This is a genomic window from Adhaeribacter soli, from assembly GCF_008727925.1.
Lineage (GTDB): Bacteria > Bacteroidota > Bacteroidia > Cytophagales > Hymenobacteraceae > Adhaeribacter_A > Adhaeribacter_A soli.
In genome coordinates this window covers 57,672-173,014 of the sequence record NZ_VTWT01000008.1, presented here as the reverse complement: position 1 = coordinate 173,014, position 115,343 = coordinate 57,672, and the positions used below count along the sequence as shown (strand labels likewise).

Annotated in this window: 99 protein-coding genes and 1 tRNA gene (2 of these 100 cut by a window edge); 47 read left to right on the top strand and 53 right to left on the bottom strand. The window is 45.2% G+C overall.

The window, feature by feature from the left end:
* From F0P94_RS15210 to F0P94_RS15200, 3 genes are all read right to left on the bottom strand, one after another.
* A protein-coding gene (locus tag F0P94_RS15210) for a hypothetical protein (protein ID WP_150904755.1) crosses the window boundary here: on the bottom strand, nt 1–232 show its 5' portion. 47 nt of this gene lie to the left of the window's left edge; 232 of the gene's 279 nt are visible here — the first part of the coding sequence; its start codon is at nt 230–232; its stop codon lies beyond the left edge, outside the window.
* A gap of 161 nt (nt 233–393) precedes the next feature.
* Entirely contained in the window at nt 394–1,989 is a 1,596-nt protein-coding gene (locus tag F0P94_RS15205; protein WP_150904754.1) for a MutS-related protein, read from the bottom strand.
* A gap of 313 nt (nt 1,990–2,302) precedes the next feature.
* A complete protein-coding gene (locus tag F0P94_RS15200) occupies nt 2,303–2,947 on the bottom strand; it encodes a T9SS type A sorting domain-containing protein (protein WP_150904753.1) in 645 nt (214 codons plus the stop codon).
* 481 nt (nt 2,948–3,428) lie between these two features.
* On the opposite strand from F0P94_RS15200, the gene F0P94_RS15195 reads away from it, so the two are divergent.
* Nucleotides 3,429–4,892 (top strand): alanine/glycine:cation symporter family protein, encoded by a 1,464-nt coding sequence (locus F0P94_RS15195; protein WP_150904752.1) that lies wholly within the window; start codon nt 3,429–3,431, stop codon nt 4,890–4,892.
* 464 nt (nt 4,893–5,356) lie between these two features.
* Here the strand turns inward: F0P94_RS15195 and F0P94_RS15190 are convergent, their stop codons facing one another.
* The 6 genes from F0P94_RS15190 to F0P94_RS15165 form a co-directional block, all read right to left on the bottom strand.
* Nucleotides 5,357–6,586 carry a DUF2254 domain-containing protein gene (locus tag F0P94_RS15190; protein ID WP_191907062.1) on the bottom strand — a complete coding sequence of 410 codons (1,230 nt, stop codon included), beginning with the start codon at nt 6,584–6,586 and terminating at the stop codon, nt 5,357–5,359.
* Nucleotides 6,587–6,624: 38 nt separating this feature from the next.
* Nucleotides 6,625–7,149 (bottom strand): DUF421 domain-containing protein, encoded by a 525-nt coding sequence (locus F0P94_RS15185; protein ID WP_191907061.1) that lies wholly within the window; start codon nt 7,147–7,149, stop codon nt 6,625–6,627.
* A gap of 131 nt (nt 7,150–7,280) precedes the next feature.
* On the bottom strand, nt 7,281–7,676 hold the full coding sequence (locus F0P94_RS15180; protein WP_150904750.1) for a hypothetical protein: 396 nt from the start codon (nt 7,674–7,676) through the stop codon (nt 7,281–7,283).
* Between the two features lie 81 nt (nt 7,677–7,757).
* Complete coding sequence (locus F0P94_RS15175) at nt 7,758–8,120, bottom strand: hypothetical protein (RefSeq protein WP_150904749.1); 363 nt, start codon at nt 8,118–8,120, stop codon at nt 7,758–7,760.
* 76 nt (nt 8,121–8,196) lie between these two features.
* The gene (locus F0P94_RS15170; RefSeq protein WP_191907060.1) at nt 8,197–8,670 is read right to left on the bottom strand and encodes a hypothetical protein; all 474 of its coding nucleotides are present in this window, start codon (nt 8,668–8,670) and stop codon (nt 8,197–8,199) included.
* A gap of 170 nt (nt 8,671–8,840) precedes the next feature.
* On the bottom strand, nt 8,841–9,296 hold the full coding sequence (locus tag F0P94_RS15165; protein ID WP_150904747.1) for a cold-shock protein: 456 nt from the start codon (nt 9,294–9,296) through the stop codon (nt 8,841–8,843).
* Between the two features lie 252 nt (nt 9,297–9,548).
* Here F0P94_RS15165 and F0P94_RS15160 point away from each other — a divergent pair, with 252 nt between their 5' ends.
* From F0P94_RS15160 to F0P94_RS15125, 8 genes are all read left to right on the top strand, one after another.
* Nucleotides 9,549–10,334, top strand: a complete 786-nt coding sequence (locus F0P94_RS15160) for a Rossmann-like and DUF2520 domain-containing protein (protein WP_150904746.1) — start codon at nt 9,549–9,551, stop codon at nt 10,332–10,334.
* An 824-nt stretch (nt 10,335–11,158) separates the two neighbouring features.
* Nucleotides 11,159–11,488 carry a 2Fe-2S iron-sulfur cluster-binding protein gene (locus tag F0P94_RS15155; RefSeq protein ID WP_150904745.1) on the top strand — a complete coding sequence of 110 codons (330 nt, stop codon included), beginning with the start codon at nt 11,159–11,161 and terminating at the stop codon, nt 11,486–11,488.
* 97 nt (nt 11,489–11,585) lie between these two features.
* Nucleotides 11,586–11,825 (top strand): Fe-S cluster assembly protein IscX, encoded by a 240-nt coding sequence (iscX, locus tag F0P94_RS15150; protein WP_150904744.1) that lies wholly within the window; start codon nt 11,586–11,588, stop codon nt 11,823–11,825.
* A 37-nt stretch (nt 11,826–11,862) separates the two neighbouring features.
* The gene (locus F0P94_RS15145) at nt 11,863–12,360 is read left to right on the top strand and encodes a KdsC family phosphatase (RefSeq protein WP_150904743.1); all 498 of its coding nucleotides are present in this window, start codon (nt 11,863–11,865) and stop codon (nt 12,358–12,360) included.
* Nucleotides 12,361–12,523: 163 nt separating this feature from the next.
* Nucleotides 12,524–12,715, top strand: a complete 192-nt coding sequence (locus tag F0P94_RS15140) for a cold-shock protein (RefSeq protein ID WP_150904742.1) — start codon at nt 12,524–12,526, stop codon at nt 12,713–12,715.
* An 88-nt stretch (nt 12,716–12,803) separates the two neighbouring features.
* Nucleotides 12,804–13,712: a geranylgeranylglycerol-phosphate geranylgeranyltransferase gene (locus F0P94_RS15135; protein ID WP_225307242.1), complete on the top strand. Its 909-nt coding sequence runs from the start codon at nt 12,804–12,806 to the stop codon at nt 13,710–13,712.
* Between the two features lie 38 nt (nt 13,713–13,750).
* The gene (locus F0P94_RS15130) at nt 13,751–14,893 is read left to right on the top strand and encodes a BamA/TamA family outer membrane protein (RefSeq protein ID WP_150904741.1); all 1,143 of its coding nucleotides are present in this window, start codon (nt 13,751–13,753) and stop codon (nt 14,891–14,893) included.
* Between the two features lie 368 nt (nt 14,894–15,261).
* Nucleotides 15,262–16,062, top strand: a complete 801-nt coding sequence (locus tag F0P94_RS15125; RefSeq protein WP_150904740.1) for a hypothetical protein — start codon at nt 15,262–15,264, stop codon at nt 16,060–16,062.
* 508 nt (nt 16,063–16,570) lie between these two features.
* Here the strand turns inward: F0P94_RS15125 and F0P94_RS15120 are convergent.
* Nucleotides 16,571–17,083, bottom strand: a complete 513-nt coding sequence (locus F0P94_RS15120; protein WP_150904739.1) for a GNAT family N-acetyltransferase — start codon at nt 17,081–17,083, stop codon at nt 16,571–16,573.
* Between the two features lie 106 nt (nt 17,084–17,189).
* Between F0P94_RS15120 and purN the strand changes: the two genes are divergently transcribed.
* Entirely contained in the window at nt 17,190–17,768 is a 579-nt protein-coding gene (purN, locus tag F0P94_RS15115) for a phosphoribosylglycinamide formyltransferase (protein ID WP_150904738.1), read from the top strand.
* Between the two features lie 276 nt (nt 17,769–18,044).
* A complete protein-coding gene (gene purH, locus F0P94_RS15110) occupies nt 18,045–19,577 on the top strand; it encodes a bifunctional phosphoribosylaminoimidazolecarboxamide formyltransferase/IMP cyclohydrolase (protein WP_150904737.1) in 1,533 nt (510 codons plus the stop codon).
* A 159-nt stretch (nt 19,578–19,736) separates the two neighbouring features.
* Here the strand turns inward: purH and F0P94_RS15105 are convergent, their stop codons facing one another.
* Complete coding sequence (locus F0P94_RS15105; protein WP_150904736.1) at nt 19,737–20,153, bottom strand: hypothetical protein; 417 nt, start codon at nt 20,151–20,153, stop codon at nt 19,737–19,739.
* 296 nt (nt 20,154–20,449) lie between these two features.
* Between F0P94_RS15105 and F0P94_RS15100 the strand changes: the two genes are divergently transcribed.
* From F0P94_RS15100 to F0P94_RS15075, 6 genes are read left to right on the top strand one after another with little or no spacing between them, the layout of a single operon-like run.
* The gene (locus F0P94_RS15100; protein ID WP_150904735.1) at nt 20,450–21,475 is read left to right on the top strand and encodes a rod shape-determining protein; all 1,026 of its coding nucleotides are present in this window, start codon (nt 20,450–20,452) and stop codon (nt 21,473–21,475) included.
* A gap of 10 nt (nt 21,476–21,485) precedes the next feature.
* Nucleotides 21,486–22,352 (top strand): rod shape-determining protein MreC, encoded by an 867-nt coding sequence (mreC, locus tag F0P94_RS15095; protein ID WP_150904734.1) that lies wholly within the window; start codon nt 21,486–21,488, stop codon nt 22,350–22,352.
* Nucleotides 22,345–22,866, top strand: a complete 522-nt coding sequence (locus F0P94_RS15090) for a hypothetical protein (RefSeq protein ID WP_150904733.1) — start codon at nt 22,345–22,347, stop codon at nt 22,864–22,866. Before mreC ends, F0P94_RS15090 begins: the two co-directional genes overlap by 8 nt.
* Nucleotides 22,863–24,701, top strand: a complete 1,839-nt coding sequence (mrdA, locus tag F0P94_RS15085) for a penicillin-binding protein 2 (protein WP_150904732.1) — start codon at nt 22,863–22,865, stop codon at nt 24,699–24,701. The genes F0P94_RS15090 and mrdA overlap by 4 nt, the downstream gene beginning before the upstream one ends.
* A 5-nt stretch (nt 24,702–24,706) precedes the next feature.
* Complete coding sequence (gene rodA, locus F0P94_RS15080; RefSeq protein ID WP_150904731.1) at nt 24,707–25,978, top strand: rod shape-determining protein RodA; 1,272 nt, start codon at nt 24,707–24,709, stop codon at nt 25,976–25,978.
* Between the two features lie 4 nt (nt 25,979–25,982).
* Nucleotides 25,983–26,183 (top strand): hypothetical protein, encoded by a 201-nt coding sequence (locus tag F0P94_RS15075; protein WP_150904730.1) that lies wholly within the window; start codon nt 25,983–25,985, stop codon nt 26,181–26,183.
* 53 nt (nt 26,184–26,236) lie between these two features.
* On the opposite strand, the gene F0P94_RS19710 is transcribed toward F0P94_RS15075, so the two are convergent.
* Complete coding sequence (locus F0P94_RS19710; protein WP_191907059.1) at nt 26,237–26,635, bottom strand: hypothetical protein; 399 nt, start codon at nt 26,633–26,635, stop codon at nt 26,237–26,239.
* Between the two features lie 918 nt (nt 26,636–27,553).
* Nucleotides 27,554–28,816, bottom strand: a complete 1,263-nt coding sequence (locus F0P94_RS15065) for a hypothetical protein (RefSeq protein WP_150904729.1) — start codon at nt 28,814–28,816, stop codon at nt 27,554–27,556.
* A gap of 33 nt (nt 28,817–28,849) precedes the next feature.
* On the opposite strand from F0P94_RS15065, the gene F0P94_RS15060 reads away from it, so the two are divergent.
* From F0P94_RS15060 to recO, 4 genes are all read left to right on the top strand, one after another.
* Entirely contained in the window at nt 28,850–29,170 is a 321-nt protein-coding gene (locus tag F0P94_RS15060; protein ID WP_150904728.1) for a 2Fe-2S iron-sulfur cluster-binding protein, read from the top strand.
* A gap of 179 nt (nt 29,171–29,349) precedes the next feature.
* The gene (locus F0P94_RS15055) at nt 29,350–29,943 is read left to right on the top strand and encodes a thymidine kinase (protein ID WP_150904727.1); all 594 of its coding nucleotides are present in this window, start codon (nt 29,350–29,352) and stop codon (nt 29,941–29,943) included.
* 206 nt (nt 29,944–30,149) lie between these two features.
* Complete coding sequence (gene porZ, locus F0P94_RS15050) at nt 30,150–32,477, top strand: type IX secretion system anionic LPS delivery protein PorZ (protein WP_150904726.1); 2,328 nt, start codon at nt 30,150–30,152, stop codon at nt 32,475–32,477.
* Nucleotides 32,477–33,187 carry a DNA repair protein RecO gene (recO, locus tag F0P94_RS15045; RefSeq protein WP_150904725.1) on the top strand — a complete coding sequence of 237 codons (711 nt, stop codon included), beginning with the start codon at nt 32,477–32,479 and terminating at the stop codon, nt 33,185–33,187. The genes porZ and recO overlap by 1 nt, the downstream gene beginning before the upstream one ends.
* A 776-nt stretch (nt 33,188–33,963) precedes the next feature.
* Here recO and F0P94_RS15040 read toward each other — a convergent pair.
* The 4 genes from F0P94_RS15040 to F0P94_RS15025 all read right to left on the bottom strand — a co-directional run bounded on the left by F0P94_RS15040 (nt 33,964) and on the right by F0P94_RS15025 (nt 37,093).
* On the bottom strand, nt 33,964–34,413 hold the full coding sequence (locus F0P94_RS15040; RefSeq protein WP_150904724.1) for an FKBP-type peptidyl-prolyl cis-trans isomerase: 450 nt from the start codon (nt 34,411–34,413) through the stop codon (nt 33,964–33,966).
* A 10-nt stretch (nt 34,414–34,423) separates the two neighbouring features.
* Nucleotides 34,424–34,933 (bottom strand): FKBP-type peptidyl-prolyl cis-trans isomerase, encoded by a 510-nt coding sequence (locus F0P94_RS15035; RefSeq protein ID WP_150904723.1) that lies wholly within the window; start codon nt 34,931–34,933, stop codon nt 34,424–34,426.
* A gap of 152 nt (nt 34,934–35,085) precedes the next feature.
* Entirely contained in the window at nt 35,086–36,036 is a 951-nt protein-coding gene (locus F0P94_RS15030; RefSeq protein ID WP_150904722.1) for an FKBP-type peptidyl-prolyl cis-trans isomerase, read from the bottom strand.
* Nucleotides 36,037–36,067: 31 nt separating this feature from the next.
* Nucleotides 36,068–37,093: a DHH family phosphoesterase gene (locus F0P94_RS15025; RefSeq protein WP_150904721.1), complete on the bottom strand. Its 1,026-nt coding sequence runs from the start codon at nt 37,091–37,093 to the stop codon at nt 36,068–36,070.
* Nucleotides 37,094–37,339: 246 nt separating this feature from the next.
* Between F0P94_RS15025 and F0P94_RS15020 the strand changes: the two genes are divergently transcribed.
* From F0P94_RS15020 to F0P94_RS14995, 6 genes are all read left to right on the top strand, one after another.
* Nucleotides 37,340–37,759 (top strand): nucleoside-diphosphate kinase, encoded by a 420-nt coding sequence (locus F0P94_RS15020; protein WP_150904720.1) that lies wholly within the window; start codon nt 37,340–37,342, stop codon nt 37,757–37,759.
* Between the two features lie 377 nt (nt 37,760–38,136).
* A complete protein-coding gene (locus F0P94_RS15015; RefSeq protein WP_150904719.1) occupies nt 38,137–39,600 on the top strand; it encodes an APC family permease in 1,464 nt (487 codons plus the stop codon).
* Nucleotides 39,601–39,636: 36 nt separating this feature from the next.
* Nucleotides 39,637–40,563, top strand: a complete 927-nt coding sequence (locus F0P94_RS15010) for a ComEA family DNA-binding protein (RefSeq protein ID WP_150904718.1) — start codon at nt 39,637–39,639, stop codon at nt 40,561–40,563.
* A gap of 27 nt (nt 40,564–40,590) precedes the next feature.
* On the top strand, nt 40,591–44,529 hold the full coding sequence (locus F0P94_RS15005; RefSeq protein ID WP_150904717.1) for an AAA domain-containing protein: 3,939 nt from the start codon (nt 40,591–40,593) through the stop codon (nt 44,527–44,529).
* The gene (locus F0P94_RS15000) at nt 44,523–45,374 is read left to right on the top strand and encodes a hypothetical protein (RefSeq protein ID WP_150904716.1); all 852 of its coding nucleotides are present in this window, start codon (nt 44,523–44,525) and stop codon (nt 45,372–45,374) included. Before F0P94_RS15005 ends, F0P94_RS15000 begins: the two co-directional genes overlap by 7 nt.
* A gap of 577 nt (nt 45,375–45,951) precedes the next feature.
* Nucleotides 45,952–46,824, top strand: coding sequence for an SDR family oxidoreductase (locus F0P94_RS14995; protein ID WP_150904715.1), 873 nt, complete (start codon nt 45,952–45,954; stop codon nt 46,822–46,824).
* 711 nt (nt 46,825–47,535) lie between these two features.
* Here F0P94_RS14995 and F0P94_RS14990 read toward each other — a convergent pair.
* Nucleotides 47,536–49,149 (bottom strand): hypothetical protein, encoded by a 1,614-nt coding sequence (locus F0P94_RS14990; protein WP_191907058.1) that lies wholly within the window; start codon nt 49,147–49,149, stop codon nt 47,536–47,538.
* A gap of 611 nt (nt 49,150–49,760) precedes the next feature.
* Here F0P94_RS14990 and F0P94_RS14985 point away from each other — a divergent pair.
* On the top strand, nt 49,761–49,952 hold the full coding sequence (locus F0P94_RS14985) for a cold-shock protein (RefSeq protein WP_150904714.1): 192 nt from the start codon (nt 49,761–49,763) through the stop codon (nt 49,950–49,952).
* 73 nt (nt 49,953–50,025) lie between these two features.
* Here F0P94_RS14985 and F0P94_RS14980 read toward each other — a convergent pair whose 3' ends face one another.
* From F0P94_RS14980 to rsfS, 11 genes are all read right to left on the bottom strand, one after another.
* Nucleotides 50,026–51,120, bottom strand: coding sequence for an endonuclease/exonuclease/phosphatase family protein (locus F0P94_RS14980; protein ID WP_225307241.1), 1,095 nt, complete (start codon nt 51,118–51,120; stop codon nt 50,026–50,028).
* A gap of 743 nt (nt 51,121–51,863) precedes the next feature.
* Nucleotides 51,864–52,337 (bottom strand): gliding motility lipoprotein GldH, encoded by a 474-nt coding sequence (locus tag F0P94_RS14975; protein WP_150904713.1) that lies wholly within the window; start codon nt 52,335–52,337, stop codon nt 51,864–51,866.
* 3 nt (nt 52,338–52,340) lie between these two features.
* Complete coding sequence (gene ricT, locus F0P94_RS14970; protein ID WP_225307240.1) at nt 52,341–53,789, bottom strand: PSP1 domain-containing protein; 1,449 nt, start codon at nt 53,787–53,789, stop codon at nt 52,341–52,343.
* 580 nt (nt 53,790–54,369) lie between these two features.
* Nucleotides 54,370–55,227, bottom strand: a complete 858-nt coding sequence (locus tag F0P94_RS14965; protein ID WP_150904712.1) for a hypothetical protein — start codon at nt 55,225–55,227, stop codon at nt 54,370–54,372.
* 221 nt (nt 55,228–55,448) lie between these two features.
* Nucleotides 55,449–55,940 (bottom strand): GNAT family N-acetyltransferase, encoded by a 492-nt coding sequence (locus F0P94_RS14960; protein ID WP_150904711.1) that lies wholly within the window; start codon nt 55,938–55,940, stop codon nt 55,449–55,451.
* A 386-nt stretch (nt 55,941–56,326) separates the two neighbouring features.
* On the bottom strand, nt 56,327–56,914 hold the full coding sequence (locus tag F0P94_RS14955; RefSeq protein WP_150904710.1) for a hypothetical protein: 588 nt from the start codon (nt 56,912–56,914) through the stop codon (nt 56,327–56,329).
* Between the two features lie 166 nt (nt 56,915–57,080).
* Nucleotides 57,081–57,878, bottom strand: a complete 798-nt coding sequence (locus F0P94_RS14950; protein ID WP_150904709.1) for a hypothetical protein — start codon at nt 57,876–57,878, stop codon at nt 57,081–57,083.
* Between the two features lie 13 nt (nt 57,879–57,891).
* The gene (locus F0P94_RS14945) at nt 57,892–58,665 is read right to left on the bottom strand and encodes a UDP-2,3-diacylglucosamine diphosphatase (protein ID WP_150904708.1); all 774 of its coding nucleotides are present in this window, start codon (nt 58,663–58,665) and stop codon (nt 57,892–57,894) included.
* Entirely contained in the window at nt 58,646–59,299 is a 654-nt protein-coding gene (locus tag F0P94_RS14940; RefSeq protein WP_150904707.1) for a LutC/YkgG family protein, read from the bottom strand. The genes F0P94_RS14945 and F0P94_RS14940 overlap by 20 nt, the downstream gene beginning before the upstream one ends.
* Before the next feature lie 33 nt (nt 59,300–59,332).
* On the bottom strand, nt 59,333–61,507 hold the full coding sequence (gene ftsH, locus F0P94_RS14935) for an ATP-dependent zinc metalloprotease FtsH (protein ID WP_150904706.1): 2,175 nt from the start codon (nt 61,505–61,507) through the stop codon (nt 59,333–59,335).
* Between the two features lie 86 nt (nt 61,508–61,593).
* Nucleotides 61,594–61,968, bottom strand: a complete 375-nt coding sequence (gene rsfS, locus F0P94_RS14930) for a ribosome silencing factor (protein ID WP_150904705.1) — start codon at nt 61,966–61,968, stop codon at nt 61,594–61,596.
* A 40-nt stretch (nt 61,969–62,008) separates the two neighbouring features.
* On the opposite strand from rsfS, the gene F0P94_RS14925 reads away from it, so the two are divergent.
* Nucleotides 62,009–62,770: a biotin--[acetyl-CoA-carboxylase] ligase gene (locus F0P94_RS14925; RefSeq protein WP_225307239.1), complete on the top strand. Its 762-nt coding sequence runs from the start codon at nt 62,009–62,011 to the stop codon at nt 62,768–62,770.
* 270 nt (nt 62,771–63,040) lie between these two features.
* Here F0P94_RS14925 and F0P94_RS14920 read toward each other — a convergent pair whose 3' ends face one another.
* Both F0P94_RS14920 and F0P94_RS14915 read right to left on the bottom strand, forming a co-directional pair.
* The gene (locus tag F0P94_RS14920; protein WP_150904704.1) at nt 63,041–63,922 is read right to left on the bottom strand and encodes a DUF5777 family beta-barrel protein; all 882 of its coding nucleotides are present in this window, start codon (nt 63,920–63,922) and stop codon (nt 63,041–63,043) included.
* A 3-nt stretch (nt 63,923–63,925) separates the two neighbouring features.
* Nucleotides 63,926–64,492 (bottom strand): YceI family protein, encoded by a 567-nt coding sequence (locus F0P94_RS14915; protein ID WP_225307238.1) that lies wholly within the window; start codon nt 64,490–64,492, stop codon nt 63,926–63,928.
* A gap of 395 nt (nt 64,493–64,887) precedes the next feature.
* Here F0P94_RS14915 and F0P94_RS14910 point away from each other — a divergent pair, with 395 nt between their 5' ends.
* Nucleotides 64,888–65,499 (top strand): T9SS type A sorting domain-containing protein, encoded by a 612-nt coding sequence (locus F0P94_RS14910; protein WP_150904703.1) that lies wholly within the window; start codon nt 64,888–64,890, stop codon nt 65,497–65,499.
* Between the two features lie 496 nt (nt 65,500–65,995).
* Here F0P94_RS14910 and F0P94_RS14905 read toward each other — a convergent pair whose 3' ends face one another.
* Nucleotides 65,996–66,577, bottom strand: coding sequence for a YceI family protein (locus F0P94_RS14905; RefSeq protein WP_150904702.1), 582 nt, complete (start codon nt 66,575–66,577; stop codon nt 65,996–65,998).
* A gap of 327 nt (nt 66,578–66,904) precedes the next feature.
* Between F0P94_RS14905 and F0P94_RS14900 the strand changes: the two genes are divergently transcribed.
* The 4 genes from F0P94_RS14900 to rlmB all read left to right on the top strand — a co-directional run bounded on the left by F0P94_RS14900 (nt 66,905) and on the right by rlmB (nt 72,930).
* Nucleotides 66,905–67,282, top strand: coding sequence for a T9SS type A sorting domain-containing protein (locus tag F0P94_RS14900; protein ID WP_150904701.1), 378 nt, complete (start codon nt 66,905–66,907; stop codon nt 67,280–67,282).
* A 592-nt stretch (nt 67,283–67,874) separates the two neighbouring features.
* Entirely contained in the window at nt 67,875–70,838 is a 2,964-nt protein-coding gene (locus F0P94_RS14895; protein WP_150904700.1) for a glycosyltransferase family 117 protein, read from the top strand.
* Nucleotides 70,839–70,933: 95 nt separating this feature from the next.
* Complete coding sequence (locus F0P94_RS14890; protein WP_150904699.1) at nt 70,934–72,148, top strand: GWxTD domain-containing protein; 1,215 nt, start codon at nt 70,934–70,936, stop codon at nt 72,146–72,148.
* Nucleotides 72,121–72,930, top strand: coding sequence for a 23S rRNA (guanosine(2251)-2'-O)-methyltransferase RlmB (gene rlmB / locus F0P94_RS14885; RefSeq protein ID WP_150904698.1), 810 nt, complete (start codon nt 72,121–72,123; stop codon nt 72,928–72,930). The genes F0P94_RS14890 and rlmB overlap by 28 nt, the downstream gene beginning before the upstream one ends.
* Before the next feature lie 457 nt (nt 72,931–73,387).
* Here rlmB and F0P94_RS14880 read toward each other — a convergent pair whose 3' ends face one another.
* From F0P94_RS14880 to F0P94_RS14870, 3 genes are all read right to left on the bottom strand, one after another.
* Entirely contained in the window at nt 73,388–78,022 is a 4,635-nt protein-coding gene (locus tag F0P94_RS14880; protein WP_150904697.1) for an NACHT domain-containing protein, read from the bottom strand.
* Between the two features lie 293 nt (nt 78,023–78,315).
* Complete coding sequence (locus F0P94_RS14875; protein WP_150904696.1) at nt 78,316–79,392, bottom strand: mannose-1-phosphate guanylyltransferase; 1,077 nt, start codon at nt 79,390–79,392, stop codon at nt 78,316–78,318.
* A gap of 5 nt (nt 79,393–79,397) precedes the next feature.
* Nucleotides 79,398–80,375, bottom strand: coding sequence for a KpsF/GutQ family sugar-phosphate isomerase (locus tag F0P94_RS14870; protein WP_150904695.1), 978 nt, complete (start codon nt 80,373–80,375; stop codon nt 79,398–79,400).
* A 69-nt stretch (nt 80,376–80,444) separates the two neighbouring features.
* Here F0P94_RS14870 and recQ point away from each other — a divergent pair, with 69 nt between their 5' ends.
* Both recQ and purD read left to right on the top strand, forming a co-directional pair.
* Nucleotides 80,445–82,631, top strand: coding sequence for a DNA helicase RecQ (recQ, locus tag F0P94_RS14865; RefSeq protein ID WP_150904694.1), 2,187 nt, complete (start codon nt 80,445–80,447; stop codon nt 82,629–82,631).
* A 206-nt stretch (nt 82,632–82,837) separates the two neighbouring features.
* A complete protein-coding gene (gene purD / locus F0P94_RS14860; RefSeq protein ID WP_150904693.1) occupies nt 82,838–84,145 on the top strand; it encodes a phosphoribosylamine--glycine ligase in 1,308 nt (435 codons plus the stop codon).
* Between the two features lie 595 nt (nt 84,146–84,740).
* Here the strand turns inward: purD and F0P94_RS14855 are convergent.
* The 3 genes from F0P94_RS14855 to F0P94_RS14845 all read right to left on the bottom strand — a co-directional run bounded on the left by F0P94_RS14855 (nt 84,741) and on the right by F0P94_RS14845 (nt 87,269).
* Nucleotides 84,741–85,157 carry a BrxA/BrxB family bacilliredoxin gene (locus tag F0P94_RS14855; RefSeq protein ID WP_150904785.1) on the bottom strand — a complete coding sequence of 139 codons (417 nt, stop codon included), beginning with the start codon at nt 85,155–85,157 and terminating at the stop codon, nt 84,741–84,743.
* A gap of 353 nt (nt 85,158–85,510) precedes the next feature.
* Nucleotides 85,511–86,650: a S1 family peptidase gene (locus F0P94_RS14850; RefSeq protein ID WP_150904692.1), complete on the bottom strand. Its 1,140-nt coding sequence runs from the start codon at nt 86,648–86,650 to the stop codon at nt 85,511–85,513.
* A 37-nt stretch (nt 86,651–86,687) separates the two neighbouring features.
* Nucleotides 86,688–87,269: an RNA polymerase sigma factor gene (locus F0P94_RS14845; protein ID WP_150904691.1), complete on the bottom strand. Its 582-nt coding sequence runs from the start codon at nt 87,267–87,269 to the stop codon at nt 86,688–86,690.
* 133 nt (nt 87,270–87,402) lie between these two features.
* Between F0P94_RS14845 and F0P94_RS14840 the strand changes: the two genes are divergently transcribed.
* Nucleotides 87,403–87,636 carry a hypothetical protein gene (locus F0P94_RS14840; protein ID WP_150904690.1) on the top strand — a complete coding sequence of 78 codons (234 nt, stop codon included), beginning with the start codon at nt 87,403–87,405 and terminating at the stop codon, nt 87,634–87,636.
* A 350-nt stretch (nt 87,637–87,986) separates the two neighbouring features.
* On the opposite strand, the gene dinB is transcribed toward F0P94_RS14840, so the two are convergent.
* Nucleotides 87,987–89,072: a DNA polymerase IV gene (dinB, locus tag F0P94_RS14835; RefSeq protein WP_150904689.1), complete on the bottom strand. Its 1,086-nt coding sequence runs from the start codon at nt 89,070–89,072 to the stop codon at nt 87,987–87,989.
* A 179-nt stretch (nt 89,073–89,251) separates the two neighbouring features.
* Entirely contained in the window at nt 89,252–89,800 is a 549-nt protein-coding gene (locus F0P94_RS14830; protein WP_150904688.1) for an arylesterase, read from the bottom strand.
* 404 nt (nt 89,801–90,204) lie between these two features.
* On the opposite strand from F0P94_RS14830, the gene F0P94_RS14825 reads away from it, so the two are divergent.
* Nucleotides 90,205–91,452 carry a hypothetical protein gene (locus tag F0P94_RS14825; protein WP_150904687.1) on the top strand — a complete coding sequence of 416 codons (1,248 nt, stop codon included), beginning with the start codon at nt 90,205–90,207 and terminating at the stop codon, nt 91,450–91,452.
* 257 nt (nt 91,453–91,709) lie between these two features.
* On the opposite strand, the gene F0P94_RS14820 is transcribed toward F0P94_RS14825, so the two are convergent.
* Nucleotides 91,710–94,400, bottom strand: a complete 2,691-nt coding sequence (locus F0P94_RS14820) for a T9SS type A sorting domain-containing protein (RefSeq protein WP_150904686.1) — start codon at nt 94,398–94,400, stop codon at nt 91,710–91,712.
* 337 nt (nt 94,401–94,737) lie between these two features.
* Nucleotides 94,738–95,877, bottom strand: coding sequence for a cystathionine gamma-synthase (locus tag F0P94_RS14815; RefSeq protein ID WP_150904685.1), 1,140 nt, complete (start codon nt 95,875–95,877; stop codon nt 94,738–94,740).
* Nucleotides 95,878–96,191: 314 nt separating this feature from the next.
* On the opposite strand from F0P94_RS14815, the gene F0P94_RS14810 reads away from it, so the two are divergent.
* Both F0P94_RS14810 and F0P94_RS14805 read left to right on the top strand, forming a co-directional pair.
* The gene (locus F0P94_RS14810; protein WP_150904684.1) at nt 96,192–96,920 is read left to right on the top strand and encodes a TVP38/TMEM64 family protein; all 729 of its coding nucleotides are present in this window, start codon (nt 96,192–96,194) and stop codon (nt 96,918–96,920) included.
* A gap of 58 nt (nt 96,921–96,978) precedes the next feature.
* Nucleotides 96,979–97,052: transfer RNA gene (locus F0P94_RS14805), tRNA-Arg, on the top strand.
* 89 nt (nt 97,053–97,141) lie between these two features.
* Here F0P94_RS14805 and F0P94_RS14800 read toward each other — a convergent pair.
* From F0P94_RS14800 to F0P94_RS14790, 3 genes are all read right to left on the bottom strand, one after another.
* A complete protein-coding gene (locus F0P94_RS14800; protein ID WP_150904683.1) occupies nt 97,142–97,423 on the bottom strand; it encodes a hypothetical protein in 282 nt (93 codons plus the stop codon).
* A 159-nt stretch (nt 97,424–97,582) separates the two neighbouring features.
* The gene (locus F0P94_RS14795) at nt 97,583–98,095 is read right to left on the bottom strand and encodes a hypothetical protein (RefSeq protein WP_150904682.1); all 513 of its coding nucleotides are present in this window, start codon (nt 98,093–98,095) and stop codon (nt 97,583–97,585) included.
* A gap of 81 nt (nt 98,096–98,176) precedes the next feature.
* The gene (locus F0P94_RS14790; RefSeq protein WP_150904681.1) at nt 98,177–98,713 is read right to left on the bottom strand and encodes an amidohydrolase family protein; all 537 of its coding nucleotides are present in this window, start codon (nt 98,711–98,713) and stop codon (nt 98,177–98,179) included.
* 128 nt (nt 98,714–98,841) lie between these two features.
* Between F0P94_RS14790 and F0P94_RS14785 the strand changes: the two genes are divergently transcribed.
* Nucleotides 98,842–99,069 (top strand): helix-turn-helix domain-containing protein, encoded by a 228-nt coding sequence (locus F0P94_RS14785; RefSeq protein ID WP_150904680.1) that lies wholly within the window; start codon nt 98,842–98,844, stop codon nt 99,067–99,069.
* Nucleotides 99,070–99,334: 265 nt separating this feature from the next.
* On the opposite strand, the gene F0P94_RS14780 is transcribed toward F0P94_RS14785, so the two are convergent.
* Both F0P94_RS14780 and F0P94_RS14775 read right to left on the bottom strand, forming a co-directional pair.
* Complete coding sequence (locus F0P94_RS14780; protein ID WP_150904679.1) at nt 99,335–99,847, bottom strand: ImmA/IrrE family metallo-endopeptidase; 513 nt, start codon at nt 99,845–99,847, stop codon at nt 99,335–99,337.
* A 2-nt stretch (nt 99,848–99,849) separates the two neighbouring features.
* Nucleotides 99,850–100,215 carry a helix-turn-helix domain-containing protein gene (locus tag F0P94_RS14775; protein WP_150904678.1) on the bottom strand — a complete coding sequence of 122 codons (366 nt, stop codon included), beginning with the start codon at nt 100,213–100,215 and terminating at the stop codon, nt 99,850–99,852.
* Between the two features lie 96 nt (nt 100,216–100,311).
* On the opposite strand from F0P94_RS14775, the gene F0P94_RS14770 reads away from it, so the two are divergent.
* The 6 genes from F0P94_RS14770 to F0P94_RS14745 are packed head-to-tail and all read left to right on the top strand — an operon-like array spanning nt 100,312 to nt 103,438.
* A complete protein-coding gene (locus tag F0P94_RS14770; RefSeq protein WP_225307237.1) occupies nt 100,312–100,611 on the top strand; it encodes a DUF2188 domain-containing protein in 300 nt (99 codons plus the stop codon).
* A 1-nt stretch (nt 100,612) separates the two neighbouring features.
* The gene (locus tag F0P94_RS14765; RefSeq protein ID WP_191907056.1) at nt 100,613–101,038 is read left to right on the top strand and encodes a lecithin retinol acyltransferase family protein; all 426 of its coding nucleotides are present in this window, start codon (nt 100,613–100,615) and stop codon (nt 101,036–101,038) included.
* Between the two features lie 4 nt (nt 101,039–101,042).
* On the top strand, nt 101,043–101,375 hold the full coding sequence (locus F0P94_RS14760; RefSeq protein WP_150904676.1) for a YegP family protein: 333 nt from the start codon (nt 101,043–101,045) through the stop codon (nt 101,373–101,375).
* A gap of 36 nt (nt 101,376–101,411) precedes the next feature.
* A complete protein-coding gene (locus tag F0P94_RS14755; protein WP_150904675.1) occupies nt 101,412–101,912 on the top strand; it encodes a Pycsar system effector family protein in 501 nt (166 codons plus the stop codon).
* Between the two features lies 1 nt (nt 101,913).
* Nucleotides 101,914–103,011: an adenylate/guanylate cyclase domain-containing protein gene (locus F0P94_RS14750; RefSeq protein WP_150904674.1), complete on the top strand. Its 1,098-nt coding sequence runs from the start codon at nt 101,914–101,916 to the stop codon at nt 103,009–103,011.
* Entirely contained in the window at nt 102,980–103,438 is a 459-nt protein-coding gene (locus F0P94_RS14745; protein ID WP_150904673.1) for a hypothetical protein, read from the top strand. Before F0P94_RS14750 ends, F0P94_RS14745 begins: the two co-directional genes overlap by 32 nt.
* A 413-nt stretch (nt 103,439–103,851) precedes the next feature.
* On the opposite strand, the gene F0P94_RS14740 is transcribed toward F0P94_RS14745, so the two are convergent.
* The 6 genes in view from F0P94_RS14740 to F0P94_RS14715 are tightly spaced (at most 3 nt apart) and all read right to left on the bottom strand, a layout consistent with a single transcriptional unit that may run on beyond the window.
* On the bottom strand, nt 103,852–104,505 hold the full coding sequence (locus F0P94_RS14740) for a M48 family metallopeptidase (RefSeq protein ID WP_150904672.1): 654 nt from the start codon (nt 104,503–104,505) through the stop codon (nt 103,852–103,854).
* Between the two features lie 2 nt (nt 104,506–104,507).
* Entirely contained in the window at nt 104,508–107,570 is a 3,063-nt protein-coding gene (locus F0P94_RS14735) for a type I restriction endonuclease subunit R (protein WP_150904671.1), read from the bottom strand.
* 2 nt (nt 107,571–107,572) lie between these two features.
* Nucleotides 107,573–111,196, bottom strand: coding sequence for an ATP-dependent DNA helicase (locus F0P94_RS14730; protein ID WP_150904670.1), 3,624 nt, complete (start codon nt 111,194–111,196; stop codon nt 107,573–107,575).
* A gap of 3 nt (nt 111,197–111,199) precedes the next feature.
* Complete coding sequence (locus tag F0P94_RS14725; RefSeq protein WP_150904669.1) at nt 111,200–112,456, bottom strand: FRG domain-containing protein; 1,257 nt, start codon at nt 112,454–112,456, stop codon at nt 111,200–111,202.
* Nucleotides 112,449–113,858, bottom strand: coding sequence for a restriction endonuclease subunit S (locus tag F0P94_RS14720; RefSeq protein WP_150904668.1), 1,410 nt, complete (start codon nt 113,856–113,858; stop codon nt 112,449–112,451). The genes F0P94_RS14725 and F0P94_RS14720 overlap by 8 nt, the downstream gene beginning before the upstream one ends.
* Nucleotides 113,858–115,343, bottom strand: the 3' portion of a protein-coding gene (locus F0P94_RS14715) for a type I restriction-modification system subunit M (RefSeq protein ID WP_150904667.1). Its footprint extends 548 nt past the window's final position; the window shows 1,486 of its 2,034 coding nt (coding positions 549–2,034); its start codon lies off the right edge, out of view — the gene reads right to left on this strand; the stop codon is at nt 113,858–113,860. Before F0P94_RS14715 ends, F0P94_RS14720 begins: the two co-directional genes overlap by 1 nt.

The following is a 115,343-nucleotide window of genomic DNA, read 5'->3' as shown; positions in this document are numbered from 1 at the left end:
CTATTATTGTCAGTGTGGCACCAATAATCAATCCTATCCCAATTGCTCTTTGGTTCTCACTCTTTATGGCTTTATTTTTAATTCCAATGTGGTAACCAGCAATAAACTCAATAGTTATTTGACAAATAAATATAAAGGTATAATCGAGGACTTTATAACCATACCTTATCATTAAGTCATTTAATATAGCAGTACTAACTGCTACTACTAAAATTTTAAGATTTCTTCTCAATTATATTTTTTATGACAGGTAACTACCAAATAAACAACATAACTACGTTTATCCAACTACCATTAGGCGAATAAACGTATGAGCATAGTTGAAAATAACAAACCATTTCCTTCAGCCTGCTTTTACCCGACAAATAAAACTTTAGGAACCATTCGGGTTTTCTAGTTCAGCGCCTGTACGGTTCTCATCGTTTCCGCTAACATTTTCGCTTCTTCAATAATCTCCGCCGGATAATTATTCAGTTCCAGGATCCGGATGGCGTTGGTGGTTTTCAGTCTGCCGGTTTTAATTTTGTAATCGAATAAGATAGTACCGTTTGCTACAGTTTCGGTGAAGTGGTAAAGGTTATAAGTTTCCTGCAGATAATCCGCCAGTTCCAGGTCGTGGGTTGAAATAAAAACAAAATTGGCTTCTTTGCTTAAATAGCTGAGTACCGATTTGCCGGCCGCAATGCGTTCAAAGGTATTCGTTCCTTTAAATAATTCATCGAGCAGGAACAGATTTGGGTAGCCTGTACGGCTTTCTTCCAGCATCTGTTTAATGGTATTTACTTCTTCAAAATAGTAGCTCTTTTCGCTTAAAAGGTCATCGGAAATTCTAATGGCCGAGAATATCTTAAGACGGGGTAATCTGAATTCGCGGGCAAAGCAAATATTTAACGTTTGTGCAAAAATGGCATTGATCCCGATAGCCCGGATAAAAGTGGTCTTCCCGGACATATTGGAACCGGTTAGTAAGGCCGACTGGTTTTCAAGAATTATGGAATTGGCGACTGCATCCGGAATTAAAGGATGGTAAAGTTCAGCAGCGCTTAAATATTTTTCGGCGTCTTGGGTAAATTCCGGTTTGCAAAAATAAGGCAGGCTGCTACCAAAAGTATCGATGGATAAAGCGGTATCGATTTCCCCTGCAAAAATAAACAGCGTCTCCATTTGCGTACGATGCTTTTCCAGTTTCTGCAGTACATGAAACAACATGATCGGTTCCAGCAGGAACATTGCTTTTATTAATTCAGAAATTGCTTCACTAAGCTGGCCTAATTCGCCTTGCATTTTAGCTTCTACTGTGAAAAAACGCATGTGTTTGCCAAGACCATCCAGGCAACGGGTTGCTTCCTTTACATTCTCGGTTTGGGGAAAGGCATTGGTTTTAAGCAGATTCTTGACCACCTGGTTCAGGGTGAGCAATTGCGGGATGCTACCAGCATATTGGTAAAGGTTATTTTTATTCCAGTAATGAATAATAAAGTTGCCGGCTACCAAAATGAGCAGCAGAAACAAAAATTGCGGATAGAAAACAGTAAGCAAAACCGTGCAAAAACTCAAAACCGAAAGTACTGGAATGAGCCGGTACCATTTGGGTTTCTGAATATGCTCTTCCTGGAATAAGGAGGCAATGTAATAAGCTTCTGGTTTGCGAAGGCGGTAAAGTTCGTTCAGCGTGGTTTGCTTCAGCGCTGCATCTGCCCGGAAAGTTTCTTTAAGGCTTTCAAACCTTGCTGTTCTTGTTTCATCTTTTGGTATTGTTCTTAGAACATGGTAAAGGAATTGCTGCCCAACCCTGGAAATAGTCCGGTCGGCTAGCATAAAAATTTCATCTAAGTCGAGGTCCTGAAAGGTTTTCACGGAAATTACCTGCTTATAGCTTACTTTGTCGCTTTTTAAAAAGTAGCGTTCAATTTTGCCGAAGTAAAAGGTATCGGTTTTCTGCTGATGGCAATTTTTCAGAATTAAGGCTTTCTCTTTCGATCTGAACATGTTGGGCTTCTTATCTTCTCAGCAAAATTCAGCAGAAATAAACCCTGACCAGTGTATTAATCTCATTTGCTGGGTGCTGTTAAGATGCAAACTAAACAAAAATGGTGTAGCAAGAAATAACATTTCAATTAGTTTTAACTAAACTAACTGCTGACTTCAGAATTCCAAACCGCAGAAATGGAAAGCCATGGTTGCCTAAAAACGGTATCTTATGACGGCAAAAAGCCGCTCGGAAGAAATTCGGAGCGGCTTTTTTATTTCAGAAGCAAAGAAAACGGTAGGATTTAAGGGTAAAATCTGTTTTTTATTTCTACTATTCTTTTACCAGTCTTTTGGTAAGTACAGAGCCGTTAAGCGTATGAAGCTCCAGTAAATAAATTCCCTTCGGTAAAAAACGTACATCTAATTTCCGGTCCAGCTCTGGGAAGAAATTCTGTTTTCGGATCAGCCTGCCCGAAATATCCCGGATCGCGAAAGCATTGATCGCTGCATTTTCTACCAAAAGTAAATCTTTAGCCGGGTTGGGGTAAATTACTAGGACTGGTTTTTCTAAGTCGCTTTTTATGCCGGTAGGTCCAAGAATTGCAAAGGGCTGAATTTTAGTAACTGAACTAACCACTATACACTGCGGAGATACAGAATCAGAAATCTTAAAATGAAGCGTAGAAATGCCGGCAGCTATTGAGCCCAGCGAAATGGTATCGGTAAACGTTATGGGGGCGGTTTGCATGCCGGCAAAATAACAGGTAGCTACATAAAGGGTGTCGTTGCTGATGTAGGAATCATGGCTGATCCGATAGGAAGGTTGAGAGGGGATCATCACCTGAGCAATCAGCTCCAGATGGTTGGTCACGCCCGGGCTATGGTACCGGAGGTGCATGGGACCGATACCCTGTGCCTGGGAAATAACCGGAGATAAGTAAAACCAGAAAACGAAGAATAGTAGAAGTTTACGCATAGGACCCTGTTTTAAAGTGAAATAATAAGCCAGTTTCTAATCAAGTCGGAATTAGCAGCGTGTTCGTTGCTTTGTGTTTGTAAAAGTTCGGCCCTTTATAAAAGAGCAAAAATGGCATTGTGGAAAATGGCGCTTCAGTTTTCGCTATTGTTCTAAAAGCGTGAAATAGCTTCTTCTTATCTTATTTCTGTGCAAGCCTTGTTTTATTCCATTTGCCGGAAATCCTTTCAATTACATGGCTAATTCGTTATATTGCTTAACTTTTCCGTTTTTGTCTTTATTAAAGACCTGGTTTTTACCACTGTTGCATGCTTAATGCGCATCGAAAGGCTGCCCTGACGGCCTTTAAAAGCAGGAAATAACTGGAAAAGATTGTTCTGTCGGGGGCGGAACCTGGAATAAATACCTGGAAGCGCATAATTGGCCACTTTTTGAGTGTCGTCATCGCTCAACCATCGCTTTGCTCAAATTTCTATGCTTAATGGAAGATATCATAAACGCAATTAATAATGTAGTCTGGAGTAACGCCCTTATTGTACTTTGTCTTGGAGCCGGAGTTTATTTTTCAGTTATCACCCGCTTTTTGCAGGTTCGCCATTTTGGGGAAATGATCCGCTTGCTCTTTCAGGGACAGGCATCTGCTAAGGGAGTTAGCTCTTTTCAGGCATTTTCGCTGGCTATAGCAGGCCGCGTAGGAACCGGCAATATAGCCGGCGTGGCTACGGCCATTGCAATGGGCGGACCCGGCGCTATTTTCTGGATGTGGGTAATTGCGTTCCTGGGCAGCGCTTCTGCCTTTATCGAAGCAACCCTGGGGCAGATTTACAAGCAGGTAAAAGACGGTCAGTACCGCGGCGGCCCGGCTTTCTATATTGAAAAAGGATTGGGGCTGAAATGGTACGCCGTTATTTTTGCTGTTGCCACTATCCTAAGCACTGCCGTTTTTTTGCCGGGCGTGCAAAGCAACAGCATAGCCTCTGGTATGCACAATGCCTTTTCGGTTCCTATGGCAGTAACAGGTGGCGCGGTAACCGTTTTGTTGGGCTTTATCATTTTTGGCGGCGTGAGGCGGATCGGCAGGGTTGCCGAATTGATGGTGCCCTTCATGGCTGCTGCCTATATTCTCATGGCTGCCGTAATAATCCTGATGAACATACACCAGGTACCCGAAGTTTTTGGCCTGATCATCCGGTCGGCATTTGATCTGGAACCGGCCTTTGCCGGCTTATTCGGCATGGCGGTTAGCTGGGGAGTAAAACGGGGAATTTACTCAAACGAGGCAGGCCAGGGAACTGCACCCCATGCGGCGGCGGCAGCCGAGGTCACTCACCCGGCCAAGCAAGGGCTGGTGCAGGCGTTTTCGGTTTATGTAGATACGCTTTTCGTGTGTACGGCCACCGCCCTCATGATCTTGTTTACCGGTCAGTATAATGTTGCGAATCCGGCGGGCGGCTTTCACGTCGAGAATATTCCGGGCGTAGGCGCCGGCGCCCAGTATACCCAGCAAGCCATTGGCTATCATTTTCCGGCCATGGGAGCGCCCTTTGTAGCTATTGCGCTTTTCTTTTTTGCCTTTACAACTTTAATGGCGTATTACTACATAGCAGAAACCAACCTGAGCTACCTGAACAAGCGGGGATTGCAGGTATGGAAACTATGGGCATTACGAGGCCTGATGCTGCTGGCAACATTTTATGGTTCCGTAAAAACAGCCGAAGCGGCTTGGGTACTTGGCGATATTGGGGTTGGTGTAATGGCTTGGCTGAACATCATTGCCATTTTTTTACTGCAGAAACCTGCCCTGCAAGCACTGAAAGATTACCAGCGCCAGCGCAAGCTGGGGCTTGACCCCCGTTTTGATGCAGCAGCCTGTGGCATTAAAGGTGCCGAAGAATGGCAGACTCCTGCCGACTTGCCGGTTCAGAAAGTTTATATAAACCAATAAGCTGATCTTCTGGCTGTGATGAATTTTGTGTTTGGTTGCTGCCAAACAATGCATTTCTGCAATGGCGGAAGTCCGTGGCCTGCCAGTTAAACTAAGTAAAAAGATATTGGTAGCTGGATATTAGAATTCAGGCCAAAAATAAGCAAGGGTGTATAATTCAGAAGATTATTCACTTGTTTCTTCTTTCTGGTGCATTGCAAGGTTAACTTTTAGAAAGTGGGCTTACAAATTCCACGGCTCGGTTAAGCCGGGATTACAAATCCCATAAAGCAAATTCTAATAATTTATTTGCTCGGGCACTAATTATGCGGTTATTTTAGTCCTGCTACTTAATTGATAAACTTGAACATACTTTGGTTTTGTTAAGCCATCTTTCAGTCAATTTTGCAGAAATGTATTGTTAGCAGCAGCCCTTTTTGTTCGGACAAGAGCCTTTCAAATTTCATAGCAAAGTAAATCTACTGTCACGCAGGGTATTCATCTTCCCGGAATGGTTTTCTCTGAATTTGCGCCAGAAATTTTTGGGTAGTAGCACTTTTACCAATGTATTGTAGCTGCAAAAGAAGGTCAATCATTTGGTTACGGATGTTTCTGTCGTCTTTGCCATAGTCCCACACTGGTACAATGTAGCGCTGAAAGATTTCATCAAAAGACATTTCTTTTGTTACAACCCTTACTGTTCCATGCTTGTCTCTGATGTTGTTGTCGGGAAAGTGTTTATACCGGTACGCCAGCAAAGCAAACAATGCCCGCAGACTTTCTGCTGCAGTTCCGGGGTCGTTGATGCCCGGGCTTAGCGCCTTAATGGCTATTTCCGATAACTGTCTGAAGCCTGAGTAAAAATAAATGTCAACAGAAGGTTCATCAACCAGTGAGATGTTCGAAAGAATATGGCTTTCAAGCTCTTTCGTTACGGTTTCCTTTAAACAATACACGTCTGCAATCGGGACGTTTTCAAGCACAAAATGCCCTGTTGGATACCTGAAAGTTATTACACAATTATTTTTCCTGGCAAGCTTTGCCATTTGCTGCCGGTCAAATGTTTCGAAAACGCCTGCTCTGTCTGAGTACACCGGGTGTCCTTGCTGGGCCGGTGCAATGTCAGGTTCGGTTTCCAGAAAGCATGATTCCTTCATCGAAACAAGCGTTTGCTTGTAAATGCGCCTGATGATGGTAGTGTATTTAATAGTCTGCGTAATGAAGTGCAGGAATAGAACAAACAGAAATATAGCAAAGACCGAAAGTAAAATAAGTAAATACGTACTAAGTGCCGGAACATAGATACCAGATTCTACATCCCTGATCGAAGTTAATAGCAGCAGCGCGTAGATAATGTCGCCGATATAAAATCCAATGATAAACTGATGAAACCGGTTGCCGACTAATTTATCAAGAACCCGGTTAGACAGTTGGGAGGCAGCCTGGTTCAGAACAACCATCACCATTGAAAAACTGAATACAGTGAGCGATATCAAACCGGCTGCAATTACAGAAACAATGGTCCGGGCGGTAGATGGGTCTTTGAGTCTTATCCAGTTTGTAGCAGCTTTTAAATCTTTCCCTGTATCTGAATAGTCCAGATAAATCATTGAAACTGAGAGGAGAAGGAAAAATAAGACCACAAGGAAAGGAATAAAAGCGATGCTTTTATAAACCTTACTTGTCTTTTGCTTAAGCCAGATACTTGCAGACAATCTTTTTGGTTTTTCTAACGGAATCTACTAATTGGAAGTTACCGTGCCGATTTTAAGAGTACCTTGACGGCTGGCGCCTCCGGATCTGTAATTCGCTTTATAACAGTAAGGCTTCCATCTGTTTCCAGAACAACGGCATCCGTTTCAGACAGCGAACTATAGCCTTTTTTTCTTAAAGCGGCCCAAACCTCATCTTCATCAATTCTTTCCGAGCGCATATTCTTCTGCAATAATTCCCCTTTGTACGCCATTAATGTAGGGGCCGATTTTACCAGCTGGCTTACGCGGCTGCTTCGGGCCGACGAGTAGGTAATAATGTACTGTAAAAATACCAGTAATGTAAATGCCAGTACGCCTTCTGAAAGGGTGACATTTTTATTCAGGATGACCGTGGCAAGCGTAGAGCCAAGGGCTATGGTTACGATCAGGTCAAAAGCATTCATTTTCGATAATGTTCGCTTTCCGGATATCCGCAGGATGAAAACTAATGCCAGGTAAGCTGCAATAGATATAATGAAGATGCGTATGAGACTTTGCCAATCGCTGAAAAATATTTTGTCCATAGTCTAAGCATTTAGTTAGCTCCCTCTGATATGTTACCGTTAAAAGCAGTGAGATGTTTAATGGTTTGCTGCTTACGGACTTGGCTATGGCGCGTTATAATGTGCTTTAGGTTTTGTTGTGGTACGGTTTTCTATTTTAAAACTATGGGAGCAAAAATTTGGTCCTTGTATTTTAAAAGAGAATCCATTTTTACTGTTTGGCTATTTGTTAAATCTGTATAGGTTCTTTCGAATCGGTAAGAGGATTTTACAACCTGTGACAATTTCTTTTCAATATTTTCCTGTCCATTGTAATTGTCTAGAAGCCGTCTGTAAAGCTCAATTTCAGCATTTGTTCTATTTACTTCATTTGTATAGCAATGTCCAGCAGTTTTTAAATAGCAAAACAGATTGTTGAAAATTCGCCATTCGTATTGAACTTCTTGGTTATAATACTTAACAATCTGATTGAAAACTGGGTCGGTTATAAATAGTGAAATTAAGATGACTAATAGGCCAATAACTATAAATGTTCTTTTCCTTTTCATTATTTAATGCACCACAACCGGCTGGGCTATGGCACGTTTTAATATGCTATCGGTTTTGTTGAGTTTAGTTATTTTTGTTTCTTATTGCTGTGTTTCTTTAAACTTCATAAGGTAATCAACGACACAGTTAATTTCACTGGTGGTCAAAGTGTCCAAAAGTTGTGCGTGTTGCGGGTCTTTACTTTCTTTTAGTCTATAAATATCCTTTTTTAATCTTGCAGTACCTCTTTTAAATAAATCTATCCGAGTGGTAAGTACATCATCTATTCCTAAGTCGGTATGGCAAACGAGGCAAGTATTATTAGCTAATCCTTGTTGTTCTAAGTCGTTTCCGCAGATAATCCTTTCCTCATTCTCATTTAAAATAGCTTGAGAATTATCATCCTTTTGCCCACAACCTACAAATAAGCAGACTATCAAAATTATAGCTGATACTTTTTTCATTAATTCTAATTACACTCAACGGCTGGGCTAAAAAACGTTTTAATGGTTTTTAGCTTTTGTTGGTGGAAGTGCTTATTTAAAACTGTTGTAAAGTATATTCATCATCTATATTTCCAATCAATTCACCGTCTTCAGTCTTTTGCCCAGTATAAAGGAATTTGTTATACTTTATTATCCCATTTTTAAAATCCATTGAATTTAAACAGCCCATTATTCTTTCACTAATTGCTTTTTCACCTGTAGCAATATCAAATGTTACAAAATGAAACCCTGGCTCATTCTTTTCAAGATTCCACTTGACCAGAATTAGGTATTTATTATCATCAGACCAAAGAGCCAAATCTTGCCAAGCATTATTTTCTAATTCTATGTTAGTCCCGCCTGACAACCTGATTTCACAGAGATTATACAGAGAGCCCATCCTAATTTCTCTCGGATTAATAAAGTCAATCTGTAAAGGTCTTCGTACTTTATCTTCTATCATTGTTATTTTTATTACTCCTGTATTACCACCAACTACCATATAAACAACACTACTACGTTTATCCAACCACCGTTAGTCGGATAAACGTAGGTGCAGAGTCAAAAATAACAAAATAATCAGAAGGCAGAAATGCTCACCTTCCGATAAAACACCAGTTTAGCGGAGAGAAAACTTAAAACAAAAAAGGCGCAGTTGAATAACCGCACCTCCTCTATTTTAAAAATTATGTTGCTGGCTTATACCAGTTTCACCCTTACCGCAGTCGGACCTTTCTGGCCCATTTCCACTTCAAAGGTTACCCGGTCGTTTTCCTTGATAGGGTTAGTTAAAGCGTTTACGTGCACAAAAATGCTTTCCTGGGTGTCGTGGTCCTTAATAAAGCCGTAGCCTTTCGAATCGTTAAAGAACGTAACAGTGCCTTTCCGGGTCTTGTCTACCGGCGGGCGGTCTTCTTCCCGGGCTATCCCGATCTGGATGTCTTCCTGGTTTATTTCGCGTTTTTTGCGGTTCGGGTCCGGCGGCGTAGAAGTTATATTGCCATCTTCGTCCAGGTAAGCCATCATGTCTTCCAAGCCTTTCCCTTTTTCGGCGTTGGCTCTACGCTCTTCCTTTTTCTGCTCCTTATCCTGCTTTTTCTTTTGCTTCTTTTTTTCGTTTTCTTTTTTGTTAAATGTTTCCTGTGATCTGGCCATATTTTAATTTTAGTTGCTATTTTACTTTACGGCTTTTATGTTGCCGGGATGTACGAATTTTTTTCTTTCTGGGCCTGTAGGCCAATTGGTAATTTCTCAGAATATCAGGAAAGATGCAGGCAGCGCCTGGAATGCAGATCCTGTAATTCCCTTAAATTACTAAATAAAATGATCGGATGTTAATTATTCCCGCGAAAAATGGTTTTTCCTTAGTATAACGCAATATTTGCCGCCAAAACGCTATCTTTCCGCATGAAAAAGCCTGGCTATAAAATTGCAATGCTGGGAGCCGGAAACATGGCCTGGCACCTGGCGCCGGCCCTGGAAAAAGCCGGCCACGAAGTTGTGCTCGTTTACAGCCGCACTTTAGAAAATGCCCAAACCTTAGCCAAGGCGTTAAAAGCTACCCAGTCCACCGATAAACCCGATTTCACCAATTCACCTGCCGACCTGTACCTGGTGGCGGTAAAAGATACGGCCTTGCCCGGACTTTTGCAGCAAGCGGTTTTCCCGGAGGGCAGCCTGGTGGCGCATACTTCCGGAACCCAGCCCCTGAGCGTTTTTGAAAGTAGCCCGGAAATTAGAGGCGCAGTATTTTACCCCTTGCAGACCTTTAGCAAAAATACACCGGTCGATTTCGGAAATATTCCTTTCTGCCTCGAAGCTACCGATGAAAACGCTATGTTTTTGCTCCGAAAAATGGCCGGAAGCCTGAGCCAAAAAGTGTACGATGTCTCTTCCCAAGACCGGAAAACCCTGCACCTGGCTGCCGTCTTTGCCTGCAATTTCACCAATCATTTGCTGGGGATCAGTTCCGAAATACTCCAAAAAAGGGAACTGGATTTTCAAATGCTGAAGCCTTTGGTGGAAGCTACGGTTCAGAAAGCTTTTTCCCAGGAGCCATTCTCCGTACAAACCGGTCCGGCGGTGAGGCGCGACGAAACCACCATTCAGGAACATTTACAGCTGTTGCAGCACGAAACCGGCTACCAGGAAATTTACCGCTTACTCACCCAAAGCATTCAGCAAAAGTCCTGATTTCCATGTGGAAACGGTAGTGATTCAATCGAAAAACTCCGAATAGGAAAATGGTTTTAATTAGCAGATTCGTTTCATTCTTTTGATTTATCACAACCTTAGGGTGGTTTGTATCCGATGTTGCGCAACAAGAGAAAAGTCCCCCTTTGGAGGGGTAGGGGGAGGATTTTACGTTATTTGATTTTCAAAATGATCAGATAATTCTCCTGGTCTCACCCTGCCCCTTCCAAAGCAGGGCCGTTTCATTCTAATATTAGCTGGTTCAAGTTTGAGCGAAGCGGTAACTTGGACCTATTAATGATCTGAAGTTTTCAACTTCAGTGAGGCGACAGCCTCAGAAACAGCTTCCGAAGTTAATTAGTAAATAGCCTGTACATTTAACAGCAGAGCTTTGACCTGTGCGACACCGGCCAAGGGAAATTTTTATGAGAATGAAACGGCCCTGCTTTGGAGGCAGGGCCGTTTCATTCTGCCGGATTCTCCCCTTGAGGGGAGCTGGAGGGGTGTTTACTCCTGCTGATATTTATCAAATATCGTGTTGACACCCCTATGATCCCCTCAAGGGGAGAGTTGCCCTGAATGAAACGGCCATGCCCTTTGAAGGGGGACCTCAAAAAAACTTGCCTAACCGTCAGTTTGTAACTACACTTCTAATATTATAAGCCACCATTCATTTTCTGAGCACTTTTAATATTTTAATGTAGATGAAAGCGACAACTATGGTCAGAAACGGTAGGAATTAGGCCGGAAAAGCCGGAAAGCAAAAGCGGTTTTGATTAGGGCGGCGCGTTGCCTACCTTTGCACCTGGATTTTACCCGGTATAATGAAATCAGTTAATATAACCTTTAAATTTTCCGACGGCAAACCCGATCAGACGCTTTCCGGTGTGCAAGGCGAATCGGTGCTGGATGTGGCCCTCGATAATAATATACAATTGCAACACAACTGTGGCGGCGTTTGCGGCTGCAGTACCTGCCATATTTACGTGGAAGCCGGCATGGACGACCTGCCCGAGATCTCCGAAAAAGAAGAAGACTTTATCGACCGCGCCATCGATCCGCGCCTGAATTCCCGCCTGGCCTGCCAGTGCGTTGTACAGGGCAACGAAGACCTGGTCGTAACCATCCCGAACCAGGATTTCCTGGGACACTAATATTTAAATTGCTGAATGGTTGATTGCTGATTGTTAATAGATTTTTACAACATGCGGTCAATCAACAATTAGCAATCAACAATCAACAATTAAGAAAATGAATAAGAGTTTTGAACCGCCGATTCACTGGAACGATTACGAAGACATCGCTATGGCGCTGTACGAGAAGTTCGGCGATGATTTTACGGAATCGAAGATTTACCGCATCCGCTTTACCGACCTGCTGGAATGGGTGCTGAGCTTACCGAATTTTTCCGGAACCCGCGAAGAATCGAACGAAGGCCATCTGGAGCAGATCCAGGCCGCCTGGGTGTACGAGTGGCGCGATAACCAGTAACGCGTAACCATAGCTGTTTCCCTGAATTTTTCGCAACATGAATAAATACCTGCCCGATTTCAGCGCCATCACCACCTTTGTACTGGACGTAGACGGCGTACTGACCGACGGCACCATGCTGGCTTTTGCCAATGGCGAGCAGGTGCGGGCTTTTAATATAAAAGACGGTTACGCTATAAAACACGCCCTGAAACGGGGCTACAAAGTAGCCATTATTTCCGGCCGCAACGAAGTAGGGGTGCGCCGCCGGCTCGAATCGCTGGACGTATCGGATATTTATCTGGGCGTGGATAATAAGCTGGACGTGTTCGAGAATTACCTGTACCTGCAGGAAATAGACCCGGAAAACGTAATTTACATGGGCGACGACATGCCGGATTTGGAAGTGATGCAGCATTGCGGCATTGCCATTGCGCCGGCCGATGCGGCCACCGATATTCTAGCCGTGGCCGATTATGTTACCAATGCCGGGGGCGGAAAAGGGGCGGTGCGGGAAATAATCGAGCTGGTTTTAAAAAGCCATCAGGAGTGGTAACCTGTTAAAACGAAAATATCACCCTTATATTTCAGCTGTTCACTTGTTTTTATATTTAAATAATTCGGACAAGAGTTGCACTTTTGGAAAATATTCCTAATTTTACTCCTGTTAACAACGTTTATTTAATTATTCATCATCAATTTTTTAAGTTTATTTTTTTATGAAAACAGGAACAGTAAAATTCTTTAATGAGTCAAAAGGTTACGGCTTCATTACTGACGACAACACCAAAGAAGACTTTTTTGTGCATGTAACTGGTTTGAACGGCCAGATCCAGCAGAACGATAAAGTTGAATTTGACACGCAGGAAGGCAAGAAAGGCATTAATGCCGTAAACGTAAAGCGCGTTTAAGGAACTGAATATATTCATCATCATCACTACTGCACGAAAACCCCTCGCAAGAGGGGTTTTTTTGTTTATCGGCGTCTTTTCAAAATAAATGAATCCATTTACTTTCCCGCTATCTTTACACCGGTATTCAATATCCGGAAATAATACGTTGCGCAACTTTCTGACCCTTATTCGCTTCCCCAACCTGCTCATGATGGTGCTGAGCCAAGTGCTGGTGCAGTCGTGCCTGCTATTTGCGGAGTTGCCTTTGCAGGAAGCCTTGCCCGGCCGTTTCTGGCTGCTTACCCTTTCTACAGCCCTGATCGGGGCTGCCGGCTACATCATTAACGATTACCACGACCTGAAAATTGACGCCATAAACAAACCCAACCGCATCGTGATCGGCAAAGACCTTACGCGCCGCAAAGCCATGCTGTCGCATTTGCTGCTCTCAGCCCTGGGAGTAGGCATTGGCGCTTTGCTATCGTTAAAGGTCGGGTTGGTTAATTTTATTTCGGTCATGCTGCTCTGGGGCTACTCCGCCGACCTGAAAAGAAGGCCGTTTTCCGGCAACCTGGTTATTGCCATTCTGGCGGCCGCCATGGTACTGGTACTGGCCATTTTCAACAACACCGGCAACCTCGGTATTTTTGCTTATGCCGCATTTGCTTTTGTAAGTACGCTTATCCGGGAAATTATCAAGGACATGGAAGACATGAAAGGCGATGCCGCCCACGATTGCCGCACCCTGCCTATTGTATTAGGAATCCGGAAAACCAAACCCGTTTTATACGCGCTCTTTATTTTATTTTTTACCCTGGTGCTGGCCGCCAGTTTTTACCGCCGTAACGATACTTTTTTCGGCGTTTACCTAGGCCTTACCGTGCTGGCTCCCGGCCTGGTCATTGCCTGGCGGCTGCAACGGGCCGACCGCAAGCGCCACTTTGCCTATCTGAGTCTGCTTTGCAAGTTCATGATGCTGGCCGGTATGCTTTCCATGCTGTTTTTCCGCTTTTAAAAAGTGCTGGCATTTCAGTCGCGTAAGTCGTAAATTGAATGCAGAAACCCGGATTTGAACCTGAAAATGCTACTGCTGCCATGCTGAAAACTGTAAGCTTGTTAACGATCTTGCTGCTGGCAGGAGTTTCCCGCGCTTTTGCCATTGCCGATACCCTGCAAACGGCCAAGCCTGAAAAGAAGCTGAGCCTTACGCCATTCCCGGCTTTATTTTCTTCGCCGGAAACCGGCTTTGGGTATGGTGCTTTGGTGGTACCCGTTTATAACTTCGGTTCCGATTCGCTTACCCGAAATTCCACCGGGCAACTCCTGGTTTACTACACCACCAAAAAACAAGCCTCGGCTCAGCTTTCCTATACCATTTATACCAGCCGCGAACGCTTTGCTATTTTGGGGGAAACCAATTACTTCGATGCGCCAATCTTCTACTACGGCACCGGCAACACCAACCGCGAAACCCAGAAATCCCTGATCTCCTACAAGCTCCTCTACACGCAAAACCGCCTTGTAAAGCAGCTTCAAAAGAACCTGTTCCTGGGCGGGCAGTTCCAAGTGATCCGGGTAGGAAAAGCTGAATTTGATTCGGAAGAAAGTCTTTTGAACGAACGTCCGGCCGGGGAGCTTAACGGCTACACGGTTGTGGGAATAGGCCCGGCCTTTTTATTCGACAGCCGCGATAATTCTATTAATGCCGCGCGGGGCAGTTACCTGGAGATCGGTAGCTTTTTTAACCGGAAAAGTATCGGCAGCGAATTCAGTTTCAACCGCAACACCATAGACCTTCGCAAGTATTTTCCCTTAAGCGACCGGCAGGTAGTAGCCATACAAGGCAAAGGAGTTTTCGAAGCCGGCGATGCACCGTTCCGGGAACTGGCTTATTTCGGCGGCCACCGGAATTTGCGGGGCTTTTACGAAGGCCGTTTCCGCGACAAGCAAATGCTGCAAACCCAGGCCGAATACCGCTTGCAGGTTTTAAAGCGGCACGGCCTGGTTCTCTTCGGCGCGGCCGGCCAGGTAGGAGAGAAGCTTTCCGGTTTCGGGCTGAACAAAACCAAAACTGCCGGCGGCCTGGGCTACCGTTTCATGCTGAACACCAATGAAAAGATCAATATCCGGATCGATTATGCGGTTGGCAGCGGCGGCACCAGCGGCCTGTATTTCGCCATCGGCGAAGCCTTCTAAATTTGTTAAACCCGAACAGTGTTTTTTTGTTACTGAGGTTGCGCAAGTTTTTTGAGGTTCCCACTTTGGAGGCAGAACCGTTTTATTCTGGCTAATGACTATCCCCTTGAGGGGATTATAGGGGTGTAAACACGTTATTTGATAAAATCAGCAAGTGTAAACACCCCTCCAGCTCCCCTCAAGGGGAGAGTTTCCCGGAATCAAACAGTTCTGCCTCCAAATGGGGGCTTTTCTCCTGCTTGCGTAACGTCTTCTAATAATTAAATTCCGGGAAATATTCGGTTCAGGCGCAACGTTAAAGAAAAGATTGCCGTAGAGCGGTTCTAGTAGCTTTAAACGGCTTCTTTTTTTTATCCTGAATACAATTTATGTTTACCAATCTGCAATTCGCAAAAATCAGTTCTTTCTTATTTTACATCCTGCTGCCGGCCCTCTTGCTATCAGGCTGTGGCAATGACGACGACGATCCGAAGAATTTCAACAAGGACCGGCTCCTGAATAAAAAGAACGTTGGCGCCAGTGCCCGCGACCTGCTTTCGGCCGATAAATTCAAAAAAGTTATTCTGGAAATTCAGTACGTGCAGGGTTTTGAGCCGCAAAACGCTACCGTTAACAACCTGAAAAGTTTTATGGAGCAGCGCCTGAATAAACCCAACGGCATTACTGTAAAACTGAACCCGCTGCCGGCCTCTTCCTTCGGTAAAGCAGCTTACACCGTAAACGATATTGCCGCCATTGAAGAAAAGTACCGCCAGGAATATACCACTTCCGATGCCATTGCCATTTACTTCTTTTTCGCCGACAGTCGCTATTCCGAAGACAGCCAGAACAGCCAGGTTTTAGGCGTAGCCTACCGCAATACATCCATGGCGCTGTTTGAGAAGACCATTCAGAATTTATCGGGCGGCTTGGGACAGCCAAGCCGTAGCATGCTGGAAACCGTAGTAATGCAGCACGAACTCGGCCATATTCTTGGTCTGGTAAACCTGGGAAGTACGATGCAAACCAATCACCACGATACAGACCACGTACATCACTGTACAAATACAAACTGTTTGATGTACTGGGGCGTAGAAACCGGCGATGTAATTCAGAATTTACTTGGAACCGGAATGCCGGTGCTGGATCAGAACTGTCTCAACGACCTCAGAGCGAACGGCGGCAAATAAAACGCTATGCAATTCAGGTAAAAAGCCGCAAGAGATTTTCTATTGCGGCTTTTTGCTTTCTACCGCGGCATAGTCGTTTTTAGTATCTAAAATGCTGGTCTAAGTTTATAACTTAGACCTATAAATACTCTGAAGTTTGTAACTTCAGTGAGGCAACGGCCTCAAAAAAGCGGTTTTTGCAAAGAGCAGCAGGCAGCTAATTCCACTATAAATGCAGAAGGGGATACTCTTTAGTCAGAATGAAACAGCTCGGCCTTTGAGGGGAGCAGAGGGGTGTTTTCACCATATCCGTCAAAATAAGCAACATTATTGGGTCATCCCGACCTTGTGGAGGGAACCATCGCGTACCGAACCCGAACGAAAAGCATTTATTACAGCTACGCTGGGTCCTTTCGACTCCCGTCTCAGGAATGCTCAAATGCCATAGTAGTAACCAATAGTTTCCTCGGCTTCGATCGGAATGACACCCTAATTCAGTTCATAATTCCAATCACTATCCTTCAGGAAATCATTTCACCACCGCAAAAATATATTCATCAACGGTCTGCTTGTTTTTGGTAACGGCTTTTTTCAGAGCGGCCTCCAGGGTAAAACCGGCTTTCTCCAGCACCCGCATAGAAGCTTTATTGTAGGCAAATACCCCGGCGTATAAACGGCAGATATCATAGTGCTGAAAGGCGAACCGCGTTAACGCCTTCGTTGCTTCCGTAGCAATTCCTTTGTTCCAGAAAGCTTCACCCAGCCAGTAACCAATTTCGGCGCTCCGGTAGTAAATATCATCTTTCAGGGCTAGCCCCATGCCACCTATGGGTTCGCCGCTAAACTCAATAGCAAAGTTCAGGATGTTCGGATCATCGCTGGCGATCTGTACCCAGGTGCGGGCATCTTCCGGGGTATAAGGGTGCGGAAACGAATCGCGAAGGTTCAGCCAGATCTTTTTGTTGTTGGCGTGTTTCACCAGGGCCGTTTCGTCGCCGGTTTGCCAGGGGCGCAATAGGAATCTCTCGGTCTCAATTTTCATTCCGGAAAGAATAAACGGGAAAGCGTTAAACGAAACAATTTTTATTCGGCACGGGCGCGGTTTTCCCCGTTTTTAACGGCTATATTTGTGCTTGTCTTTTCATTCTATGGCAGACACGCATTTTAAGAACCTTGTCCTTTTCGCCTCCGGCTCCGGAAGCAATGCCCAGCGCATTTTTGAGTACTTCGAGCATCACCCGAATATCCGCGTGGCGGCCCTTTTTTCCAACAATCCGGAAGCTTACGCCCTGAAACGTGCCGAAAACTTCAACGTGCCGGCCTTTACTTTTACCCGCGCCGAATTCAAAGACGGAACGGTACTAAAAAAGGTTAAAAAATTCAATCCTGATCTGATCGTACTGGCTGGCTTTCTGTGGCTTATTCCGGAAAATTTTGTGAAAGAGTTCCCGGATAAGATCATTAACATTCATCCGGCCCTATTGCCGAAATATGGGGGCAAGGGCATGTACGGGCACCACGTGCACGCCGCCGTAGTGGCTGCTCAGGAAGCAGAGTCCGGCATTACGATCCACTACGTAAACGAACACTTCGACGAAGGCGAGGCCATTTTGCAGGCCCGCTGCCACGTGTCGCCGGAAGATTCTGCCGAAGAAGTGGCCGCGCGGGTTTTAGAACTGGAACACAAGCACTTTGCGCCCACCATTGAAAGACTTTTAAAAGGTTAAATTGTTGAATGGCTGAACGGTTGAAAAACCTTCGGCCATTTTTGTTTTTAAAATACCCGTAGCGTAGGGTTTAAACCTTACGCTACATAAACTGCTCTTCCGGACATGTGTGTCCGGAAGCAATCTGCCGGGGACATCCGTGTCCCCGTGTTCAGGTATGCGGACATAGATGTCTGCGGCAGGATTAGTTTCGGACACAGATGTCCGAAACAGCAATAAATTAGGCACATAAAAAAAATAGCACATTACCACATTAAATAATTAGCACATTATACAATGACTCATTCCGTTAAAATTAAATCTGCCCTGGTTTCGGTTTATTACAAAGACCGGCTGAAGCCGCTTATCAATTTCCTGAAAGCCGAAGGTGTGCAATTCTATTCAACCGGCGGTACCCAGACCTTCCTGGAAGAGCTTGGCGCCAACGTTACGGCCGTAGAAAACCTGACCGATTATCCGGCAATTTTCGGCGGGCGCGTAAAAACCCTGCACCCGAAAGTGTTCGGTGGTATTCTGCATCGCCGCGGGAACGATTCCGATAAGCAGGAGGTGAGCAAATACGAAATTCCGACGTTTGACCTGGTAATTGTAGACCTGTATCCGTTTGAGGAAACCGTAGCTTCCGGCGCTTCCGAACAGGACATCATCGAGAAGATCGACATTGGCGGTATTTCCCTGATCCGCGCGGCGGCTAAGAATTTTAACGATGTGCTCATAATTTCCTCCCGCTCTCAGTACACCGAGGTGCTGGAACTGCTGCAAAGCAAAAGCGGCGCAACCGATCTGGAAGACCGCAAGAAATTTGCTGCCAAAGCTTTCAACGTTTCTTCGCACTATGATACCCACATTTTCAATTACCTGAACGGCGCGGCTGCGAACGAACCGGCTTTCAAGCAGAGCATTGGTCAGGCTACACCGTTGCGTTACGGCGAAAACCCGCACCAGTCAGCAACTTTCTTCGGCGACCTGGAAGCCCTGTTCGAGCAGCTGAACGGCAAACAGTTATCGTACAACAACCTGGTAGACGTAGATGCCGCCGTGGCTTTAATGGCTGAATTCACCGATAAGCCGGCTTTTGCGATCCTGAAGCATACCAATGCCTGCGGCGTAGCCGTAGCCGGTTCGCCGAAAGAAGCTTATCTGAATGCGCTTTCCTGCGATCCGGTTTCGGCGTTTGGCGGCGTAATTATTTCAAACAAAGCCATCGATCTGGAAACGGCCGAAGAACTGAACAAGCTTTTCTTTGAAGTGCTGATCGCGCCGGAATTTGCCGCTGATGCGCTGGAGTTACTGAAATCGAAAAAGAACCGCATCCTGCTGAAACAGAAACCGGTAGAACTTTCCAAAAAGCAATTCAAGACTTTGCTGAACGGCGTAATTGAGCAGGACAAAGACCTGAAAACCGAAACCGAAGCCGACTTTAAACCGGTAACCGAACGCCAGGCAACCGATGCTGAAAAACGCGCCCTGGTATTTGCCGCCAAAGTTTGCAAGCACACCAAATCGAACACCATTGTTCTGGCAAAAGAAGATCAACTCTTGGCTAGTGGCGTAGGCCAGACCTCTCGCGTAGATGCTTTGCGCCAGGCCATCGAAAAAGCCAGAAGCTTCGGTTTCGACCTGAACGGCGCGGTAATGGCTTCCGATGCGTTCTTCCCCTTCCCGGACTGCGTTGAAATTGCGGATCAGGCCGGTATTGTGGCGGTAGTGCAACCCGGCGGTTCGGTAAAAGACCAGGATTCCATCGACTACTGCAATGCGCACAACATGGCCATGGTATTTACCGGCGTGCGCCATTTCAAACACTAATTCTTTCTGAATTACAATTCTTTAAACCTCCCAAGTCTCTGAGGCATGGGAGGTTTTTATCTGAAAACGCTACCATTTCAGCTGAAAAAGTAAAGCCGCTCCGGGTATTCCGAAGCGGCTTTACTTTTTTTTTGAATTTCTATACTGTTTATGGAAAATCTATGCCTCCTGCGTGGCCTTTAGCCATTCCACAGCTTTTTGTTCCGATTCGAAGAACTCCATGGTTAGCAGGGTGCCTTTGGTGTGTTTCAGGAAGATGTCGAAACCAATCACGTCGCGCAAGTGAATAAAATGCGTGGGGGTGTGCAGTACGGCAATGTAATGCGGCTTTTGCAGCAGCGAAACCAGTCTGGGAATATACGTTTGAAAATACCAGCTTTCGGCTTCTGCCGTAGCCGGGCCGCGGCGGCGGGTATCGAAAAGCCAGCAGTGGGTCGTGTCGAAGTCGGTGGTTTCCAGTACTTGCGTGTAGCCGGTTATCAGTTGTTCGGTGTCTGCAGGCATCAGCCAACGGAAAAAAATGATGCCTAGATCCTGCCGGTACTCCTGTAAAGTATAATCGAGCGTTTGCACCATAATTTAGTTTTAACAAAAGTACAATTAATAGCTGAATTTGTTCTGGGTTCCGGTCCGGTATTATAAATATTTTTCAATTTGGTTTAGCTTGCTGTAAGGCTAAGGCCAAGTTGTGTTGCGGTGCCGGGCCCGGCGGGTTAGTTGCTGAACTTTTTCAGGATGTAGTTTAAGGGAATGCCTGTAAAGGTAATTGAAAATAGCACTCCGAAATTCAGGGAATTTGCTTATTTTTGCACCGGATAAATACGGGGTTTTAGCTTTTTGCTTTAATTCTGTGTTGTTAAAGACCAAATTAAATGGGATTCTTCAATTTTCTTACTTCCGATATAGCGATAGATTTGGGTACGGCCAATACCCTGATCATTCATAACGATAAAATTGTAGTCGACGAGCCATCCATTATAGCCAAAGACCGGATTTCGAACAAGGTGTTGGCCGTGGGACGGCAGGCGATGCAGATGCACGAAAAAACCCACGACAATATCAGAACCATCCGCCCGCTAAAAGACGGGGTAATTGCCGATTTCCACGCGGCCGAAGAAATGATCCGGGGCATGATCAAGATGATCGATACCGGCAGCCGTTTCTTCCAGCCATCGCACCGCATGGTAATTTGCATTCCTTCGGGCATTACCGAGGTTGAAAAACGGGCGGTACGCGACTCGGCCGAGCACGCCGGCGCCAAAGAGGTCTGGATGATCCAGGAGCCGATGGCCGCCGCCATTGGTATCGGCATCGACGTGGAACAGCCGATCGGCTCCATGATCGTGGATATCGGGGGCGGAACGACCGAAATTGCCGTAATCGCGCTTTCCGGCATTGTTTGCGACCAGTCCATTAAAACTGCCGGCGACGTTTTTAACCAGGATATTCTGGACCATATGCGCCGCCAGCACAACCTGCTCATCGGGGAACGTTCTGCCGAAAAAATTAAAATTGAAGTAGGTGCGGCCCTGAGCGACCTGGAAAACCCGCCGGCCGATTACGAGATCCGAGGCCGCGACTTAATGACCGGTATTCCGAAAGTAATTAAAGTTTCTTACCAGGAGATTGCTATTGCCCTCGATAAATCGGTTTCTAAAATTGAGGAAGCCGTTCTGAAAGCGCTGGAAGTAGCGCCGCCGGAGCTTTCCGCCGATATTTACGACAACGGGATCCACCTGACCGGTGGCGGCGCCTTGCTTCGCGGCCTCGACCGTCGTTTAGCGGTTAAAACCAAACTGCCGATCCACATTGCCGAAGATCCGTTGCGCGCCGTGGTGCGGGGTACGGGTACGGCCATTAAAAATATTGAAGGTTTTAAAAACGTACTGCTGACCTAAGCAGCTCTGAATGCGGAATTTATTTGCATTTATTTACCGCTATCGGGCTTTTCTGGTATTCCTGATCCTCGAGGCATTCAGCATTTACCTGCTGGTGCAGAACAATTCGTACCAAAACGCCGCTTTTTATAATTCGGCCAATACCTACGTGGGAAAAGTGCTGGAAATGCAAAGCAACGTAACCGATTACTTCCGTTTGATTCCGGTTAACCAGGCTTTGGTGCGGGAAAACGCGCACCTGAAAGAAGACCTGTTCCGGCAGCGCCAACTGGCCGAAGACACTACCTTTGGCCGGGTAGACAGTGTGCTGGTAAAACCGGACTCCCTGAACCAGCCTATTCCTTACAAATTTATCGGCGCTAAGGTTATCAAGAATTCCTTCCGCTTACGCGAAAACTACTTTACCCTGAACGTGGGTAAAAAGGACGGTATCCGGGCCGGAATGGGCGTGGTAGCGCCCGAAGGCGTAGCGGGAAGGGTTAAGAGCGTTTCGGCCAATTACAGCATTGTAACTTCGGTGCTGCACTCCAAAGCCCTGGTATCGGCCAAGTTAAAGCGCGATGGCACCTTCGGTACTGTTAAATGGAGCCCCACCGACGATGAACTTACGGCTTCGCTGGATTATGTACCGCTGCACGTAAAGGTGTTTAAAGGCGATACGGTCATTACTTCCGGGTATAACTCTCTGTTTCCGGAAGGCATCATGATCGGACGGGTAATTTCGGTGAAGAAGGAATCGGATAAAAGCTTTTTTACCATAAAAGTAAGGCTGGCGGTGCCCTTTACCCGCCTCAACTTTGTGTACGTGATCGATAATGCCCGGCAGGCAGAGCGCGATTCTTTGGAAAACCTGGTGAAAGGAGGGGAAGATGAGTAAGCTCGGCATCAGCCATTTGTTTCAGTTCTTTATTTTTGTAGCGCTGCAGATCTTCCTGTTTCAGTACCTGGTGCTGTTCAATACGGCTTTCTGCTTTATTTATGTGGCGTTCCTGTTGTTTCTTCCCATTCAGCTGCCGCCCGTAATTCTGATGCTCATGGGTTTTACTACCGGCATTACCATCGATACTTTTTTTGATACCGCGGGAATTCATGCCGGGGCCTGCGTGTTACTCACCTACATCCGGCCGTATGTGTTGCGGTTTTTAACGCCGCGCGACGATTACGATGCCAACGATTCGGTAAACGTGAACCTGATGGGGTGGCGCTGGTTTATTACCTATGCCCTTATCCTGATCGTGCTGCACCATCTGTTGCTGTTTTTCCTGGAACTGGGAGGCATTAAACTGGTAGGTTTTACGTTACTTAAGGTGTTGGCCAGCAGCTTGTTTACTTTTACCGTGGTTGTAATTCTGCAATTGTTGTTTTTCTCTGCGCGCCGGGTTGCCAGATGAAGTATCTAGAAGATCGGAAATACGTTATACAGGCCATTTTTCTGGCTGTTGCTGCCGTTTACGCGCTGAAGCTGTTTTACATTCAGGTAATTGACAACAGTTATAAGCTGGCGGCGGAAAATAACGCCATTCAGAAAATTATCCAGTACCCTTTCCGGGGTTTGATCTACGACCGCGACGGCCGTTTGCTGGTGCAGAACATGCCGGTTTACGACCTGATGATCGTACCCAAAGAAGCCAAAAATCCGGATACGCTTCATTTCTGCAAGGTCTTTAACATTCCGTTGGAAGAATTCCGGGAGAAAATGAAAACGGCCAAAGCGTATTCCTACGTAAAGCCTTCGCCGTTCCTTACCCGTTTATCTACTCAGGAATTTGCTTCCATTCAGGAGTACCTGTCCGATTTTCCGGGTTTTTACATCAATGCGCGTACCGTTCGGGGCTATACTCACCAAAGCCTGGCCCATGCCTTAGGGTATATTGGCGAGATCAGCCCGGCTAAATTAGAGAACCCGAAATACAGCAAATACCTGCCCGGCGAATATTTAGGTATCAGCGGCATAGAATCGGAGTACGAGCAGTTCCTGATGGGTAAGCGGGGCGTGAAGTACAAGATGGTGAACGTGCGCGGCATCGACAAAGGCCCTTTCCGCGACGGCGAATACGACACCCTTTCGGTAGCGGGCCAGAACCTGGTAAGTACCATCGATCTGGAGCTGCAGCAGTACGGCGAAAAGCTGATGAAAGGCAAGATCGGTTCGGTGGTGGCCATTGAACCTTCGACCGGCGAGATCCTTTCCTATGTTTCGGCGCCGGGCTATGACCCGAATTTGCTTACGGGTAAGGAGTTCGGTAAGAATTACCTCGCACTACAGCGCGATTCGCTCAAAACCCTGTTTAACCGCCCAATCATGGCTAGTTATCCGCCGGGCTCCATTTTTAAGCTGGTGCAGGCGCTTATTTCTATGCAGGACGGCGTGATTACGGCAAACACCGGTTTTCCGTGTAACCAGAAGCTGATTAAATGTTCTCACGGCCACGAAACGCCTTCCAACCTGAGGATTGCCATTAAACATTCCTGCAACCCTTATTTCTACCAGCTTTTCCGCAATCAGATAAACCAGGGCAAATCCCGGAACACCTTTATTGATAGTAGAATTGGGTTGGATAACTGGAACAAACATATTCTGACCTTCGGGTTCGGCACAAAACTGGGAATCGATTTGCCGAACGAAAAGAAAGGCATCATTCCTACGAGCAAACTCTACGATAAATATTACGGCGAGAACCGCTGGAAATACTCCAACTTTTATTCGGTAAGTATCGGGCAGGGGGAATTGGGCACAACCCCTTTGCAAATGGCGAATCTGATGGCCATTATTGCGAATCGGGGCTTTTACTTTACCCCGCACATTGTCCGCTCGGTGGGCGAAAACGGGAAGCCCTTGCCGAAATATCAGGTAAAACATTATACCTCGGTAGATCAGAAACATTTTGAACCGGTGATCGATGCCATGGATGACGTAGTAGCCAAGGGAACAGGATTTTACGCAAAGCTGGCGCACGTGGGCATTACGGTTTGCGGAAAAACAGGAACCTCGGAGAACCCGCACGGCGACGACCACGCGGTTTTTGTGGCCTTTGCGCCCCGCGAGAATCCGAAAATTGCCATTGCCGTGTACGTGGAGAATGCCGGTTTCGGGGGCGTTTCGGCGGCTCCGCTGGCCAGCCTCATGATCGAGAAATACCTGACCGATACCATTTCGGCGCCGCGGAAACGGTGGGAAGACTGGGTGCTGGCCGGTAATTTCAAACCAAAAAAGAAAAAGCGCTAAAAGGTATGATGCGACCCAAAAAACTTACGCAAAACCTGGACTGGCCTACCGTGCTGCTTTATTTTTTAATGGTGGGCCTAGGCTGGATGAACGTGTATGCCGCCGTTTACAGCCCCGACCACGTGATCAATATTTTCAGCTGGGACATTAACTCCGGAAAGCAGCTGGCCTGGATCGGTACGGGGGTGGTGCTGATGATCATGATCCTGGTAATTGACCATAAAGCTTACGATTCGCTGGCCTACCTTATTTACGGGTTTATGATCCTGCTTTTGCTGGCTACGCTGGTGCTGGCCGATCCGGTAAAGGGTTCCCGAAGCTGGCTCGTGCTCGGGCCGGTCAGGCTACAGCCGGCCGAGTTTGCCAAGTTTGCCACCGCGCTGGCTGTTTCGAAATTCCTGAGTACGGCCAACTTACAGAACCAGAACCTGCAGGATCACTTTAAACTGGTGGGCCTTACCTTGCTGCCGCCGCTCATTATCATGATGCAGAACGAAACGGGTTCGGCGCTGGTTTTCGGAGCATTTTTGCTGGCTTATTTCCGCGAAGGCATGTCGCCGCTTATTCTCATTATCGGTGCCGTGTCGGTAGCTATTTTTATTCTGACGCTCTTGTTTCCGAAGCTTTACCTGGTGGCCGTAATCACGGTGCTGCTCGGGCTCTGGCTTTGGGCAAACCAACGCATCTTTTTCCGGAAGTGGCCCATGATCACGCTGATCTACGGGCTTATTATCGGGATGATCTTCAGCGTGGATTTCTTCGTGAACAATGTGTTGCAGGAACACCAGCAGAACCGGATCAAGGCCCTGATAAGCCCGGAAGCCGACCCGCGCGGTTTCGGCTGGAACGTAACGCAATCGAAAATTGCCATTGGTTCGGGCGGGTTTACCGGCAAAGGTTTTCTGGAAGGTACGCAAACCAAATTCGACTTTGTGCCTGAGCAGAGTACCGATTTTATTTTCTGCACCATCGGCGAAGAACACGGCTGGATCGGGAGCGTGGTAGTAATTGCCCTGTTCATTCTCCTGCTCTTGCGGATCGTGAAAATTGCGGAGCGGCAGAAATCGGTTTTTGGCCGAACGTACGGCTACTGCGTGGCTTCCATAATTTTCTTTCACTTCCTGGTAAACGTGGGCATGACCATCGGCCTGGCGCCGGTAGTGGGTATTCCGCTGCCGTTCTTCAGTTATGGCGGCTCCTCGCTCTGGTCGTTCACCATCCTGCTTTTCATTCTGCTATCCATCGATTCGAACCGGAAAATGGACCTTACCCGCTAGTTTTTTGCTGCTTTTGGCTACCGTTTGGGAATATTACTACCTCGGCGACCGGCATACGGATGCAACTTTGCGCAAAGCAAAATGCCGGGCCGTGCGTACCGAAGCCGGTAAATGCATCCGGGGCAAAAACGGCAGCATGCTGGTGCAGTTCGAAGACGGTAAAACACGGATAATTGTAGGCCGGCTGCTACGCAAGCTCAAATAAAAAACGGGCTCTCTTTTCAGAAAGTCCGTTTCAGTCTAATTGAGTTCGTTAAATTATTGTTCTTCCGGCGTTACCGGCGCTGTTTCCTGAACGGGTGTCGTTTCCTGAACCGGTGTTGCTTCCTGCACCGGTGCCGCCTCCTGAACAGGCGTTACTTCCGGTTTCGGTACTCTTTCCTGTGTTGGTGCTGTTGCCTGCTGTTTTGATGCTGTCTGCACCGAAGCGCTGCCTTTCTTCTTCGGCTGCGATTTCCGGATATCGGCTAAGTGTTTTTTGCGGTCTTTGTCCTGCTGCCGGCGCATCTTGGCCGTGTACTTGCTGCGTTTGCTGGCTTTCATTTTCATGGTCGCGTTGCCGCCACGGTCCCGGTCCCTCGCTGAGGCTGTGCTTTCAGAGGGTAGGTGGGCAAAGCTGAAAAGAATGAGCAGGGTAAAGAGGATCCATCGTTTCATAAGTAGTTCTCCTATCATTTTTTTGCGGTTGAAGTTGCGTACCCGGTAGCATGCCGGGGTTTTGTTTCTTCTTCTTACGAAGGGCATAAAAACGGGAATAGGAAAAATCTGATACCAGGATGGGATTGCGCAAAGATTGCGAGCAGGGTCGTCTTATGCTAAATTAAAAGATCGCTCTAGCGGATCTATTGACCCTATTAGTCAGGCTAAGCCAATTTATTGCGTCATCCTGAGCACAGCGAAGGACCTCGTCGGCTCTGAGTAGAGGGCATACTACTAAATTCCGACAAGGTCCTTCGCTGAAGCTACCCATGACATATTTTATAAAACTGGCAGAAAAATAACCAAGGTCTGTGGCGCACCTAGGGCACATACACATCTTTAAAAACCTCCATCACCTCGGTCTGTGCCCCCACAGACCGAAGCAGAGGCCTTAAAATTAGCAGTGGTTTTGCTATCTAAACTAAGAGAAGTGCGAAATTCCGCCATTTCCGGGCAAAGCATTTATTATGCATTAATGAGCAGGTAGCTTTTTAACCTTTAATTACAGTGCTTCGGTCTGTGAGGGCACAGACCGAGGTGAAAGTTTATTCGAAAATGCCAAAGACCAAGCCTTTTACATTGGAAAAAGGAGATGTGTATATACCGTAGGTGGCGCACAGACTTGTGCACTGCCGGTAAAAAAGCAGGAATGGCAACGGCAGCATGGTGACCGGTGAGGACACCGGCCACGGCAAACATTTTATGTCGTCGTAACCTTGCGAAATTTTAAGCCGGAATTATCCACGCTCAGAATGACCGGCTTTTTAGCGTGAAGGCTACCGTTTTTTGCTCAAAGAATAGAGAAAGCTTCCGGGTTTCTGTAAAACAAAAAAGCCGCTTCTTGCGGAGCGGCTTTCTGTTTTAGGCAATTTCTGTTCAGGAGAATTTCCGGTCGATCAATTTCAGTAATTTATTCAGGTGTTCTTCTTTTTTTACCCAGTTGTGTTGGGCGGCTAAGTCCTGCAATAAATAGTTTCTGGCGGAAGCAGCATCCGGAAAGGAGTCGAGTTTCTGAATGGCTTCGTGGTAAACCATATTCTCGCCATTAAAAAGTTCGTTAATGAATGCAAAGCGCTGGTTTATGGAGATCGATTCTTTCAGGCTTTCAATTTTGCGGGTATCCTGCACGGCCATCTTCGCATCTTCCGTTTTGCGGAGCGATTCGTTCAGGTTTGGTTTTTCAGTCTTGAATTTCTCGTAAAGCTTTACGTCCGGGTTTTGCGTTACCGGTGGCACTACGGGGCCGGTAGCGGTGCTTACCGGTTTCATTTCCGGGCTTGGCGCTACAATGGGTTGTTCGGCTGCTTTGGGTATTTCTGGTTGCGGGGCTGCTGCCGGCACCGGCGGGGTAAACGAGGCCGGACCAACAGGACCGGAAGCGGCTACTTCCGTGGCAGCCAGAACCGGTTCTTCCTTGGCTGGAGGAACATTATACATCGGGCCGGAAGCAGGTTCCGGGGCCGGCTGTAAAGTAGTTTCTTTGTTTAAGGTTGTTTCTTTCGGAGCCGCAAAAGCCGGTTTTTCCAGGATATCGGTTTTAGAAATTGGCAGCAGCGGATTCAGCAGATTCAGGAGGTCGTCCGGTTTAGCCAGCTCTTTGTAATGGGCCTGGGTAAACAAACGGAATTTCTGCTGCACCGAAGCTTTGTCGGGGCTTTGCGGTGGCAGGCCCTGCACGAAATCGCTGAAAATGGATTTGTTCAGGTCGAGGTATTTTAAATGCTCCTGCAGCTTTGCCTGGGTAACTTCTTCCTGCACCTGCAAAAACTTTTCGTCGAAGCTCGTAACCGGGTTCAGCACCAGGGTAAAAGTATCGAGAATGGCTTTCTGCAATAAAGGCTCGAAGTGCGGCCGGCGGATGAGGATGCGGCGCGAAAGCACGTTCATGAACTGTTTCAGCGCATCTTTCACGTCCTGATCTTCAAAATCGAAGTACGGGCTTTTCAGGCTGGCCATTTCCCGGTTCCAGCTGATGAGCAGTTCCTTTATAACAAATAAATTGATCTGCTTTACCGGTGAAAAGGAAATTAACTGTTGCCCGTTAATCGTTTCAGTTGCAGCAAAATAGCGGTCGCTGAGAAGTTTTGCGAGGTCGCGGCTGTACTGCTCAAGGCTTATTTGATTATATTTGTCTTCCATTACGATAGCTTTCGCTGGTAAAGATATAAAAATATGGCAAAACTAACGGTGCAAAACCTAAGCGGCCTGGCGGTAAACGTAAAGCCGCCGGAAACGGTTTTGCGCGCCGTGCAGGCCACCGGCACCGACTGGATGCACGCATGCGGCGCCAAAGGCCGTTGCACCACCTGCCGCATGGAAGTACTGGCCGGAATGGAAAATCTGAGCCCCGAAAGCGCACCGGAACTAAAATATCGCGAAGCCGGCCGCCTGAAAACCAAAGAACGCCTGGCCTGCCAATGCACCGTTACCGGCGGCGAAGTATTGGTACGCGTTCCCAAACCGGTACAGCTGCCGCATCAAAAGTATACCTGATTTGGAGATTTGGAAATTTGAAGATTTGGAAATAGTTCGTGAAGTTGATATGCCAGTAATTGTAAATATGTCTTAGGAAATGCTAAGGCTTAAACGTCTAAAAGTAGTTTCCTGAATCCCGGATCTTCAGGTTTTAAAATTTTCAAATCTCCAAATCTTCAAATTTTCAAATCAATAAAATGTTCATAGAACCTCGTGTAGGCAATAGCAGCCACATTGCCCGGCGGGGCTGGATAGAAGTGATCTGCGGCTCCATGTTTTCCGGCAAAACCGAAGAGCTGATCCGTAGGCTGAACCGCGCCAAAATTGCCAAACAGAAAGTCGAGATCTTTAAGCCGGCCATCGATACGCGCTACCACGTGGAAGATGTGGTGTCGCATAATGCCAACGCCATCCGGAGTACACCGGTAAGTTTCGCCCACGACATGCTCCTGCTGGGCAGCAGCTGCGACGTAGTAGGCATAGACGAAGCCCAGTTCTTCGACGATGCCCTGATGGATGTGTGCGTGCAGCTGGCTAACTCCGGCATCCGGGTAATTGCGGCCGGCCTCGACATGGATTATCTGGGCAAACCTTTCGGACCGATGCCAGCTTTAATGGGCGTGGCCGAGTACGTTACCAAAGTACACGCCGTTTGCATGCAGTGCGGCGACATTGCTTCTTATTCCTTCCGCAATGCCGCCTCGGCCCAGAAAATACTTTTAGGCGAAACCGATTCCTACGAAGCCCGCTGCCGCCATTGTTTCCTGGAAGGCATGAAAGGCAGAAGCTGAGTTTTTGTTCTGAAAATGCTAACGTTTTAGCGTGAAAAAGCCTGCTCCGGAAACGGGGTGGGCTTTTTAAGTTTCAGAGAGTCAGTTTGTTTTAAAACCACTATTTTTTTGCGTAATTTCGGTACGCTTTGGACGGTTTCTGAAATCCGGGAACCGATGCACTAAAGCGAAGGTTGCGCCGTTAACAACACGGAAACTTTGTATTTATGAAGCACTTGGTACGTAGTTTATTTTTGAGCATCTGCTGCCTGGCATTGGCGGCGCCGGTTTTTTCGCAATCGGCTGGCGTGGGTATCGGCGAGTGGCGGGTTTACGTGCCGAACAACAGCGCCCGGACGGTGGCAGCGGTGGGTAACCGGATCTACTGTGCTACCGATAAAGGTCTCTTTTACTTCGATAAAGAGTTCAATAGCCTGCATACTTTGTCTAAGATCAACGGCCTGCACGATATCGGTGTCCGGACCATGAACTACGATCCGGTAACGAACACCCTTTTAATTGCTTACGAAAACACCAACCTCGACCTGATCCGGGGCGATGAGATCATCAACATAAACGACATCCTCCGCAAAACCATTACGGGGGAAAAAGCGATCAATCACATTCACTTCAAAGACAAGCTGGCTTACCTTTCTACCAGCTTCGGCCTGGTGGTGCTGGACCTGGTGAAACTGGAAATAAAAGACACCTATACTTTCCAGAATGCCACCGGCTCTTCCACGAAGATCTTTTCTGCTACTACCCTGAACGACCAGATCATTGTGGCTTCTTCCTCCGGCATTCTGAGCGCCAGACTTTCGCGCACCATTAACCTGAACGATCTGCGCAACTGGACCCCGCTTACCGATGGGCTGCCGGCAGGCGCCAAACCCGGAGATTTGCGTCTGCTTACTACGTTTAGAAACAAGGCCTTCGTAGGTATAGATTTTGCCGGTGTTTACCGGCTGGATGGTACTACCTGGAATCCGACCAATGCCCGTACCAATATTCCTTTCCGCCATTTAACCACCGGGAAAGATTCTTTAATAGTTGCCAATGAATACCATGTAAGGTTCCTCGATGAAGGGGGGAACGGACCATATTACGATCATGAACTGCTGGAATATCCTAACAGCGCCATTCAGGACCAGGAAGGTATTCTTTGGGTAGCCGATCTGGTAAACGGATTGGTACGCGTGGAAGGATCAAAGTATGAGAATCTGGTGCCCAATGCGCCTTACAGCAATAACGTTTTCAGAATTCTGGCCGATGCCCAAAGTGTGGTGGTAGTAGGCGGCGGGTATGCCGGCAATACCCAGATCGGGCGGGAAGAAGGCTTCTTCGAATTTAAGAACGGCTTTTGGGAAAACTATAACTACCAGCGCTACAAAGATCCGGCTAAGTTCCCGGTTATGCGCGACCTGACCGATGTGGTGCGGAACCCGGTAAACGGAAAGCTTTATTTTGCCAGCTACGGCATGGGCGTGATGGAATGGAACGGGGTGGGCGATTACAAGATCTGGAACAATAAGAACAGTACCCTTAAATCTACCTCAGACGATGATCCGCAATACGTGCGCGTAAGCAGCCTGGCCGCCGACCCGAACGGCAACATCTGGGCTACCAATATTTCGAACTTCCCTTCCTTTAACGGTCTGCACGTGCTTACCCTCGAAAATGGCTGGAAAGAATTCAACTTAAACTTTACGTCCGACGGCATTACTTTTCCCACTTCCAATTTTTTCGAGAAAGTAATTGTAGACGACAATGGCTATAAATGGATCAGCGTCCGGCCCCGGGAAGGCAATGGCCTGGTGGTTTTCGACGATGTGAAGAACCGCTTACGCTACCTGACTGCCACCCCAACCACCGGAAATTTGCCTGGGAATGATGTTTACGCGCTGGTAAAAGACTTAAAAGGCGAGATCTGGGTAGGAACAGATAACGGTGTTGGCGTGTTTTACGATCCGAGTCTGGTTTTTGCCAGCGGCAGAACCATTGCCGCCGATGTGCCCGTTATCGGGAACCGGGCTTTGCTGGAGGGGCAGCTCGTGAAAACCATTGCTGTAGACGGCGCAAACCGGAAGTGGGTGGGTACCGACAATGGGGTGTGGCTTTTCAACGAAGACGGCGATAAAATGATCCTGAACTTTACTACCGCCAACAGCCCGTTACCATCCGATAAAATTACAGATATTAAAGTGAGCCATGCCACCGGCGATGTTTTTATCGGCACCGAAGGCGGGCTGGTTTCTTACCGCGCAGGCGCTACCATTACCACCGAAAAGCCAAATTGCGCGGCCGTTTATCCGAACCCGGTGCGGCCGGGCTACACCGGTCAGATCGGTATTTCCGGGGTTCCTAATAACGGCAAAGTTAAAATTACCGACGTAACCGGCGTACTGGTGTACGAAACCAAAGCGCTGGGCGGTACCGCTGTCTGGAACGGGCGGGACTATAATGGCAAAAAAGTACGCTCCGGCGTTTACCTAGTACTCAGCTCCAACGCCGAAGGCACCGAAACCTGTACTACCAAAGTGGCCGTTATAGAGTAATGCTGGTAAAAACGCGGGGCATTGTCCTGAACTACATCAAATTCCGGGAAACTTCCATCATTGCCCGGGTCTACACCGAACAGCTGGGGCTGCAGTCCTATATCGTAAACAGCATCCGCAAGAAAGGCCCTGCTACCCGCATTGCCCTTTTTCAGCCCTTAACCCTGCTCGATATGGTGGTGTACACCTCGCCGAGCGGTGGCATTACCCGCATTTCGGAATATAAATGCGGGCACCCGTTCCAATCCATTTTTTCCGATATCCGGAAAAGCAGCGTGGCCTTGTTTCTTTCTGAAATCATTTCGGCATCGGTAAAGGAAGAAGAAGAGAATGAGCCGCTGTTTAATTTCCTGTATCAATCTATTGTAGCCTTCGACCGGCAGGAAGAAAATTTCGAGAACTTTCACCTGGTTTTTCTGCTGCAATTGGCGCATTACCTGGGATTCGGTCCGGCCAGCGCTACCGAAATTACCGACCAGGTGGCCTTTTCGGCGCCAACCGGAAACAGCGCCCAGCCTTCGGTGTTGCATTTTCAAATGTTCGATTCCTTACTGGAGCAATTAATGAAAAACCCGCAGGAAGCCGTGGTGCCAAACGGGAAAGTCCGGAAAGAATTGCTCAACATTCTCATCCGTTTCTACCAGCTTCACATCGACCGGCTGGGCGAAATAAAATCGCTGAATGTCCTTTCCGAGGTCCTGGCAGATTAAAGGAGTATAGTATTCTGGCAGCAAGGGATTTTGGCGGTGGTATTATCTAAAGTTGTTCAGTAATTACTTTCTTGCAGCCTGATGTTTAGCTTAAGCTTGAATTTTACCTCTTTAAGCCTAAGTCATTTTCAGCCCGGTAAAGTGTTTCTTTCTTTTCCACTTCATTGCCGTCTGCTTTAGCTGACGGAAATTGTTGAATCAGGATTTTCAGGATTAAAGGATTTTCAGGACAATTGTCAGAATCAGAATTTCCAGAATTATAGAATTTCCAGAATTTTCCTTTACGTGTACGGACAGGGCTTGACCTGTCCCCACGCATATCGCCAGCGCAGCGCCCCTGAAAACCACGTTAGCTGATTTTAAACAAACCAAAAGAAAAGCTTAATCGGAGGAAAACTGACACCAGTTTCTAAGGAGAAAGACTTTGGATTAACCGGTGCCGACGCAGGAGGCAGCCCGGTAGGGCAGGTGAATCCACGGCTTTCGAGTTAGAAACGAAGCCACCTGGCTTGAGGGGGAAAGTTAGTTAATAGTTGAAAGTTATAAGTTTAGAGTTAAAGTTCTTTTGAAAACGCTACGCCCTCAGGTAAAAAACTCAATAATCAGCTTCCCAGCAACTAAATGAGATTTAACTACGCCGAACCTTTGATGCTCCTGGCGTCGGGATGAGGCGCAAAGATTAAGCTCCAGAATCCTGAGTGCAGGGCTGAAATGGAAAATAAAAAAGCCCTCTCCAAAGTTAGGAAAGGGCTTTCTGTATTTTGAAGCTATCGGTTTTATAGTTCCCGGTTAAATTTCTTTTTGGCTTCGGTTACCTCCACAAGCTTCATCCGGAATTTCAGGGTGCTTCCCGGCGGGATCCGGTAGCCGGACGGCTGACCTGGGTCTGGTACGCCTCTGCTGCCGTAAGCCAGAGTTGCCGGAATGATCACTTCCACTTCGTCGCCGGCGCGCATTAAAAGCAGCATTTCGTCCCAGCCTTTTATAACTTGTCCGGTGCCGGCCTTTAGCTTGATCGGCGCTTCGCCTTCCGAAGAATCGAAAACTTTTTCATCCAGGAACCGGCCGGTATAATGCACGCTTACTTTGGCGCCCGGCGTTGCGGTAGGCCCTTTGCCTTTGGCCAGATAAAAGTACTTCAGGCCGGAAGCAGTGCTAACGGTATCGTTTTGGGCTTGTAAAGTAAACACCGGAAGTACAAAGGCAAGAAAAAGGAGTAGCCGCATCAGAATCAGGTTATTGGGTTACGCTTAAAATTTCCAGGTCAAAAACCAGTACGGTATTCGGTGGAATGTTGCTGGAACCAATCCGGCCATATGCTAAGGCCGAAGGAATATACAACGTAGCTTTTTCGCCTTTTTGCATCATTTTCAGGCCTTCGGTCCAGCCTTTAATCACGCCGGTTTTATCTACCGTAACCAGCATGGGCGAATTTTTGTCGTAGGAGCTGTCAAACTTCTGTCCGTTCAGAAAACGGCCGATGTAGTGCGCTTTCACGGTATTGCCGCTCTGAATCTGAGGATCGGTGCCTGCCTGGCGCTTAATGTAGTAAAGCCCGCTGGCTGTTTTGGTATAATCCTTAATAGTGGCATCTCTGGCAATATATTCCTGGATCAGGGCATCGTCATCGGCGGCTTGTTTTACCGGGTCGAAAGGGTCTACGTATTCTTCCTGGCAGGAAGCAAAACCAAAAAGCAGGAAAAGGGAAAAGAGAACTTTAAATAGATTATTCTTTAATGGTAACATATTCAGGAACAGGTAAATAAAAACACTTCTACTAATTTCGGGTAAAATTCTCAGGAAAACAAGCTTTGCCCGGAATCATGCCCTAAAAAACAAACAGCAACCTCCGCCCGGAAGTTGCTGTTTGTCAAAGGATAGTCTTTCAGGCGGAAAAACTATTTGATATCCACTACTTCAATATCGAAACGCAGCGAAGCATCGGCCGGGATATCGGCGCCTGCGCCCTGCTGGCCGTAAGCCAGAACCGAAGGAATAAGCAGGATAGCTTTGCTGCCTTTGTTCAGGAGCATTAAGCCTTCATCCCAGCCCCGGATCACCTGGCCCTGGCCAACCTGGAACTCAAATGGCGTGCCGCCGTGCTTGGCCGAAGAGTCGAACTCTTTGCCATCCAGGGTAGTGCCACGGTACTGCACGGCCACGATCTGGCCAGCTTTCGGCGTAGGGCCGCTACCTTTCTTGGTAATGATGTAATACAGGCCGGAAGCGGTTTTTTCAGCCGTCAGGTTATTGTCTTTCAGGTATTTCTGAATGTTGGCATCATCTACCGAAGCTTGTTTTTCGGAGTGGGCCATCATTTCCTTCTGCATTTCTTCCTGCAGTTTCTGCTGCTCTACCATGGCTTCTTCGCGGGTAATGATCTTATCAACTTTCACGAAGTAAGTAACCTTGCTGCCTTTTTTCAGGAATGGCGGCAGCGGCGAGTTGAACGATTTGGAAAATAACGTATCGGCGTCGATACGGAATACAGCGGAGTCGCCCGGGTTCAGCATAAGCATGGCCTGCTCCATAGAACCTTTGTAGGTAGAAGGGCGCAGCATGTCCATTACCGGGAATTTGCTCTTATAAGAAGTGTACAGAACCGAATCTTTATCGTTTTTCACGATCTGGTGCAGCATGATCACTTTTCCTACTTTAGAAGTATCGGTTTTTGCAGCCGCGTCTACCTCTTTGCGTTCGTATTTCCCGTCTTTGCCTTTCGCAAAGATCTTATATTCCAGAGTGCCTTCGCCCTTGGTAAATTCATCGTTCTTCTTTTTATCCTGGCAGCCTTGCATCAGGAACAGACCGGCTAATACCGGAATGAAAAATTTAGCTTTTTGTAGCATCGATTGGTTTTTAGGTTTTTTTAAGTCGTTTTTATGCAGAATGAATCAATTGTTCCTGGTATTGCGGCAACAGGCTTTCGAATTTGGCTACCGTAGCTGCCAGGCTGTCGTGCGAAATGCCGCCGGCCGCGTTGTGGTGACCGCCACCGTTAAAATGGGCCCGGGCAAATTCGTTCACCGAAAAATCGCCCACCGAACGGAACGACATTTTTACGGCCTGGCCCCGGTCTATAATTAAAGCGGCAAACACGATACCTTCAATGGAAAGCGCAAAATTAACCAGTCCTTCAGTATCGCCGGTGCGGGAGTCGTATTCTTTTAGTTCTTCCTGGGTAATGGCAATGTAAGCAGTATTGTATTCCGGATAAACCACCAGCTTGTCTTTTAAGGCATAGCCCAGAAAACGCAGGCGGGTTAAGGTATGGTTGTCGTAGATGAGGCGGTGCACGCGGGCGGTATTTACGCCGGCGGCAATGAGTTCGGCAATAATTAAGTGCACATTGCGCGAAGTGCTCGGGTGGCGGAACGAACCGGTATCGGTCATGATGCCGGCATACAGGCATTCACCGATCTGGGCATCGATCAGCTCCTGGTCGCCCAGGGCGCGGATCACTTCAAAAACCAGCTCGCAGGTGGCCGCGGCGCGGGTATCGGAAATGGTAACCTGGGCAAAATCTTCGGGAAACATATGGTGGTCGATCATTACCTTAAAGGCCGGGGACTGACGCACCATTTCGCTCATGTCGTTTATGCGGCTCAGGGCCGAAAAATCGAGGCAGAAAATAACCTGGCTTTCAGAAACCAGCTGACGCACCCGCGCATCCGTCTGTGGTTCGTAAACCAGCACCTCTTCGTGGCCGGGCATCCAGTTCAGGAAAGCCGGATAATCGGAAGGGGTTACTACTATTACGCGGTGGCCTTTCTTTTTCAGGTAGCCGGCCAAACCCAGCGACGAGCCCAGGGCATCGGCATCGGGTTTGTGGTGCGTGGTAATTAAGATATTTTTAGGCGTAGCCAGCAGTTCGCGCAGCGCCGTTATTTGTTCTGAATCCTTCATAAAGCCTGATGGCCAAAATAAGCTGCAAAATTCTGCATAATAATAATGGAAAACAAGCGAAATATTCTTTGTAAAGACAAAGCTAAAAATGCCGATTTTGTTTTCAGCGGCAACGGCTTTTCGGATTTCTGTATTACTTTTGCAACCCGGCTACAATTCAACTCTCGCTTAAGAACAGGCAAGAACTTCCTTTGGATGGTGGTCAGAATTTCGAATTCATAATTTTTAATTTCTAATTAATATAAAATGGCAGGTAACAGAACATTTACCATGATCAAGCCGGATGCGGTGCAGGACAACCACATTGGCGCAATTACTCAAATGATGGAAGAAGGCGGTTTCCGCATTGTAGCCATGAAAAAAACGCGTTTAACTCCGGAGCGTGCCGGTGATTTTTACGCCGTTCATAAAGAGCGCCCGTTCTATAACGACCTGGTTTCTTACATGAGCAAAGGTCCGATCGTGGCTATGATCCTGGAGAAAGACAACGCGGTAGAAGATTTCCGTAAGCTGATCGGCGCTACCAACCCGGCCCAGGCCGAAGAAGGCACCATCCGGAAGCGTTTCGCCAAATCCATCGAATCGAACGCCGTTCACGGTTCCGATTCAGACGAAAACGCCAAAATCGAAGGCGATTTCTTCTTCGGTTCTGACGAGCAGTTTTAAATTTTAGATTTAAGACGCAAGACAAAAGATTTAAGACGTTTTAAATTCCTGTAGAGACGCCCAATTTGGGCGTCTCTACGTTTTTACACGGAAATCCTACCGTTTAGAAATACAAACCTCACAGGTTTTTAAAACCTGTGAGGTCTTTTTTTAAAAGTAGCGTAGGGTTTAAACCCTACGCTACTTTTGTTTTAAGCAGAATTCATTACCGTCTGCTTTAGCTGACGGAATAGCAGCAATGAATGTCCTGTAATCCAGAAATCAAACAAATCATAGTTCAGATAAAAACGCCAAAAAAGTCCTGTGTCCTGAGTCTTATGTCTTACGTCTCAAAAAATAACTATCTTACAAGCTAGAATTAAACCCAGCAAAAACCAATGGCCGAAGAACAAGGGCATTTTAAGCGCGAACTGAAATTATTTGATGCCGTGATGATGGTAGCCGGAACGATGATCGGTTCCGGGATATTTATTGTAAGTACCGACATTGCCCGCAACGTAGGCAGTTCGGGTTACCTGCTTCTGGTTTGGCTGCTTACCGGTTTCATGACGGTGGTGGGTGCGTTGGCTTACGGCGAACTGGCCGGCATGATGCCCAGAGCCGGCGGCCAATACGTGTACCTTCGCGAAGCCTATAACCACCTCGTTTCTTTCCTTTACGGCTGGACGCTTTTCCTGGTAATTCAGACGGGTACCATTGCGGCCGTAAGCGTGGCCTTTGCGCGCTTTACCGGCGTACTCATTCCCTGGTTCTCCGAAACGAATGTGCTGCTTGAGATCGGACGGTTCAGGTTTACTTCGGTGCAGCTTTTGGCTATTATTTGTATTGCGTTTTTAACGTTTTTGAATTCCCGGGGCGTGAAAAATGGCAAGCTGATCCAGAATGTATTCGGCAGTACCAAGTTGCTGGCCTTGTTCGGCTTAATTGCCATCGGCTTGCTGTTTGGAATAAACGAAGAAGTAGTGCAGCAGAATTTTACCGAGATGTGGCGGGCCAAAGCTACGATTGTGGAGAATGGAGCGGTAACGTCTATTTCTTCTTTAGCGGGCTGGGGTTTAATTGCGGCAATCGGCATGGCCATGGTGGGTTCCCTGTTTTCTTCCGATGCCTGGAACAATATTAGTTTTTCCGGCGACGAAGTGGTGAACCCGGAAAAAAATATAGTGCGCAGCATGGTAATCGGCACGATGCTCGTAACCGGTATTTACCTGCTCGTGAATTTGGTTTATCTGCTCGTTTTGCCGCTGAAAGGAACCATGGAAGGTACGGATGTGCTGTGCAAGGGTATTCAGTTTGCCAATAACGACCGCGTAGCCACCGCTGTTGCCTATGCGGTTGGGGGCGGCAAAGCCACCGTTGCCATTGCCGTACTTATTATGATCTCTACCTTTGGCTGTGCGAACGGCTGTATTTTATCCGGCGCGCGCGTGTATTATGCCATTGCCCGAGACGGCCTTTTTTTCCGGCCCATGGCGAAGCTGAACCCAAAAGGCGTGCCAGCCAATGCCTTGTGGCTGCAGGGTTTGTGGGCGGCATTGCTTTGCCTCTCCGGCACTTATGGCAACCTGCTCGATTACGTAATTTTTGCGGTGCTGCTGTTCTATATTTTAACCATTGCCGGCGTGTATATTTTGCGCAAAAAAAGACCGGATGCGCCGCGCCCGTACAAAGCCTGGGGTTATCCGGTTTTACCTGCCATGTACATTTTCCTGGCGGCTACCATCTGTTTGATCCTGCTCATTTACAAACCGGTTTATTCCTGGCCGGGACTGATTATTGTTGGTTTGGGCATTCCGGTTTATTACCTGTTTCGTAACACTATTGGCGGAAGCAAAGTATAGCGTTTGTTCCGGTTGGGTTTGGCCGAAAAATAAGCTATGCAGAAGATCAGGTTATGGATACGGAAGAATTTTGCTTTTTCGCAGCGCGAAACCTCGGGCTTCCTCTACCTGCTTGGCCTGATGCTGTTCTTAATGTTGCTGCCATTTATTTTCAAACCCCGAACCGAACCCTACAACAGTGCCCGCGATCAGGAAATACTGGACAGTCTGGCGCTTTTGCTCGATGATGTGGAAGAGGCCCGGAGAAGTACTTTCTCGGCTAAAAAAACTTCCTTTAAACTAAAACCTTTCGACCCGAATGAGCTTTCGGAACAGGAATGGACTGCTATGGGCGTAAAACCCTGGCTGGCAAAACGCATTCTGAACTACCGCAGCAAAGTGGGAGATTTTAAAAGCAAAGCGGAAGTAAAGAAAATATATGGTTTCCCGGAAGAGATTTATGCGCAACTGGCACCTTTTATAATGCTGCCGGAAACAACTGAAAACGATAGGGAATTTGCCGGAAAAAGTAACAGGAACTATGAAAGCCGGAATTTTGAAGCAGGCCGGAAATCGTTTAAGCTGCAGCCCTTCGACATAAACCTGGCCGATACTTCCGAACTCAAACGCATCCGCGGCATTGGCAGCAAACTTTCGCAACGCATCCTGAAATATCGCGATCGGTTGGGTGGCTTTACTTCCGAAGAACAACTAAAAGAAGTATTTGCGCTCCAACCCGAAACGCTCGACAGTTTACGCAAGTACACCTACGTCGAAAACGATTTCAGCCCGAAGAAAATTAACCTGAATACAGTAACCCTGGAAGAGCTGAAAACGCATCCGTACCTGAAATTCAACCAAAGCCGCGCCATAATTGCTTACCGTGAGCAGCACGGGCCTTACCAGAAAATCGAGGATCTTAAAAAAATCAAACTGATGGACGAAGCTACTTTTGCGAAACTTCGTCCTTACCTTGCGCTTTAACCACTTTTTCGGAACTTCGCTGCCGCAATGGAGCATATTTTAAAATCGTATCAGCGGCGGCTAATCAACCTTTCGGCCAATAACCGGGCGCTGGTTCTGCGCCGTTTAAGCGCCGGCCTGCAGCTTGATCTGCAGGCTTTCGATTTTATAAATAACCAACCGGCTTTCGCATTGCTCCGCGAACTTATTTCCGGGAAAAAAACGGTGATGCTCACGCCTTTCGCCGATCCGAGGCAAGCCGATGTGGCAACTTTAAGCCGGCGTTTGCGCGAAATTTCCCGCCGGGCCAATCTGTTGCAGGAAGAACGCGGCACGAAGGAGTTGTTTGTTGGCTGGCCTTTTGTTTCCGGAAAATTTAACGACGGTTCGGCCATTCGTTGCCCGCTTTTATTCTTTCCGATTTCGCTGGAGCTGAATGAAAAACAGCAATGGGTACTCACGCAGGATAAAGCCGTTCCGCCTGTTTTGAACAAGAGTTTTTTGCTGGCCTACGCGCACTACAACCAACTGCCACCCGACGAAAACCTGCTTGCTTTCGATGCTTCCGAACTTCCGAAAGATGCTTTAGCTTTCCGGACGGCTTTATACGAATTTCTAAAGAATAGCAGCCTCGACATCAACTTCAATCAGGAGCTTTTTCAGGATAAGATCGTACCGTTCCGCAGCTTTACCAAACCTGATTTTGAAAAGCAATTCCTCCCCGGCGAACTGAAATTGTTTCCGGAAGCCGTCCTGGGAATCTTCCCGCAGGCCGGTTCTTACCTGATGGCCGACTACGATGAAATGCTGCAACAGGCCGAAATACAATCCTTCTCCAATCTTTTCAAAGGGCATACGGAAGGTTCTTCTTACGGAAGTTTAGAGCAGAACACCTTTGCCGTTTTCGACCTCGATGCCTCGCAGGAAACGGTACTGCAGGAAGTAAAAAAAGGTCGATCGGTAGTAGTGCAAGGTCCGCCGGGAACCGGAAAATCGCAGCTTATTTGCAACCTGGTAACCGACTTTGTTGCGCGCGGAAAAACGGTTTGGGTAGTGTGTCAGAAACGCGCCGCGCTGGAGGTGGTGTATAACCGCTTGGCAAGTAAAGGCTTCGGCAATTTTGCTGCCCTGGTGCACGACGTAGAAGCAGACCACCGGAAAATTTTTGAGCAGTTGCGTCTGCAGATTGAAGAAGTTGAAACCTACAAAAAGCAAAACAACCAGTTGCCGGTAGTATTTGCCGAACGCCAGTTCCTGGAAACAAGCCGCCGCATCAACCAGATCCTGCAAACGCTTGCTGAGTTTAAAACGGCTTTGTTCGATGCATCGGTTTGCGGCTGGCCGGTAAAAGAACTTTATCTCCGGAGCTCGCTTAAAAGCGCCACCAAAGAAATGGGCGAAACTTACCGGAGTTTTACCGCCGGAACGCTACCATTTTTCCTGCCGAAACTGGAACAGTATTTAACTTCTGCCGCGCAATTCGATGCACCTGATTTTGTTTTAAGCGACCGGAAAAGTTTTGCGGATTGGAGCTGGCCGGATAGAAAAAAACTGGAAAACCTGGCTACAGAAATCCCGGCAGAAATGGTCGCTTTTTCCAAAGAACTTCCGGCCCAAATTGTGGCGCAGAATTCCGGTTTTGCTGCCTGGAAATTTCTGAAAATTGAAGAACCGGAACTGCAAAAAGTTAACCAGCTGCTGAGTAGCAGTGAAGCAATTTTTTCTGCTTTCCATTTACTGTTTTCCAGAACTTCCACCGACCTGGAACAGGTGCTGAAAACGGTGAAGCGCCTGGAAAAATTCTTTGCCGAAGAAAAAGTGGTGCTCCTTCCGGAGGAACTGAAAAATGCTGCCTTGGCGCTAACGGCTTATGAAAACAGCAGAACCATTGTGTGGAAAAAAGCAAAATGGCGCTTGAATACGAAAGCCAGGCAAACCCTCGAAAAAACATTTGGCCAATTCAGTTTGCCGTTTGCCGAGAGCGGAATAGAACCCCTGAAAAAGCAACTGGAAAAGCAACGCGAAAGACTGGAGCTGCAAACCTGGTTACAGGAAAATATTCCGACCGTATCGCTTCCTGTTTGGGCCGATTCCGAAGCCAGAGAAGCTTATTTCAATATTTTAAAAGCTGCCGTAGCTGCTACCCAATCAGCAAAAAAACTGGTGCGTAAAAAATGGCTTTCTGCCGAACCGCAAACGGTACTATCTCAGGTAAAGAAACTGCTGCAGGCACTTGAAACGTTAGAAAAAGAAGCTGAAAAATGGCAGGAATATTTAACTGAAAACCAAATCGAAAAACTGGCTGAAAACGAAGGCTTCAGAGCAGAATTCCTCCTAACCATACGCAGTCACTTCGATGAAATTGCAGCGCATGATTCCCGGTTTCAGGCGTTTTCAGCCACGGAAAAAACAGTAGCCAAAACGCTGCAAAACCTGCCCGGAACGGTAACTGAAAAGCTGGAAACTTTTCAGAATTGCATCTTATTGAACTGGATCACGCACATTGAACAACAGTACCCGGTACTGAAACTGGCTGGGCCGGAAATAGAGAACCTGGAAACGGAATTGCAGCAATTAATTCAGCAAAAACAGCAGCTTAGTCATCAGATCGTGCTCACGCGTTTGCGGGAAAGAACCTACACCAGCCTGGAGAAAAACCGCCTGGGGAATACTGTTTCGTACCGCAAGCTTTACGCGCAGGTAAGTAAGAAGCGTAGCTTATATCCGTTGCGGAAATTGCAGGCGCTTTTTGGCGAAGAAATTAACGACCTGGTGCCTTGCTGGCTTGCTTCCCCTGAAACCATTTCCGCGCTTTTCCCCATAAACCAAACCGCCGATCTGGTAATTTTCGATGAAGCTTCGCAGGCTTTTGCCGAATCCGGGTTGCCGGCTATTTTCCGCGCCAAGCAGGTAGTAATTGCCGGCGACGAGCACCAGTTAGCGCCCACCGATATTTACCGCAGCCGCTGGCAGGACGAGGATACCGAAACCGAAGAATTGTTCGTGGAATCGCTGTTGCAGCTGGGAAGTTTGCATTTGCCGCAGCATTGGCTCACGCAGCACTACCGCAGCCGTTTCCCCGAACTTATTCATTTCTCCAATCAGCATTTCTACCGGAATAAACTGCAACTCATTCCGGACCGTCAGGACCTGGAAAAAGGCATTCCGGCCATCGAATTCCGGAAAGTGAACGGGCTTTGGGAAAACCAGACGAACAGGAGGGAAGCCGAAGAAATTACAAAGCTACTGTTCGATTTACTCGCCTCCGGTAGCACCGATATCGGCATCATTACGTTCAACTTCGCGCAGCAAAACCTGGTTCAGGACCTGGCAGAAGCAGAGGCGGCAGCGCGCAAAACGGAGCTGCCGGAAACTGTGCTCATTAAGAATATCGAGAACATGCAGGGCGATGAAAAGCAGGTCATTATTTTCTCGATCGGGTATGCGTCCGATGTAACTGGTAAAATGTTTAACCAGTTCGGAAGTTTAAGCCAGGCCAAAGGGGAGAACCGGCTGAACGTGGCCATTACCCGCGCCATTTCGAAAATTTACGTAGTCAGCAGTCTGGAGCCGGAAGAACTGAACGTGGAAAACGCCAGAAACGAAGGTCCGAAATTGCTGAAAGCCTTTCTGCAATTTGCCCGGCAGGTTTCCGCCGGAAACTTCACCTGGCAGCTTCCGGAAACAACTTCGGAAAACCAGCCCTTTTATCTGAAAGATCAGCTGTTAGAAAATGCAGAAACAGTAGCCGGATTAAGTAAAAAACTACCCTTTGCCGACCTTACTTTAAGCCGGAATAATCACTACTTCCACCTGTTTCGCACCGACGACGATCTGTATTTTAGTCAGGTTTCGGCGCGGCAAACCCACTTCGATGTACCTTTCCTGCTGCAAAAACGTAACTGGCCTTACAGCGCTTTTTACAGCCGCCAATTCTGGCTGCACCCCGAAAAAGCGCTTCAGAAAATAAGCCAGACCGAATGCTGAAATATAAACTCTTTACCATTTACATTTTCCTGCAAACCACTTTATGCGGCTGCAACCAGGACAACCGGCGCGCAGGTTTCGAAACCTTAGATAATGCCTACACCGTAACTCAGCTGGCTAAAATGGCCAAAAATGAAGTGAAGGAAAGTTCCGGCTTTGCCTGGGCCGAAGACGACTCCACCCTCTGGACCCACGACGATGGCGGCGGCCGCAACGTACTTTATAAGGTTAACCTGAAAGGGCAGTTACGCGATACGCTTGAAATTCCGCATACTTCGAACGAAGACTGGGAAGATCTTACCAAAGATAAAAGCGGCAATATTTACATCGGCGATTTTGGCAACAACGAAAATTCCCGCCACAACCTCCGCATCTTCAAAGTAAATCCAGCGAATCCCAGCCTGGTAGATACCATTCAGTTCCGCTACGCCGACCAAAAGGATTTTCCGCCCAAAAAGAAAGCCCGCAACTTCGACTGTGAGGCCTTTTTCTGGCACGACGGTAGCTTATACCTGTTCAGTAAAGACCGCGGCCGCGAAGAACTGGTTAAAGCCTACCGCCTCCCCGACAAGCCCGGCAACTACGTAGCTGAAGTGATCGACGAATTGCCCATGAACACCATGATCACCGCCGCCGATATCAGCCCCGACGGAAAACATTTCGCCCTACTAGGCTACGGCAAAATTTACCTGTTCGAAATGACCGGTAAAAACCTTTTCGACGGCAAAAAATACTGCATCCCGGTAGGCAAATCCGGCCAAGCCGAAGCCCTGGTTTTCCAGACCAACAACGACCTCATCTTCAGCAACGAAAACGGCAAGATCTTCAGCGTGAAGAGAAAGTAGGAACGTTTGCCTGCATTCGTGTAGGATTGTTTGGCTTTACCAAAGCGTATAAGACTACAAATGAATTTGTCTGTATCAGAATCAGGATTTTCAGGATTAAAGGATTTTCAGGACAATTGTCTGAATCAGAATTTTCAGAATTATAGAATTTTTAGAATTTCCCTTTTCAATTATGTACGGACAGGGCTTGACCTGTCCCCACGCATATCGCCAGCGCAGCGCCCCTGAAAACCACGTTAGCGGATAATAACTAAATTAAAAGAAAGCCAGCCACGAAGGAATACTGACACCAGTTTCTGTGAGAGCGGCCTCCAAGCTTACCGGTGCCGACGCAGGAGGCAGCCCGGTAGGGCAGGTAAGGTTGCAGCTGCGAAGCCACCCGCTTGAGGGAGAAAGCCCAATTAAAAGTTGAAAGTTAAAAGTTATGAGTTGAAGAAAATAGATTGCACTTCTATAAAAGTTATTTTCCACTCAAACAATACGCTACCAGGTAGAAAAATCCCCTCAACCATTTCCCCATTTTTAAGGTAAACAGCTAATCCTTATTTACGCATTCACCACTTCACGCACGAGCATTATGCAGGAAACTATTTTAATTACCGGCGCTACCGGAACGGTAGGAAACCAGATCGTAAAAAAGTTGTCGAACCTGAATGTGCGGGTGCGGGCCGGCGTGCATTCCATTATAAAAGGCGAAAACCTAAAGTACCCCAATGTGGAGCTTTGCGAGATCGAATTTCATCGGCCCGAATCGCTGAAAGCTGCATTTACGGGAGTAGACCGCGCTTTTATTATTACCCCGCTGGCAGCCGACCAGGTAGAAATGGCAAAAAAACTGATCGATGAGGCCAAGTCAGTCGGCGTAAAACACGTGGTGCGGCTTTCTGCAGCCGGCGCCGAATCGGAGAACCCGATCCAGTTAGGCCGCTGGCACCGTGAAGTAGAAGATTACCTGAAAGCTTCCGGTCTCAACTACACCATCCTTCGCCCGACTTCCTTTATGCAGAACTTCGTGAATTTTTCGGGCAATACTATCCGCAACGAAAATGCCATTTACATGCCTTTAGGTGAAGGAAAAGTGAGTTACATAGATGTGCGTGATATTGCCGCGGTTGCCGATTGCGTACTGACTTCCGAAGCCTACTATAACCAGGAGCTTAATATAACCGGGCCAGAACCAATATCGGTACAGGAAATTGCCCAGGTGCTAAGCGAAGCTACCGGACAGCCGGTTAAGTACATAGATGTGCCCGAAGAAACTGCTTACCAGAGCATGCTGCAGGCGCAAATGCCCGAATGGATGGCGCGCGCCATGATGGAGCTCCACCAGGTAGCCAAAGCCGGACATGCCGGAATAGTTACCGATACGGTGGAACGGGTTACCGGGCACAAACCCTATACCTTCCGTGAGTTTGCCCGCCAACATGCCGAATGCTTTTTGCCGGAGTAAACTAAAGGGTACCAATTTCAGCTAAAAACTCCCATAATCTGCGAAAGTTTTTCTTTAAATAGGTAAGAAGAATAAGTACAAGAAAGCAGTTTCAGGTTAAAGGCTTACAAGTAAAGAGACGAGTTTAGTTTATACAATTTATTCTACCCTTTTCTGTCCTTCCGGAAGAATCTTGTGACTTCTATGCTGTGATCTCACAAGTTTCTTCCAGAATGATGATCGTAGCAGCTTAACGTAATTTTATCCACTTCCTTAACCTGGTAGAGTTGAACTCCCTTGCCAGATTAAAATGCCTTTCGCTCCTTTCTTCCCGGGTGCTGTCCCCAAGCAGAACTCAAACCTCAGAAGCAGGTTGCTTCCGGATAATAGGAATTCTGTCGGGGATAGAACCCGGTGCAGAGTATCTGGTATACATTTGGGCTTGAAATGAAGCTCCCATCAGGACTGCCCCAACTGAAATCCAGGTACCTCCTCCACAAGCTCAACTTTCATTGCCGTCTGCTTTAGCTGACGGATAGCAGGATGTTTACTATAAAACGGCAAAGATCATTTCTAGAGAGAGGTATCGGCCTGGCAATTCAATTGAAATTCAAAAACCTGTTCAATAAATTGATTTCAGTTCTTCCCCTGGTTAACTCTTAGTTTACCGGCATAAAAAAAGCCCCGCATAGTTGCGGGGCTTTTTTAGTATTTGGCAATTATAAGAGATTGTTAATAATCCAGGTTCGTATGGCGATCGCTGTTGCGGGAAGATGAACCATACTCGTCATCCTGATCGTAGCCGCCATAAGATGAGTTTCCGCGGGAAGAGCCGCCCTGGCCGAAAGATGAACTACCGCCAAAGCTGCCTCTTCTGGAACCCATTTCTTCGTTGTAAGAGCCGCCGCGGGAGCTACCGCCCTGAGAGCCGTAACCACCTTGGTTACTGAAGCCCTGGCTATAACCACCCTGACCACCCTGGGAGCGGTTGCCATACGGGCCGCTGCCCATAGAGCCGGAAGAGCCGTAGCCACCTTGGCCGCCACGGTTGCTCATGGAGCCGAAGCCACCCTGAGAGGAACCGCCGTAGCCGCCGCCATGGCCACCCTGTGAACCATAGCCACCTTGTGAGCCATATCCACCCTGGTGGCCCATGCCACTCATAGAGCCATAGCTGCTGCCTTGCGAACCGTGGCCGCCCTGGTTGCCCCAGCTACCACGTTGTGAAGTGCCGTAATTATCCTGGTCGTAACCACCCATGCCGCGGTTGGAACCGCCGTAGCCACCTTGCGAACCATAACCACCATGCGAGCCATATCCGCCCTGGTTGCTCATGCCGCCTTGGTGACCGTACTGACCACCATAGCCGCCTTGCGAACCGTAACCGCTCTGTGAGCCATAACCCCCTTGCGAGGTGTGGCCATAGCCACCGCGTTGGCCGAAGTTGTCTTGGTCGCTCATGTTGCCGTAGTTAGAAGAACCGTAACCGCTTTGTGAGCCAAAACCGCCGCTTTGCGTTCCATGGCCCATGCCCTGGCCGTAGCCATACTGGCTGCCGCCACCCATAGAACCACCGCTCATGCCACGGCTGTAGTTGCCGCTGCCGCCCTGGTTAGAACCGCTCCAGCCACCCTGATTGCCCTGGTTACCCCAGTTGCTGCCGCCATGGCCTCCCTGTGAACCATGTCCGCCCTGGGTAGAGCCGCCATAACTCATCTGGTTGCCATAGCTGCCGAATTCATTTCCATAACCGCCGGTATTGCCCTGGCCCTGGGAGTATCCGCCGCCTTGCGAACCATAGCCGCCCATGTCGGAGCCTCTGTCAAAAGAGCCGCCGCCCTGGTTGCCCTGGTTGGAGCCCCAATTCTGGTTATAGTCGCCGTAGCCGCCGCCGCCGGTGCTCATGCTGCCATAGCCGCTTTCGTGCTGGCTGCCAGAAGAACCGGAGCCGGACGATCTGCCGGAAGTGGAGCGGGTTGAGCGGGACGAAGTGGAACCGGAAGACGAGGAACCAGTGCCGGAAGATGATCTGCCGGTGGTTTTGCCCGTAGATTTGCCTTCTGTAGTTTTAGAAGTACCGGATTTTGCCCGGCTGGAAGTGGTGCCGGAAGTAGAACCTGAAGTAGAGCCGGAGCTTCTGCCGGTAGTTTTACCCGAAGAGCCGGTAGAACCGGAAGACATGCTGCTGGCATCGCCGGTATTGCCGGCCGTGCGGCTTTGGGTTCCGCCGCTCATCATAGAAGAAGAAGAGCCTCCGGATGATGTGGATGCTTTCGCGCCCGATGAGCCTGAACCGGTTGATTGGTTTGAAGTGTTTTGATCCTGATTTTTTTGATTGTCTGCCATACTGAATTTTCTCCTTATAAAAGTTTTAGGTATGAAATAGAACATTTAGAAAAACCGGCGAACACCATTGCCCTACCGGAACCAGGCAAACCGGACATCCCTAAAAATATCCTGAATTCGCCAAGCGTTAAGGCTATACGCTTATCTTATTGCTTGGTTCAAAGCTTGTGTAAATATTTTTTAAAATATAGTAGCATAAAATTGGTTAATTTCTTATAGGAAGCCGGCCGGATATCAGGGTTTGGTGTTTTGAAATTTGAATTCCTTTGAGGTAAGCCTAAAACCGGATTTGGCTTTTTTTATGTGCAAACAATGTTCATGGTTTCTCTTTAATAATTTAATTTCCTTTAAACCGGAAGCTGGTAAAAACAGAATGCGATTTTTCGGGGCAGGTAGTTAGCGCCGGTAGTAAAATTCAGCAACAGAAAACGGTAGCAGGAAGGCGAAAAAAAAGCAGGCAATGCGCAAAATTTATGGGTGACCGGAAGTGATATTTGCGCCTGAATGGTGCAATAGAAACCTGAAAAATTTTTCTGAAGAAAATTGTAACAAGGGTTTTTATTCCCGAATTAAATTCCTACATTTGAGAATTATTAATATTAACATTTTTTATGAAAACTGGTAAAGTAAAATTCTTTAACGAATCAAAAGGTTTCGGATTTATCATCGCTGACGAAACTAACCAGGATATTTTCGTTCACCAGAGCGGCCTTATCCACGAGATTCGCGAAAACGATCGCGTTTCTTTTGAAGTAACTGAAGGTAAAAAAGGTTTGAATGCAGTAAACGTAGAGCGTATCTAGTTCGCCCACGTTTGAGGATATATCCCTAAAGTGAAACAATTATAGCCGGAACTCCCAGTTCCGGCTATTTTTTTTATAATCGTTTTTTCTTTACTACCTGGGCCACCTCTTCGGGGGCTTTGCCCTCCGTTCCCAGTTCTATCATTTCTTCGGCCTCCAGTTTTTCATCTTCGCCGGCAAAAGGCACCTCGTGCTCATCGGCTTCCAGGGGCTCATAATTCAGGCGCACCAGCATCGGGAAATGGTCGGAACCGAAAAAAGGCAGGCGCTTAAGCCGGAGCAATCTGAAAGCCGGATCGTAGAAAATATGGTCCAGGGAATACCGGAAGAAAGGAATAAAGGCGTTGTAGGTATTGTAAAAGCCCCTCCCGATGCGCGGATCGAGCAGCCCGCTGATGCGCCGGAAAAGCCCGGTGGTATAAGACCAGGCCACATCGTTCAGATCGCCGGCTACAATGCTGGCATATGGCGTTTCCTTCGCCATTTTAGCCACGATCAATAATTCTGCTTCCCGCTTATCGGTATTTTTATCGAAACTGGGCGGTTGCGGATGTACCGTAAAAAGGTCGAATTTCCGGCCGGTAGGTAATTCAAGCACACAGTAAAAAGACGGAATTTCAGGCTCGATCAGGTAGCGGATCTCGTATTCGGTAATTCTGAATTTAGAGTACAACATCATGCCATAGGTGTTTTCCAAAGGTTTTTTAATGGCATATTTATACACGGCATCTAGCGAAGAAATAGCTTCGGCCCAGGCCTGATCCGGTTCGTTTATGAGCAGCAGATCAGGTGCGTTTTCGGCCACAATTTTCAGAAAGCGGTCGTAGCGCCGGTTCGACATCCGCACGTTGGAGATCATAAAGCTAAAGGAGTTCGGGGAAGATTTCAGTTTGCTTCGCAAAGCCTGCACCGGCGAAAGCCAGGTGTAGCGGTACACGTGCACCAGTTGATTTACCAGGGCTACTGCCAGCAGGATCGCAAACAGGATTTCTGCTTGGTGATTTATGGGTACGAAGTACAGGTAAAGGCCAAGTACCACCGCCGCAATAAACGCTATCTGCATGCGCGGAAAATCCAGCACCCGGATCCACCAGTAATGGGTTTTAATAAGCGGAAGCAGTGAAAGCAGGATCATTAAAGACCCAATTACCTCAAGCGTGATTTTCATAAATCCGGTTTCTTCTATATACCTCAGGAATACTTTCTGCACAGGTTTTAGTTATGGTTATATTCTCCGAAAACGGTATCATTCTGACGGGAAAAGTAAAAGCCATTTGCAACCCACCCAAAGTAAAGTAAGGCAGGTTACTCGGTATAATAAATTGTTAGAAGTTGTCTCGTAATTCAAATTTTCTCTGTAGCGTAGGGTTTAAACCCTACGCTACAGAGAGATTTATTTGCTCAATACATTTTAAAAAGTAGCTCCGCGTATTTATGAAATAGCTTCTAATCTGGCTACCATTCATTTCCAGAATTGTCTCACAAATACACCTGTCATCCTGAGCGTCAGCGAAGGACCTCGTTGGCTCTCAGCACCAATGCCAGATTTAGCGTTTTTGCCAGTAGCCGACGAGTTGTTTCGCTATCGCTCAACATGACAGTTGCTTTTTGAGATAGCTTCTGGTCAATAGCTGAAGCCTTATTCTGCTACCTGACTTTTCATTCATTGCCGTCTGTTTTAGCTGACGGAAAGGGGCTTTAGCCAACCATCCCATATGCAAAATGTGAGTTAGGCTAAAGCCATGGTTTCTGTTTGTCCGAAAACCGTCAGCTAAAGCAGACGGCAATGAATGGGTGAAAGGAAAATTCAGAAGAGAGAGAATTTAGCTTTCAGGCCTTGAATAGCTGCCCTTAAAAACAGAAAAGCCACTCATTGCTAAATGGCTTTTCTGTTTTATTTCATGAAGTAGATTATTCCTGTTTATCTACCCGGACGCCAACGGCCATAATGCCGGGCAACGGATCGCGGCGCATGTATTGCTGCAGCGTAATGGTATAGGTGCCCGGTTGCGAAAACTGCTGGTCTTTTAAGGCCAGGATCTGGTGATCGAAGATGTCGCCGGCGCCGTCTCCCAAGGGTTTTCCGGTTTTCTTATCCATCAAAAACATTTCGTGCAAATTGCTCGAGAGCTCTTTCCCATCGGGGCCAATAAGTGTATGCTTTACGTACAGGTTGTAGTATTCGTAAAAGATCGCATTCCGGATATTGAAATAGATATTATACTTTTTGGAAGTATCTTTTATCTCGAATTCGAACTTCTTTACGTCGGCAATCTTCCAGGCACTGTCTTTAAGGTCCTCGTTTTTCTCGAAAACCCGGTTCTTGTTACAGCTGCTCAGTACGAGCAATAGCAGAAGGCTGCTTAGTAACAGGTAATTTTTCATAGTTTACTCGGTAGGTTTTGGTGGCCGGGGCCGGTTATTATTTCTGTTCCGGTTGTTGCGGCGCTGGTTGTTGTTCCTTTCCGGTTTCGGCCCGGCGGCTACTTCGGTTCCCGAACCTTCCGGACGGGGCGCTGCATGCCGGTGTTCTTCCTTGCGTTCCGGGCGCGGCGGACGGTTATCGCGCTGCCGGCGGTTTTCCGGGTTGCGCTCCGGTTTACCTTCCGGTCTGCCTTCGGCTACAGGCTGGGGCTGACGCTCTTTTTTAGGGCGGTCCTGCTGCTTTTTCATGGCCGCCTGCTGTACGCCCTCTACCAGGCTTTGCAAGCCGGCCGGTTTTTTCTTTTTCTTCTTTTTATTCTTTGGCTTGAATTTTTCGTCCAGGCGTTCCAGGTTGCCTTCCAATTGGGCGGCCAGCAGCTCCTTGGTGGTAGGCTCTTTTACAACTTCCACCAGGCTTTCGGGCTGCTGCCCTTTGCTGTTCATTTCCTGGATCTCGCGCACGCGGCCTACCGGCACAGGGTGCCAGTTATTATCGCCTTTAAACCCGAACCACATGATCTTTTTAAAGATATCGGTCTTCTGCAGAATGGCATCGCCTTTCTGGGTTTGCAGCGGCCTGTTTACCGTCGGAATATCCTTCAGGGCATCCATGTAGGTTTCCAGCTCGTAGTTCAGGCAGCATTTCAACCTGCCGCACTGCCCCGAAAGCTTGCTCGGGTTCAGCGATAAATTCTGGTAACGCGCCGCCGTAGTAGAAACGCTCTTGAAATCGGAAAGCCAGGTTGAGCAGCAAAGTTCACGGCCGCACGATCCGATCCCGCCTAGGCGGCCGGCTTCGTGGCGCAAACTGATCTGGCGCATTTCCACCCGGATCTTAAATTCATCGGCCAGCTTTTTGATCAGGTCCCGGAAATCTACCCGGTCTTCGGCCGAGTAGTAGAACGTAGCTTTGGTTTTATCGGCCTGGTATTCCACGTCCGATAATTTCATTTTCAGCTGAAGCTCCCCGATTATCTGGCGGGCCCGGTACATGGTGCCGTTTTCCAGCCCCTGCACGGCTTCCAGTTTCTCCAGGTCCTTCTCGCCGGCAACCCGGTAAATGCTTTTAATTTCTTCGTTGTTGTCAACTTTCTTTTTCAGCATTTGCAGGCGCACCAGTTCGCCTTTCAGGCTCACGTAACCAATATGCTGCCCGTTGGGCACTTCTACCACCACCGGTTCGCCGGTAATGAGCGGCAACTGGTTGGTGTTCCGGTAAAAATCTTTACGTCCGCCTTTAAAACGGACCTCTACTATATCAAATTCTTCGAACGACGTTGGTAATTCCATGTCGCTGAGCCAATCAAACACATTGAGCCGGTTGCAACCGCCGGTACTACACCCGCCGTTGCTCTTGCAGCCGCCCACTTTCGTGCCACAGCCGCCCCCGCTCGAACAAGAACCACATCCCACTTTAAATCTCCTTTATATCGTTTAGGGTTATGTACATTTTTTGCAAAGTAACAAATATACTCAAATTTACCGGCCTCCGGAATAATTTTCCATTGCTGAACTCTCCGGATATTTTACTTTTTGCTCGCCAAACGCTACGGTTTGGGGCTGAAAAGCTGCTGCTCTTTCAGGCAAACAAAAAGAGGAAGCTTTTGGCTCCCTCTTTTGTGTGCAAGCAGTAAAGAAGTTGAACATTACATTTTCTTGTATCTCTTTTACGCGGGTAGCGGTGGTTTTGTTGAAGCCGTCCGGAAAAGGTTTTTCCTTGAACCGGCTTTTTAACCGAAAAAAATACCGTTTTCAGGGCAGGAATTTTACTTAAATGAAATTTGTCTGAACACGATTTTAAGGATTTTTGGGATTGTCAGGATTTTATTTTCGGAAGGAATTAATTCCGGAAAAAGCAATCAGCTACCCTGTGACTTCCATTTCCGCTTCCGCTCCTAATTTGAAGTAATTCTTTGGTCGAAAAATCATAAAAATCATTTCATCATAAAAATCATAGTTCAGACAAAATCATAGTTCGGACAAAGACACCTTATTACTTTTTCTTTACCGGCTTTTTCTTCTCAGTCAGCGAGTTAATGGATTTTTCCAGTTCCCGGCGTTTCTGCTCCCTGGAAATATCGATCAGCCTCTCGGCCAGAATGCATTCGATGCCCCCTTGCAGCACCGGATAGTATTTCAGGCATTCTTCTTCGGTCAGTTCAAAAATGTCTTTGTTCAGAATGGTGTACAACTCGCGCTTTTCTATCAGAATCTCGGGCAGGTGATTTTTCAGCAGCAGGATCCGTTTCTGAACCGGCGAAGTCAGGTATTCCAGTTCGTTCCATTTTTCGTGGGCAAAAACCTGCTTGTGAGCCTCTTCCAGTAAGTGGTCGAAAATGCGTTTGAGGTAAATAAAAGAGCCCAGCCCAATGTTCAAAGCCGCCAGACCGATGGCCCGGTTAAATTCCTCGTAAAGTTCTTTGCCGAGCACCTTTTTATACTTCCGCACGGTATGGTGCGCAATTTCCATGAGCGAGGGGTACTGCCCGATCTTGATAAGGGTATGCTGGTTGATGTAAAAGTTGAATAGCATTAAGTGGTTTTCGTTCCGGGAGCATTTCAGCTTTACGGTAAAAACCTTTTTGTGAGAAAAGTACTTAGGCAACGTAAACACCTGCTCCATCAGCCGCGAAGAGCTCGAAGAATACGAAACGCCGGGAACGTAATCGGTCAGGTTATCGAAGCCGGTGAAGGTGCTTTCTTTGTTGCAGGCCACACAAAACATGTCCAGTTTGCCGCTGAAGCGCAAAATATCCACCAGTTTGTATTCCAAAGCAGAATTTAATTCCAGTTTATCGTACAAAGGCATTTTAAGGAACAGGTCCTCTATTTTCAGGGTATTCTCGTCCATAGCTCATCCGGAAGTTTAGTTCAGTGCGCCGGAAAGAGTTATACGAATAAAGGCTATGTTTCGGGCAGGAAGGGGGTAGGAAGAAACCAATAACAGTATGAGATAATGACAGGCTGAAGTGGCTTTATAGTTATTCTTCGTTGCTGTTTGAAGTCTTCCAAAGGATGACGCCAGATAGCGGGTTAATCAATAGACATTATTTTTTCAACCTATTCCATTTACTATCTTAATTCATATTCAACTTCATTGTCTTCCCAATCGGCAATTTTTATAAAGTTAAGCCCCTCAAGCAGCTTAATTGCCTTCTTGTTGTCTTGACTTGTCGCAGCCCAGATACGTTTGAGCCCAATATTGTTAAGTCCAAATTCAATAGCTAACAGCATGGCAGAAGTCATAAAGCCTTGTCCACGGTATTGAGGTAATAAAACACAACCAAGTTCGCCTGCTCCTTTGTCAAGACCCCGGTAGTAACCACAAGTGCCTACAAGCTTATTCGTGAGTTTGTCTGCAATGCCCCAATGAATTGAATTGCCGTCATCATAATCCTTGTTTATTTTAGCTTGCATTTCTGCTGCCTGTTGCTCGGTTTGGGCCTGAACAGCATCATAATACGAAATCTCAACAAGGTCTTTTAAATCTTCAGCCTGAATCTGCCTTAGCGAAACTTTGTCGCCTGCGATATTGGGGAAAGTGTTGTATGGAGGTAGTTGCATTTTATCTGATCTTGTGTATTTACTGTTTGCTGGTAACCATTGAATTACGTTTAGCCAGCTACCTTTTGCCGGGCAAATTTATGTTATAGGATTCAAAAAACAATCGTTGCTGTTGAAGTCTTCCGAAGCATGACTTCAAACTTATGGATGAAAAAAAGGTCTCTGACTTCCTGCCAGCTATGGAAACTATTGTTTGAAGTGAAGCAGAAGGCGTTTGAAACAATCGTTCTGCTAAATTTTCCGGGTCGGAGACCCTGCCTTTCGCTTTAAATTTGGAGTCGCCCTGCGGAAGACTCCAAATATCGGGGAATATGCCCCTACTATTTGCAGACCTCCTCCGGAAGACTACAAATAGTAGGGGCATTCGTTCTTTCCACCAATCAGAGTTACCTAACCTGTCGCTTAAATTCTATAGGTTTCCTTTCCGGCAGTGCAGGCGCAACAAGTTGCTTAACGGAACTCAGGCTGCATGGAATCCTATATTTATTTGGATGAAAGGTTAAGGTATCACTTGGGCTGGCCGGTGCCATGGTTAAATTCATGCGATCTATAAACAGGTCTATCTGGAGATTAACTTTACCAATGTATTGTTTCCGGGAATACAATTCCAAGGCTAATGAAGGAACAGAAGCAGTTATTTTCCTGATTTCATATTTTAATTGGTAAACGGACCTATCGCGAGGTTCGATACTGGATCGCACTATTTTCAGATCTTCCGGACCTCTCAATTTAAACCAAGCGGAATCTCCTTCACTCCCGCTGGCTTTACCCCGGACACTAATCAATAACTCGATTACCTGCAGCGAATCGGCGGGGGATATTTTATAAGTAAATATAGCTGCCTCCCCATCGGTTTGCCCGAAGGAAACTGTGTAATAACCGGGAGAATATTGGGCCTGGCAATTTCCGGATATAAAGCTGGAGAACACCCAAAGCAGCAGGGAGGTGAAAAATATCCTATTAGACTTTTTCATAATTCTAATTTAATAAAAATAATTAACAACCTGTATCAAAAAGCCGACCTCCTTTAACTGAAGTCAGAGAATGCTTCTATCATAGATAGTTTGTTGTTTTCTGCAGGAGGACAACAAACAGCAAAAGAATCTAGATTGGTTTTAAAAAATGCAATCCGTAACGGTATCACTCAAACGCATACAGATCCAGCCCGCTATCGGAAAGCAGGTAAATCAGTTCTTCGCCGACTAAGGCCTGGCGGTAAGCAGGCACCGGCGGCACGTCGAAGCTTCGTTCGGCAAAGGAGTAGAGGTTGAAGAAGTGCAGTTTGCCGCCTTTTAAATAGTAGAGTTCATCGCCTTTAAAACCGATGTAGGAAAGCTCCGGAAACGGTAGGGTTTTCTTGTAATTTCCCAGGTTATCGAACACGTAAATGCCGGTGGTTTTATCTACCAGGTACACCATATTCTGGTATTCCCGGATAAAACGGACGTCGCTTTGCTTGCGGTTCAGGGTGAGGCCAAGTTGCGTGGTGCTCACCACTTCCGAGCTTCTGGGGTCGAATTTGAGGAGGGAGAATTCGGTTTCGTTGAAAAGCCAAAGGCGGTCGTCGGCGGTGGTGGTGGCTACTTTAATGGAGCCTTCGGTGTAATCGCGGAGGCGGATGGTGGAGATGTTGTTCAGGAAACGGTCGAGGAGGGTGATCTGCTGCTGGTCGTCGTAAAAGAGCATTACTTTCATGCCGTTCCAGGCTTCTACGTTGCCGATGTGGCCATTGCGGGCAGGGGAGTAGGTGTTCACCAGGCGGCCGGTTGCAATGTACTGGTGCAGGTTATTTTTCCGGTCCGTCAGGTAAATATTGTTCATCCGGTCCAGGGACATGGCGGCCGGCTGGGCTACGTCCAGATGCTGCCGCAACGCAATGGTCTGGCCCCGGCTTTCGGTAGCCAGGAGAAACGCTAGCAGCAGGGCCGGAAAAAGCAAAGCAGTCTTGAGCTTAGCTTTCGAACGTGTGCATGGTAAGGTCGTTTCCATCATAAACGGCGTAAGTGCAATAATTGACCCATTCTCCCAGATTCAGGTAACGGCTTCTTTCCCCGATCTTAATATCCAAGGGCAAATGCCGGTGGCCGAAAACATAGTAATCGTGGTGTTCCCGGGCTTCCAGTTCCTTGCAATAGATCACGAGCCATTCTTTTTCTTCCCCGTGAAAAATTTCGTCGGTTTTGGTATTGCTGATGCGGCTCCGGCGGCTCCAGAAATTGGCCAGACCAATGCCGGCATTCGGGTGTACGCGCGCAAAAAGCCACTGGCAAACCGGACTGGCAAAGATCTTCTTCAGCACTTTATAGAAATGGTCTTCCGGCCCCAGTCCGTCGCCATGACCTATGTGGAATTTCTTTTCGCCTAAGTGCAGGGAAACGGGCTTGCGCAAAACCGGGATATTGAGCTCTTGGGTGAAATAATCGAACATCCACATGTCGTGGTTGCCGGTAAAGAAATAAACCGGAATGCCGCTGTCAGTAATTTCCGCCAGTTTTCCCTGCAGCCGGACAAAGCCTTTTGGAATGGCGTGCTTGTACTCGAACCAGAAATCGAAAATATCGCCGACTAAGAAAATCGCTTGCGCTTCCGCTTTTACCGCATCGAGCCAACGCACGATCTTTTTCTCCCGCGCTAAACTGCTGGCCGCATCCGGAACGCCCAGATGAAAATCGGAGGCAAAGAAGACCTTTTTACCGGGTTCCAGCTTAATCTTCGAGGAGATCATCGATCAAAAATAAAACGAGTTGTTTCGGTCCGTGCGCGCCTAAAACCAACGTTTTTTCAATATCGGCGGTACGGCTCGGGCCGCTTACCATGCTGATCATGGAAGGTAATTTCGGAGCATATTTTTCCCGCAACACGTACAAGGCTTCCTTAATATCCGGCACCAGTTGCGTGGTTCGCGCCACTACCAGTTGTTTTTCGGGGTAAATGCTCAAACGGCGGCCGCCGGAATTAGCCGAACTTACCAGAATGCTGCCCGTGCGGGCCAATAAGGCTTCACAGGTCGTAAGACTGGCTTCGGCTTTTTTCAGGAAATCTTTTTCGTCGCCGATAAAATTCACGCCCGCGGCATACAACTGCTTTTTCAGCGAAGATTGCCAGACGTACAGGTTATTGATCTGATTTTCCTGCTTGTACTCAAATAACTGGTCGTAGAAATTTTCCTCCGATTCGCAGTAAATGAACTTGCCGCCGGTATTCAGAAAGTTGGTGGCAAATTCAATGGAAAGGTCTTCGTCCAGGGGCTGGTAAACCGAGGTGCTGGAGTCGGGGGTTGGAGGCACAAAAGGCGCTGACTTAGCCAGCGCCTCCCGTATTTTCCTTAGTACAATATCCTTAGATCTTGCTTCGTACACAGCTTGGGTTTTTCAAAAGATTTGGATACTGTTTTACTTGTCGAACGAATAAGTCTGTCCCGGCCGTACGCTCGAATCAGAATTATCCGGCCTGGTTCTCGAAAGTTCGTCGTTTTCTTCCGGAGATTTAACCCCGTTGTCTACCTGTCCGTCGGAAGGGCCTTCGGTTACGTCTTCGTGCTCGTTCTTATTCGAAAGCGGGTGGGCATTTTCCTGGTGTACTTCGCTCAGGGTTTTGCTACGGTCAGTTCCGGCGGTGTGCGCCTGGTAAGCCGTAAGCTTCTCGAACGGACGCGGCCCAACCAGTCTTTCCAGGTCGTTCTGGAACAAGATCTCCTTTTTCAGCAATTCCTGGGCTACCGCTTCCAGTTCACGGGCTTTCGCGCGGAGCAGGTTTTTGGTACGCTCATACGCTTCCGTAATAAGGCGACGAACTTCCTGGTCTATGGTTTCGGCAGTTGCTTCGGAATAAGGCTTGTTGAAAGCCATATCCGATTGTTTGGAATCGTAGAAAGAAACGTTACCGATCTTATCGTTCATACCGTACATGGTTACAATGCTGTAAGCCATTTTGGTAATGCGTTCCAGATCGCTCAGGGCACCGGTAGAGATCTTGCCGAAGATGATTTCTTCCGCCGCGCGGCCACCTAAAGCCATGCACATCTCATCGATCAACTGTTCGGTAGTATAAAGGAACTGCTCTTTCGGTAAATACTGGGCATAACCCAACGCAGCAATACCGCGCGGAACGATACTCACTTTCACCAACGGATCGCAATGCTCCAGGAACCAGCCCGCAATCGCGTGACCAGCTTCGTGATAGGCTACAATGCGTTTTTCTTCCGGCGAAATGATCTTGTTCTTCTTCTCCAGACCACCAATCACACGGTCGATGGCATCGTTGAAGTCCTGCATTTCTACCTGCTTTTTATTCCGGCGGGCCGCGATCAGGGCTGCTTCGTTACAAACGTTGGCAATTTCAGCACCCGCAAAACCCGGGGTCTGGGCCGCCAGTTTTTTGGCATCCACATCGGTAGAAAGCGTAATCGGCTTTAAATGTACACTGAAAATTTCGGTACGGCCGTTAATATCCGGCTTGTCGATGGAGATCTGGCGGTCGAAACGACCCGGACGCAATAACGCGGAGTCAAGCGTATCCGGACGGTTGGTGGCTGCCAGGATAATTACGCCGGAGTCGGTAGAGAAACCGTCCATTTCCACGAGCAGGGAGTTCAGGGTGTTTTCACGTTCATCGTTACCGCCCGGCACATTGCCGCGGCTACGGCTTCGGCCAATCGCATCGATCTCATCGATAAAGATGATACAAGGCGCTTTGGCTTTCGCTTGTTTGAAAAGGTCGCGCACGCGGGCAGCACCCACACCTACGAACATTTCTACGAAGTCGGAACCGGAAAGCGAGAAGAACGGCACATCGGCTTCGCCGGCTACGGCTTTGGCCAATAAGGTTTTACCCGTTCCCGGAGGGCCTACCAATAACGCACCTTTCGGGATTTTACCGCCCAGAATGGTGAATTTGGTTGGGTTCTTCAGGAATTCTACGATCTCCTGGATCTCTTCTTTGGCTTCTTCCAGGCCGGCTACGTCTTTAAACGTAATCCGAACTTTATTTTCCGCATCGAACAAAGCTGCTTTGCTTTTACCAATGTTGAAAATCTGGCCGCCTGGTCCGCCGGTAGAGACGCGGCGCATCATAAACCAGAAACCAACCATAAGCAAGATCAGGAAGCCCCAGCTGGAAAGGAATTCGCCAATGCCGGTACGCTTTTCAAAATCAAGATCAAGCCGTTCGTTTTTCGGCATGTTGGCCTGCAGCTTATCGAGGTCCTCTTTAAAAACTTCGGCCGAAATGATCTGGAAACTGTACTGGGCTCCCTGGTCCATGGCAAAGGTGCCGCGGTTAGCCAAGTCTTTCTTATATTTTTCGTTATTCAGCGCTTCGTCTTTCAGCGTAACTTCCACGGTCTTGTCGTTCACGATCGTGATCTTCTTCACGTCGTGGCTCAGCAACATTTCCTCAAAAGCGCTCTGCTTGATCGGAACGGTAGTGTTGGACCGGTTAAAGTACAGAATGCTGAAAATAAGAAGCGTTAGCGCCGCCAGAACCCACATTTGCATGGTAGGTTTTGGCGGGGTGGTGGGCATGTTTATTTTTTTCTTTTTATTAGGATTAGGAGTCTTATCGGCCATTGGATTTTATTCAGTTCAAAGCTAAAGAAAGAACATAATTTTAAAGCGTTATGTTCAGCTACGAACTTAACGCAAAAGGCGGCAGATTATTGGTCTGCTACCTCGCGGATCCTGGCATCGCCCCATAGTTCTTCAAGCGCGTAGAACTGGCGTTTATCTTTCAGGAAGATGTGCGCTACCACACTTACGTAATCCAGCAATACCCATTCTTTATTCAGGCGGCCTTCACTCTGCCACGGATCTTCCTGGGCAATTTTATATACCTCTTCTTCCACCGAACGGGCGATGGCATCGAGTTGGCTGTCGGAGTTGGCCGAACAGATCACGAAGTAATCGGATACGGCATTTTTTAAGGATTTCAGATCGAGCACTACAATATCCGTGGCTTTCTTTTCCTGCATCCCTTTTACAATAAGGTCTGCCAAGATGTCCGATTCATCCTTAACTTTCGGTTGTGTCATTTCAGGTTATTAAATTTGTTCTGTAAAATTAGCAAAATCTTTGGAGAATCTGTCCCCCCAAACGCGCTTTACCGGCCGGCAACTGGTTTATTTCCCGGTTTGTACCTCTACCAATACGGTTGCACAGGAACTGGTAAACAAAAATGAAGCCACGGAAGGCTGTGTCATTCTTACTTCCTGCCAAACCGCCGGCCGCGGACAAAGAGGCAATACCTGGGAGGCGGCCTCGGGCCAGAACCTGACACTTTCGGTCATTTACAAGCCAATTTTCCTGGCCGCTTCCGAACAGTTCTATCTGAATATAGCGGTTTCGCTGGGCGTTTCCGATTTCCTGAAACGGCATCTGCCGGCCGGAGTTCTGCTCAAATGGCCCAACGATCTGTATTTCATCGAAAAAAAACTGGGTGGGATCTTAATCGAGAACAGCATCAGCGGCAATAATCTGCAATCTTCTATCATCGGCATTGGCCTGAACGTGAACCAGGTTTTCTTCGATAACCCGAACGCCGTTTCGCTAAAACTGATCACCGGCCATACTTACGAGCTGCAGCCCTTGGTGGAAACGCTATTGGAATGCCTGGAAAAACGCTACCTGGATCTGCATAAAAGGTCTTTTTATACATTGCAGCAGGAATACTGGCATAACCTTTTAGGCTTCGGGGAATACCGTTTGTTTGAAGTGCAGGGGAAAACTGTGCAGGGGAAAATTGTAGGAACGGATGAATATGGGCGATTGCAGGTGGAAACCGGTGGAGGCCTGCAGGTTTTTGATTTGAAGGAGATACGGTTTTTGTTTGAGTGAAATTTATTGCTTTGCGGTTTGCTTTTTAAAGTAGGCTAGGAAGCCCCCCCTGTACGGACAGGGCTTGACCTGTCCCACGCATTCCTCATCAGGCATTCCCGATCAAGCATTCCCGATAAAAAAATCCTGACCATCCAAAAAATCCCTGAAATCGTGTTCAGATAAAGTCGCAATAACGTGGGGACAGGTCAAGCCCTGTCCGTACATGGGAAATGGGAAAAGTAAATGCTTTTCTACCGAAAAAGGCCTTTCTAACCTAAAAACCTTTCCCTAAAATTTAAAGATCCGGGAAATATTGAAGCCCCATTTAAATTCCCCGTCGAACCAGGAATCGCGCGTGCCGGCCAGAAACTGGTTTTCCATGATGCCGGTAGCGTTGGTGAAATTCATGTGAAAAACGTGGCCGCTCCGGGTATCGAATTCTAGCCCGATGCCTAAAGGAGCATGGAAATCACCGTTTTGCTGAAAGTCGGAAAAGATGTAGTAATAGTCGGCAACCAGGGCTGTTCCTTTGGTAAGCGACAGTTTGCCGCCTACACCCAGCGCAAAGGTATTGTTGTTATCGGTAAATTCTACCAGGTTACGGTGCAGAAAGGCCGGTACCAGTTCCAGGGAAAAAGTATTCGTGATCTTGCGGGCAATAATAGCCTGGGCTACATAAGACAAGCGATTGATATTCTTTTCAGAAGTCCTTTTTGAATTATAACCGGCAATGCCCATTGCAGTTACGGAAACGGGCATTTTGTTTTCGGTGGTCTGGCGGAGGAGGCGGTATTTGGCAAAGCCATCGAGCAGGCCGTTTATTTTGCTTCGCCCCACGCCGATCGTCAGCCGGTCGGTAATGCCGTAATCGAACGCGATCCGGATATTGGTGGCTTCGTCAAGGCCGAAGAAGTTGTCGTAACCGCCGGTTTCGCCGGCTACGTTGCCAAAGCGGTGCGTTATCCGAAAATCGAGTTGCCGGGCGCGTAAGGTTTCGGTAGTGGGTGCATTTACGATCCGGGAGTTCCGGAAAGTCTGCTTCACGTACGGGCTGGCGGCTACCGAATCGGTTTTTTTGTCGATCAGTTTCAGCAGATCATCCTGAGCCACGGCGGTTTTGCCGGCGGTTAAAAGACAAGCCAGAAGCAGGGAACGGAAAAGTTTTCGCATGTTTTATTCTTCGGTTCGGTTTAAGGTCATGTCCAGTTTCACATCCACCACTTCGGCAATATTGTGGAATACCACGCGCGGAATGGTGATCTTGTGGTCGGCCACTTTCACTTTAAAATCGGAAGTAAGTTGTAGTTTATTTCCGTCCGAAACAAGTGTTCCCTGGATGGTCCGGTCCTGGGGTACCCCGTGAATGGTCAGTTTGCCGGTGGCCGTAACCGGGTAGGTGCCCGGCTGGGTCAGGTCCGGGGTTTCGTTTATTTTCCCGGTAAATGTGGCTTTGGGGTATTTGTCGCTTTCCATGTACCGTTCGTTGAAATGCTGTTGCATCAGGGATTTCCGGAACTGAAACGTATTGACCGGCACGCTGAAAGCCAGCTCGCGGGTATTGGCCCGGATCGCACCGCTCATTTCTCTGGAATGGGCCTCAATGTCTTCCAGGGGCGCTTTGGAATAAAAAGAAATATTGCCGTTGGCGCCCATGAAAACCTGGGCTTGTGCCTGAATGCTGAGCCCGAATACCAGCAATTCCATCATAAGGAAGGCTGAAAGATATTTTATTTTTAACATAGTATTTATACGGGTTGAAATGAAGTCAGCATAAAAACCGGGTAAACTTGCCGAAGGGTAAAAATATTGTGAGAACGTTAAAATAAGCAGTTTTTTTTAGTGTGTTCAAGTTTTGCAAATGTGAATTATGGAAGATTAAAGGTGAAAAGAAAGCCAGGACGAAGATTCCGTTAATTGGCCGACTCTGACAAGAAACCTAAGCTGCGGAATGAAGTTAATTAAAGAAATAACTGTCCTGAAAGTTGGTTTGTTTTTGGACAAGGAAAAAAAAGAATGCTCCGCGGAAGCAGGTTTACCGGTACCGGGAATTGGATAAATGCTGGTTTGCCTGGCAGGGCGTAGACGTAACAAATAGCAATGTCAGTTTTATTTTTCAACCTTTAACCATTTAAGCTATGAGAAAAACTTTTACTTTTTTATTTTTTGCTTTGCTCCTGGCCGGTTGGCAGGCCTCGGCTGCCACGGTTACCATTATGGCCCGGAACAACTTCTTCAGCCCCAGTAATGTAACCATCAATCCGGGCGATGTGGTGATGTTTCAGTGGGAAGAAGGCGTGCATACCACCACCTCGGACAATGGCGCCTGGCCTTCTTTGCCTTTAGATGCCGCCAACCCGACCCAAATGCTGAACCTGGGACCGGGAACGTATCCGTATCACTGTTCCTTCCACGGGGCGCCGGGTGGGGTAGGCATGTCCGGAACCATTACCGTACGGACCGTATCGGGCTTAAACGACCTGAAACCGGTAGCTACGCTGAATGCTTTCCCAAACCCTAGCCGCGGGGAAACTACTTTTACGTTAAACCAGGCCGGCAAGGAAGAATTTAAGCTCCGGATCACAAACGCTATCGGGAAGACCATAAAAATCGTTCCGTTGAAAGAAGCGAAGAATTCCGATTCCAAAACCGTAGTCGATCTGTCGAAGCTGCCTTCCGGCTATTACTTTTATAGCCTGATAACCAACGATAAAATGGTGGAAACCAAACGGCTTATCCTGCAAAGGTGACTTTTTGTGGTAAAACCATACCCTATTAAAAAGCCGACCCGTAAGCCGGCTTTTTTTGTAGTTGCTTTAACTGGTGTTTGGTAAATAAATAGCAGTCCGTTTTAAAAGCATAACCCTACTCCGTTCAACCCTATTCATTGTCGTCTGCTTTAGTTAATGACTAACTTAGTAGGGAAAGGCTGGCGTATCTAATTCCCCTCCTCGGAGGGGTTAGGGGTGGGTTTAAATTAATATCCATAAAGAGAATAAACTGCTTTCAAGCGCATTTCAACTTCCTCTCTATTTATTTATATGCTGGCCATACTATTTACCCACCCCTAACCCCTCCGAGGAGGGGAATAATCGAACAAGCCTCTTTTTCCGTCAGCTAAAGCAGACGGCAATGAATTTAAAACGAAAGCTTTCTATAGAAGGATTTCTTTGGATCAGGGCTGTTTAACACACACACACACACACACACACACACACACAAAAGCGGATAGTTGTTTAGCTGTTGCTAAGGTTTGGCGACTGGTGCAGGGTTTGCAGCCGGAACCGGCTTTAAGGTAATATTCAGATGCACGGCTACTTCGCTTGTAACGGTCTCGACTGCCAGGCGCGGCACCTTAATGTTGTGGTCAGGCAGGGAGACCGGAAAGTTGGCCGTTAACCGGATCGTTTTGCCATCCGAAACCAGGGTGCCTGGAATGGTTCGTTCCCGGGTTTCGCCGTGAATGGTGAGTTTGCCGCGGGCCGTTACCGGATAAGTTCCTGGTTTTGAGAAGTCGGCGTTTCCCAGAATTACTCCGGTAAAAGAAGCTTTCGGATATTTATCGCTTTCCATGTACTGTTCGTTGAACTGACTTTTCATCAGGGACTGCCTGAATGCAAAACTCTTAACCGGAACGCTGAACGCTACCTGCCGGGTGCGGTTGTTCAGGCTGCCTGTCAGTTTATCCGATTCGCCGGCAAGATTGCTGAGAGGGCCTTTGGCAAAGAAGTTTACCCTGCCATTGCCGGCTTTATAAATTTGTGCCTGCATTGGCAAGGCCAACTGCAACAAAAGAACGGTAGTAAGAGTCTTTAAAAAAGCCGGCATAGGTTCATTAAAAATTCATGGAAGCAAGGTTACCTTTACAACTGATTTTACGTTAATTGGTTGAGTCAGGGCTGGAAATGTCCGGGATCAAAGCAAAAAGCTGCCAGATAGTTTTTTTGCTAACACGGAAAAAATAAGAAGTCCGGCAATTTTATTTTTGAATTTTCCCGGAACAAGTGTATATTTATCGAATGTTTATACCGTGTGAGGAGGATCTGATTTTTATAAGCTTCTTTTAAAATTCAGGCACGGTACTTGCGAATAAGCATTACGCCCGGAAACGGGTAGGAGATTTTTAATAAACTGACAGTATTTAAACCACATACTATGAAGATTTTTACTCGGATTATATTATTCAGCTTCATCTTTTCCAGCATGCACTTGCTGGGTTTTGCGGCTATAACCACCAATGGCAAAGCCGGCGGACCGGTGCAGGCGGAAAAAAGCCTGGCAACCTTAAACGCTTATCCGAACCCCTCGCGCGGCGAAGTGGTGTTTACCTTAAGCCAGTCCACCAGTGAGGGCTACAAGATCCGGATCTCAAACGCTATCGGCCGGACCATAAAAACCATCGATGTGAAAGACCTGGGATCGAGCCAGCAAATAGAAGCCAACCTGACAGAGTTGCCGAACGGCCTGTATTTCTACAGCCTGCTGGCCAACGACAAAATGATCGAAACCAAACGTCTGATTCTGCAACGTTAACATTTCTGTTGCGTAAAAAACACCAACGATACTATTATAAGAAGCCGGCCCGTAAGCCGGCTTTTTTCGTGTAGACCTCATTCCGGAAATTGAATCCGGTCTAAAGTGGTCCTAATCAATTCCCCGAAAATCCCGGCCTTATAATCGATTGCTTCCGGCTGATGGCCTAATTCTGGTTTCTGGAAGCTGTCTCATAAATACCTAATCAGTTTTGGAAATTGTTCCTTATAAAAAGACCTCCGTAGCGTAGGGTTTAAACCCTACGCTACGGAGGTCTTTTTATAAGATTCCTTCAAGTAACCGTCAGCTAAAGCAGACGGCAATGAATACTTCTAATTAAATCTATGATGTAGGATTAGACCTGGAGCTGCGAACTAAAAAGATAATTGAGAAGGCTTCAGCCAATTTACCCTTTACTGTACAACTGCCGATTTGACAATAAGCAGTTGTTTGTCCTTAAACCGAAGCAACTAATAATTCAGAAAAGCAGCCGGTTTTTATGTTCATTGCATGTTAAAATAATTCCCTTCGCCGGTACGTTCAGAACCCGTAATATTTTATTAATTTCGGCAGTTCATTTAACTAACACTTAATGCGTACTTACAACCTGATAAACAACCTTGTTGGCTGGGCAGTTTTTCTTATTGCCACGCTCGTTTACGTTATTACGCTGGAACCCACGGCCAGCTTCTGGGACTGTGGCGAATTTATTGCCTGTTCGTATAAGCTTTTAGTGCCGCACCCGCCGGGAGCGCCTTTCTTCTTATTAGTTGGCCGGATCTTCTCCATGTTTGCCGCCGACCCAACCAAGGTAGCCGTTATGGTGAACCTGCTTTCCGGACTTTCCAGCTCGTTTACAGTATTGTTCCTGTTCTGGACCATAACCATGCTGGGCCGCAAAATGTTTGTTTCTTCTCCGGATCAAACGCCAACTTCCGCTCAGACCTGGCTGCTGATGGGCGCCGGGGCAGTAGGTGCGCTGGCTTTCACGTTTACCGATTCTTTCTGGTTCTCTGCCGTAGAAGCCGAAGTTTATGCGATGTCTTCCTTCTTTACGGCCATCGTTTTCTGGGCCATGCTGAAATGGGAAGCCCGCTCGGAAGAAGCCATGGCCGATAAATGGCTGATCTTAATTGCTTATTTAACCGGTCTTTCCATTGGCGTCCACTTGCTGAACCTGTTGGCGATTCCGGCTATTGCCTTTATTTATTACTACCGCAAGAAAAGAGCTACCCCAACCGGCGCAATCGTTACTTTTATTGTAAGCGCTGTAATTATTGTGCTTATTCTCTGGGGCATTATTCCGGGCCTGCCATCGCTGGCCGGTAAGTTCGAAGTGTTCTTTATCAATAATATGGGCCTGCCGTTTGGTTCGGGTATCATGATCTTCCTGGCCTTATTTCTGGTGGCTTTGTTCTTTGCTTTCCGTTATTCGTACCGCAAAAATTTACGCTGGCTCAATACTTCTTTGCTTTGCTTCGTTTTCATCCTGATCGGTTATTCTTCCTACATGATGATCCCGATCCGTTCTGCTTACAATCCGACCATCGATGAAAACGACCCGGAAAATATTGTAAGCTTTGTATCTTACCTGAAGCGGGAGCAGTACGGCGACCGTCCGTTATTCTATGGCCCGCAATTCAATGCCCAGCCGATAGACGAAGAGCAAACCGAACCACGCTATATAAAAGGCAAAGACAAATACGAAATCGTAGATTATAAAACCGAGCCGATCTACGATCCGAAGGATATGGCCTTGCTGCCGCGCATTTACAGCGGCCAGCCAGGGCACATTCAGGAATACAAAAAATGGGTAAACATTCAGGATGGCGTAAAACCAACCATGGGCCAGAACCTGTCGTTCCTGTTTCGCTACCAGTTCGGGCACATGTACTGGCGTTATTTCCTCTGGAACTTTGTGGGCCGCGATGGCGATATTCAGCAGTCGGGTGTGCTGTGGCCGGGCGAAAGCTCCGATAACCTGCCGGAACGGATCTCTGAAAGCAAAGCCCGCAATAATTTCTACGCCCTGCCTTTAATTCTGGGGCTGGTAGGCTTGTTTTACCAGGCGCGCCGCCGCGGTTACGATGCCTTTATTGTTGGCTTGCTCTTTATTTTTACCGGTATTGCCATTGCGCTTTACCTGAACCAGCCGCCGATCGAGCCGCGCGAGCGTGACTATACTTTTGCCGGTTCTTTCTATGCTTTCAGTATCTGGATCGGGTTGGGAGTAATCGGTATTGCGGCCTTCCTGAGAAAAGCCCTGAAAAGCGATATGCTGAGCGCAAGTGCGGCAACCTTAGTAAGCCTTTCGGTACCGGCCATTCTGGCTGCCCAGGGCTGGGACGATCATGACCGTTCGGGCCGTTACCAGTCGGTAGATTCTGCCCGGAATCTCCTGAGCTCCTGTGCGCCGAACGCGATCCTGTTCACCAACGGCGATAACGATACCTTCCCGCTCTGGTACGTGCAGGAAGTGGAAGGCTTCCGGACCGACGTACGCGTGGCGGTATTAAGCTACCTGAACACCGACTGGTACATCGACCAGATGAAGCGCCAGTCTTACAAATCTGATCCGCTGCCTATTTCTTTGGAGAACGTAAACTACCGCCAGGGTACGAACGATTACCTGCCGCTGGTAGAAAAAGAAGTGGTGAAAAACGGCATGGACCTGAAGCAATTCGTTAACCTGGTGAAACAGAACTACCAGGGCCTGCAGGTTACGTCCCAGTCGGGCCGTACGTTTACCTCATTCCCTACCAAGAACTTCTTCCTGAGCGTAGACCGGAATGCGGTAATTCAGAACAATGCGGTGCCGCAGGAACGTCAGGCGAACATCGAAAACCAGATGACCTGGAACGTTGGAAAATCCGGTCTGGAGAAAAAGCACCTGGTAATTCTGGATATTCTGGCTACCAACAACTGGAAACGTCCGGTTTATTTCTCTACCACCGTAAACAGCTCCGATTTCATGAACCTGGATCCGTATCTGCAGCTCGAAGGCCTGGCTTACCGCATCGTGCCGGTTAAAAACAAACGGCAGGGCGAACAGGGCTACGTGGTAAAAGACCTGATGTACGAAAACATGATGAAGAAATTCGCGTGGCGGAACATGGATGACCCGAGCATTTTCTACGACGAGAACTACCTCCGCTTCCCTTCGAATGCCCGAAACATGTACGGCCGCCTGGCCATGGAATACCTGGAAGCCGGCGACAAAGCCAAAGCCAAAGAAGTGGTAGATTATTGCTTTAAAGTGCTGCCGGATAAAGCCATACCTTACGATTATTTTACGCCGCCGCTTTTAATACCGATGGTAGAAACCGGCGACCGCGACCGGGCCATCCAGATCATGGATGTAATGGCCAAACGCGCCGATAAAGCCCTTAATTACTATTTCAGCCAGGGTAACCGCTACGAACAGGAAATTCAGACAAACCTGTTTACCCTGCAGCAACTCGTAATTACCGCCCAGCAATTGGGCATGCAGGACAAGGCCATGGAACTGGAACAGATCTTCCGGAAGTACTACGCCAGCATGCAGGGCATGGGATAAGCGCTAAAAAGTAAAAAACAGTATCATTTTTGCAGAAAAAGCCGGTAGACTTACCGGCTTTTTCGTTTATTGCAGGGCAGATTTCTTCAGCGCTTATGAAAATATTGTTATGGCTTCCGGCCTTTGCAGCAGTTCTGCTCAGCGTGGGTTGTAGCCGCCCGCCCGTACCTTCCAAACAAAATCACGGTTTTCAGTACAAGCCGGAATCGGCGGTGCACCACGACCTGCGGCTGGAAGGCGACAGCCTGCACGTTTACCTGAAATTTGCCGATGCCGGGTATTTTGCTTCGCCCCGGGATCTGCAGTTTTCCTATGCCGTTTACCTGAGCTACAAAGAACCTGATCAGATCGCCTCCGATAGTTTAAAGATTAAACCAAACCAGCTGAGAATTATTCAGAACCAGGTTTATCTGGATTTTAAGATTCCGGTAAGTAAAATTAAGTATCCGTCGGTGCTACTAACTAAAATTACGCCCCGCTTCGAACCTAAAAACGCCCTTCGCCACGATATTCCGCTTACCGCCACAGCTGCCAAGCCTTATATTCTGCTCGATGGGAATACCGGTCTGCCTTTGTTCCAGAATTATGTAACCAGCGGGCAGTCTTTTTTTATTGCCCAGGCCGGCGTACCGTCTCCCGGCGAATTGAAGCAATACGAAGCCAGTTTTACCGCCGCTTTGCCGCCCATGGCCAAGAAAGGTACGAACGTGCCGCCCGGTTTAAAAAAGCTCAATACTTTTTCCTTCCTCGCCGATACCCTTTCTTTAACCCAGCCCGGATTGTATGCCATAGAAATTGGCGGGAAGCAGGCAGGTGGTTTGTTCGTGGAAACCAGCCAATCCTTCCCGGAACTTACTACGGCTCAGGACTTGATTCACCCGCTTATCTACTTAACTTCTTCCGAGGAACGGAAAAGACTTTACGAAGCCAAAGACCCGAAAGCCGCGATCGATAAATTCTGGCTCGATGTTGCCTCCGGCAACCAGGCGGCGGCGCGGCGGCTGATCCGGGTCTATTACGAACGCGTGGCCGATGCGAACCGCTTTTTCAGTGCGCACAAAGCCGGCTGGCTGACCGACCGCGGCATGATCTACCTGGTGTTCGGTGCGCCGGATATCGTGAACCGTTTCGGCGACCGCGAAGAGTGGGCATACATTGCAAACCAGAATCATGGGGATGTGCGGTTCGTTTTCTCCAAAAAAGAGAATACCTTTACACAAAATCATTACGAGCTCGTACGAAGTGCGTATTTAGAAAGCATTTGGTACAATATGGTAGAACAATGGAGAAGCGGAACTATCGCGAATTAGGCAACCGTCGCCCGGGCGGGTTTAAAAAAGACAATGCCGATAAAATTGAAATGATCTTCGGGCTGCGGCCTATTCTGGAGGCATTGGCCGCCGGAAAAACCCTGGAACGCATTTATTTACAGAAAGGCCAGCGCAACAGCGTTACCGCCGATATTACGGAAATGGCCCGCAAAGCGCACGTGCCCATTGCCAGCGTACCCATCGAAAAACTCGACAGCCTGACCCGCAAAAACCACCAGGGCGCGGTAGCTTACCTTTCCATGGTAACGTACCTGCCACTGGGTAATATTGTAACCTCGCTTTTCGATGAAGGCAAAGACCCATTAATTTTAGTGCTGGACCGGATCACGGACGTACGGAATTTCGGCGCGATTGCCCGGAACGCCGAATGTTTAGGCGTAGATGCCATCGTGATCCCGAGCCACGGCGCGGCCCAGGTAAACGGCGATGCGGTTAAAACTTCAGCCGGCGCTTTGAACCGGATCCCGGTTTGCCGCGAGCACAACTTAAAAGAAACGCTCGATTACCTGCACAACTCCGGCATCCGGATAGTGGCTTGTACCGAAAAATCGGACCACAGCCTGGAAGAAAACGTAGACCTGACCGGCCCGCTAGCCATTGTAATGGGCTCTGAAGAAGACGGCATCTCCCCGGAATACCTGAAGCGTTCCGATCTGCGCATTAAAATACCGATGGTAGGTAAAATTTCTTCTTTAAACGTTTCCGTAGCCAGTGGCATTATGCTTTACGAAGTGCTGAAGCAGCGTTTACTACAGCGGTAGATTTGAAGATTTGAAAATGGTATTGAATTAATGAAAAAAGTCAGGTTTGGAGCCTGACTTTTTTGTTTTGGGATGGTAGCATTTAAGAGTGAGAATTTTAAATGTATTTAGTAATTGGGGTAGGAAGGAGTGCTTTCCTAGCAGGCTGAAGAATTTTTAAATGATTCTTCAGCTTTGTATCTGCTTTCTTTGTATTCCTGAGCGCGAGTGAAGGACCTTATTGGCTCTCAGCAGAAATACCGGAAAAAGAGGTAGTGCTAATTTTTTCTTAGCTGTCTATGAAAGATTTATAAGCTGCAGTGTGGTTGTTGGTGAAAACACCAACAACAGCAAAAAAATCCTTATAACGGATTGTATTTGGTGCGTTGCCGTCCCGAAGGGCGGGTGTGCACCATATGCCTTGTTGTGCTTAGTTATTTTTTCGTCTTTCAATATACAAAAGTGTCTGATGGGATCCTTACATTTCAACCTGATCGATCACTTTGTTTGCTGCACCTCTGAATTTTTGAGTTTTGAGCATTTTATCGAACAGAGCTATGGTTTTGTTTAAGTGCGTGGGATTCTTTGTTTCTAAACTGGAAAGTGAGTTGTATATTCCGATAAGAACTTTGACAGGTTCATCATCATAGTAGCCTGCCTGAGAAATATCGGGCTTGTCGTAGGAGATCACGTGTTGTAGAAGTTCTAGACATTCGACAGGATGCTTTTTAGCACATTTAAGCAGGTATTCGAAATAGTAATGAGGCTCCTTTTTGGCCACATTTGATTGAGCGTATTTTTGAAGCAACGGATAAACTTCAAGAAACATTTCGGGGGTGAGGTCGAGGAATGCGGACGAATACTCTTGTATTACTTTTTCATCGGTGGAGTTAAGGTATTTTAGAAAGATTTGGCGGCATTTTTCTCGAATACTTTCTTTTTTATCCCCGAGGTTTTTGACGGCCATATCTACTAGTTTTGCTTTTGCTTCATCACTGATTTTTAGCAGTGAGTTTAAAAGCTGATAGCTCCCTTCTTTTTCTTTTAGCCACGCTCCACCTAAAACAGCGGCCATTGTGCCTTGTATGGATTCCATTTTTATTGCTCGCTGGAAATAGTCATTGAGCTTATCGAAGTTGTTGTTGAGTAAGTATTGAACCGACCAGATAGAATGTTTCATGATTTCTGGTTCGTTAGTACTTACAAGCTTTAGAAAGATTTCTAGCGTTTTTTGCTCATTGAGGTGCATAAGCCACGCCAGCTGAGGCATAATTGCAACTCGAACACTAAGATTGGGGTCTTCTGCTATTTGGTGAAGTGCTTCGAATACGAGGTTTTCAAAAGCGGGATTAAAATAGACCTTACTGATATTTCCTGTTGCCGATCCACGCACATTATTTGCGCCATCCATTAATGCGTCATTGCGAATGGTGTTACCATTTGGATCTGGATGATACTTGGCGATTCCGATCAGGTATTCTAAGACATCCTGATCTAGGATTTTGGCTTCTACGAAGTAGGAGGACACCCAAACGAAGTAAAGTGTGTATTCTCGATCAAATGGAATGGAAAGGGCTTTTTTGTAAATGCGCTGTACTTCGGCAGGGTTGTATTCTGCCTCTTTTAAGCCTGTAAGGCCTGCGACTATGTATTGGTAGGGCGCTTTGTTCTCGTCAATCAGTTTTTCTATGAAAGGAAAAAAATGTGATGCCTTGTTTTTTACTTCTGCCTGAAAGGCGCGGGAGTGTTCTAGAATTGATCCTCTGGACGAGGCGAACTCAGCCTTGTATTCTGCATCATATTTTTCAAAAGTTTGCTCCCATTGATCAAATGTCATTTTCACGTAGGCCGCACTATCCATAGGCGGGCCAACACCTATCCACCCAAGCTTGTGAGGTTCAGTATCAACTAGCTTTGGAAACTTCCGTTCTAACTCCAAAAAAGCCATCTTTAATAAGGGGCGTTGCTTCAATTCGCTTGTGGGCACTGCACTTAGGTATAGATATTTTTTCTGACCGTACCACTGTAACCTCGGGCGCCTTTTTCCGTTTTCGTCCTGATATATATCTAATTCGTATTTTGATTTTATCAAAAGCAGAACCCTATCTATTTGATCTTTTTGGGCGTTATCAAAATATGGATAGACCTTTTTCAACAGCTGGCGAAACTGGAATTGAATCTTGTCATCACCTTCTAATCCATCCTTTTGATGAAAGATTTTCATTAGGTTAAATATCTCGTTTGCATAATAGGCTGGGTTTGTCAACAACCCGAAAAACAACAACCTTAAGATGGTAATGGAATTACTGTTCTGATGATCTGTCAAGAACTGGTCAAACCACGGAGTGGTTTGTTCTGCTTGCTCTTGCACTTTATCTACGAGCTGATGATATATAGCCTTGTGCCCGTGAGAACGACCATCACGCTCATAATCGAAAAACCAAAAAACCAAGTCGATGTATAATTTAGATTTATCCTCGCCACTTGTTTTTGCAGAAATCCGTTTGATTATATCCAATGCGAAGTCTAATGCTTTAATGGTATCAACTTCGAACATCTTTTTAAACAGCTCCTCGTCCTGATGCTCAAAATGGGGCTTGTCGTTGGAACACTTTATGGCTTCAATTTTATTGAGGCAATGGGTTTTGTACCTCTGTATTACCCAATCAATATTGAAGTCCAGTGCATCTTCAAGTATCTTATAGTAACCAAAGCGATCAGTTCCTGCTTCGGCTTCATGTTTTTCGAAGAGCTGGAAAGCTATTGGAATATCCCATTCTACAACATAGTAGAGCGACCTGAAAATGAACTTTGATTTATCTTTAAATTCAGAACAATTCAAAAGAAAATCACAAACGACTTTTCTGCTTTTGGGTAGTTGTTTGATCAAAATCTGCCATAGCAGATTAATTTGCGCATCCCACCTTTCAGAGGTGCTTTTATAGTGTAGAAGGGTTTTGATTTTATCTACAACCTTGTTCGCTTTTCCCCAATCGCGTTCTGCGAACTTGTTGCGCCAACCAATTTTTTTGGTGATAAGTTTATTAAGTTCTCCTTCTTCAAGAAGAAACGTAAACCAACTATTGCCCGTAACTGATTCTAAAAAAGGTATTTTTAGTTCTTTACTCGGTAGAATTCGGGATTTTACGAGCTGCTTTTCCTCAGGTGTTGGGGCTTCTTCAAAACCAACCAGATTCAACAGCATTAGTTTGATATGGAATCGGTACTTCGAAGAAAGTAGAATGGTTTCGAGGGCATTTATGTATGAAGCATGATCCTGTTCGCGCAGAAAGCCTATGATCATTTTCAAGCTGGATCGAATGAAAAGACCCTGGTGGTTTTTAATAATGTAGTTTGTTACTGAATTTCCGTTCTGAACGAATTGCTTCGCAAAGGCAAAGTCAAAAAATGTTTGATGGAAAAATTGGACCTCTTTATCCGTTTCGGTTAAAATCCCGTTGCTTTTCAAATAATCAATCTCGTCTGTAAACGACCCGAAAAATGGCTTTAAGGGGGTGCTAATCCTCTGCTCTCCATGCATCTGTTCTGCGATGGTAAAAACCAGGTTTTGGCATTTATCAGAACTGGCTGGTGATGTAGTCGGAACCTTGGCTATTTGCTGAACCCAGAGACTTTCATACAGGTCGTGTAGTGTGGTTATTGATCGAAGGTTGGTTTGAGAATCATATACCTTGCAAAATACATTTAGATGATGTGGGATTTGCAGAAGGTTGAGCAATTGGCTAGGCACTTCGTGCTCTCTTATTCCAAGCTTGGTAAGCACTGGTATAACCTGACCAACATCCAGTAAACCAACTTTGAAGCTCTTTTGATTTTTGTAGAACTTCAGTTCATTGTCATAATTGAGATCGTATGCTCTAACAGATATAACCAATCTTACCCGATCAATGGCAATAAGCTTTCTAACAAGAAGGTTGTAGGCATTGAGGTATTCTCGTTTGGCTGATAAAGACTGGGAAAGCGCATCTATCTGGTCAATAAGCACAACTACCCGTTCACTGACCTCGCTTAGAGTTCGAACTACTTTTTCAAACGAGTCTTCAAGATCAATTTTGTTTTGCAGATCTGTGATACTTTCTGCATAAAGTCTATCAGCTTTTAAGGCAATTGCAGGTATGTTAGTTTCTTTGAGTTTCAGAAACACATCTTTTAGAATAACCGTTTTTCCACTACCGGCACTGCCAACCAGCAAAGCCACAGGTTGCTCATCTTTTCCCAATGGTAATTTGACCCATAGAAGCAAATCATTCGTTTCCTTTCTTTCAATGTGCGAATTATCAACCCCTTCAAAAAAGCTATTGTAATCAGTTAGATAGTGGGAAGCATGATCGAATTTTTGCAGAATAACATCAACCGGAATATTGGAAGTGGTTTGGTATCCGCTCTGCTTTTTTAGCTCTTCTGTCAACTTTTCAACTGGCTCTGATTCAATCACCATTTTAACCTCGAAAAAGGTCTTGATGATAGATTGGAAACCGTCAGTATTTAACAGTGTGTCTAAGTCTTGTGGGATTATTTTCTTTATGGTAATTGAAGCGAGTACTGTTTTAAGGTCAGATTCAATGTCGTTGTATTTAAGGTGTTTAAGTTCTTCATTGGCATTTATTACAATTTCTGTCCAATCTTTTAATTCTGCCTGTTTTATTATCTCGTTGTTAAAGTCGTCCAGTAAATCTTTAGCCTTTTCATTGAAACCGTAGGAGACGGCAAACCAGTACGTAAAATTATTAGGGTCGTGAATTAACCGTTTGTCCAAAAGGTAATGCAGCACAAACTTGATGATCTCCCTTGCACACTCTGGCCTAGAAATTCTGTTATCACTATCAATGCTATGCTTGCACTGAATTAGGCCAAGTGATTTGCCATCCAAGTGCAAACTACAATCTCGCCCACGTTCCCTAACTCCTTGTAGAAGATTGATTTCGTCATACTTATCCTTCCAGTCTTTTTCAAGTCGCAGCTTGCCAATTGAGTAAAGCAATTCTTCAAATCTTCGGTCGTCAAGGGCAGAATACGGGAAGCCCTTATTGGGGAATGTCGCAGGTTTATTCGCGGCTTCTTCAACAGTAGGTTGAGTGTAAGTTAAGGCCATTGATAATGTTACAATTTTGGATCATAATACTTTTATTCACAATGCCTTTAATGGCCCACGCGGTGTTTCATACAATTAAGCACAACTAATGTATATACCGAATATTCGGCTTATCCCACCATTAGAGGTAGGTAGCAGGAATAATTTCCAAATATAACAAAACAGCCTTAACAACAAATGAGCCGCTTTAACTTCTTTCGGGTTGATAATGATATGCATATAAACCAAAAAAGTCAGACCCAAAGGCCTGACTTTTCCCATAAAAACACTATCGTTTCCGACTAAAAAACTCCCTAAATATAACTCGGACCCTTCTTCGCTTTCACGTCCGAAACAAACTCCTTCACGCGCTGCTCTTCGTCTTTGCGGCAGATCATGAGTACGTTGTCGAATTCGGCTACAATGAAATTTTCCAGGCCCTGAATCACCACCAGGCGCTCTTTCGGGGTTTTGATGATGTTGTTTTTGGCGTCGTAGAGAAGCACCTCGCCGTCTACCACGTTGCCGGCTTCGTCTTTGTGGCCGATGCTGTAAAGCGAGTTCCAGGTGCCCAGGTCGCTCCAGCCGAAATCGCTCAGCAGTACGTACACGTTATCGGCTTTTTCCATAATGCCGTAGTCGATGGAAATGTTGCGGCAGTGGGAGTACGCTTTGGCGATGAATTCCTTTTCGTGCTGGGTATTGAAGTAACCGGAACCGTCTTCGAAGATCTCGGCCATTTCGCTTAAATACGTTTTAAACGCTTTCAGAATGCTTTTGGCGTTCCAGATAAAGATGCCCGCGTTCCACACAAAATCACCGCTTTCCAGGAACATCTTCGCAATTTCCAGGTTCGGTTTTTCGGTGAAGGTCTTTACTTTTTTCAGCTCTTCGGTACCCTTTTCTATAAACTGAATGTAGCCGTAACCGGTATCGGGGCGGCTTGGTTTTATGCCCAGCGTAATCAGCTTGTCGGCGTGTTCCGAAGCTTCTAAAGCCTGTTTAACGGTCTTTTTAAAAGCTTCTTCTTTCAGTACCACGTGGTCCGAAGGCATTACCACAATGTTGGCCTCGGGGTTCAGGTTGGCAATTTTGAAGCAGGCGTAGGCAATGGCCGGAGCGGTATTCCGACCGATCGGCTCGCACAGGATCTGGTCGTCGGAAAGCGTGGGCAGTTGCTCGGCTACCAGGTCGCGGTAATCTTTATTCGTAACTACATAAATGTTTTCCGGCGGACAGATATCCGTCAGGCGGTTGGCGGTTAACTGCAGCATGCTTTCGCCAACGCCCAGCACGTCGTGGAACTGCTTGGGGTTATTGGTCCGGCTGATGGGCCAGAAGCGGCTGCCGATGCCACCCGCCATAATTACGGCATAGGTATTCTTGTTCATGGTTTCTATACCAATCCTTCTTTAAGTAAATCGTGCAGGTGCACGAAGCCCTCAAATTTACCGGATTTTGTGACAATTAACTGCGTAATATTTTTTTGCTGCATAATGGCCAGCGCTTCCGCTGCATATGTATCGGTGTCTACCGTCAGGGGCGAGGCCGTCATAATGTCTTTGGCCGTGATCTGGGGAATCTCGTTCAGGTCGAATTTGGTGAGCATGCGCCGCAAATCGCCGTCCGTAATAATACCCGAAAGTTCGTTCGTGTTTTCCTGCAGCACCGCCGTAGCGCCTAAGCGTTTAGAGGAAATTTCAATGATGATTTCCTTCAGGTTGGCCGTTTCCGATACCGCCGGCGCACCGTGCAGGTGGTAGAGGTCTTCCACTTTTAAGTACAATTTTTTACCCAATGAACCACCGGGGTGCAGACTGGCAAAATCGCGGCTGCTGAAGTTGCGGCATTCCAGCAAACAAACCGCCAAGGCATCGCCCAAAGCCAGGTGCGCGGTGGTGCTCGTGGTTGGAGCCAGGTTATTCGGGCAGGCTTCGCGGTCTATGGTGGCATTCAGCACGAAATCGGAATTTTGAGCCAGGTAAGAATCTACGTTCGAAACCAGCGCCGCCAGCTTGGCGCCTTTGCGTTTGAGCAGCGGAACCAGCACTTTTATTTCCGGCGTATTGCCACTCTTGGATATGCAGATCACAAAATCTTCGTTCTGTATCATGCCCAGGTCGCCGTGAATGGCGTCGGCCGCGTGCATGAATAAAGCCGGCGTGCCGGTAGAATTTAACGTGGCTACAATTTTGGCGGCAATGTTGGCGCTTTTGCCGATGCCGGTAACCACTACGCGGCCTTTTAAAGCTAGAATTGCCTCCACACAGCCCACAAAGCTTTCGTCTAAATAGTCAATTAGCTTAAGAATGGCTTGTGCCTCATTTTGCAAGACATTTTTTGCAATTATGTTGATGTTTTTCGGTAGATTCAAGTTAAATTTGTATTAAGAGGATTCGCACGACTACAGTTATTGCCTATTCCTGAAAAGTTAACATCCAAGATGGAAATATTAGAGAAAGACGACGTTAAACTGAAAAGCAAATTAAAGGAAGTTTTTGGCTATAGTCAATTCCGGGGAAACCAGGAAGCGATTATCCGCAACATCATTGAAGGCAAGAACACGTTCGTGATCATGCCGACCGGTGCCGGAAAATCGTTATGCTACCAGCTGCCAGCCTTAGTGCTCGATGGTACCGCGATCGTTATTTCACCCCTTATTGCCCTGATGAAAAATCAGGTGGACCAACTGAACGCTTTCGGCGTGAACGCCCAGTTCCTGAATTCTACTTTGTCTAAGTCGGAAATGAACAAGGTGAAAAAGGAAACGATCAGCGGCGAAGTAAAGCTGCTGTACGTAGCGCCGGAATCGCTCACCAAAGAAGAAACCCTGGAATTCCTCCGGAAAGCAAATATTTCTTTTGTAGCCATCGACGAAGCCCACTGTATTTCTGAGTGGGGCCACGATTTCCGTCCGGAGTACCGCCGCATCCGCGGCATCATCGACCAGATCGGCGACCTGCCCATTATTGCGCTCACCGCTACGGCTACCCCAAAAGTGCAGCTCGATATCCAGAAGAACTTACAGATGGACGAGGCTTCGGTTTTCAAATCTTCCTTTAACCGCACCAACTTGTATTACGAGGTTCGGCCGAAGCACAAGACCAAGAAGCAGCTCATTAAGTACGTAAAATCGCATAAAGGCAAAAGCGGCATTGTGTATTGCCTGAGCCGCAAGAAAGTAGAAGAAATTGCCGAATTGCTGCGCGTAAACGACGTGAAAGCGCTGCCTTACCACGCCGGGCTCGACGCCAGCATCCGGATGGCCAACCAGGACGCGTTCCTGAACGAAGATGCCGACGTGATTGTAGCTACCATTGCCTTCGGCATGGGCATCGACAAACCGGATGTGCGTTTTGTAATCCATTACGACACTCCGAAATCCATTGAAGGCTATTACCAGGAAACAGGCCGCGGCGGCCGCGATGGCCTGGAAGGTAACTGCTTGATGTTCTACAGCTACGACGATATTGTAAAGCTCGAGAAGTTCAGCAAAGACAAACCGGTAACCGAACGCGATAACTCCAAGCTGTTGCTGCAGGAAATGGCTTCCTACGCCGATTCGGCCGTTTGCCGCCGCAAGCAATTGCTCCATTATTTCGGTGAAGCCTACGAAAAAGACTGCGGTTTCTGCGACAACTGCGTGCACCCGAAAGAAAAATTCGAGGCCCAGGATGATGTGGTGCTGGCCCTGAAAACGGTCGTATTAACCGAGCAGCGTTTCGGTATCGATCATATTTCGGCGGTGCTTACCGGCATGAAAAACCAGTACGTGGAAAGCTACGGCCATAACCAGCTGGAAGTGTACGGCAAAGGCAAAGACCACGACATTCAGTACTGGAACTCGGTGGTGCGGCAGGTGCTGCTTTCCGAATACCTGGAAAAAGACATCGAGAATTTCGGCGTGCTGAAGATCACGGAAAAAGGCCTGAACTTTATCGAAAACCCGCATTCCATTAAGCTTTCCAAAGATCATAACTACGACGAAGAAGTAGCCAAGGAAGAAGAACGTCAGGAAAACCAGACCGCCTCCGGCCACGACGAAAACCTGTTCGAAATGTTGAAGGGGCTTCGGAAGAAACTGGCCAAGGAAAAGAACCTGCCGCCGTACGTGCTCTTCCAGGACCCGAGCTTAAAGGAAATGGCCACTACCTACCCGACCACCAAAGAAGAACTGGCGCATATTGCCGGCGTGGGAATGGGCAAGGTGCAGAAATTCGGCAAACCGTTCCTGGATCTGATCACCAAATACGTAGCCGATAACGATATTATGACTGCAGCTGATGTGGTCGTGAAATCGGCCGTAAACAAGTCGAAGATCAAGATCTACATCATTCAGCAGATCGATAAGAAAATGGACCTCGAGGAAATTGCTTCTTCCAAAGGCATTACCATGCCGGAGTTGATCGAAGAGATCGAGCACATTTGCTACTCCGGCACCAAACTGAACCTGGATTATTACATAGACGGTATTCTGGACGAAGAGCGGCAGGACGAGGTGTACGATTACTTTATGCAGGCTACTACCGACAACATTGCCGTGGCCCTGAAAGAACTCGGCGCCGACGATTATTCGGAAGAAGACCTGCGGTTGATGCGCATCAAATTCTTGTCTGAGTACGCTAACTAAGAACGGAATGAAAATGAAAGAATAAATAAAAGAAGGCTGGCAGTAGAAATGCTGGCCTTTTTTTATTCCTGTAAAACGGTAGGTTTAAGGCCTGAAAACCTGAAGCTTACCATAAAACGAATACAATTTAAAAACTGATTGCCGTTTTGCCGGTTTAAAGAATACCTTCCGAATCAGCAACGTCCGTCAACATTAACGCATACACTATGAAAGTCCTCATCATCGGGTCAGGCGCCCGCGAACACGCCATTGCCTGGAAATTAAGCCAGAGCCAGTACTGCGAAAAGATCTTTGTAGCTCCCGGTAATGCCGGCACCGCCCAGTTTGCTACCAACGTAGATGTTTCCGTAACCGACTTCGAAGAAATTGCCAAATTCGCCACCGATTTCGACATCATGATGGTGGTGGTAGGGCAGGAGGCGGCCCTGGTAGATGGCATTCACGATTATTTCCTGGCCACCGAATACCTGAAAGAAATACTGGTAATAGGGCCCTGCAAAGCCGGCGCGCGCCTGGAAGGCAGCAAAGATTTCTCGAAGAACTTCATGCAGAAATACGGCATTCCTACCGCCAAATCGAGAACCTTTACCGCCGAAAATTTCGACGAAGGCCTGGCTTACCTCGAAACCCAAAGCTTCCCGACCGTACTGAAAGCCGACGGACTGGCAGCCGGCAAAGGCGTGATCATTGCCAAAGATTTGGAAGAAGCCCGCTACCATTTCAAAGACATGCTGCAAAATCAACGGTTCGGCAAAGCCAGCGCGAAAGTAGTAGTAGAAGAATTTATGGAAGGCATCGAGCTTTCAGCCTTTATCCTGACGGACGGCAAAGAGTACGTGCTGCTGCCGGAAGCCAAAGATTACAAGCGCATCGGCGAAGGCGACATCGGCCTGAATACCGGCGGCATGGGCTCCATTTCCCCGGTTTCCTTTGCTGATGAAACCTTCATGAACAAAGTAAAGCAACGCATCATCGAGCCAACCTTACTAGGCTTGCAGGCAGAGAATATTCCGTACACCGGTTTCCTGTTCATCGGCTTAATGAACGTAGGCGGCGATCCGTTCGTGATCGAATACAACGTGCGCCTCGGCGACCCGGAAACCGAATCGATTCTGCCGCGCATTAAATCGGATCTTTTCGAACTTTTCGAAGCCATGCACGACCATACCCTGAGCAGCTTTAAACTGGAAGTAGATCCGCGCACGGCTGCCACCGTAATGCTGGTTGCCGGCGGTTACCCGGAGAATTACGAAAAAGGCAAAGAAATTTCCGGCCTCGATAAAGCGCCGGATGTTCAGGTTTTCCACGCCGGCACCAAACTGACCCACGAGAAAAAAGTAGTGACCGACGGCGGTCGCGTAATTGCCGTAACCGCCCTTGGCGAAAATTTAGAAGATGCCCTGCAAAAAGCCAACAATGCCGCCACCAACATTAAATGGCAAGGCCGCTACTTCCGCAAAGACATCGGCTTCGATTTAATGGCTCTGGAAAAACTAAACCAGCCTACCGCTTAAACTTAGTGATTGAAATTAAAACAGCAAACCCCGGCTTTTCAGTCGGGGTTTGCTGTTTAGGAGTTTTTTTTGGAAAGCGCTATCGTTTTATCCCGTCATTGCATGCAATAACGGTTTAAGCACATTGTGGAGAAATTCCCCCTTCGGAGGCAGGGCCGTTTCATTCTAAAAGTAAAATTGCTTTTTCGGATATATTTATCCGAAAACCACCTGTAGCGGATTTATCAATCCGCGCTTTTGAGTATTTGAGCAGTAAACGCGGATTGATAAATCCGCTTCAGGCAGCTTCTGGATTAAAAAAATCCAGAAGAGCTACTAAAAAAGCAGATTTAGTTTAGAATGAAACGACCCTGCCTTTGGAGGGGGAGGGGGAGGATTTCACTTTATCTGATTTTTTATGAATTGATCAGAAATGCGTAGTCCTCCCCCTTGCCTCCTCCAAAGGGGGACTTGAAATTACTAACCAGAGCTTTCGTAAAGAAAAAATAAAACCCCGGCTTTTCAGTCGGGGTTTTATTTTTAGGCTAAACGCTATCGTTTCGCCAGAAAAAGTCCAGATACCTGATACCTGCTACCAAATAACTGCTACTCAAAATTAGCAATGTGCTTCAAAAGCGCCTTTCAGGTTATCTACAATGCGTACTAAGTCGTTGCCTTCAATGTGGTGACGCTCGATCATGTGCACCAGTTCGCCGTTTTTGAACAGCGCAATAGAAGGCGAAGACGGCGGATAAGGCAGCATGTGCTCACGGGCTTTAGAAACAGCTTCGCCTTCCATGCCGGCAAATACCGTAACCAGTTTAGCCGGTTTTTTATCGGCGGAAGAAACGGCCATTTTCAGGGCCGGACGGGCTTTAGAAGCCGCGCAACCACAAACCGAGTTGATGGCTATCAGCACGGTACCTTCTTTTGAGCCCAGTACGTTTTCTACTTCTTCCGGGGTCATTAATTGCTCGAAACCGGCAGAGGTTAAGTCTTCCCGGATCGGGGCAACCATATATTCAGGATACATTCCCATAATTCTGATATTTAAAAACTGAAAAAATAAGATTCACTACAAATTTACGAAAACCAAGCCGGAAATGCGAATCTGCCAGAAAGACAGCTTTTAGTGATTAGTGAATAATGATTAGTGATTAGTAGTTCAGCTCAGGAGGACAGGTGTATTTAGAGAGGAGCTTATGGTAAAATCTAAAGGAAAAAGTGATGGAGAAATCTCTAAATGCTATCTTTTTCGGCTCAAAAGGAAGTGCTGATATTTCATCCTTTACAAAATGGAAAGCTCCAAAAAGCAAAAAGCCAACCGAAAGGCTGGCTCTTCACAATTCAATAACTTACTAATCACTAATCATTATTCACTAATCACTAATTATAAACTTTCACCATAAAGATAAAGTCCTTCAGTTTCTTTAGCTGCTGCTTGCGCGGACGGCCCGATAGGTTGTTCTGGCGGCTCAAAGATACGCGGGTAGCAGAATCTGATTTTAGCTGGTCGGCCAGGGTCATGAGGTAAGTAGATTTAGTGGCAAAGGCTGCGCCTTGCAGGTCGAGCTGCTTGCCGCTGATCACACCGATCAGGTTGCCTTTGTCGTCGAAAAGCGGACCACCGGAGTTACCCGGGTTCAGCGGAATGGAGATCTGGTAAGCTGCGGTGTCGCCTTCGAAACCTGATTGGGAGCTAAGCGAACCTTCACCGAAAACCATGTCCTCGCGCGGGAAACCCAGCGTGTACACTTTTTCGCCCAGATCGGCAGCGTTTCCGGAAACGGTATAAGGCAAGGTGCCGAAAGAAGTAAAGTTCGGATCGGAAACCTTCAGAATGGCCAGATCGTGCTCGAGGTCTTTGTACACTTCGGTTACTTTGTAGCGGCTGCCGTTCTTGTTTTCGATGTAAACTGAATCGGCATCGTTAATTACGTGGTAGCTGGTTACAAAATAGCCGTTCTCGGTCAGGGCAAAACCGGTGCCGCTGAACGAGCCCGGGTTCACTTCTGCTTTCGGGGCTACTTTCCGGTTGAAGGCCCGGTTTATGGCGCGCTGGTTTTTCTTGATATTTTCTACCTCACGGCGTAGTTCGGTGTAGCGCATGGTTTGTTTGCCCATGGAATTCCAAAGCTGGATGCTGAGCAGGGTACTGAATACGGTTAAAATAGCTACGGAAGCGGCAACGGCAATGGTGGTGGAATGGGCATTCCAGAAGATGCGCCATTTCGGCTGTACCGGCTTGATAGTTTCCAGCTCCGCTTCTGGTGCCTCAAAGCTAAAGGCAGGCTCTGTTGTCATGGCCGCTTTCTCCATTTCGGCGTGAATGGCATTCAGTTTTTTCTTCACCTCGCGACGTTGCCCGTATTGCTGCAAGGCGCTGGTAAGTTCTTCAAATTCGCGGGCTTGCCGGGCCAGCACCGGGTCGAGGCGGAGTCGCGCCTCAAAATCGGCTGCTTCCCGGGCCGGCATTTCCCCGGTCAGGTAGCGTTCTATTAAGGCGATTGCTTCTGTTTCAGTCATGATACTATTCCGTTTCACGGATCGGTTAAGGCGGCGCCTAAAATTCGGCCGGCGCGGCGGTTTTATAGGCAGCGAAGAATAATTTCTTCAGCCGCATTAAACATTTATATTTTTGGTTTTTGGCATTGTCGGCATTTGTATAACCAAATTTCTCCGAAATGTCTTGCATGGAATTGTCTTTTATGTAAAAATCTTCCAGCAGCGTGCGGCAAGGTTCACCCAGCATGTTCATGGCGCGTTCCATTACCGAAAATTTGTGTTCGGTTTCTTCGGGCGTCACCACTTCATCTTCCAGACTGATAAAATCTTCCGAATCGAGGGTGCCGGAAAACCGGTTCTTTTCGGCGAGCTTTTTCAGCCACAGCCGGCGGCAAACCGAGTACAGGTAGGTTTTTATCTGGCAGGTAAGCTCAAGGGTGCCGTCTTTTACTTTTTCGTAAAAAATCAGTACGCCTTCCTGAAAGATGTCCTTTGCTTCGTCGGAGGTGCCGCTGTTGCTGAGAATAAAATGCGAGACCATGGGGTAATGCAACTTATACAGGTAAGCCAGCGCTTTGTCGTCGTCGTTCCGTAAACCGGAAATCAATGCTTCTTCTGTATATTCAACCGCTCTTTGCATGCACGTTTCAGGTGTTAATACTTAATGTTCGGATTTGTAACCCAAAAAAAATATTTTTTTCTGATGGGTTACTTTTTTCCCTTTGCGGAATAAAAGGAGGATTAAAACTAAAACACATTAACCGATAAACAAAATGAAAAATTCTTTCAAACTGGCTTTCGTAGCTCTGGCTTTCGCTGCTTTCACTACTTCTTGCAACAAAGCTGAGAAAACTGCTGAGTCTACAACTGAATCTGTAGAGTCTACTGTTGACGAAGCAACTACTCCGGAAGCCGGTGATACTGCGGTAGTTATGGATAAAGAGGCTGATGCCGTTATCAAAACCGATACTACTGTTCATACAGAAACTAAAACTGAAACGAAATAATTTAGCGTTCCTGATTTTTTTCTTTCTGAAAAGCCCGGCCGCAAGGTTGGGCTTTTTTTGTGGAAAGTGTACCGGTTGATGGATTGGGTTAAAAGTTGCTGGTGAAAACAACATGGTCGTGAGGCTAAGATGTTTTATTGTGATTTTGCCTGTAGAGACGTAATATATTACGTCTTTCACAGCATTGCGACAAATTATCAGATTTTATATCAGGCTTGAACTGCATTATACCTGAACGCCACTATTTGTGCCCCGAATGGAGACGTAATATATTACGTCTCTACATTGGGGCGGAAATTAGCCAGACGACTATTGTGAAAACCCCAACAACAGCATCTTTACATTTAATTTCAGCTCCTTTGGAAAGGAAACTTCAATTGAAAACCATACCGCTGGTGGTTTTCGGCCTCTTCGGAAAGCAAATTTGAAACTGAAACGCCCAGCAAACGCACCGGCAATTGCGGCTCAAAGGGCGTACGTAACAGTTCTTTGGAGATCTGCCAGAGTTGCTCCCCGGATTGAATGTGCGACAAAAAGGTTTTGCTGCGGGTGGTCTGGGTGAAATCGGCGTATTTTATTTTCACGGTTACCGTGCGGCCGGCATTGTTTTTTTCGGTTAAGTATTCGGCTACTTCTTCGGCCAGCGGTTTTAGTTTTTCGTCCATTTCGGCTATCGTTTCCAAGTCTTCGGCATAGGTTCGTTCTGCGCCCACCGATTTCCGGATGCGGTTGGGTTCCACCTGCCGGTCGTCCTGCGCCCGCGCAATGTAATAGTAATACTCCCCCGATTTGCCGAAATTCCGGATCAGTTCTTCCTTGCTGTGCTGTTTCAGATCGTAACCGGTTCTTATTCCCAAACCGTGCATTTTGGCCGCGGTAACCTGCCCGATGCCGTAAAATTTCTCGATCGGAAGGCTTTCTACCAAGGCTTCTGCTTTTTCAGGAGGAATTACGGTAAGGCCGTTGGGTTTTTGCAGTGCGGAAGCCACTTTCGCCAGAAATTTATTAAAGGAAACCCCGGCCGAAGCGGTTAATTGCGTTTCTTCCTGAATGCGGGCTTTAATTTCTTTGGCAATTTGGGTAGCGGAAGCGAGGTTGAATTTGTTTTCCGTCACGTCCAAGTAAGCTTCGTCGAGGGAAAGCGGTTCCACCAGGTCGGTATAGCTTAGGAAAATATTCCGGATCTGCCGCGAAACGGTTTCATATATTTCAAATCGGGTTTTCACAAAGATCAGGTGCGGGCATTTGCGTTTGGCGATGCTGGAAGGCATGGCCGAATGCACGCCGTATTGCCTTGCCTCGTAACTGGCCGCTGCCACCACGCCTCTTGGTCCGGAGCCGCCCACCGCCACCGGTTTGCCGCGTAATTCCGGAAAATCGCGTTGCTCCACCGAAGCAAAAAAAGCGTCCATGTCTATGTGTATGATCTTGCGCAAGCCAGGTTGTTTTTTCAGCTTTAAAGTTACGCATTCAAAATGGTAGTATTTTTTGCTGAAAACTAAAGCGATTGATTTTCAGGTAAACTGATTGCTGCCGTTTTGAGATAGAAGGCAAGCCGCTGTAATTTTATCTGCTGAAAAGGGGAGGAGGGGCTCAGGAAAAAAATGGCCCACGTTTAAAGCAGGTCTTTCAAAACGCCCCAGATATGCTGGGTCAGCATTTTATGGCCTTCGGTATTGGGGTGCACGTGGTCGGATAAATTCAGATGCGGTACACCCACCACACCTTCAAGCAAAAACGGGACAAATGCCAGGTTGTTTTTAAGTGCCAATTGCCGGAAAAGCGCCCGGAATTCTGCTGCATAACGGCCCGGGAAAATATCCGGAATTTCCATTCCCGCCAATACTATTTTCGTTTCCGGATGGTGTTTTTTTACGACATCAATAATTTCCTGCAGGTTCTGGCTCGTTTCCCGTGCCGGAATGCCGCGTAAGCCATCGTTCGCTCCCAGCTCCAGCACAAAAATATCCATCTTCCGGTTCAGCCAGTTATGGATCCGGTATTTTCCTCCCGCCGAAGTTTCCCCGCTTAAACCGGCATTTACCACCTTATATTCCAGGCCGGCTTCGGTTATCTGCTTCTGAATGAGCGCAGGAAACGCATTGCTTTGCCCCACGCCGTGACCAGCCGATAAACTGTCGCCGAAAAATAGTATGGTTTTCATGTTGGAAAGTGATTAGGATTTTATTTAGTTTATACGGTACAAAGTTCGAAATAGGGAGTCTTGTAATTCAATTTTAGAAATATTATACGGAGCCCTGGCTTCAGGTTGTTAACGAAAGGAATGCCTGGTGTGAAAACAGGGCTAAGGTTTAGCAGAAAGTAAGTTGCTAAATATGCACTATTCAGGTTTAAAAGGCCCAGGAACTAATATTTCAAGTGGGTGCCTAAATTATATTCAATTCTGAAGGCCCATCCGCAAGCGAATGGTAATTGCCTGGATAGCCTTATTAGCCTGAAGCAAAAAGATTATGAAGCTGAGGGGTAAATTTTAAAGCTCCTTATTGTGCTTAATAACACTTTGGGTGGCGGTAGATTTTGCGTAGATTTGGAAAAAAAACATCGGTCATGGGCAAAAATATGCAATTAACAACGGCCTTTTTTCAGGTTCTATGTGCTTTTCTTTTATCCATAACTTTAATGAGCTGCGAAAAAGAAACAGTTGAAAAAAACACACCGGAACCGGAAGTTTTAGAAGGAGATGTATTCTTAAGTTCTCAGCAACAAGTAGTTGATTTTGGAGCAAAACGGTATAAAGGTATAACGGGAAACCTGTACATTGGTCCTTTCGATCCGAACGGTAACCTGATTCATAATCAGGTCACCGATATATCGAACCTTAGCCCTCTAAATACCCTGGAATCGGTTGGGAAAGATTTGCAGATTAACTCCAATATCAAATTGAGAGATTTGAACGGACTTAATAATCTAACATCCGTAGGATCTACTTTCTCTATTTCCCGAAATGATTCTCTAAGCAATATAGATTTGGGGCTAAGCAACCTGACTTCGGTAGGCTGGGGTTTAAGCATTTTTATGAATGGGTCGCTTCAGTATTTAAATGGTTTTAATAAGTTAGCTACCATTAAAAAGTTTCTGGATATAACCCAGAATTATAAACTAGCCCAGATAGATGGTTTTAACAACCTCGATTCCATAGGCAGCTTTTTGCAAATTTCAGGAAACGATAAACTTACTAATCTGGATGGTTTCAGGAATTTGACCATTATAAACGAAGACTTCCGGTTGGAAGGGCATTTCCTGCTGCCTGCTATAAATGGATTCAATAAGTTGTCTGCTGTTGGTAAATCGGTTACTATTTCCCAAAACTTTAAACTTGCTAACCTGAATGGGCTGCTTCAGTTTAGCACCGTTGGGGAAAATTTATGGCTTACGTACAACTATGCATTAACAGACATAAGCGGCCTGCAAAACTTAGCTTCCGTTGGTGGTTATTTCTGGATCACCCAAAACGCTGTTCTGCCTGACTTAAATGGACTAAACAACCTCCGCACAGTAGGGGCCCTCAGGATAGAGCACAATCAGGCTATTCAGCACGTAGATGGCTTAAGCCGGCTGAATACTATAAAGGGAGAACTTAGTATTATAAAAAATGATGCTCTTTTAAACTTAAATGGTTTAAATAGCCTCACTTCGGTGCAGGGCTTTATGAGTATTCATTATAATGCGTCCTTATCGGATTTTTGTGGCTTGCGTAACTTTTTTACAAATAGCGTAAGAGGTGCTGGCTACAGCCCTTATAATAATCTTAAGAATCCTACGGAAACCGATATTATTAATGGAAATTGTAATTAAGTAGCAGGATTTAAATAACCGTATAATTTAAAAGGCAAATAGGTTGTCTGATTACCTGATTAATAGTTTTTTACATGTTTTTGGTCCTGATGTTAATGTTCAAGCCTTAATGCCTTTAAACCCAAATTAACGTGAACTCGGGAATTAGAGATCCTTCCGCCTCGGGTTCATGGTAATTTTTTAGCGGAAAAGCAGGTGCATCCTTTAATCCTGTAAATTATAGTTCCGGCAACTAAAGCTTTCGTAAAGTCAGTTACTTACTCTACAATAAACCGCTTTACGCTATACGTTTTTTTGCCGGTAATTTTAGCAAAATATAATCCTGCCGGAACGTTTAGTTGCTGCCTGTATTCAACCTTGCCGGTAAGGGCCGCTTTGTAAACCACTTTGCCGGTTATATCGATCACTTCGAGCTGGTAGGTTTCTCTGGCTGTTTTTCCGGCCGGGAATTTCAGGGTGAAGCTCCCGTTATTGGGGGAGGGGTATAAATCGATACCGGCATCTGCAACCTTGGCAGATCTCATCCCGGAAACAAAAACGTCCAGATCGGTAGCCCAGATGCCGCGGCCAAACGTGGTAATGTAAATCTTATTCAGGCTGGGATTAAATTCGATATCGGAAACAATTACGTTCGGCAGTCCCTGGCTTTGGTTTATCCAGGTGGTGGTGCCGTCCGGTAAAACATAAACGCCAAAATCGGTAGCCAGCACCGTGTAATTTTTGCCCGGGATCCGCTTTACCCGGTTCACGGGCACATTGGCCAGGTTGTAGGAAATATTCTGCCAGCTGGCGCCTCCATTGGTGGTTCTGTAAACTTTCTTCCCGTTCAGAAACCCCGCTATGGTTATATAAGCGGTGTTCGCGTCTGTTTCGTCTGCTTCCATACTGGTATAGTAAACCGAATCCGGTAGCCCGGCAGTAATATCGGTCCAGGTGTTGCCGCCGTTAGAAGTCCGGTAAACAGTGCCTAAAATATTGTATTCCAGCCGGGCTCTTCTTGCTGCATAAACCACATTGTTGTTAGCATGCGAAGCGGCCAGTGCACAAATCTCAGACTGGTTAAAACCTCGCGGGAAATTAGAGATCTTATTCCAGCTTAAGCCTCCGTTGGTTGACTTCATCACGTTTTCGAACCCAACATAAAGCGTACCCGGTTGATTGTAATTGGCAACCAAAGGCGTGGTCCACTCCCCGGTTTCATTATTCGGGTTTAAGGAGGAAGACAAAGGGCTGAGGTTAGGCAGATTGCTTGCGTGCAGGTAAAAATTGCCATACTGCGAAGAACCGATAAGTTCGGAGTTGTTGCCCGGATCGATGTAATTATCCATGCCATCGCCCCCTAAAATGGTGCTCCAGCTGGTTCCGTCGAAGTAAAAGGTAGCGTTATCCTGCGCGCCGGCCACAATTCTGCCGGTAGTATTTTTAGAACTGGAGATACGGTAAAAAGAGGTAATAGCCATACCATTGCTGATATTGGTCCATTGGGTTGGCCACGGAATGCCGCTGTTAGCCTGGTTCCAGTTACCCAGCTGCAGGTTGGTGGTGCGGTATAAACCGCCATCGTTACAAACAAAAACAGCTCCTGTAACCGGTTGTTGCTCTATAAAATGGATATCGCCGTGCAGGGTAGGGCCATAACTGGTAGTCCAGTGGCTAACCGGCGAAAAAGACTGAGCCCCATCGGCAGAGCCCCAGATATTTACCCCGCCGGAAAAAACAAGGTCCCTGTTATTTCTGTCAACCATCAGGGCCAGGTCGTAATTCCCCTGGCCGCCAGTGCCGCTTCCGTTGTAAGCTTCCAGTACATTTACCCCCGGATTAATAATTTGCCAGCTTGTGCCGGCATTGGTGGTTTTATAAATTCCGTGCAAACCGTTATCTGTATCTACGGCTATGGCATACACATAATTAGGGTCGGAAGGCGCTACGGCTAATTTTATGCGCTGCACCGTACCCGTTTGCGGAATATTAGTGGTTAAGGCGGTCCAGGTGGCGCCGAAGTTGGTGGATTTGTAAATTCCCGCTTTTCCGGTATTGCTGTTTTTCACCCAGCCGGTAGCCGCGTATAAGGTATTTGCATTGCCTGGGTCCTGCACCATATCCCAGAATAATTCATTTACTACTCTGGTCCAGGTTAGGCCGGCATCGCCGGAGGTGTACATGCCATTTACGCCGCAGGCAATTACATTATTGCTGTTGGCCGGATTTACCATAATTTTCCGGATCAGCGAAACATCGCCCTGCGTCATTTGAAAACTAAGGCCCGTCGGGTTCCAGGTAGCGCCGCCATCAATCGTTTTATAAACCCCTAAGCCGAAGTGGGTATTGTTCCGCCCGTTTATCTTTAAACCGGAACCAATGTACTCAAAGTCGCAAACGGAAATGTACATGGTTGTGGGGTTCGTCGGATCGATGGCAATGTCGCTGATGCGGGTAATGGGCAGATTATCGGTGAGGGGAGTCCAGCTTTGGCCGTTATTGGTGGTTTTCCAGACGCCGCCCTGCGCCACGCCCACAAAATAGGTACTGGTACTGGTAGGGTGAAAAGCAATGCAATTGATCCGGCCGATGCCGTTCTCCATATAGCCGGTCTGGTTATTAGGAACCGAAGTTGGCCCCACCGGATACCAGGCATTGGCTGAAAAACGCGCATTGCTTCCCCGCATTTTCTCATTTGCCGCCTGAATAGCGCCCTGCACATAAATAGCCGGATCTGCCGGTTCGCCGGTGGCATCGGTGTGCAGGGTCATTTCCATTTCCCAGCGTTTAAAATATTTCCAGTACCTGGTTTTAGATAAATCGGTCTTTTTAGCCCAATCGTTGAACTGGCGCTGCATTTCTTTAAAGGTCAGACCTTTGCCTGGTTCAGGCTTCAGAAAAACCTGGCCCTGAACGCTTAAAGCAGAACAAAAAACGAAAAGCAGCAGGAAATTTCGGGTGTAGTTCATATCCGGATATTTCCCTGAAATAACAACTTTTAGGGAGAAAATGCAAGTTCTTCCAGACGACTCTATAAACGAATAAACAGAACGTACCCCGGCAGTTTTTAGCCTTTAAACCGTAGCGAAATACAAACAAAAAGCCCCGGTGCAAACCGGGGCTTTTTTACTTAAAAAACGATAGCCTTTTCAGGAAAAAACCAGTGCATGACCATGTTGCTTCTTAGAAAGTGGGATTACAAATCCCACGGCTCGGTTAAGACGGGATTACAAAATCCCGTCAAGCAAATGTGCCAAATGCTAATAAGCTTTTTGTTTAAAAACGATAGCCTTTTGGGCTGAAAAACTACCCAATAGCCTGTTCCAGGTCGGCGATCAGGTCTTCGATGTCTTCCACGCCTACGCTTAAGCGGATCAGGGAATCGCTCAGGCCGCCTTTCATGCGCTCTTCGCGCGGAATGCTGGCGTGGGTCATGCTGGCCGGATGGCCGCAAAGCGATTCTACGCCGCCCAGCGATTCGGCCAAAGCAAAGAATTTAAATCTTTCCAGCGTCTGAATGGCATCTTCCATTTTGTCGCCTTTCAGCACAAACGAGATCATGCCGCCGAAATCGCGCATCTGGTTTTTGGCAATAGCATGGTTATGATGGTCTTCGAAGCCCGGCCAGAATACTTTCTCTACTTTCGGATGGTTTTTCAGATACTGGGCAATGGCGCGGCCGTTTTCGCAGTGGCGTTGCATGCGCAGGTGCAGGGTTTTTAAACCGCGCAGCAGCAGGAAGCAGTCCTGCGGACCGGGCGTGCCGCCGCTGGCATTCTGAATAAAGGCTAGCTTTTCGTGCAGTTCGTCGTCTTTTACAATTAAAGCGCCCATTACCACATCCGAGTGACCGCCCATGTATTTGGTAAGCGAGTGCATTACAATGTCGGCGCCCAAGTCGAGCGGCAACTGCAGGTAAGGCGTAGCAAACGTATTATCCACTACCAGTTTCAGGTTATGCTTTCTGGCAATGGCGGCTGCACCTTTAATGTCGATGATGTTCAGGAGCGGGTTGGTCGGGGTTTCCACCCAAAGCAACTTCGTGTTTTCGTTTACATAATTCTCAATGTTGTTAATATCAGCCATTGAAATAAAATGAAACTTAATGCCGTAGTTCTGGAAGATCTTGGTAAAGATCCGGTAGCTGCCGCCGTACAGGTCGTTCGTGGAAATAACCTCATCGCCGGGGCTCAGCATTTTAACTACCGCATCGATAGCTGCCATGCCGCTGGCAAAGCAAAGGCCGTGCTTGCCGTTCTCCAGTGCCGCCAGCGCATTCTGCAGTTGCGTGCGGGTTGGGTTGTGGGTACGCGAATATTCGTAACCTTTGTGATCGCCGGGTGAGCGCTGCACGTAGGTCGAGGTCTGGTAGATCGGCGTCATGATCGCGCCGGTGGTCGGGTCCGGCTCTACGCCGGCGTGTATGGCTTTGGTTCCGAATTTCATGGTTTCGCTATTAAATCAGATTAAAGATGTAAGACAAAAGATAAAAGACTTTCGGGAAAGCGAATTTCCTGATTATTCTCTTTCTGGAGCATTTTTCAGGTACTACTTTCTGGCCTTTCCGTTAAGTTGTTTGCAAGTTAAAAATTTTTACCCGAACATCGTTGCCGGAAAGATTTTAGCTCCCCCTGACTTTTTTTCGTAGAAACTTACCGTTCCGGAATTTGAAAATTTGAAGATGTGGAGATTTGGAAACTAAAAACGAATCTCAAAAGCATTTTCTAATCTTCAAATTTTCAAATCTTCAAATTAACCCCATGGCCCTGAACGCGCTTAAAGAACTTTACCGGGAAAACCGCTCTACGCTGGTTTCGCTGTTTTTGCTGATTGCCGTACCGGTAGTTGCCAGTTCTTTTCTGATTTATTTTTTCTACGAACACCAACAGGCTTTCATGAACCTGCACTTCTGGCAAATGCTGGCTTTTTTCATGGTAGCTTCCTTTACCATGGCCTTTGCCTTAACGCCCACCACCTTCGTAGCGCTTATTTCCGGTTTTTTCCTGGGTTGGGAAGGTTTTCCGGGCGTAGTGGTTTCGTATGGCATTGCGGCATTTATTGGCTACAAGGTGGCGCAGCTTATCGACCACGGCCGGATGACGGCTTTCATAAACCATTTCCCGAAGGCGGCCATTGTAATGGAGGAACTGAAAAACCACAGCTGGGAACTGATCCTGCTTTCGCGCATTTCGCCGGTGCTGCCCTTTGCTTTCATGACCTTTGTGCTATCCATTATAAAAGTGCCCCTGAAGAAGTTTCTGATTGCCAGCATGGCCGGCATGCTGCCGCGCACGCTGTTCTTTTTCTGGGTAGGCACCCAGGCCAGCGACTTGCTGCATCTACTGCAGGACCCGAACGAAGGCGTTTTCGGCAAGGTGCTGCTCATCGGCCTTGTTGTCGTTTCTCTTTTTGGCCTCTATTATTTGCTCAATAATGCCATTAAAAAGGCTTTGAAACGCAGTTCTGATAAAAATCGTAAAAATATTTAAGCGAAGACTTGACAGTAATTAAAATTCTTCGCACCTTTGCATCGCAATACAACGCAATGGTCACGTAGCTCAACTGGATAGAGCATCTGACTACGAATCAGAAGGTTTGGGGTTCGACTCCCTACGCGACCACAACTAGTAGTTAATAGCCCCTAAGAATCAACATCTTAGGGGCTTTTTTCATTTACAGGTAAAACATTGGTAAAACATTTAACTAACTACTAGTTTTTTGGAGCAAATCCATTACCAGTTCTCTCTTGATCTGGATTGCCCATTGAACCAGTAAAAGTAATGGACGTAGGTAAAGCCTTCACAATTTTTCCATCAGCAGCTTCGATCAACCCTAATATTCTATGAGTGGTATTGCCTTTCGAAGAAGGCTCATTGAACTCTTTAAACCACCTATGGAAATATCCGTGTTCACTAGAAGCATCTTCTCTAAAGTACCCTCCCGCATTGTTCTTAAGTAATTTCTTAAAGGTAACTTTTCTTAACTCTTTCATCTTTCTTTTATAATAATTGAAACACAAGCCAATATAATTTCTAATATACTTTATTTGAAGATATAGTACTAAAACAAAACATTAAACTCTAATAGGTACTGGCCAGGTCATTTTAAAAGAAAGAATGTGTGTTTGTTTTTATTTTACAGAATACCCTAATTAATTAGGGTACATCTCACATTCCAACATGTTATTAGTGTGGCTTTTATAAAGTTCAATCACCATTTTCAAGTATGGCCAAGTATACTGCCCATTAATAATTAACTTTTCTTTAGATATCCCTGCAAATTCCTGCTTCAATACAGGTATACCTTCACCAAGTATTACCCAATCAGCTATATCTGGAAATGCCATATAGAACCATTCCGGATAACCTTCTTCTCTAATATTAGGCACCTCCGTGAAAAACAGTAAAGTAGGAGAAACTTTTTTCTCATCCAAGGAATACCGAGTTTGTATTGAAGCAGTATAGTACTCTTTGTTGTAGATGAACTTAAAGTAGCTGATCCTATAAGGCAGGAGAAAATGTTCTATAAATACTTTCCAGGTCTCGTCTGTATCTTTATTAGAAAGCATATTTCTATAAAGTTCTATATTATCTTTCATGAGTTCATTTATATCAACTCTATCTGATTTTACCAGGTAATCAGCGTTGTTTAGATTTAATGTCATAGTTTTTAAAGTTAGGTTAACTTCAGTTTAAAATATTAATATCTCGTAGTTTGAGAATAATTTATTACCACCTGCATTTGATTAATAAGGCAATCCTCCCATACCTGGCAATTGCTTCTGCCCTAATTCTTTATAATGATTAGATTCAGACGAATTACCTTGTAAGTGAAGCAAATACCCATAATAGTAATTCATCATCGAATATAGACAGCTTAAAGTCGGTAGATCTTCAAATTCATACTCTACTATAGAAGTATCTTTGCTTATGCGTATTGCATTTTCAAGATAAACCTTAGACTTTAAATACTTACCTGTACTTAACAAGATCTTCTCATCATAGCCAGCTTCTATTAGATCAAGAACAGCCAACACGCCAAGATTTACATTTGCAAATAAGGTTTGCCTGTTTCTCTTTATCAGTTGATCACACAAGTAACTAATCTTTGCATTTGCATCTTTATCTGACTTTAGGTGTGAAACCACCTTGCTACATTGGGTCATGGTGGCTGTACCTTCTTCCATTTTTCGTTGATACTTTTTAATATTCATCTTGTCTAGTAAAGACAAACCTGCATAGTTCAAGAGACCTTGAAGGCCTCCAATTAATAATGATTCCATAGATATCTTGATTTAAGTGATTATTTGTGGCTAAACTCAAATATAATATTATTTCATATAAGATGTTTTTTATGTGATGTTGTTTTTATGGAGTAACATTTATGATGCTTTACTTCCAACTTTCGCTTATGAATGGCGAAGAAGTAACATTAAAGGCAATCGGCAGGAAACTAAAAGAATTACGAATCCAGAAAGGATATAGTAGCTATGAAGCTTTTGCAGTAGCACATGATTTAGGAAGGGTGCAATACTGGAGATTAGAAAGAGGTGAAGCTAATTTTACAATTCGCACCTTACTCAATGTACTGGAGATTCACAATATGACATTGAAAGATTTTTTCTCAGAAGGTATCTAATAATAGAACACCCCTGGCTTTAAAGTAATCAGTTTAAAAGAAATCAGAAGCTTTAAAGGCTATAAGAGCTATTAAGACTTTGTTCTTGACCATAGGAGTGCGATAATGCACTAATGGAGGTTGCGGACATGAAAAACTGAACTTTCAATAAAGACATAATAGAAGGTGATTCCTATACTTGGGTTCTTTCCGGAAGGGATTAAACAGAAAAGGCACCAATTACTTGATGCCTTTAATTAGTTATGATTTTATAAGATAACCCAACCTACCAGAAAAGATTAAGTTTGGTCAATCTAATAGTCATAGCCTGCTGACTTACATTGAAAACTTTAGCTAATTCCTTTATAGCAGTTTCATCAATAGAATCAATATGCCTATCATTGATTTCCTTATAAATAAGGTATTCGGGCATTAAAATGGAAGCTGCAAAGTTATTTGCTTCCCTTTCCCTTTTAATCTCCCCGGTAGAAGACGCATGATTCCTAAATAAAACCTTCTCTTTATCTACAAACAACTCTGCTTGAGAACGATGCATTATAAAATGTCCTAGCTCATGTGCAATGGTAAATCTTTGTCTTACAACGTGCTCAGAAGGATTATAACCGATAACGCTTTTATCTTTATCAACTACCAGAACTCCTGACACACCATCGCCTAGATCATAAGGCTTAATGGTCACTCCCTTTTTTATAGCGATATTAACTATATCTATAGGTGCCTTAGTAACATTTAAGTCTTTAAGAATTGAAGTAGTAAGATTTTCTATACTCTTAGACATTCTTAATTAGCTGTTAAACTTTCAACTATAAATGATCTTAACTTATTAACTGATTCTGGAGATTCTTTAAATTCCTTTTCAGCAATCCCCTTTATCATACTTTCCATAGATGGCGAAATGAGTGTCTCCTCCTGAGATTCTATTAGGTCCACCTTTATAATCAAGTCATCAAAAGTCACTCCAAGTATTTTAGTCATTCTATTGATAAGAAAGAAACTTGGGTTCTGTCTCCCCTTTTCAATATTAACTACAGAAGCTCTTGACAGTCCAAGTAATTGGGCAAATGATTCCTGTTTCAAATTAGACTTTTCTCTTAGAGCCTTTATTCGTAGGCCTAAGTTGGTATAAAACTCTTTTTCCTCTTCCATCTTCCCACAAATTTATCCACAAAAAGGAATATTTATCCACAAATGTACAGATAAATGTTTACAAACGCAAACTGTTTGTATTACAAACATTAAATTTTGTTTACAACACTTGACATTTCAAAAATAGCTATTATATTTGCGTGTACTTTAAAAAGAAAATTTATGACTAAAGGGAAAAATCAGCATGTAGTTAAGCATCCTAATGGCTGGGCTATTAAGGGAGCTGGTAATGAAAAAGCGACTAAAGTGACTCATACTCAAGAGCAAGCAGTAAGAGTTGCTAAGGGAATTGCTTCAAATCAACAATCAGAATTATTTATTCACGGAAGAAATGGTAGAATTCGCGAAAGAAACTCTTTTGGAAATGACCCTTTCCCACCTAAAGACAAAAATTAAAATGAATCAAGAATTAAGAAAAGTATTTGAGCTAGGGTTAAAACCCGGAGACACCATAGTAACCCCTAAGAGTGAATTCAATTTGGTTCAACATCATGCCTTATATATAGGCAGTGATGATTATGGATCGCATTATATTACCGAGAATATTATTGGTAAGGGCGTAAGTCTTACAAGGCTTTCGAGCTTCTTTGCAAATCGGCCTAAGGTGACACGAATAAATAGATTAAAAGCAACTGCTTACCAAAGGAGAAGAGTAGTAGAAATGGCATTATCTAAGGTTGGTAAGCCATATGATCTAATTAATTACAATTGCGAGCATTTTGTAACTGAAGTAACAACTAACAGACCAATCAGCAAACAAGTGTCCGCTACCATAGGAGTTGTTGGACTAGGTTTATTATTCGGATTTCTAATCAAAAACTAAAGACATGTCAAACCCAAAATTTACAATCTTCAGAGGCATTAACAATCAGTTTTATTTCCGATTGACCTCTATAAACGGAGAAATCATATTAAGTAGTGAAGGTTATACTAGTAATCAGTCATGCAGAGTTGGTATAATGTCTGTAAAAACAAATGCACCACATGACTCTAGATATGACCGAAAGTTATCTGGCTTCAGCTACACTTTTAACTTGAAAGGCTCAAATGGAGAAATCATAGGAAGAAGTGAATCTTATACGACAATGGCTGCAAGAGAAAACGGCATTTCTGCAGTTAAGAGAGATGCTCCATTAGCTCCTATTTACGAACAGAACTAGTACCAGAATTAATTGTCCTAATAAATATTGTCTAAAATGGAACATGAAGAGTTAAGGTTTGCGATAGCAAGGTTTGATCACTACTATGACTCTGTCAATAATAAAGGGCAGTTTTATCTGGGTATGAATACGTTTTTACTAAGTGCTTATGGTGCTTGCTTTATAGTAATTCGTGAAAAAGAAATACTTAGCAACCCTGGAATCAAGCTTTATTTAATCGTTTTATCAATTATTTGTTTTCTATCTATAAGTGTTACTCTATTCTCTATTCTGCCTTATCTAGGGTCATCTAACCTAACTAGTGGTAAGTCATATATTTATTATCAAGACATTGCATCTATCAGTTTGAGTGAATATAAACTAAATATCCATAGTGCAAACAAAGAAAAGGTACTTGATGATTTAATAATACAATCACATTCTCTAGCACTTGGACTTAAATTTAAATTTAAGTGCCTTAAATGGGCAGGAATCCTCATTTTCTTAGAATTTATCATAATACCTTTCTTCTTCTATAATCTACTTCAGATTTTATAATATGGACTTTTATAATACCTATACTGAAACTATCCGTCAAGCTCTAAATAAAGAGAAAATCACGAAAGGATTCAGTAACTTTTCTGGGTTTGAACGAGGAATAACTGCTCAAGAAAATAGTTTAACTCTAAATGAATCATTATCATTTGAGCCTTCTCCTAAACTTAAGCAATTAGCTGAGTTAATGCGAATTCCTACAATGAAGAATTCTGCTTTAGGAGAACACCCTGACTTTAATCATCTTAAAGGAACAGGAGATAAGGAAATGCACTATATTACTTCTGCTTTTATTGATATTAAAGGGTCAACCAACCTTCACAAAAAGCATGACCTATCTACTATTTATACAATCACAAACACAATTCAAAGAGCAGCTATAGATACTTGTAAAATCTTTGGTGGCTATATTCAAAGATTACAAGGAGATGGTGTATTTGTATATTTCGGCGGTAAAGGTGTTGATAAGAACTCATCTGTTAAATGGGCAATTACAGCTACCAGTTTCTTTACTTACTTTGTCAAGAATGATTTAAAATTGCTTTTTGAGGCTGAAGGGATTGAAAATATTAATACTAGAATAGGTATAGATTATGGAGATGACGATGATGTTATGTGGGCTAGCTTTGGTCCTTCTAACTGCTGTGAAATAACTACTAATAGCCTTCACACCAGCTTGGCAAGTAAAATGCAAGCTCATGCAACTGCTAATGGAATTGTAGTCGGTGATCATGTTAAACAACGCTTAAGCTGCCCCGATGTTTTATTCGATTTAGTAAGAAACAGTAAAGGAGAAGTAGAGCATAGATACATCTATAGAGATGATAATAAAGGTTTCTTATACACTCAATATGCCTTTGACTGGTTTAATTATCTAAAAGGGCTTGAATTCATTAAAGAAAATACCTTTGGAAAACTATATAATCTGTCTCCTAAAGAATTAGAACAACATCGGTTTAACCTACTAACTCAAAGTGCTAATTTGATTAATTCTGGAAATGCAAGAACTGATGCAACCGGGAATATTTCATTAGTAACAGGACTTCCTAATCAACCCCATAGATTTCACTATGAAGATAAAATGGCCTATAAGAAGCTTTAATAAATATGCATTCTTAACTTATCAAAAACGATTAATCGAACAACATTACAACTTCCTGACTTGCTCAATTCAAGATAACGTCTTATCATGTTTAGGCTGGGTTCAACCTTCTGGTTGTAAAGATAAGTATAAGGTCAAAATTGAGTATGTGACTGGTTTTGAGCCTCGTTCCACTATTTTATTCCCCAAAATTGATCCATGTAAAGAAATCCACATGTATAATGACCATAGCTTATGCTTACATTATCCTAAGGATATGCCTTGGAATGAAAGAATTAAAGTTGCGTATTATACTATCCCTTGGGTTATAGAATGGGTTATATTTTATGAGCTTTATTTAATCAATGGTAATGAATGGAAAGGCAGAGAATCACCTACACATTTTAAAGAGTCAGAGAAAAACATTAACAAGGATAAAGGATTATAGTATTATCTGTTTTAGCAGAAGCTAGGTTAATCTGTTAAATGATTTAAAAGTAGTTTGTGGTCTAAGCTTCTATAAATCTACAATTCTCTTAACAATTCTAATAAATAACCTACCATTGCAATTTTATGGGTTACTTTATAAACATTTAATACTTCCCGAGCTTCCTTTACAAAGAATATTGTTATGCCAGATACTCTTAAATATAGTATGGCCTATTAAATAAATTCTTCAGCACCTAGAATTAATATTGATCTTACTAGTCAATAGTTTTAGATTTGAGTCACTACATTGGCGGCTTGTTGCATGAATTTCACAATTCCATTGAGTTTGAACTAGGATGTTCTTAATTTTTCAAATCACCGCACCATATCAGAACTAACTATCCATCGTTAAAGCTGGCAAATAAGCCAATACTACAAACTATTTCCGTACTTATCCAACCAACTAATAGCCTCTCTATAATTTGGATAATAAGATTTTAGCAGTACCCAAAATTTATTAGTGTGGCTCATAATCACTGTATGAACTAATTCATGAACAATCAGATAATCTATTACAAAAAGAGGCGCCTTAATTATTCTCCAATTGTAGGAGATATTTTTATTTGAAGAACAATTACCCCATTTGGTTCTCTGGCTTCTAATAAATATTTGATTATAAGTGAATCCAAGCTTTTCAGCTAACTCTTCAGTTCTAAGAATCAAATGTCTTCTAGCAATGCCCTTATACCAATTCAATTGCGTCGAATCTTCCAATAAATTCTTATTGCTACGGATGCTCAAGTGGTCATGATCAATTAAAACTTTATGTACTGCACTATCATAAAAATAGCTGTACCTGTTTCCATAAAGTAAGATTTGATTCCGTTGGAGCTTAATTTGCGACTTTTCATTGAAGTATCTGAGATTCTTTTCAATCCAGTGCTTCTTCTTGCTCAGCAATGCATTAAGATCTTCTTGGTTAAAAGAATTCGGAAGGATCACCCTAACTTTACCATCCTCACTTACGCGAAGGCGCGCGTGTTTTACGTCTTTACGAATTAAAATATGATTTGCGGGAAGCTCCACTATTAGTCGATTCTATAATACTTTGCTATTGCTTTCATAATAGACTCCATCAATTCTTTTTCTTCATCTATTCCCAAAGCCAGATACTTATCTGATGCAGCAAATACTCCAACACTAACTTGAAGTCGGTCTAATTCCTTTGGTATATCCTGCCAACCAATATAAATCCTTTTATTAACTACTTTGTCAATTACTTCAATTGCAAAACCTCTCGCTAATTGTTCATTTAATACTCCATTAGCTCTATTTTTGATGTGAGTAAATATCTCAAAGCTCCCTTTATCGGGAAAGCCCATTTTCTGGGGTAGAGTGGACACTTCTTCCAATTCGGAATATAAAGAACTTAAGCTAGTTAATATAAGCTCTATTGTTTTACTATTTTCTTGCTTTTGCCTTATCAGATCATCTAATCGATTTTGAAACTCTACATAAATAGCACTATTTGCTTCATTACGTCTAATTACTGTTTCAATATCCCTAATAATTTTCTCAGCTTTGTCTGCCGGATCTAACTTAGTTTCTTTGAGCTTATTTAAATAGTTGGAATCTATAGTTATTTCCGGAAGATGCCCTTTGAAGTTAATAAGCGTAGCACTTTCCTGGATAAGTTTTCTTGTTTTAGCGGCATATATTTCAGCATCAAAATCTAATCTTTTAAACTCTTCCAGGTAGATTTCATAAATTTCATTTAACCACAGATATTTTAATCTTTGATCCCGAAGCTTGGGATGTGGTGAAATTGCTTCCCAAAGCTGCACTACTTCTTTGTAACATTCCTCAAACTTACCTTGATCTAGCTCAGAAAGTTTACGAACTATTGCAATCGAGCATTCATAAGAATCCTCGAGATTTATCTCTGTAAAGGGTTCGAATGCTTTATCGAGTATTGCTGGAAACTGCTCTACAAGGCTTTCTATATCTTCAAATCCACCTATGTCTTCAGGGTCGTAGTTTAGGGCAGCTTCATAGTCTTCGAAAATACCAACATAATCTACCACACGCCCAAATTGCTTAGACAACTTGGTTACTTTATCATCATAAGGTCTGTTTGTTCTTGCAACGGCCTGTAGGAGATTATGGTCACGAATAGGACTATCTAAATACATTGTTTGCTCAACTGGAGCATCAAACCCAGTAAGTAGCATATTACAAACAATAAAGATTTTAAGGTTATTCCCCAGCTTGAGTTCTTCTTCTGTAATGCGTTTTCTAAACCTTCTTATAAGGCGTTTGCGTTCTACATCTGATTTGTAATGATCTTTGAAGAGCTCATAACGAGCAGAATCTTCATAATTTCCTTCGGAGAATATAATCTCCATCTCAGAACGGTCAAAATAATTTAGCAACTCGTTAAAGTAGAGAACGCAGGCTTCTTTATCACATGCAACTATTTGTGCCTTGTATCCCTGTGGCTCAACATTCTCACGAAAATCTACTGCAATCACTTTTGCTAAAGTTGAGACTCTATCAGGATGTTTTAGAAACACTTTCCATGGTTGAACTCGCTTCTCTACCTTCCGTTTTTCGTCTTCTGTCAAATCAATCGTAATCTCCTCATATCCTTGTTTGAGATTTTCCTTATCTAAAAACCACTCCTGTGGTCCAAAAGTATAGCGAACTGGTTTAGTCGCGCCATCATCAATAGCATCTTGAATACCGTATTTATCCAGATAGTATTCATGTTTATCTTCTTTCTTCTTTACACCAAATTCCTGATGAGTTTTAGGAATTGGTGTACCAGTAAAGGCAAAACGCCTGGCATTAGGTAGCACATTTTGCAACTCTATTTGGAAATCTCCATATTGGGTTCTATGTGCTTCATCAATAAGAATGATGACATTTTCTCTTTTATCCTCCCGATTTCCTAATTCTCTGAATTTTTGAATAGTAGTGATAAATACACCGGCGGGAGCTGTATCAATGATGTTCTTAAGGTCACCAATATTATTCACTGGTCTCGAGTTAGGAAATTCACAATTGTCAAATGTGCCTCCGATTTGCTCTTTTAAATCTTTCCGGTCAACTACAATGTAAACAGTAGGATCATTGAGTTTCTTATCCTGACGCAATTTATACGCTGTATAAAGCATTGTGAGACTCTTTCCTGAGCCTTGTGTATGCCATATTACCCCTTGTCTCAGATCCGAATTGGCTACTCTTTCGGCAATTTTATTAGCCGCTATAAGCTGTTGGTAACGAGCGACTTTCTTTATTACTTTCCCATCTTCCCGCTCGAAAACCAAAAAATATCTAAGAATATCCAATACTCTTGCTGGTTGCAACAAGCCTACAATTCCAAGTTTCATTCTCTCCAGCACTTCCCCATTGGGAAGCTTATCTATTTTAAAATGATAATAGCTGTCATCTTCGTTCAAGTAGTGCTTCACCAGATCATTCCAAGGATCAAGAATGGGGTTATCCTGGGTAGTATCTATTATAGTGCTTTTCCATTCATTAAAATATGAAGAAGATGCCCCTGGAATCCCATACTTGGTAATTCGGCCATTGCAAGCTACGCCAAAAGCATGGGCCATAAAGAATTTATCTGAACGTTGCTCGTAAGTGGAGAACTGGCGAACACCCTCCAACCAGTTTGTTCCCTTGCGAGCTCGTTGTTTAGCTTCAATTGGTACCAATGGAACGCCATTAACCAATAAAACTATATCGGTTTTTACCATTTTATACCCTTGCACCCAGTATTGATTAGTAACAATGAAATCATTTTCCCAGATGTTATCAAAATTGATAAAATGTATATCCAGATCTTCACCATCAACGGATAGGGTTATGTGGGAGGCTAGTTTCTCAAGAAATTCTTCATTTCCCAAGATGGGCGAAGGGTTATTTAAATGTTGAGTTAGTTGCTCAACTGCAACTTTAGCAACCTCAGTTGATATACTATTAAATTTAGCAGTCTTCTCAATTAGGATTTGATCCAATATTGGATTTGAAAATTGACGGCTATAGATTTTTAGTTCTTCATTGCTCCTATAGACCCAGCCCATTTTGCTGAGCCATTGTGTTACAGGCTTTTCGACTCCTTTGAGTTCTGATAGATTTCCCACTCTTAGTTAATTGTTATGCGAAATTTGTCTCTGAGCATTTCCTTTATTTGAGTTGTCTGGTTGGTACCTTCATAAGTAGTAATTAACTTATCTGGGAAGTGTTTTTCATACCATTTTTGTTTAGTTTCCCAATGATTCTTATAATTTGGTAGATCAAGCCTTCCAACATGTTCCCAATAATATTCTTCACCTTTCCATAGAATAGTAAAATCTGGTAAATACATTGAGCCATCTTTTGCAAATTTTGGCACTTCATATTTAAAAGGTATTTTATTAAGATGAAGGATATTTGCAATGTTCATCTCTGATTTAGAGCGCACAAAGTACTCAGCAAGGGTTGAAACAACCTTTTGATCTTCATACCAATTCCCATTAAGTGTAAAGAGTGAATCAGGTATAGGATTAAAGTAAAAAATTGATGAGTTAATTCTGCGAGTGTTAGACTTTTCAGACTTGGATAGTTCTATAAATGTAGAAACATCATCTTGGGCAAAAATAGTAAGGTGAGTTTGCGCTCGTGTTATTGCGGTATAAAGTAGCTCCATTGATAAAAGAGAGCTTTTTTTCTTCGGAAGAACCAAATATGTTCTATTGAATTCACTGCCTTGTGCCTTATGTACTGATATTACATAGCCAAGCTCCAAATTTTCATCAACAGGTTCATAAAACATAGGTTTATTATCATAGCCTTCTAAGTAGCCATAATTAACCGAATAATCATCTCTACGCTCAAATTTTACATGAAACTTCTGAAGCCTAAATTCACTCCAACTAGTTTTACTTTTATCAAAAGGATGTGGGTAAACGAAACCTAGCTCTCCATTATAGATATCTATCTTAACATTCTTGCCTTCTTTCCAGCTGTAAGCTGATATCTTATTTGATTGAGGACGATTTCTGATTTGTAGAACCTTATCATAAAGAGCAATACCATCTAATACGGTTTTATTGGCTTGATATCCGTTAAATAATTGTTGAAAAAAAGAGTTCAGATAATCAGTACCATAAAATTCACCCCGAAATGGAGATAATATCTGTAAGTAACTTGGATCTGGGAATTTGCCGGCTTTACGGATAGCTCTTCCCCATACTTCGTAAGCTTTACCTTCTTCGGCCTTCGTCCCTGTTTCTTGTTCTAAATCAGTAATTATAACAGACTTAAGCATCAATTCTAAATCTGTCATTTCTTTCCAATAGTGTACAGTAAGGTCTTTATCAATTACACCGCCTTGTTGAACTTTTTTTAGTATAGTTTCTTGATGAGCTTTATTAAATGACTCACCTGCCTGCTTTTCCTGAATGTATATATCAGCCAACTCCAGAATCCCATTACCACTTTTGTTAACTAGATTTTCCAGTTGTCTAACATTAATAGTTAACTTTCCAAGGTTATCAGGGCATTCCCTATTCATCCAAGCTATGATGTCATTAAAAACCTTCCCTCGCCCAATGGGAGGCAACTGATTTGGGTCACCCACTAAGATTAAGCGCTGTATGCTATTCCAATTGATGCTTTTGAACAATGTAGCAAATAGAGAAAGATCTATCATAGAACACTCATCTATAATAAGTGTTGAGATTGTATCTACTTCTTTTCCATATCGTTTAAAAGTAAAATTATCATTAAGCCAACCATTTCCAGCTAGAAAAGAATGAATCGTAGATGATTTCTTCACTGTCTTTTCAGACATTCTTACTGAGGCCTTTCCTGTAGGAGCTAGTAAAATTATACCTGTGCCTATCCCATGTGCCTTTTCTATGCTCCGAATAATTGACTTGAGAATCGTAGTTTTTCCTGTCCCAGCAGCACCTGAAATAATGCAAACTGGTTTTGTAAATACTTTTACACAAACTTTAGCTTGCCCTTTTAGGGCTTTATCATACTCCTTAGGAGCCTTCTCGTTCAAAGAGCTATTAGGGTCTTTGAGTAAATGATAAAAATGATCTTCATCTATTGTGACCCTGAGCTGAATATCTTCAGTATTAATATTCTTTATGGTAGAAAAAATTAGCTTCTCATCCTCCCTTACAGAGTTCAAATACAAATAATTTTCTCCACCTTCATGTTTTCTAATAGTAATTGCCTGTTCAATGAATTCGGCATCTACATCAAAATACCTAGGAGTAAACTGGTGGTTTTTCCACTCAGGCAAATAGCTTAACCGTTGATTAAGGTTGAATAAAACATTGGTTTGCGAAACAAAGGAATGAATATTCTCACGCTTCAAAACCTCTACACATAAAGCTCTAAAACGCTCTGCAGAATTCTTGGTAAAAATTGGTTCTAAACCTAACTCCGGATTAGGAAGGATTCCATGATCGATAGAATGAAATGAAATGATATCATCATCATTATCCCCTACATATTGCTCGCAAAGTAAATAGGGGTTCTGAGAAATATCAGTGAGTGAACAATACAAACTATTGCTTTCTCTTGCAGGTTGCAGTATATTCTTTATTTGATTTACAGATAGAGCAAACCGAGGAATAAACTGTAAAAGCAATTCTTGTTCATCAGCCTCTCTTAGTTTCCAGTTACGTTTAACTTCAGCTAATTTTTGAGAAGAAACACGTAGCCCCTCTATAGTTTTTATATTTCCAATTAGTAACTCATTTAGCTGCTTATACGCTTCCTTGTCTAATTGATTTCGAGTCTGTTCTTTGTAAAATTCAATAGCTTCTTCAAACCCTACTATCGAAAGCATTTGTGGCAATCCAGGATACGCACCTCGTTTCTTCCACAAATCAGAAAAAAGGGAAAGCAGCCATTTTCTGCGTTCAACCCAATTCTGAGAATCATCACCCAATTCGATTAAGAATGATGCTATTTCAATCATCCTTTCTACTAATGCTAAAGCGTCATCATCAGGAACCTCACGAGTAGCATATTTAAAATTCCTTTTATTATCAGGCACAAGTAGAATTCGTTCAAGCACTTCTGGACGATCCATATACTTGTGATACGGTATCACAAAACCCTCATCAGGGTAGTTTGAAGAAACCGGCATTTGCCAGACAAAACCTCCTGCATATTTCTTTTTAATCTCTTCACTTACGCCATCATAATAATGAATCTTACCAACTTTCTTCAGACGAGAAACTCCTACTATCACGTAATTTTGCTGCTCATCTTCGCTAAAAGGATTACTATAGTTGGCATAATAAAATAATAGTGACTTGCCTTCTGTTTGTCTAAGGCGGTCAAAGTAGTCATTGGCATTTTTAAGCCTTTGGTTATAATCATACTTTTGACCTTTGCCTGGCTCACGGTTTACATCATCACTATACATACCTTCATAGTTCCAAATGCAGACCGTAGATTCAGGTATGTCAATTAGAGCTGGTCTAGCTTCTTTGTTAAACCAAGTTGGAGGATTGATTGCTGCCTTTGTCTTATTTCCCCCAAATGCATTTATGCTAAATCCACAAACTGGTATGCCTTCTGCAGTTAGGCATGGCTTAGCTTTCAAACTAGGATTATTCTTTTTTGCTAATTCAATGGCTCCTTTAATGTAATCGCCAGGATAAGATTGTTGCCCAATGCAGTAAGTATTCTCCTCTGGATTGCTGCAAACCTTTCCATTCCATCCATTGCTATGCCAAGCTAAGCGTATAGTTATGTGCATAAGTTAATTCGATTTACATTTTTCAAAAATATCCCAAGTACTTATATCAGGGGTTGAATATATAAAATCTTTTGTTATTCCATCTGTTTCCAAACGTTTCCTAATATATGGCGATAGCTTTTTGTTGATGTTAAAGCAGTAGCAAAAACTATAATCGTTAGATTCTTCTGCAGTTTTCTCCTCATTAAATTGTTCATCCGCTACCATCTCCAGTGGTTTAACAGGATGAGCATTCCAGGTAAACACTCCAACTTGGTTTATTATGTTCTTGTTATTATTAAGAGAAAAAAGAACACCTGTATTCTTATCTTTATCGCTAAAATAGCTTAAGGGAAAGTTAATAAGATGTTCAATTTGTGTCATATGAGAGATTAGCCCTGATCCATTAATTCTGCTTCGATCAAAAACCTTTCTACCAGCAAAATGTCTTTGCATTGCTTCTCTCTTCTTTTCATTTCCTTTAGAAAAGTGATCTATCAAGCGCTGTAATTCTGCTGCTTCTAGTGAATCTAAGCTCTCTGATATGATATTTCTTAAACTACTGCTCTCAAAATATTTCTCTTCAATATAGTAAACACTACAATAATCCTCTATTTCAACTACGCCTGCTCCTGGTTGTAAACCATCAAGTGCGAAATATAAAGCATTCTGAAAACGATATGTCCAATCAAGCAAGGGGGTGGGGCATCCATGATGTTGTAAATATGCCAACACAGCTATAGAGTTGGTAGAATCGATATGGTTAGCCTGAAGCAGCTCTTGAATTTTCAAGCCGTATTCTTCTTTACCTAGCTTAACCATTCGTTCTAAAAGTGATTGATAGCTACCATTTTTGTGGAGCTTCTCTATTATCCAATCCCGCTGCAGCCTACTGTATAGCCGCCATTTAGCTTCTCTTTGCCCTCTAAATAATATATCTTCAGCAGCCCTATATTCCTCATAAATCTTATCAAAATGCTCTTGAGTATCAATATTTACCTGAGCGAAACTGTTTGACTTTTGAAGCGTTGATTTGTATTCTGATATATATTCAGGATCATAAAAAGGTGGCATTAAATGATCTCCTAAAATAGCAAGCATAAAGGCATTTACCCTTGTGCTTACTGTATCTGGGTCCACCTTGCCATCGGATCCAGCCTTTACTTTTAAGAGATCTTCTAGCAGCCCAATAGAACGGATTTTCTCAACGCCACCGTTCTTTAAATATTCATTTGTGAGCTTAACCTTCAAATCAAGATCGGAGATTTCTCTCTTAGACATAAGCTACCTCAACCTGCTCGTGTAACTTCCTAATCAACTCCATCGATAGTCTTACCTTACCAGTTAAGAGATTTTGCATCATTGCTTTTTTGAGTTTTTGGAGCTTTTTGATTTTTTGTTTCTTTAAAAGGATCTTTTCATCGACATTACTAATAGGTTTAGTAATTTCTCTTTGTTCTTCAATAGAAGTAGGCAAGTAAATCCAAAGTTTTTTCTGATTAGTTATGCCTATATAGTTGCGTGTGGATTGTTTAGCGTAGGCCTCTAAAATTTGTTGAAAAGAATAAAGTTGAAAGAAGCAATGTAGATACTCGGGAAGAATTAAATCAGGATTCACCCTATAATATGTTACCTGCGGAGTCAACATTATATATGGATCTGCTTCTTGAACAATACATGTATATCCAATAGAAGCCTTGTGAGACAAAAGAACATCCCCATTCTTAGCAAAACCTATCCTCAATTTGTCGGCTCTTTGTTTAGTAATCTTCTTTGAATTTATTAGATCAACAAAGCCTTCCGAAATATCGCTTGCCATTACAAATGGGATCCCTTCTTCTACAAATTCGGCAGACACTGGATGTGACTCTCCATGATTACCATCTTGTACTTGAACTATATAACCTTCCTTAATTAGATCCTTTATTTGACAATACAACCATTCCTTTGCAGCAAATCCATATTTTGTAATCTTTAAATCATTTTCATTACGCCAAGTACCGTCTGGTTTTAGCTTACCGGTTAAGAGGTTTTGCATCAGAACCTTTTTAAGCTTTTCTGCTGCTTTAATGGTAGTTTCCGTAGCAACAATAGCTTTATCTATTTTAAGTAGAATGCTAAGTATCGCTGTTTGTTCTGGGATAGATGGTATTGGGATTTCTATGCGCTTGAGTTCAGTTTTCGACACACTATATACTTTTATACCAGTCGCTGATCTAAGAATATTAAGTCTCACTTTTTCATGACTTAATAAATATCCAGGGAATCCAATGATAAAATCCCCATTCTTTTGCCTCAGATGTAATGTATGGAGACCTGATATCAAACATCTCTCTCTGGTATTTATTACTTCTACTGCTTTTCCAACGCCCTCATAATCTTCAGAAGCATCAGAAATAATTAAATCACCATCTAGAATCTTAGTATATTTTTCTGCAAGTTTAAACTCTATAAAAGGCAATTGATCTCTATCTAAATCAATAAAACGATCAAATTTGGTATGTATATCTCCATAATGTACATATCCGCATCCATCAATGTCGTTTAGCTTTTCTCTTGAGAATGAAGAAGTTGGAAAGAAATCAAAACTTTCTCCAATACTTGTAATATCCCAATCTGTTGGTACTTGTCCAAGCTTCTTATGATAGTATGAAGAATTGATCACTGTCTTGCTATTTTCCATTAGGCCAAAGTTTTAAGTAAATCAGCAAGTATAGAATCTGCCTTAGTTTCAGAACTAGTTATTTGATTAAACTCTTCTATTATCACTTTTAGGTCGAGTTCTTCCTCTGGCTCAAAGGTCTCCACATAGCGGGGAATATTTAGATTAAACTCATTCTCCTCAAGCTCATTCATATCAACCACTGCAAAATATCGTTTTTGCAATTCAAGATCTTGTAGCATATTTAAAATTTCCTGCTCCACATCATCAATTGCATTTCGTTCTTTTTCAGCTAGATTGTGAGCTGTCTGTATTTTATCTGCTTTCTCTCTGATCATTTTATCAAAAATAGTCTGAGCAGATTCTACAGCTTTAAGTTGAGATTGCGTGGGCTTTTTATCTTCTTGTTTCTTCTTAAAAATTGCTTCTTTGGCAGTGCTTAGTTTAGTCTCAAGCATTTCTAAATCTTCATTGTATTCTTGATCTAGGGCAGCCAGCTTAAAATCAAGCTCTTCCTGAATAACTCCTCGCAATCTTCCTTTCTGGTCAGTAATCCAAACTTTAGCAATTTCTAAATCACCCCAGCTTTCAAGGATGGTAGAGATGCGTAGTACATCATGCGGCAAGAGGATATTCATATTGGCTTCTTCCTTATACCAACCTTGCTTGGCGGCATATACCATGAGCACTTTTTCTTTGCGTTCCTCTGTTTTATTTTTGTTCAGGAAAAGAATGGATCCTGGAATTGTAGTGCCATAAAAGAGGTTACCTGGCAATTCCACAATCGCATCCACAATATTGTGAGCCTCCGTCAATTCACCATCGTCCTCCACCTTCCCTTTTAAAAAACCTCGTCTGATCAAATATTCATCATCGGCTTTGCGTCTTTGTCCATCTTCTTCTTCCGTTTTCTCAGGTTGCCCCCTAAAGAGTATGCCCTGCGGACATACAATGCCTGCTTTACCATTAGGCTTCATTGAAGCTACAATATGTTGCAAGAATGCAAAGTCACCATTTGAGAATGGCGGATTGCCATATTCAAACCGTTCGTATGGATCAGAGAAACCTTCTTTAGGGTACGCCAATTGTGGGGAACCATCCTTCTTATTGACTACTTTTCCCTTTTTATCCTTCTTCGGCTCACCATTTTTCCACCAGTTTTCCTGGGAGAATGGGAAATTGGCCATGACGTTATCAAACTGCTCTATTTCCAATTCATTATCAGGTTTGGTAAATTTAGGATCCTTTAAAGTATCGCCTTTCTTTATGGATGCATCCAACCCATGTAGGATCATGTTGATATTGCAAATCGCCCAAGTGTTCCAAACATCCTCCTGCCCATATAGCCGGATATTCTTTTGAGAACCTGTTGTTTTCTTGATGTACTTGGCAGCATTAATCAAGAAACCACCCGAACCGCAAGTTGGATCATAGACGGTATGCCCCTTCTGAGGTTTGAGGTATCGCACAATAATGTCTACTACTTCTTGTGGAGTATAAAACTGC

Excerpts from the sequence above, each read along its gene's own strand:
- F0P94_RS14990 (WP_191907058.1), bottom strand. The coding sequence starts at position 49,149 with ATGGCAGACAATCAAAAAAATCAGGATCAAAACACTTCAAACCAATCA.
- F0P94_RS14800 (WP_150904683.1), bottom strand. The coding sequence starts at position 97,423 with ATGAAAGAGTTAAGAAAAGTTACCTTTAAGAAATTACTTAAGAACAAT.
- F0P94_RS14975 (WP_150904713.1), bottom strand. The coding sequence starts at position 52,337 with ATGAAAAATTACCTGTTACTAAGCAGCCTTCTGCTATTGCTCGTACTG.
- porZ (WP_150904726.1), top strand. The coding sequence starts at position 30,150 with ATGAAGCACTTGGTACGTAGTTTATTTTTGAGCATCTGCTGCCTGGCA.
- mrdA (WP_150904732.1), top strand. The coding sequence starts at position 22,863 with ATGAAGTATCTAGAAGATCGGAAATACGTTATACAGGCCATTTTTCTG.
- mreC (WP_150904734.1), top strand. The coding sequence starts at position 21,486 with ATGCGGAATTTATTTGCATTTATTTACCGCTATCGGGCTTTTCTGGTA.
- F0P94_RS14815 (WP_150904685.1), bottom strand. The coding sequence starts at position 95,877 with ATGAAATTCGGAACCAAAGCCATACACGCCGGCGTAGAGCCGGACCCG.
- purH (WP_150904737.1), top strand. The coding sequence starts at position 18,045 with ATGACTCATTCCGTTAAAATTAAATCTGCCCTGGTTTCGGTTTATTAC.
- F0P94_RS15205 (WP_150904754.1), bottom strand. The coding sequence starts at position 1,989 with ATGTTCAGATCGAAAGAGAAAGCCTTAATTCTGAAAAATTGCCATCAG.
- F0P94_RS15125 (WP_150904740.1), top strand. The coding sequence starts at position 15,262 with ATGTTTACCAATCTGCAATTCGCAAAAATCAGTTCTTTCTTATTTTAC.
- F0P94_RS14780 (WP_150904679.1), bottom strand. The coding sequence starts at position 99,847 with ATGTCTAAGAGTATAGAAAATCTTACTACTTCAATTCTTAAAGACTTA.
- F0P94_RS15160 (WP_150904746.1), top strand. The coding sequence starts at position 9,549 with ATGAAAAAGCCTGGCTATAAAATTGCAATGCTGGGAGCCGGAAACATG.
- F0P94_RS15120 (WP_150904739.1), bottom strand. The coding sequence starts at position 17,083 with ATGAAAATTGAGACCGAGAGATTCCTATTGCGCCCCTGGCAAACCGGC.
- F0P94_RS15105 (WP_150904736.1), bottom strand. The coding sequence starts at position 20,153 with ATGGTGCAAACGCTCGATTATACTTTACAGGAGTACCGGCAGGATCTA.
- F0P94_RS15100 (WP_150904735.1), top strand. The coding sequence starts at position 20,450 with ATGGGATTCTTCAATTTTCTTACTTCCGATATAGCGATAGATTTGGGT.
- F0P94_RS15010 (WP_150904718.1), top strand. The coding sequence starts at position 39,637 with ATGCAGAAGATCAGGTTATGGATACGGAAGAATTTTGCTTTTTCGCAG.
- F0P94_RS15000 (WP_150904716.1), top strand. The coding sequence starts at position 44,523 with ATGCTGAAATATAAACTCTTTACCATTTACATTTTCCTGCAAACCACT.
- F0P94_RS14765 (WP_191907056.1), top strand. The coding sequence starts at position 100,613 with ATGAATCAAGAATTAAGAAAAGTATTTGAGCTAGGGTTAAAACCCGGA.
- F0P94_RS14730 (WP_150904670.1), bottom strand. The coding sequence starts at position 111,196 with ATGCACATAACTATACGCTTAGCTTGGCATAGCAATGGATGGAATGGA.
- F0P94_RS15130 (WP_150904741.1), top strand. The coding sequence starts at position 13,751 with ATGCAGAAACCCGGATTTGAACCTGAAAATGCTACTGCTGCCATGCTG.
- F0P94_RS14890 (WP_150904699.1), top strand. The coding sequence starts at position 70,934 with ATGAAAATATTGTTATGGCTTCCGGCCTTTGCAGCAGTTCTGCTCAGC.
- rlmB (WP_150904698.1), top strand. The coding sequence starts at position 72,121 with ATGGAGAAGCGGAACTATCGCGAATTAGGCAACCGTCGCCCGGGCGGG.
- F0P94_RS14965 (WP_150904712.1), bottom strand. The coding sequence starts at position 55,227 with ATGGACGAGAATACCCTGAAAATAGAGGACCTGTTCCTTAAAATGCCT.
- F0P94_RS14790 (WP_150904681.1), bottom strand. The coding sequence starts at position 98,713 with ATGGAATCATTATTAATTGGAGGCCTTCAAGGTCTCTTGAACTATGCA.
- F0P94_RS14905 (WP_150904702.1), bottom strand. The coding sequence starts at position 66,577 with ATGCCGGCTTTTTTAAAGACTCTTACTACCGTTCTTTTGTTGCAGTTG.
- rsfS (WP_150904705.1), bottom strand. The coding sequence starts at position 61,968 with ATGACACAACCGAAAGTTAAGGATGAATCGGACATCTTGGCAGACCTT.
- F0P94_RS14845 (WP_150904691.1), bottom strand. The coding sequence starts at position 87,269 with ATGCAAAGAGCGGTTGAATATACAGAAGAAGCATTGATTTCCGGTTTA.
- F0P94_RS15145 (WP_150904743.1), top strand. The coding sequence starts at position 11,863 with ATGAATAAATACCTGCCCGATTTCAGCGCCATCACCACCTTTGTACTG.
- recO (WP_150904725.1), top strand. The coding sequence starts at position 32,477 with ATGCTGGTAAAAACGCGGGGCATTGTCCTGAACTACATCAAATTCCGG.
- F0P94_RS15065 (WP_150904729.1), bottom strand. The coding sequence starts at position 28,816 with ATGGAAGACAAATATAATCAAATAAGCCTTGAGCAGTACAGCCGCGAC.
- F0P94_RS15015 (WP_150904719.1), top strand. The coding sequence starts at position 38,137 with ATGGCCGAAGAACAAGGGCATTTTAAGCGCGAACTGAAATTATTTGAT.
- F0P94_RS14775 (WP_150904678.1), bottom strand. The coding sequence starts at position 100,215 with ATGGAAGAGGAAAAAGAGTTTTATACCAACTTAGGCCTACGAATAAAG.
- F0P94_RS15175 (WP_150904749.1), bottom strand. The coding sequence starts at position 8,120 with ATGAAAAAAGTATCAGCTATAATTTTGATAGTCTGCTTATTTGTAGGT.
- F0P94_RS14820 (WP_150904686.1), bottom strand. The coding sequence starts at position 94,400 with ATGAACTACACCCGAAATTTCCTGCTGCTTTTCGTTTTTTGTTCTGCT.
- rodA (WP_150904731.1), top strand. The coding sequence starts at position 24,707 with ATGATGCGACCCAAAAAACTTACGCAAAACCTGGACTGGCCTACCGTG.
- F0P94_RS15140 (WP_150904742.1), top strand. The coding sequence starts at position 12,524 with ATGAAAACAGGAACAGTAAAATTCTTTAATGAGTCAAAAGGTTACGGC.
- F0P94_RS14840 (WP_150904690.1), top strand. The coding sequence starts at position 87,403 with ATGAAAAATTCTTTCAAACTGGCTTTCGTAGCTCTGGCTTTCGCTGCT.
- F0P94_RS15195 (WP_150904752.1), top strand. The coding sequence starts at position 3,429 with ATGGAAGATATCATAAACGCAATTAATAATGTAGTCTGGAGTAACGCC.
- iscX (WP_150904744.1), top strand. The coding sequence starts at position 11,586 with ATGAATAAGAGTTTTGAACCGCCGATTCACTGGAACGATTACGAAGAC.
- F0P94_RS15090 (WP_150904733.1), top strand. The coding sequence starts at position 22,345 with ATGAGTAAGCTCGGCATCAGCCATTTGTTTCAGTTCTTTATTTTTGTA.
- F0P94_RS15060 (WP_150904728.1), top strand. The coding sequence starts at position 28,850 with ATGGCAAAACTAACGGTGCAAAACCTAAGCGGCCTGGCGGTAAACGTA.
- F0P94_RS14855 (WP_150904785.1), bottom strand. The coding sequence starts at position 85,157 with ATGTATCCTGAATATATGGTTGCCCCGATCCGGGAAGACTTAACCTCT.
- F0P94_RS14895 (WP_150904700.1), top strand. The coding sequence starts at position 67,875 with ATGCGTACTTACAACCTGATAAACAACCTTGTTGGCTGGGCAGTTTTT.
- F0P94_RS15025 (WP_150904721.1), bottom strand. The coding sequence starts at position 37,093 with ATGAAGGATTCAGAACAAATAACGGCGCTGCGCGAACTGCTGGCTACG.
- F0P94_RS14720 (WP_150904668.1), bottom strand. The coding sequence starts at position 113,858 with ATGGAAAATAGCAAGACAGTGATCAATTCTTCATACTATCATAAGAAG.
- F0P94_RS14850 (WP_150904692.1), bottom strand. The coding sequence starts at position 86,650 with ATGACTGAAACAGAAGCAATCGCCTTAATAGAACGCTACCTGACCGGG.
- purN (WP_150904738.1), top strand. The coding sequence starts at position 17,190 with ATGGCAGACACGCATTTTAAGAACCTTGTCCTTTTCGCCTCCGGCTCC.
- F0P94_RS15180 (WP_150904750.1), bottom strand. The coding sequence starts at position 7,676 with ATGAAAAGGAAAAGAACATTTATAGTTATTGGCCTATTAGTCATCTTA.
- F0P94_RS14880 (WP_150904697.1), bottom strand. The coding sequence starts at position 78,022 with ATGGCCTTAACTTACACTCAACCTACTGTTGAAGAAGCCGCGAATAAA.
- F0P94_RS14755 (WP_150904675.1), top strand. The coding sequence starts at position 101,412 with ATGGAACATGAAGAGTTAAGGTTTGCGATAGCAAGGTTTGATCACTAC.
- F0P94_RS15055 (WP_150904727.1), top strand. The coding sequence starts at position 29,350 with ATGTTCATAGAACCTCGTGTAGGCAATAGCAGCCACATTGCCCGGCGG.
- recQ (WP_150904694.1), top strand. The coding sequence starts at position 80,445 with ATGGAAATATTAGAGAAAGACGACGTTAAACTGAAAAGCAAATTAAAG.
- F0P94_RS15200 (WP_150904753.1), bottom strand. The coding sequence starts at position 2,947 with ATGCGTAAACTTCTACTATTCTTCGTTTTCTGGTTTTACTTATCTCCG.
- purD (WP_150904693.1), top strand. The coding sequence starts at position 82,838 with ATGAAAGTCCTCATCATCGGGTCAGGCGCCCGCGAACACGCCATTGCC.
- F0P94_RS14995 (WP_150904715.1), top strand. The coding sequence starts at position 45,952 with ATGCAGGAAACTATTTTAATTACCGGCGCTACCGGAACGGTAGGAAAC.
- F0P94_RS14745 (WP_150904673.1), top strand. The coding sequence starts at position 102,980 with ATGAAGATAAAATGGCCTATAAGAAGCTTTAATAAATATGCATTCTTA.
- F0P94_RS14915 (WP_225307238.1), bottom strand. The coding sequence starts at position 64,492 with ATGTTAAAAATAAAATATCTTTCAGCCTTCCTTATGATGGAATTGCTG.
- F0P94_RS14760 (WP_150904676.1), top strand. The coding sequence starts at position 101,043 with ATGTCAAACCCAAAATTTACAATCTTCAGAGGCATTAACAATCAGTTT.
- F0P94_RS14955 (WP_150904710.1), bottom strand. The coding sequence starts at position 56,914 with ATGAAAAAGTCTAATAGGATATTTTTCACCTCCCTGCTGCTTTGGGTG.
- F0P94_RS14960 (WP_150904711.1), bottom strand. The coding sequence starts at position 55,940 with ATGCAACTACCTCCATACAACACTTTCCCCAATATCGCAGGCGACAAA.
- F0P94_RS14980 (WP_225307241.1), bottom strand. The coding sequence starts at position 51,120 with ATGAAAATCACGCTTGAGGTAATTGGGTCTTTAATGATCCTGCTTTCA.
- F0P94_RS14725 (WP_150904669.1), bottom strand. The coding sequence starts at position 112,456 with ATGTCTAAGAGAGAAATCTCCGATCTTGATTTGAAGGTTAAGCTCACA.
- F0P94_RS14910 (WP_150904703.1), top strand. The coding sequence starts at position 64,888 with ATGAGAAAAACTTTTACTTTTTTATTTTTTGCTTTGCTCCTGGCCGGT.
- F0P94_RS14750 (WP_150904674.1), top strand. The coding sequence starts at position 101,914 with ATGGACTTTTATAATACCTATACTGAAACTATCCGTCAAGCTCTAAAT.
- F0P94_RS15155 (WP_150904745.1), top strand. The coding sequence starts at position 11,159 with ATGAAATCAGTTAATATAACCTTTAAATTTTCCGACGGCAAACCCGAT.
- F0P94_RS14985 (WP_150904714.1), top strand. The coding sequence starts at position 49,761 with ATGAAAACTGGTAAAGTAAAATTCTTTAACGAATCAAAAGGTTTCGGA.
- F0P94_RS19710 (WP_191907059.1), bottom strand. The coding sequence starts at position 26,635 with ATGAAACGATGGATCCTCTTTACCCTGCTCATTCTTTTCAGCTTTGCC.
- F0P94_RS15020 (WP_150904720.1), top strand. The coding sequence starts at position 37,340 with ATGGCAGGTAACAGAACATTTACCATGATCAAGCCGGATGCGGTGCAG.
- F0P94_RS15165 (WP_150904747.1), bottom strand. The coding sequence starts at position 9,296 with ATGGCCAGATCACAGGAAACATTTAACAAAAAAGAAAACGAAAAAAAG.
- F0P94_RS14830 (WP_150904688.1), bottom strand. The coding sequence starts at position 89,800 with ATGAAAACCATACTATTTTTCGGCGACAGTTTATCGGCTGGTCACGGC.
- F0P94_RS14875 (WP_150904696.1), bottom strand. The coding sequence starts at position 79,392 with ATGAACAAGAATACCTATGCCGTAATTATGGCGGGTGGCATCGGCAGC.
- F0P94_RS14810 (WP_150904684.1), top strand. The coding sequence starts at position 96,192 with ATGGCCCTGAACGCGCTTAAAGAACTTTACCGGGAAAACCGCTCTACG.
- F0P94_RS14920 (WP_150904704.1), bottom strand. The coding sequence starts at position 63,922 with ATGCGAAAACTTTTCCGTTCCCTGCTTCTGGCTTGTCTTTTAACCGCC.
- F0P94_RS15040 (WP_150904724.1), bottom strand. The coding sequence starts at position 34,413 with ATGCGGCTACTCCTTTTTCTTGCCTTTGTACTTCCGGTGTTTACTTTA.
- F0P94_RS14900 (WP_150904701.1), top strand. The coding sequence starts at position 66,905 with ATGAAGATTTTTACTCGGATTATATTATTCAGCTTCATCTTTTCCAGC.
- ftsH (WP_150904706.1), bottom strand. The coding sequence starts at position 61,507 with ATGGCCGATAAGACTCCTAATCCTAATAAAAAGAAAAAAATAAACATG.
- F0P94_RS14795 (WP_150904682.1), bottom strand. The coding sequence starts at position 98,095 with ATGACATTAAATCTAAACAACGCTGATTACCTGGTAAAATCAGATAGA.
- F0P94_RS14785 (WP_150904680.1), top strand. The coding sequence starts at position 98,842 with ATGAATGGCGAAGAAGTAACATTAAAGGCAATCGGCAGGAAACTAAAA.
- F0P94_RS15035 (WP_150904723.1), bottom strand. The coding sequence starts at position 34,933 with ATGTTACCATTAAAGAATAATCTATTTAAAGTTCTCTTTTCCCTTTTC.
- F0P94_RS15135 (WP_225307242.1), top strand. The coding sequence starts at position 12,804 with ATGAATCCATTTACTTTCCCGCTATCTTTACACCGGTATTCAATATCC.
- F0P94_RS14945 (WP_150904708.1), bottom strand. The coding sequence starts at position 58,665 with ATGATCTCCTCGAAGATTAAGCTGGAACCCGGTAAAAAGGTCTTCTTT.
- F0P94_RS15185 (WP_191907061.1), bottom strand. The coding sequence starts at position 7,149 with ATGGACAAAATATTTTTCAGCGATTGGCAAAGTCTCATACGCATCTTC.
- F0P94_RS15030 (WP_150904722.1), bottom strand. The coding sequence starts at position 36,036 with ATGCTACAAAAAGCTAAATTTTTCATTCCGGTATTAGCCGGTCTGTTC.
- F0P94_RS14825 (WP_150904687.1), top strand. The coding sequence starts at position 90,205 with ATGGGCAAAAATATGCAATTAACAACGGCCTTTTTTCAGGTTCTATGT.
- F0P94_RS15005 (WP_150904717.1), top strand. The coding sequence starts at position 40,591 with ATGGAGCATATTTTAAAATCGTATCAGCGGCGGCTAATCAACCTTTCG.